The following is a 111,570-nucleotide window of genomic DNA, read 5'->3' as shown; positions in this document are numbered from 1 at the left end:
CGGCGCCCGACACGCTCGGCTGGATCGCGGCGCGGGCGGCCTGGCTGCCGCTGTTCGCGGTGCTGCTGGTGGGCATCGCCCGCTACGCGCGCCGCTTCGAGACGCCCCCGGCCCGGGGCCGCCGGGCCCCGGCGGTACGCCGTACCGCGGCGGGACTGCTGGCGGCGGGCTTCGCGGTGTTCGCGCTGGGCCTGGCATGACGAGGGCCGGGAGGCACGAGGGCCCTGACCCTGCCGTACGCCGGCGGCCCGGACGCCGCGGTCGGCCGGATCGGCCGCTTCCTCGGCGTCCACCGTCAGGAGGAGCGGCCGGGTGAGGCGTGCCCACCACGCGGAAGAGCACCGCTCCCGATGGGGAGCGGTGCTCTCGTCATGTCCTCGTTCCGCCGCCGTCAGGCGATGGAGGCCGCCACGATCGCGGCGACGGCGAGGTTGCAGGAAGCGGTGACCCAGACGGCCGGGTGCGGCTCGGGGTCGACGACGATGGCGCCGAGCTTGCCCGGGGTCACCAGGTCCAGCACCAGGAAGGCCACGGCCATCAGGACGAGGCCGAGGACACCGAACGCGGCGGTGGACACCAGGCCCTTGCCGAAGTCGTCGTAGGTCGTCCAGATCGAGGTGAAGACGATGCCGCCGATACCGAGGAGCGCCGAGCTGAGCAGGAGGGCCGCGTTGCGGTTGCGCTCCTCCCAGATCTGCTTGGGGAGCTTCCCGGGCGTCAGCACGTCCACGAGGACGATGCCGAGGATCAGCAGCACCAGACCGAGGGCGCCGTAGGCGCTCGTACGGCCAAGTCCGTTGACGATGTCGCTCATTGAGAAGCCTGTCTCCGCGTGGATGGGAAAGGGTGGTCCAGGGCGTGCCGTGCGGAGGCCGAATCTATCGCACGGCCCCCGCCCCGGACCATGGGGAGGTCAGGAAACGGCAAAGGGCGGGCCCGCGCGGCCCTGGAAGGCGGCGGCGCCGACGGCGCTGGTGATGCGCCCTCAGGTGTCCTCGGGGTACGACGCCGGGCCCCTTCGCCGGGTGCGCGCCGCGGCCGCGCGTACGGGAGGCGGAGCCGGATGCCCGGCGGATCGCGGTGGCCGAAAACCCGCTCGGGAAGAGAAGGGCCGGACGGCGAAGTCCGGTCGGGTCCGGCACCGTTGGACCCGCCCCGGGTGAGCAGGGGCGGATTCCTTGACCTGGACTTTGGTCGAGGTTCTAGCGTGGGGTCATGGACATGGAAGTCACCGCCTGGCATTCGCTGCACAGCGCGATCAACGCCCAGCAGGACCGCCGCCCGCTCTCCCGGGCGAGCCTGCGGCGGATCGCCGCCTTCGCCCGCCCGCACCGGCGCGGGCTGACCCTCTTCCTGCTGCTCAGCGTGGTGGGGGCACTGCTCGCGGTGGCCACTCCGCTGCTGGCCAGCCGGATCGTCGACACCATCGTGGGGCACGGGGACGACGCCGAGGTCATCCGTCTCGCGCTGCTCATCGCGGTGATCGCGGTGGCCGAGGCGGGGCTGGGCCTGCTGACCCGGAAGCTGTCCGCGACCCTCGGCGAGGGCCTGATCCTGGACCTGCGCCGGGCGGTCTTCGACCACGTCCAGCGGATGCCGGTCGCCTTCTTCACCCGGACCCGGACGGGCGCCCTGGTCAGCCGCCTCAACAACGACGTGATCGGCGCCCAGCGAGCCTTCAGCAACACCCTCTCCGGGGTGGTCTCCAACGTCGTGACCCTGCTCCTGACACTGGGCGTGATGCTCACCATCTCCTGGCAGATCACCCTGCTGGCCCTCGTGCTGCTGCCGGTGTTCGTGCTGCCGGCCCGCCGGATGGGGGCCCGCATGGCGGGGATGCAGCGGGAGGCGGCGGCGCTGAACGCGGCGATGGGAACCCAGATGACGGAACGGTTCTCCGCCCCCGGCGCGACCCTCGTCAAGCTGTTCGGACGGCCCTCGGACGAGTCCGCCGAGTTCGCGGCCCGCGCCGCCCGGGTCCGGGACATCGGGATCCGTACGGCGATGGCCCAGTCGGCCTTCATCACCGCCCTGACCCTGGTCTCGGCGCTGGCCCTCGCCCTGGTGTACGGGCTGGGCGGGTACTTCGCCCTGCGCGGCACCCTGGAGGCCGGCTCCGTGGTCGCCCTGGCCCTGCTGCTGACCCGGCTGTACGCCCCGCTGACCGCGCTGGCCGGGGCGCGGGTCGAGGTGATGAGCGCCATGGTCAGCTTCGAGCGGGTCTTCGAGATCCTCGACCTGGAGCCGCTGATCGCCCAGAAGCCGGACGCCGTCGCGGTGCCCGACGGCCCGGTGGCGGTGGAGTTCGACAAGGTCTCCTTCGGCTACCCCTCCGCCGACAAGGTCTCGCTCGCCTCCCTCGAGGAGGTGGCCGCGCTCGACGCCCGGGGCGGCACCCGGGTGCTCCACGAGGTGTCCTTCCGTGCCGAGCCCGGCCAGATGGTCGCCCTCGTCGGTTCCTCGGGCGCCGGCAAGTCGACCATCGCCCAGTTGCTGCCGCGGCTGTACGACGCCGACGCGGGCGCGGTACGCCTGGGCGGCGTCGACGTACGGGACCTCACGGCCGACTCCATCCGCGACACCCTCGGCATGGTGACCCAGGACGGGCACCTCTTCCACGAGTCGGTGCGGTCCAACCTGCTGCTGGCCCGGCCGGAGGCGGACGAGGACGAGCTGTGGGACGCCCTGCGCCGCTCCCGTCTGGACGGACTGGTCGCCTCCCTCCCGGACGGCCTGGACACCGTCGTCGGCGAGCGCGGTTACCGGCTGTCCGGCGGGGAGCGCCAGCGGCTGACCATCGCCCGGCTGCTGCTGGCCCGCCAGCGGGTGGTGATCCTCGACGAGGCCACCGCCCACCTGGACTCCACGTCGGAGGCGGCCGTGCAGGAGGCCCTGGCCGAGGCCCTCTCCGGCCGGACCGCCGTGGTGATCGCGCACCGGCTGTCGACGGTCCGGGCCGCCGACCTGATCCTGGTGGTGGAGGCCGGCCGGATCGTGGAACGCGGTACGCACACCGAACTGCTGGCGGCGGGCGGCCGGTACGCCGAGCTGTACCGGACGCAGTTCGCCGCGCACGGCGCGGCCGCGGCGGGCTGAGGCAGGCCAGGCCGTCGCCGTCCGCCGGGCGCCGCCTCAGGGGGCGAGGACGTCGAGTTCGCCGAGGGCGCCGAGGGCGATCCGGCGGGTCAGCGTCTCGGCGGCGGCCGCGTCGCCCTCGCGCACCGCTTCGGCGACCCGTACGTGGAGGGTGACGGCGGCGGGGTCCGGGTCGTGGAACATCACGGCGTGCCGGGTGCGGCCGGTGAGGACCTCGGCGACGACGTCGCCGAGCCGGGCGAACATCTCGTTGCCGGAGGCGTCGAGCACGGTCCGGTGGAAGGCCACGTCGTGCTGGAGGTAGTCCTCGAGCCGGTGGCCGCGGGAGGTCCGGACCATGCCGAGGGCCGCCTCGGTGAGCCGGGCGCACTGTTCCGGGGTGGCGTGGGAGGCCGCGAGTCCGGCGGCGACGGGTTCGACGGCGGACCGCAGGACGGTGAGCGACCTCAGCTGGCGGGGACGGTCGGCGCCGGCGAGGCGCCAGCGGATGACCCGCGGGTCGTAGACGTTCCACTCCTCGGCGGGGCGGACGGTGACCCCCACCCGGCGCCTGGACTCGACGAGCCGCATCGATTCCAGGACGCGGACCACCTCCCGGACCACGGTGCGCGAGGCGTCGAACCGCCCGGCGATCCCGTCCGTGCGCAGGACGCTCCCGGGCGGGTACTCGCCCGCCGTGATCGCGAGGCCGAGGGTGTCCAGCACCTGGGAGTGGAGTCCTCGGCCCGGACTGCCTTCGGTGGTCATGGCGCAAGCGTACGGTGACACCCCGTCGGCCAAAAGATACGACGTATTGCCGCAGAGACCTTGAATAAGTACTACTTAATCGGGTTCAGTGGTGCGGTAGTGCTCCCAGCGGACGAGGACAGCGAGGTACCGACGTGAGCCCCCGAAGGGTCATCGTGGTGATGGGCGTCTCCGGCACCGGCAAGACGACCGTCGGCCGGCTGCTGGCCGAAGCGCTCGGCCTTCCGTACGCGGAGGGCGACGCCTTCCATCCCGCGGCCAACGTGGCCAAGATGGCGGCCGGCACCCCGCTCGGCGACGCCGACCGGTGGCCCTGGCTCGACGCGATCGCCGAGTGGATCCGCGACCGGGCCGCGCCGCACGGCGGCGTGGTCGCCGCCTCCTGCCTCAAGCGCGCCTACCGCGACCGGCTGCGCTCGGCCGCTCCGGACGCCGTGTTCGTCCACCTCACCGGGGAACGGCCGCTCGTCGAGAAGCGGATGAGGGAACGCGAGGGGCACTTCATGCCTCCCTCCCTGCTGGACTCCCAGTTCGCCGCGCTCGAACCCCTCGGCGCCGACGAGTCCGGGATCGCCGTCGATGTCGCCGGCACGCCCGAGGAGATCACCGAACGGGCGCTGGCCGCCCTCCGGCCGCTCCGCCACGAGAGCTGACGGCTCCCCCGAGAAAACCCCCGAGAGAGCCCCCGAGAGAGACAGAGGAACCCCACCGTGACCGGTCTCGGCATCGAGATGCTGGCGGCGGCCGCCCCCGCACCCATCACCTCGGCCGGCAACGCCCAGCTGGGTGTCGCCGTCCTCGCGGGCATCGCCGTCATCGTCCTGCTCATCAGCCGCCTCAAGATGCACGCCTTCCTCGCCCTGACGGTCGGTTCGCTCGCCCTCGGATCCTTCGCGGGCGCCCCGCTGGACAAGACGATCGCCAGCTTCACCACGGGCCTCGGCTCGACGGTGGCGGGCGTCGGCGTCCTCATCGCCCTCGGCGCGGTCCTCGGCAGGCTCCTCGCCGACTCCGGCGGGGCGGACGAGATCGTGGACACCGTCCTCGCGCGGGCCCGGGGCCGTGCCATGCCGTGGGCGATGGTGCTGATCGCCTCGCTGATCGGGCTGCCGCTGTTCTTCGAGGTCGGCATCGTGCTGCTGATCCCGGTGGTGCTGCTGGTCGCCCGGCGCGGCGGCTACTCCCTGATGCGGATCGGCGTGCCCGCGCTGGCCGGACTGTCGGTGATGCACGGGCTGATCCCCCCGCACCCCGGTCCGCTGGTCGCCGTCGACGCCCTGCACGCGGACCTGGGCGTCACCCTCGGCCTGGGGGTGCTCGTCGCGATACCGACGGTGGTCATCGCCGGGCCGCTGTTCTCCCGGTACGCGGCGCGCTGGGTGGACGTCCCGGCGCCGGAGCACATGGCGCCGCAGCGCCCTTCGGACGGGCCCGGCCTCCGCCCCCGGTTCGGGGCGACGGTGGGCACGGTGCTGCTGCCGGTGGCGCTGATGCTGGTCAAGGCGCTGGTCGACATCGTTGTCGACGACCCGGACGACGCCGTCCAGAAGGTCACCGACGTCGCGGGCTCCCCGCTGATCGCCCTCCTCGCCGCCGTACTGGTGGGGATGTTCACCCTCGGCCGGGCCGCCGGGTTCACCCGGGAAGCCCTTTCGTCCACGGTGGAGAAGTCACTCGCCCCGATCGCCGGGATCCTGCTGATCGTGGGCGCGGGCGGCGGTTTCAAGCAGACGCTGATCGACGCGGGCGTGGGCCGGATGGTGCTGGACCTCTCGCAGGACTGGTCCGTCCCGGCGCTGCTGCTGGGATGGCTGATCGCGGTCGCCATCCGGCTGGCCACCGGCTCGGCGACGGTCGCCACCATCTCGGCGGCTGGCCTGGTCGCGCCGCTGGCGGCGGGCATGCCGGCGACGGGAACCGCCCTGCTGGTCCTGGCGATCGGCGCGGGCTCGCTCTTCTTCAGCCATGTCAACGACGCCGGGTTCTGGCTGGTCAAGGAGTACTTCGGGATGAGCGTCGGACAGACCCTCAAGACCTGGTCGGTGATGGAGACCCTCATCTCGGTGACCGGGCTGGGCTTCGTCCTGCTGCTGTCACTGGTCCTCTGACGAGCTGCCCCTACGAGCGGCCCGGACGAGCCGACGCGTACGAGCGATTCGGTACGAGCGGTCCCGTACGAGCCGGCCGTGCGGGCCCGTTCAGTCCAGCCGGCCCCGCCCGCGCCGCAGCCGGGAACCCTCCAGCTGGGCCGCCGCCAGCGCGAGGCCGGCGGCGGCACGGGCGCAGCGGTCGGCGAGGACGGCGACCTCGGCGCGGAAGGCGTCGGCCTCCTGTCCGCGCCAGGCCAGTGCGGCCGCCCCCGCCCTCAGCCGCCGGGCGTGGGAGCGCAGTGCGGCGGAGTGGCCGCGCAGGCCGTCCGCCGGGGCGGGACGGCTCGGCCGGGGACAGTCGCTCACGGGCTCCTCCGGGGGTTCGCGGGGGCGGCCGGGCCGGGGCCGGGGGCGCAGAAGGCCCGCAGGGCGGCGCCGAGGCCCAGCAGGGGGCGGGCGGGCGCGGCCCGGCCGGTGGCCACCTGCCAGCCCGCGTGGTCGTTGAAGGGGTTGCCGTCGGTCAGGGCGTGCCAGGCCAGGATGTCCGCGAAGGACGGGGACAGCAGGGCGAAGGCCTGCCCGGCGCCCCGCTCGCGCAGCAGGGCGCGGAAGCCGCGGGCGGCGTCGGCCTGCCGGTTCTCCGCGACGGCGCGCAGCACGGCGGCGCAGCCGGGGTCGGCGAGGAGTTCGGGACGGCCCGCGCCCGCGGCCCGGATCCGCCCCTTCAGCCCGCAGACGGCGGTGCTGACGGCGAGGTTCTCCCGGCGGCCGAGGATCCCGGCGAGCCATCCGGCCCGGGCCAGGCCGCGTCCGCGCGGGGCCCAGCCGAGCCCGGCCGGGTCGGTGAGGGTGCGCAGCAGGGTCCGCCAGGCGCGGCGCCGGCTTCCGCCGCGCCCCACGGGTGCCCCTGCCGTGAGGCGGGGGCCGAACGCGAGCGCGGAGGCGTACCGGGCGGCCTCGCCCACCGCGTCGGCGGCCTCGGCGAGGTCCCGGCACAGGGCGTCGAGCGCGTCGGCGTCCGGGTCGGTCGCCTGGACGGTCGCGGCATCGGACATGGGTTCCTCGCGGGGGCTGCGTGCGGTGACTTCGGGATCACCGTACGTCGGCGCCGCGGGCGGCGCGCGCGGGAGCGGAACCGAACGCGGCGTCGCGGAACGCGGTGCGCGCCGGGCCGGCGGCGGTGTCCTCGGCGCCGGGGACGAGGACGGCCCAGCGGCCCTGGCGGGGGGAGATCCACACGCCCGGGCCGGAGCCGGACGGGGGGTGGTGGGTCCAGACCCCGGCGGGCGCGGGGTGCCAGAGCAGGCCGCGCGAGGGGGTGAGTTCGCCGGTGCGGATCCTCAGGGACTCGGCGGTCCAGGCGCGCGGGACGGGCTCGTCGGCGGTGGAGAGCAGATGGCGCAGGAACCGGACGAGATCGGCCGGACAGGTGCGCAGGCCGCCCCCCGTGAAGCGGGTGCGGGTCATGCCGAGGGGCTGCCAGACGCGGTGCGCGCAGTCGGCCAGCGAGGTGCCGGCGAGGTGTTCGGCGAGGCGGGTGAGGGCGGCGAGGTGCGCCGGACCGTCGCCGCGCGTGAGCAGGTGATGGGCGGTGGTGCCGGCGGGCAGCCCCGCCGAGGGGGCCGTGCCGTAGGCCGTGAGGGGGGTGTGCAGGGTGAGTTCGCCCTGGGCGACGAGGCGGCCGATGACGGGCCAGAGCGCGAGCACCGCGGTCAGGTCCCCGGCGTCCAACGGGGTGCCCCAGCCGTCGGGCGCGTCCAGGGGGTCCGCCTCGGCCTCCGGGGCGGTACGGGCGGCGTGGACGGCCTCCGCCGATCCCACCGCCCAGAACGCGGCCGGCCCGGCGGCGCGCGCGAGTGCCTCGATCTGCGGCGTCATGGTCGCCCACGCTACGTCGCCCCGGCGGGCGGACGGGGCAGGTCGGCCGGGGAGTCCCGGCGGAGTCGCGGCCCGCCACCCGATTGCCGGGGCGGCCGGCGCACCCGGCCACGGCGCGCGCGGGACCGCCGGTCGCCGGGAGGGGTGGCCCGGAGGTGCCGTGGCCGCGGTGCGTCCCGCGGAGGAGGGCGGGCACCCGTCCTGCCCGGTGGGGCGGGGTCCGTCGCCGCGCGACGGGCGGCCGCGTCCCCGCCCGGTGGTCTTCCGGGCGCCGCCGGTCCAGCCTGGAGGGATGAGCGCACTCCCCGGCGGACCCCCGCCCGAGAACGGCCCCCCGCCGGTGCCCCGGTCCGGCCCCGTGCCCGGCGCGGAGCCGCAGGTCGCGCTGCGCTCCGCGCGGGGCCGGTGGGTCCTGGTCGTCACCGTGCTCGGCTCGGCGATGGCGCTGCTGGACTCGACCGTGGTCAATGTGGCCCTGCCCCGCATCGGCCGGGACCTCGGCGCCGACCTGGCCGTCCTCCAGTGGACGGTGAACGCCTACCTGCTGACCCTGGCCGGGCTGATCCTGGTGGGCGGGGCGCTCGGCGACCGCTTCGGGCGCCGCCGGATCTTCGTGCTCGGCGTGGTGTGGTTCGCGGTGGGCTCCCTGCTGTGCGGGCTCGCGCCGAACGCCGGGGTCCTGATCGCGGCCCGCGCCCTCCAGGGCATCGGCGGCGCACTGCTGACCCCCGGTTCGCTCGCGCTGATCCAGGGCTCGATCCGGCCCGGCGACCGGGCCCGCGCGGTGGGCCTGTGGTCGGGGTTCGGCGGGGTCGGCGCCGCCGTCGGGCCGTTCCTCGGCGGCTGGCTGGTGGACGGGCCGGGCTGGCGGTGGGTGTTCCTGATCAACGTCCCGGTGGCCGCCCTGTGCGTGCCGGCCGCCCTGAAGCACATTCCGGAATCGCGGGACCCGCAGGCGAGCGGGCGGTTCGACGTGCTGGGCGCGGTGCTCGGCGCGGCGGCCCTGGCCCTGCTGACGTACGCGCTGATCGAAGCCCGGTCCGCGACGGCCCCGGTCGTCGGCGCGGCCGTGGGCGGGGTGCTGCTGGCGGTCCTCTTCGTGTACGTCGAGCGGCGCCGGCCGGATCCGATGCTGCCGCCCGGGATCTTCTCCTCCCGGCTGTTCACGGCCGTCAACCTGGTCACCCTCTTCGTCTACGCGGCCTTCGGCGGGTTCTTCTTCCTCGTCGTGCTCCAGCTCCAGGTCGTGGCCGGGTACTCCGCCCTGGGTGCCGGGGCCGCGCTGCTGCCCACCACCGTGCTGATGCTGCTGCTGTCGTCCCGCGCGGGGGCGCTCGGCGAACGCATCGGGCCCCGTGTCCCGCTCACCGTCGGGCCGCTGCTGTGCGCGGCCGGGACGCTGCTGATGCTGCGGGCGGGCCCGCACGCCTCGTACGGACGGGACGTGCTGCCGGCGATGGTGGTGATGGGGGCCGGGATGGCCCTGCTGGTGGCCCCGCTGACCTCCACCGTCCTGGCGTCCGTGCCCACCGGCCGGGCGGGCCTCGCCAGCGGCATCAACAACGCCGCCGCGCGGGCCGCCGGACTGCTGGCGGTGGCGGCGCTGCCGCTGCTGGCGGGGATGGGCCCGGACGCGTACCTGTCGGCCGGTGCCTTCGACGGGGCCTTCGGGCGGGCCGTGTTCTGGTGCGCGGGGGCGCTGGTGGCGGGCGCCGTCACCGCCTGGGCGACCGTACGCGCCCCCGCGGCCGGGGCCTGCCACCCGCAGTGCCGTACGCACTGCGCGGTCGGTTCCCCGCCGCTCGAACACCCCGAGCCGGAAGCCGGGGCGGACCTCCCGGCCCGGCCCTGAGGGCGCGGGCCGGCCGGCGTGTGCTGGAGCGCGGCGGCGGACCTGGCGGCGGGCTCGGCCGTGACCGCCGTCGGCGTGGTCTGCCTGGCCCGCGCGCGACGGGCCCGTGATCTGCCGGTCGCCGCGCTGCCCCTGCTGCTCGGTGCCCACCAGCTCGTCGAGGCAGCCGTCTGGGACGCGGGCGGCGGCTGCGGCCCGGCCACCACCGCCTGGGCGGTGATGGCGCTGCCGGTACCCGCACTGTGGGTGCCGTTCGGGGTGCTGCTCGCCGCCGCTCCCCGGGACCGGCGCCGGCTGCGCGGGCCGGCGGCCGCGGGACTCGCCACGGCCGCGGTGCTCGCGTACTGCCTGGCCACGCGCCCGGTGACTGCCGAGATCCGGGGCCGGGTGATCGGCTACGGGGTGGACATCCCCTGGGCCGCGCCGGTCCTGGCGGGTTACCTGTACGCCACCCTCGGCGCGCTGCTGCTCGCCGGGGACCGGCGGCTGCGGCTGCTGGGGGCGGTGCTGGCGGCCGGGGCGGTGGCCTGCGCGGGGCTGTGGCGGCTGGAGTTCGCCTCCACCTGGTGCGCGTTCGCGGCGGTGGCCTCGGTGCTGGTGCTCGGGTGGGTACGGCGGCCGGACGCCGCCGGGGCCGGGCCGGGGAGCCGGGACCGGAAGGGGGAGGGGGAGGGGGAGGGGGACTACTGGTTCTGGCCGCCCAGGACGAAGAGCAGGTAGACGAAGAAGGCGAAGAGGTGGCCGACGAACAGGTAGGCGACGAGCCTGATGACCAGTCCGCGCGGGAACTTGGACTCGAAGCGCCTGCGGAAGGTCAGCGGCGCGGCGGGCTCCCCGGAGGCGGTCCGGTCGGCGTTCTGCTCAGCTGTGGTGGGCATCTGGTCTCCTCGGGAATGGGGCGCGGACACGGGCGCGGACACGGACACGGACCGGGGCTCGGGCAGGGGCCCGGGCTCGGGCCCGGCGGACAGGGTCACGGCTCCCCCTGGTGCCGGCGCGTGGTCGTGGTGCCGCCGAGGCAGAGCCCGGCGAGGCTGCTCTGCACCAGGGTGTGGACGAACAGCAGCTCGCACCCGCCCGGCCCCGCCGCGCCGATCCGGTGCGGGGTGAGCGAGTCGAAGTGCGCGCCGTCCCCCGGCTCCAGCAGGTGCTCGGTCTCCCCCAGGTGCAGCCGCAGGCGCCCGGCGAGCACGTACAGCCACTCCTCCCCCGGGTGGACGCGGACCAGCTCGCCCTGGACGCGCCCGTACGGGACGTGCACGCGCAGCGCCTGCATGCCCCGCCCGGGGGCGCCCGCCTGCCAGTACGTCCACCCGTCGGCCTCGCGGGCCCCCGGACCGCCCGCCCGTACGATGGGATCGGCGACGGCTGGGGTCTCGCCGAGCAGCTCGGAGACGGTCGCACCGTAGGTGCGGGCCAGCCCGAGCAGCAGCGGCAGCGAGGGCTGGCGCCGGCCGGTCTCCAGCCGGGACAGGTGCGCGGGCGAGAGCCCGGCCCGCGCGGCCGCCGCCTCCAGGGTGAGCCCGGCGCGCCGGCGCAGCTCCCGCAGCTGCGGGGCGACGGCGGGCAGCTCGCCGGCGGTGCCGTCGGCGGCTTCGGGGGCCGGGGCCCCTCGGGCGCCTGCTGGTTCCTCGGAAGGGGGCGTCATACCCCGATTGAGCCAGAGCCTTGCCCGTCTGGCAATCTTCTTTGCCTCTGAGGCAAAAAGCGGGGCTTCAGTCCTCCCGGCGGCCCTGCTCCAGCACCGTCTCCACCGTGTCCGCCTCCCCCGCCGTCTTGTCCGGGCGGTGCCGCAGGACGCGGGCGAAACGCAGGGCCACCCCGGCCGGGTAGCGCGGGGAACGCTGGAGGCCGTCGTAGGCGATCTCCACCACCAGCTCGGGCCGGACCCGGACGGTGAAGCCGTCGTCCTCCACGGCCAGCTCCCGCAGCCGCCCCGTCTGCCAGCGCAGCATCTCGTCCGTCAGCCCCTTGAAGGTCTTGCCCAGCATGGCGTACGCGCCGTCGCCCGCCCGCGCGCCCAGGTGCAGGTTGGACAGCAGCCCGGTGCGGCGGCCGTGGCCCCATTCGGCGGCGAGCACGACCAGGTCGAGGGTGTGCACCGGTTTCACCTTCAGCCATTGCTTCCCGCGCCGGCCCGCCGCGTAGGGGGAGCCGAGGGCCTTGACCATGACCCCCTCGTGGCCCCGGCGCAGGGTCGTCGTCGAGAACTCCTCGGCCTCGGCCGCCTGTGCCGCGGCGTCCTCCACCACCAGCCGCCGCACCCGCCAGGTTTCCGGGACCAGGCCGGCCAGCGCCGCGTAGCGGTCGCGGACCGGCAGGTCGAGCAGGACGTCGTCACCGAGGGCCAGGACGTCGAAGAAGTACGCGGTCACCGGGAGCGCCGCGCGCGCCGCCGTCACGTCGAGCCGGGAACCGACCCGGCCCGCGATCTCCTGGAAGGGCAGCGGCCGGCCGTCGGCGTCCTGTCCGATGACCTCCCCGTCGAGGACGAACCTCTCCCCCGGCAGGCTCCGGGCCAGCTCGGCCACCTCCGGCAGCCGGCCGGTGATGTCGTCGAGGGAGCGGGTGTGGATCCGTACCTCGTCCCCGTCGCGGTGGACCTGGACGCGGATCCCGTCGAGCTTCTCCTCCACCACGCAGGGGGCGAGCGCGGTCAGGGCGTCGGAGAGGGAGCGGGCGGTCCCGGCCAGCATGGGCTGTACGGGCTGCCCGATGCGCAGGGTGACGTCCCGCAGCGCCGGGGCGCCGCCGGCCAGGACCGCCGCCGCCATCCGGGGCAGCGAGCCGTCCAGCATCACGGCGCGGCGCAGTTCGGCGGCCGGTACCCCGGCGGCCGCGGCCACCCCTTCCAGGGCGACGGCGTCCAGCGCGCCCTGGCGCACCTCCCCGGACAGCAGGCTGCGCAGGAAGCGCTGTTCGCCCTCGGTGGCGGCGCCCAGCAGCCCGGCGACGATGCGGCGGCGCTCGGCCTGCGCCCCCGGCCCCGCCACCGCGGCCAGCTCGCTCACGGCGGCGTCGACGGCCGCGACGGTGAGCGTCGGCTCGGCCGCCGGGGCGGTGTCCTGGGCCAGGGTGCGCCAGCCGACGCCGGGCCGGCCCTGCGGGAGGCGCCCGGAGAGGTAGGCGATCACCAGGGGCGCCTCCTCGGCGGGGGCGGCCCTGAAGAGCTCCGCGAGCAGGGCGGTCTTCCGGGACCGGGCGGAGGTCTCGGCGACCTCCCGGGACACGCGCGCGACCTCGGCCAGCAGCATGCCGTCCATCCTCCCGCCGCCGCGGCCGTGGCGCAGGTCGGGGCGGCCCACCGCGGGGGCGGGCTACCGCGGGGCCGGCTACCGCGGGCGCGGTACGTCCGGTCGCCCGGGTAGTCCTGGAGAAGGGGCCGGGCTCCCCCTGAGGGAGCTCGGGGAAGGCGATCACGGGCTTTAGGGTGCCCGTATGAAGCTTCGACTGCCCCGGCGTCCCCGGGACCGCCTGCTCGCCGGTGCCGCCGCCCTCGCGGTCCTGGCGGGCGCCGGCAGCTGGACGGCCGCCGCGTCCGGGGACGACCCGGCCGTGCGCCGCGAGGACCGGTTCGTGAGCGTGCCGGGAGTGGACGCGCCCGCGCCGGGCGCGCCCGGGACCGGGATCGACACCTCCTTCTTCACGGCCGGCGACCCCTCCCGGGAACGCCCCGCCGTACTCCTCGGCCACGGTTTCGGCGGCAGCAAGGACGACGTCCGGGCCCAGGCCGAACGCCTGGCCCGCGCCGGCTACGCCGTCATGACCTGGTCGGCGCGCGGCTTCGGCCGTTCCGGCGGGACGATCGGGCTGAACGACCCGGAGCACGAGGTCAAGGACGTCTCCGCGCTCGTCGACGCGCTGGCCCGCCGGCCCGGCGTACGGCTCGACGGCGACGGCGACCCGCGCGTGGGGGTGGCCGGGGCCTCGTACGGCGGGGCCGTGGCCCTGCTGGCCGCCGGGTACGACCGGCGGGTGGACGCGATCGCCCCGCAGATCACCTACTGGAACCTGGCCGACGCCCTCTTCCCGCAGGGCGTGTTCAAGAAGCTGTGGGCCGGGATCTTCTTCACCGGTGCGGCGGGCGGCCTCCAGCCGGGGCAGCCGCCCGCCGGCGGCGCGGCGGGCGCCCCCGTCGGGACGGGCGGGGCGGGCGGGCCGGGCTGCGGCCGCTTCGAGCCGCGGCTGTGCGCGATGTACGAACGCGTCGCGGTGGCCGGGAAGCCCGACGCCGAGGCGCGCGAGCTGCTGGAGCGGCGCAGTCCCTCGGCCGTCGGCGACCGGATCAGGGTGCCGGCGCTGATCGTGCAGGGGCAGGACGACTCCCTCTTCCCGCTGGACCAGGCCGACGCCATGGCGCGGGCCATCTCCGCGAACGGCGCTCCCGTCGCCGTGGACTGGGCGGCGGGCGGGCACGACGGCGGCGTGCGCGAGGCCGCCCGGGTCGAGGCGCGCGTGGCCGCCTGGTTCGACCGCTACCTGAAGGACGACGGGACGGTGGACACCGGCCCGGCCTTCCGCGTGTCGCGGTCCGGCGGGATCGACTCCACCGACGGCCGGCTCACCCTGCGCGGGGCGACCGGGGAGCGCTACCCGGGGCTCGCCCCGGACCCGCGCGCCTTCGCCCTGTCGGGGCGGGAGCAGACCTTCGCCAACCCGGCGGGCGGAGCGCCGCCCGCGCTGTCCTCCCTGCCCGGGCTGGGCGGGCAGCTCGCCTCCCTCGGAGCCGGGCTGTCGCTGGACTTCCCCGGGCAGAACGCCCGCTTCGAGTCGGAGCCGCTGCCGGGGGCGGTACGGGTCACCGGGACCCCGACCGTCACCCTGAAGGTGAGGTCGACGGCCGCCGACGGGTCGGCCGTGCTGTTCGGCAAGGTGTACGACGTGGGGCCCGACGGCCGGCAGGTGCTGCCGGCTCAGCTGGTCGCGCCCGTACGGGTGGAGGACGCCGGGCAGGGCCGGACGGTGGAGCTGCGGCTCCCGGCCGTGGACCACGCCGTCCAGGCCGGGCACCGGCTGCGGCTGGTGGTCGCCGCCACCGACCTCGGCTACGCCTCTCCGGCCGCGCCGGCCGCGTACACCGTCTCCGCTGAGGGGCCCCTGCGGGTGCCCGTCGCGTACGGGGTGCGCACGGCGTCCGCCGGCCTGCCCGCCTGGACCTGGTGGCTGCCGCCGGCCGCGCTGGCGCTGGCCGCGGGGATCCTCGGGATCCGGCGGACCGGCGGGGGCCGCGCGGCGACGCGGGCGGGGGCACCGCAGCCCGAACCCGCGCTGGCCGACGTACCCCTGGACATCACCGGGCTGACGAAGCGCTACGCGGGTGCCCGGGACCGCTACGCCGTGCGGGACCTCTCGTTCCGCGTGGAGCGGGGCCAGGTCCTGGGCCTGCTGGGGCCCAACGGGGCCGGGAAGACCACCACCCTGCGGATGCTGATGGGCCTGATCGCGCCGGACGCCGGTGAGGTCCGGGTGTTCGGGCACGCGGTCCGGCCCGGGGCTCCGGTGCTGTCGAGGGTCGGGGCGTTCGTGGAGGGCGCCGGGTTCCTGCCGCACCTGACGGGCCGGGCCAATCTGGAGCTGTACTGGCAGGCCACGGGCCGTCCCGCCGAGGACGCGCACCTGGCGGAGGCCCTGGAGATCGCCGGTCTCGGCGACGCCCTGGAGCGCGCGGTGCGCACGTACTCCCAGGGCATGCGGCAGCGGCTCGCGATCGCGCAGGCCATGCTGGGGATGCCGGACCTGCTGATCCTCGACGAGCCGACCAACGGTCTGGACCCGCCGCAGATCCGGGAGATGCGGGACGTGATGATCCGTTACGCCGCCGGCGGGCGGACGGTCATCGTCTCCAGCCACCTGCTGTCGGAGGTCGAGCAATCGTGCACGCACCTCGTCGTCATGGACCGCGGGCGGCTCGTGCGGGCGGGTGAGGTCGCCGAGATCACCGGCGGCGGGGACACCCTGCTGGTGGCGCTGGCGGAGCCGGCGGACGAGGTGACCGTGGCGAAGGTCGCCGCCCTGGAGGGGGTGGCCTCCGCGGTGCGCTCCGAGGAGGGGCTGCTCGTACGGCTCGACGGCGCGACGCCCGCCGCGCTGATCGCCGACCTCGTCCGGCTGGAGCTGCCGGTCGCGGCGGTGGGGCCGCACCGGAGGCTCGAGGACGCCTTCCTCACCCTGATCGGAGGTGCGGCATGAGTGCCGTCCAGGAGGAGCCCGTACGGGAGACCGCGCCCGGCGGGGAGACGGCGCCCGGCTACCGGCCGGGCCGGACGCTGCCGCTGCGCGTGGAGGCGCTGCGGCAGTGGCGCCGGCGGCGGACGCTGATGATGGGCGGGGTGCTGGCCGCGCTGCCGTTCGTCATGATCATCGCGTTCGCGGTGGGCGGCGGCCCGGACGGCGACGGGCGCGGCGGCGGCGACGGCCGGGTCAGCCTGATCGACACGGCCACGGCGTCCGGCGCGAACTTCGCGGCGACCTGCCTGTTCGTGTCGGCCGGTTTCCTGCTGGTGGTGCCGGTGGCGCTGTTCTGCGGGGACACGGTGGCCTCGGAGGCGAGCTGGTCCTCGCTGCGCTACCTGCTGGCCTCGCCGGTGCCCCGGGCCCGGCTGCTGTGGAGCAAGCTCGTGGTGGCACTGGGGTTCAGCCTGGCGGCGATCGTGCTGCTGCCGGTGGTGGCGCTGGCGGCGGGGACGGCCGCGTACGGGTGGGGGCCGCTCAGGCTCCCGACGGGCGGGGCGCTGCCCGCCGGGGACACCGTGCCGCGCCTGGCGCTGGCCGTCGCGTTCGTGTTCGTGTCGCAGCTTGTGACGGCCGGGCTGGCGTTCTGGCTGTCGACGCGGACGGACGCGCCGCTGGGCGCGGTGGGCGGGGCGGTCGGCCTGACGATCGTGGGGAACGTGCTCGACGCGGTGACGGCCCTCGGGTCGTGGCGCGAGTTCCTGCCCGCGCACTGGCAGTTCGCCTGGGCGGACGCCCTGCAGCCGCAGCTGGAGTGGGGCGGGATGGTCAAGGGCGCGGTGGTGTCGGTGTCGTACGCCGTGGTGCTGTTCGCGCTCGCGTTCCGGGGGTTCTCCCGCAAGGACATCACCTCCTGAGGCGGAGGCGCTCCGAGCGGGAGAACCGTACGCCGGTTCAGCCGCCGCCCAGTACGCGTACCGGCGAGCCGTCGAGGAAGGCCAGGATGTCCTCGACGGCCTCGCCGTAGTAGGTGGCGTAGTTGGCGCGGGTGACGTAGCCGAGGTGGGGGGTGGCGAGCAGCCCCGGGGCGGTGCGCAGCGGGTGCCCGGCGGGCAGCGGCTCGGTGTCGTAGACGTCGAGGCCGGCCCCCGCGATGCGGCCCGCGCGCAGCGCGTCGAGCAGCGCCTCCTGGTCCACGATGGCGGCGCGGGAGGTGTTGACGAGGTAGGCGGTCGGGCGCATCAGGTCCAGCTCCGCGGCGCCGATCAGGCCGCGGGTGCGTTCGCCGAGGGCGAGGTGGACGGAGACGAAGTCGCTGCCGGCCAGCAGTTCCTCCTTGGACGCGGCGAGCGCCACGCCTTCCGCGTCCGCCCGCTCCTTGGTGAGGTTCTGGCTCCAGGCCGTGACCTCCATGCCGAATGCGAGCCCGATCCGGGCGACCCGGCTGCCGGTCTTGCCGAGGCCCAGGAGGCCGAGGCGGCGCCCGTGCAGGTCGGCGCCGACGGTCTGCTGCCAGGGACCGCCCTCGCGCAGGGCGGTGTTCTCCTGGACGATCCCGCGTGCCAGGCCCAGCAGCAGGGCCCAGGTCAGCTCGACGGGCGGGGTGGAGGAGCTGGCGGTGCCGCAGACGGTGACCCCGGCGCGCCGGGCGGCGGCGTGGTCGATGACCGAGTGGCGCATGCCGCTGGCGACGAGGAGGCGCAGGCGCGGCAGCCGTTCCAGCAGGGCCGCCGGGAAGGGGACGCGTTCGCGCAGGGTGACGACGATGTCGAAGCCGGCCAGGCGCGCGGCGAGTTCGTCCTCGTCGTCGAGGTGGTCGGCGTACGTGACCACCTCGACGCCCCGGCCGGTGACCGGGGACCAGTCGGCCAGGGTGGTGGCCGCCCCCTGGAAGTCGTCGAGGACCGCGCAGCGCAGCGGGCCGTTCACGCGTGGGCCCGCGCGATCTCGTCGACCTCGGCCAGCAGGTCCGCCTCCAGCGGGCGGTCGGCCACGGCCGCGTTGGCGCGTACCTGTTCGGGCGAGGTGGCGCCGGCGATGACGGAGGAGCAGCCGGGCTGGGCGGCGAGCCAGCCGATGGCCAGCTCCAGGACGCCGCGGCCGTGCTTCCCGGCGGTCGCGGCCAGGGCCTCCACGGTGTCGAGGCGCTGCTCGGTGAGGTAGGCGTCGCGGCCTTCGAGGCGGGAGCCGGCCGGGACGGGGGCGCCCCGGCGGATCTTGCCGGTGAGGAGGCCGTTGGCGAGCGGGAAGTACGGGAGGACGCCGAGGCCGTAGTGGCGGGCGGCGGGGACCAGCTCCCGCTCGGCGGAGCGCTGGAGCAGCGACCACTCGTTCTGCGCGGAGACGAAGGGCACGGCGCCCGTCTCGCGGGCCACGTGGGCGGCTTCGGCGAGCTGCCAGCCGGTGAGGTTGGAGTGGCCGATGTAGCGGACCTTGCCCTCGGTGACGAGTTCGGTGAGGGCGGCGAGGGTTTCCGCGACGGGGGTGGCGGGGTCGGGGCTGTGCAGCTGGTAGAGGTCGATGTGGTCGGTGTCCAGGCGGCGCAGGGACTCCTCCACGGCGCGCCGGATGTAGGCGCGGCCGCCGCGGGCGCCGGCGGCCGGGCCGTACCCCATGTCGACGCCGTCGTAGCCGAACTTGGTGGCCAGGACCACTTGGTCGCGGCGGCCCTTGAGGGCCCGGCCGAGGTGGGTCTCGGAGCCGCCGCGGTCGCCGTAGATGTCGGCGGTGTCGAGGAGGGTGATCCCGCAGTCGAGGGCGGCGTCGACGACGGCGCGGGTGGCCTGGGCGTCGAGGCGGCCGCCGAAGTTGTTGCAGCCGAGACCGACGGCGGAGACCTTCAGTCCTGAGGTGCCCAGGGGGAGATAGCGCATGCGGGTCGTTCCTCCGTACTCGTGCGGTGGGCGGTGCGTGTGGTGCGTGTGGTTCGGATGGCCGGGCGGGGTTCGGGCACCGGTGCGTGACCGGCGAAATCGCAGTGTAGGCACACCGGTTGGCCGGTGGTCCCGCCGGCCGTCCGGACGGCCGGCGGACCGGGCGGGAAGGGCCGGACCGGGGGCCGGCTCCGGTGCGAAAAGGGGTGGACCGCACCGCGACGGCTGCTTAGGATCAAGGTGACGGCATCGCGTGCCGGTCACCGACCGGGTGAGGCATGGAGGTGCCGTGGCATGCCTTTCGGAGGCATTCACCCATGTCCGTCCAGCTGAACCACGCGATCGTCCACTGCATCGACAACCAGCGGTCCGCCGCGTTCCTCGCGGACGTCCTCGGGCTCGAAGTCGGCCCCGCGTGGGGTCCCTTCGTCCCCGTGTCCACCGCCAACGGCGTGACCCTGGACTTCGCGGCCGTCCCGGCCGGGTCCATCACCCCGCAGCACTACGCGTTCCTGGTCTCGGAGGAGGAGTTCGACTCCGCCTTCGAGAAGATCCGGGCGTCGGGGATCGAGTACTTCGCCGACCCGCACGGCAAGCACCCGGGCGAGATCAACCACAACGACGGGGGCCGCGGGGTGTACTTCCTGGACCCCGCCGGGCACGGCATGGAGATCATCACCCGCCCGTACGGAGGCTAAGTCGTCTCTTCCGGATCCTGCCGGTCGAGCCCGCGGTGTCCGGTGCCGTGCATCGCGAGGCGGAGCGGCTCCCGATGACCGGACGTCCTCGGGTGCCGCGACGACGCGGCGGGGTCCGGTGCCGGGCCGCGCGGGTCGGGCACGATCCGGAAGGGACGGCCTGGCACGGCCCGAAGGGGCCCGGCGCGCGCCGCCGGGGCCCTTCGTCCCGTCCGGCCGCGGTGGTCTCATCCGGCGGGCGGCTCCGGCAGGTAGACGATGCTGGGGCCGCCCGTCGTCGGGTGGACCCCGACGCGGGTGCGGACGCCGTAGACCTCCGCCAGCAGGTCCTCGCCGAGCACCTCGGCCGGCGGGCCGGCCGCGACGACCCGGCCGGCCGACAGGACGTACAGGCGGTCGCAGAAGGAGGCGGCGAGGTTGAGGTCGTGGAGGACGAGCAGGGCGGTCGCGGGCAGGGCGCGGACCAGGCCGAGCACCTCCAGCTGGTAGCGGATGTCGAGGTGGTTCGTCGGCTCGTCCAAGGCGAGCAGGCCCGGTTCCTGGACGAGGGCGCGGGCGACGAGCGCGCGCTGGCGCTCACCGCCGGAGAGCTCCTCGAAGCGGCGCTCCGCGCAGGCGGCGCCGCCGACCCTGTCCAGGGCCTCGGCCACGCGGCGCCGGTCCTCCGGGCCGTCCTGCTCCCAGAACCGCTTGTGGGGGCTGCGGCCCATGGCGACGACCTCACGGACCGTCAGCCCGAAGGTGCCGGTGGCGTCCTGCGGGACCACCGCCACCCGCCGGGCGCGCTCCTTGACGCCGAGCGCAGCGGCATCGGCCCCGTCGAGCAGCACCCGGCCGGCGGTGGGCCGCAGGGCTCCGTAGACGCAGCGCAGCAGGGTGGTCTTGCCGCTGCCGTTCGGCCCGACCACGCCGACCGTCTCACCGGGGCGGGCGGTGAGGTCGACTCCGCGCAGCAGGGTGTGCCCGTCGACTTCGTAACGAAGGGCCTCGACGGCGAGTTCCGCCGGTCCGCGCGTCATCCGGCCACCGCCTCGGACCGGCCCGTCCGGCGCAGCATCCACAGGAAGAACGGGCCGCCCAGCAGCGCGGTGACCACCCCGACCGGGACCTCCTGGGGAGCCGCCGCCGTACGGGCGACCAGGTCGGCCAGGACCAGGAAGACCGCGCCGGCCAGCGCGGCGACCGGGAGCAGGGCCCGGTGGCCGGCGCCGACCGCCATCCGGGCGGCGTGGGGGACCATCAGCCCGACGAAGCCGATCGCCCCGCTGTAGGCGACGAGCACCCCGATGACGAGGGACGCGAGCACGAACACCGCCGCCCGGAAGCGTCCGGTGTCCAGGCCGAGCGTGCGGGCGCCCTCCTCCCCCGCGAGCAGCAGGTCCAGCGGCCGGGCCAGGGCGAGGAGCAGGGCGGTGCCGACGAGCAACGCGACGGCCGGCAGGGCGAGTTCCTCCCAGCGGGCGCCGCCGAGGCCGCCCAGGGTCCAGAACAGGGCGGTGCGGATCTGGTCGGGGTGCGCGGACAGCACGAGGACCAGGCTGGTCAGCGCGGACAGGACGTACTGCACGGCGACCCCGGCCAGGATCAGCCGCCCGGTGCTCATGGTGCCGCCGCGCCGGGCCATGGCGTAGACGGCGACGAGCGCCGCCGTCGAGCCCGCGAACGCGGCGGCCGGCAGCCCGAGCCCTCCCGCGAGGCCGGCGGCGCCCGTGCCGGACACGATGACCAGCACCGCCCCCGCCGAGGCTCCGGAGGAGGCCCCGAGGAGGAACGGATCGGCGAGCGGGTTGCGCACGAGGGCCTGGAGCACGGCGCCGGAGACCGCGAGCCCGGCCCCGACGACGGCCCCGAGCAGCACGCGCGGCATGCGCACGTCCCACACGATGGAGGGGAAGGCGCCGGGCCTCCCGGGGCCGCGGAGGACGATGCCGACGACCTCGCCGGGGGCGATCCGTACGGGTCCCAGCGCCAGCCCCGCCACGGCGGCCGCGGCGAGCGCGGCGGCGAGCAGCACCAGGACTCCGGCGGTGCGGCGCCGCCGCACCCGCTCCCCCACGCCCCGGCTCACGCGGCGTCGGGGTGCAGCTGGCGGCCCAGGGACTCGACGGCGTCGGCGACGCGGACGCCGAGCACGGCCGAGGAGAGCGGCAGCACGACGAACCGGCGGTCCCTGACGGCGGGAACCCGCGCGAGCGCCGGATCGTTCACCAGGCGCTGCTTCTTGGCGTCCACGGAGGTGCCGCCGTAGTCGTAGATGAGGATGACCTCGGGGCCGCGCTCGATGACCTTCTCCCACGGCACGTCGCCGAAGGTGTCCTTGAGGTCCGCGAACACGTTCGTGCCCCCGGCCAGGGAGACGATCTCGTTGCCTGTGCCGTGGCCGCCGGAAGTGAAGGCGGAGGCCTCCCCGGAGTCGTAGACGAAGACCGACGGCCGGGGCCTGTCCTTCACCCGGGCGGTGACGGCGTCGACGCGCCGCTGCTCGTCCTGGACGAGGGCCGCGCCGCGCTCGGGCACGCCGAAGGTCCGGGCGACCTCGGTGATCTCGGTCTTCAGCTGTTCGAGTCCGACCGGGCCCTGAGTGCAGTACTCCACGCTCAGCCGCGAGTTGATCCCGGCCCTGGCCAGCCCTTCGCGGTCCCGGCCCTGCCCCTTGTCGAAGGCGCTGGCGTAACCGCCGTACACGAAGTCCGGGTCTGCCCCGAGGAGCACCTCCTTCGAGGGGTACTCCTCGGCCAGCACCTTGATCTTGTCGTAGGCGGGCCGGTAGGCGGGCAGCACGGAGTCGTCGAGGTACGCGGTGCCGGCCATCCGGTCCTGGAGTCCGAGGGCCAGCATGATCTCGGTGGCGTGCTGGTTCATGGTGACGGCGCGCTCTGGCGGCGCCTGATAGGTGGTGCTGACGCCGCAGTTGGTCACGGAGTACGGGAACCCGGGCGCGGCGTGCGCACCGGGCGCGGGCCGCTCCGTCCCGGGCGGACCACCACCGCAGGCGGTGAGCGGCAGGAGGAGGGCGAGCGGCAGGAAGGTGCGCACGGCGGCGCGGACACGCGACATGATGAGGCCTCTCCGGGGGATCCTCGTCCCCGGTCGAAGTGAAGAGGCGGTGCGTCAGTGTCTGACTCCCGGCCGTCGCGCGGACGCGGCGGCCGGTCACAGTGGCGGGACCGCACCGGATTCACACCGGTTTCCTGTCCTGCACCGCCGGGACAACCGTGCCAGTCTGCCAGACGCCCCACAGGCCCCCGGAACGGGTCCCCGCGGACACTTCAGGCGTCCACCCCGTCCGGACCAGGCCGTCCCACGTCTCCTGCAGCCCGAAGCGGTGGTTCTGGAGCGTCTCCACCCACGAGTAGAGGTACTGGTCGAACTCCGCACCGTACGCGCGGAGGAAGGGCAGGGAACCCGCGCGAGCCGGTCCGTCCGGTCACCCTCCCGGCAGATCGCCGCCAGGTAGAAGGAGGTGAGCCAGCCGGCGGCGTGGAGATACCCCTGGGGTCCCCGGCAGCACCGGCTCGACCATGGCCCATAGCTCATCCGGCACGAGCCGCTGCGACAGACAACCACCCATGAAGGATCAATGGATGCCGCCGCCGGCCACCCCCGGCGACGGCGGTGGAGGCGTTGAGCCGGCAGCTCCACCACCTCAGAATGGGTGTATGGCTCCCCTTTCCATCAACCCGCGCTCCTTGAACTCCGACGAGCGCGCAGTACTCGAACACATTTTGTCGGCGGACTTCGTCGGTGCCTCGCAACTACGGAGTCAACTGGACCGCACCGAGGTGACCGGCGTCTGGGGGCCCGATTCCGTGAGCGTTGACCTGCGAGTCCGGGAACCTTGCGAACATGCCGCACTGCCGACAGAACTCGTGCCCGTGGACGCGCACGTCCATGACTCGTCCGGTACTTACGTCGGCGAGATCCTCGTATGGACGGACCGCGGAGCCACGCTTGCGGCCCTGGAGTTCGCCGGGGTCACCGACGAGATGCCCACGTCCCTCCCGGCCGTCGTGGACGGCCGGCTCAGCCGGCCGTCCTGACGGCTGTGCGCGCCCTCGGCACCTACGGCTCCGCAGCGGACGAGATCGCCACGGGAGGCGCCGTCTTAGGAGGTTTTCAGGAGATGCCGTAACACCCACGGGGCCCCAGCGGGTTCCAGCAGGTGTTGCCGGACTCCGCCACACGACGAACGCCCAGGGCGGAGGATGCCTCCGCCCTGGGCGTTCGTCGTTACGGTGCTGCTCACAGACGCAGGGGTAGCAGGATTCGAACCTACGACATCTGGTTTTGGAGACCAGCGCTCTGACCAGCTGAGCTATACCCCTTCGGTGGGAGCAAGCCTGCCATGAAGCGGGCGGAAGATCCAATCCATATTCCGTGTCGCCGGTGGCGGGAGCCGGGCGGGCGGAGGATCGTGGGCGGGGAGGGGGCCGGTACGCGGAGGGAGGAGGAGGCGTGCGCCATCGTGCGGGGCGGCTGCTGGGGCCCCTCCTCGTGCTGCTGCTGGTCGGCGCCGGGCCCGACGGGTCCGGGGAGACCGTGTCCCTCGACGGGGACCGGCCCGGGGAACGGGTGGACGTCACGCTGATCCGGGTCGTCGACCCCGCGGGCCACCTGGACGCGGACCGGCTGGTCGCCGTGGAGCTGCGCCTGGACAACACCGGGACGGTGCCGTACGAGGACTCCCCCGCGCCGGCCGCGCACCTCTTCGACGACGGAGGGCAGCGGTTCACCGGCTCCAGCACCGCGACCGGCGCCGGGCCGAGCCTTCCCGGTGCCCTCACCCTGCCCCCCGGCGGCTCGGCCTCGGGGTTCGTCACCTTCCGACTCCCCCAGGACGCCCGTCTCGCCGCGGTGCAGTTCGCGCTGGACGCGGGGCAGGGCGACGACGTGGGGCACTGGAGCCTGCCCTGAGCGCCATGGTCCCGCGGCGGACAAGCGGCCGGAAGTTACCGCGACGCGTGTAGTGACTTAGCAGGCGTTCGCCAGTAGAACTTGTTCCCACTCCGTCGAGAGTGAGGAACGTCACATGAGTGACAAGAGCCTGAACAACACGGTGTCCAGAGGTATCTCCCGCCGCGGATTCATCGCTGGAACTGGTTCTATTCTCGGAGCGGCCGCCCTCGCGGTCAACACGGCCCCCGCCCATGCCGAACCGGCCATGGCCGCCGCCCCCGCCGCCACGCCCCTCCCCTCCGGTGCGCACGTCCCGGTCCTCGTGGTGGGCACCGGCTACGGCGGATCCGTCGCCGCGCTGCGGCTCGCCCAGGCCGGTGTCCCGGTGCACATGGCCGAGATGGGGATGGCCTGGGACACCCCCGGCACCGACGGGAAGATCTTCGCCAACACCACCAGGCCCGACTACCGTTCGTACTGGCTGCGCACCAGGACCAAGGCGCCGCTCAGCAACTTCCTCGGCTTCCCCATCGACAAGGACGTCCCCCGCCACACGGGCATCCTCGACGCCGAGGAGATGGGCGGGATCACCGTCTACCAGGGCCGTGGCGTCGGCGGCGGCTCGCTGGTCAACGGCGGTATGGCCGTGACCCCCCGGCGGCAGAACTTCGCCGCCGTCCTTCCCTCGGTGGACGCCGAGGAGATGTACCGCACCTACTACCCGCGGGCCAACGCCGGGCTCGGGGTGGGGCTCATCGACCCGGAGTGGTTCGACACGGTCGACTGCTACCAGTACGCCCGCGTCGGCCGCAAGCACGCCCAGCGCGCCGGCTTCCCCTTCGTCTTCGTCCCCGACGTCTACGACTGGGACTACATGAAGCAGGAGGTGGCCGGCACCGTTCCCAGGTCGGCCGTCGACGGGGAGATCCTCTACGGCAACAACGCGGGCAAGAAGTCCCTCCAGCAGACCTATCTGGCCGCCGCCAGGGCGACCGGGAGGGTCACCATCTCGCCCCTGCACCGGGTCACCACCGTCTCCCCCTCGGATGGTGGCGGCTACACGGTCGTCATGGAGCAGCTCGGCACCACCGGGGACGTCGTCGCCACCAAGACGGTCACCGCCGACCGGGTGTTCTTCGCGGCCGGCAGTGTCGGGACCAGCAAGCTGCTCGTCCGGCTGAAGGCCACGGGCGCCCTGCCGCACCTGAACGACGAGGTGGGCAGGGGCTGGGGCGACAACGGGAACGTCATGTGCGGCCGCGCGAACCACATGTGGGACCCCACGGGGAAGGTGCAGGCCTCCATCCCCTGCGGCGGCATCGACAACTGGGACGCGGGCGGCGCCTTCGCCGAGGTGGCGCCGCTGCCGACGGGGATCGAGACGTACGCCTCCTTCTACCTCTCCATCACCAGGAACCCGCACCGCGCGCGGTTCTCGTGGAACGCGGCGGCGGGGAAGGTCGAGCTGGACTGGCAGACGGCCTGGAAGCAGCCGTCCATCGACATGGCCAGGACCATCTTCGACCGGATCAACGCCAAGGAGGGGACGATCTACCGTACCGACCTCTTCGGCACCAACAAGGTCTGGGGCGACCACCTCACGTACCACCCGCTGGGCGGTGCGGTGCTGGACAAGGCCACCGACAACTACGGCCGGCTGCACGGGCACCCGGGCCTGTACGTCATCGACGGAGCGCTGATCCCCGGCAACACCAGCGTCAACCCGTTCGTGACGATCACGGCCCTCGCCGAGCGGAACATCGAGCAGATCATCGCGACGGACCTCTGAGGAGGCCGTCCCCCGGGGCCGTCCGGATCCACCGGGCGGCCCCGGGCCGTGCGGCGGCCGGGGCGTCACCCTTCAGCCGCCCGGCAGCACGCAGACGCTGTCGAGGCCCAGTACGTGGTTGAGCCGGCCGAAGGCGAGCCAGGAGCCGATGCTCATGCTCAGCTCCACGATCTCCAGCTGGCTGTAGTGCGCGGTCATCCGCCCCCAGAACTCCTCGTCGAGGTTGTGGTGGTCCAGGGCGTAGCGCTCGGCGTATTCGGCGGCGAGGCGGGTGCGGTCGTCGAAGGCCTTCGTGGTGCGCCATGCGGTGACGGCGTCGGCGAACTCCTCCTCGACCTTCTGCCCGTCCCGCTCGGTGCGCCAGTCGAGGCAGAAGACGCACCCGTTGATCTGCGCGATGCGCAGCCGGGCCGCCTCGAACTCGCGCAGGCCCAGGGTGGTGTGGGCGTAGACGGAGAGGGAGAAGTTGGCGGCGGCCGTGCCGATGCCGGGGACCATGTCGCCCCAGACGTACTCGATCGGGTGCTGTCCCTCGGGGACGTCGATCCTCATGGCTGTTTCCTTCCGAGTCTGCCGACTGCGGGCCGCAGCGGGACGTCGAGGGCGTCGTAGAGCCCGGGTTCCGCGGCCACGAGCCAGTCGATGGCTCCCACCAGCCGCCCGACGGCGGTGGCGTTGCCGCCCGCCGAGCGGTTGTCGCCCTCGTCGGTGGCCTCGACGGTCACCTCGATGCGCGGGCGGCCCTCGATGACCACCCGGTGGGCTCCGGTGCCGCCGTCGGGCGGGGTGGGCCAGTCGGGGGCGCAGGAGGCGTGGATGCGGGTGACGTGTTCGATGACGATGCGGGGTTCTCCGCCGACGATGCCCTGGACCTCGAAGCGGATGGCGCCCTGGGTCCCCGCCTCGAACGCGCCCATGGACGGGGTGCTCACCGTGGTGTCGAGGGCGCGGCGGTCGGAGGTCTCGCGTATCTCGTCGAGTTCGGCGCCGAGGGCGCGGGCCATCATCCGGATCTGGCCGCCCCAGACCATGGTCGGGACGGAGGGCATGAGCATCATCGGCTCGTAGTCCATCGGGTGGCCCATGCCGACGAGGTGGCGTACGGAGTCCGGCTGGTCGTACGTGGAGTAGTCGAAGATCTCCTGGCAGCGGATCGCGTCGACGGTGGTGCCCAGGCCGCTGAGCAGCAGCGGGAGTACGTCGTTGCCCCAGCCGGGGTCGACGCCCGAGGCGAAGAACGAGCCGCCGCCCGCGGCGATCGCGGCCAGCACCGGGTCCCGGAACTCCGGCGGGGCGCCGCGGTGGTCGTAGAGCGGGTAGAGGGCCGGGCTGACCACGGCCGCGCCGGCCGTGACGGCGCGGGTGATGTCGGCGAGGGCGCCGTCGGGGCGGATGTCGCCGGACGCGGCGTAGACGACGGCGGCCGGGCGGGCGGTGAGCACCGCCTCGACGTCGGCGGTGGCCGCCACCCCCAGCCGGCGGCCGAGTCCGGCGAGTTCGCCGGCGTCCCGGCCGGCCTTGGCGGGGTCGTGGACGATGACCGCCATGAGTTCGAGCGCCGGGTGGGCGTCGACGGCGCGGATCGCCGCGCGGCCGACGTTGCCGGTGCCCCAGACCACCGTGGGAATCATGCGCGGAGGGTAGCGAGGGCGCGCGGAGGTGCCCAGCGTCGTGAAGGAGGTTTTTCGGACGGTCGTGCGCAGGGCGGGGGCAGGGGGCGGGGGCCGGGTGCCGACGCCCCCTTGACCCGAGCTGGTCCAGACCAATACGTTCCCGGGTGGGACGGGCGCCGCCGGTGCAGGGCCGCCAGGTCCCCGCACGGCTCAGGAGCACCACTCCCCGCATCCGCAAAGGAAGCCCATGCGCCCCATGCGTCTCGTGCACCCCATGCGTGCCATGCGCCGCGGCACCTTCGGCCGGCTGGCCGTCGCCGCCTGCTCCCTGACGCTGCTGGCCGCCTTCGCGCCCGCCGCGCCCGCCACGGCCGCCGGAGACCGGGACGGAGCGATCGGGCACGACCGCGCGTACCGCAAGGTCGGCTACTTCACCCAATGGGGCGTCTACGGGCGGGACTTCCAGGTCAAGGACCTCGACACGAGCGGCACGGCCGGAAAACTCACGCACGTCGACTACGCCTTCGGCAACATCGGCGCCGACGGCCGGTGCTTCACCGGCAACGTGCCCGGCGAGGCCGACGCCTGGGCCGACTACGCGCGCCCGCTGGACGCAGCCGGTTCCGTGGACGGCGTGGCCGACACGGCGGAGCAGCCGCTGGCCGGGAACTTCAACCAGTTGAAGGAGCTCAAGGCCAAGCACCCCGGCCTGAAGGTGCTGATCTCGCTGGGCGGCTGGAGCTGGTCCACCCACTTCTCGGACGCGGCCCTCACCCCCGCCTCCCGCGAGGCGCTCGTGCGCTCCTGCGTCGACCTCTACCTCAAGGGCGACCTCCCCCGGGACGGCGCCCGGGGCGGCCCCGGCGCCGCGGCCGGGGTCTTCGACGGCATCGACCTGGACTGGGAGTGGCCGGGCTCGGCGGGCGACACCGACACGGTGTTCCGGCCGGAGGACCGGCGCAACTTCACGGAACTGGTGCGCGAGTTCCGCACCCAGCTCGACGCCTACGGACGCGAGCGGAAGCGCGCGTACGAGCTGACGGCCTTCGTCCCGGCCTCCCCCGCCAAGATCGACGCGGGCTTCGACGTCCGCCGCGTCATGCGCGACCTCGACTTCGTCACGCTCCAGGGCTACGACTTCCACGTGTCCGGGGAGAGGACCACCGCCCAGCAGTCCGCGCTGTACGCCCCGGGCGACTTCAGCGTGGACGCCACCGTGGAGTCGTGGCTGCGGCGCGGGGCGCCCGCGCGCAAGCTGGTGGTCGGCATGCCGTTCTACGGGCAGGGCTGGACCGGGGTCACCGGCGGCGGGGACGGCATGGGCCGGCCGGCCGCGGGCCCGGCGCCGGCGAAGTGGGCGGCCGGGTACGAGGACTACGAGGAGCTGCGGAAGCTGGCCGCCTCCGGCACCTTCCAGGTGCACCGCGACCGGCGCGGCGGCCACGCCTGGCTCTTCGACGGCACCACCCTGTGGACGTACGACGACCCGCGGGTGCTGCGGACGAAGGCCCGGTACGTCCGCGAACGGGGCCTGGGCGGTGCCATGTTCTGGTCCCTGGACGCCGACACCGCGGACGGCGAGCTGACCACCGCCGTCGACGAGGGCCTGCGCGGCCGCTGAACCGGCGCCGCCGGGCCGAGAGCCCCGCCCGGCCCGGCGGCGGCCCCACCACGTACCCGTCCCCGGCCGTCACCGCGCCTCGCGGAGCGCCCGCGGGGACCGTGGTGACCACCTCGGCCGGTCCGCCCCGCCAGAGGGGACCAGCTCGCGCGGAAAAGATTCTTCCGGATAACCGTTATCCGGGTCCCACTCGACGGTCTCCCAGTTATCGGGCAACATCGACCGCCGGTACGGACAGGGACTTCACATGAGTACACAGCACACGGCAGAGCTGGTGGCAGCGGCCCGCGCGGGCGATCCCCGCGCGCAGGACGAGCTCGTCAGCACCCACCTGCCGCTCGTCTACAACATCGTCGGGCGCGCGCTGAACGGCTCCCACGACGTGGACGACGTGGTGCAGGACACCATGCTGCGGGCGCTCGACGGGCTGGGCGGGCTGCGGGCGGACGAGAGCTTCCGGTCCTGGCTGGTGGCCATCGCGATGAACCGCGTACGGGCGCACTGGCAGGCCCGCAGCGGCGGTCCGGGGCAGAGCGGGCTGGAGGCCGCCCAGGACGTCGCCGATCCCGGCGCCGACTTCGCCGACCTGACGGTCGTACGGCTCCACCTGTCGGGGCAGCGCCGCGAGACGGCCCGCGCCACGCGCTGGCTGGAGCGTGAGGACCGGGCGCTGCTGTCGCTGTGGTGGCTGGAGTGCGCCGGTGAGCTGACCCGGGCCGACGTGGCCGCCGCCCTGGAGCTGACCCCGCAGCACACGGCGGTGCGCGTGCAGCGGATGAAGGCGCAGCTGGAGTCGGCCCGGGTGGTGGAGCGGGCGCTGGAGGCGCAGCCGCCCTGCGAGGGGCTGCGGGCGATGACGGGCACCTGGGACGGCCTGCCCTCCGCGCTGTGGCGCAAGCGAATAGCCCGGCACGCCCGTGAGTGCCTGCGCTGCTCGGGCCTGTGGAACGGACTGGTGCCGGCGGAGGGGCTGCTGGCGGGGCTGGCGCTGGTCCCGGTCGCGGCGGCGCTCCTGGAGGGCGTACGGTCCACCGTGGCCGCCGGCTACGCCCCGGCCGGCGCGGCCTTCGCCGACGCGGCGACGCAGCTCTCGCCGGTGGTGTCGGGCCCGGGCCGCGCCGCCCGGCGCAAGGGCGGGGACTCCGCCGCCGGCCCGGACGGCCCCGACGGCCCGGCCGGCCGCGCGGCGCAGCGCAAGCGGCGCCAGAACCGGCGCCGGGCCATCGGCGGGGCGGTGGTCGCCGCGTGCGTCGCGGGCGGCGGCCTGGTGTACCTGGGCCAGTTGCCCGGTTCGCGGGACACGGGCGCGGGCGGTGCGTCGTCCCCCTCCCCGCTGGCGGCCCTCTCCGCGCCGGACTCCGCCGCGCCGCAGCCGTCCGCCTCCGCCACGGGCTCCCCCTCGGCCTCCGTCTCCGCGTCGGCCTCGCCGTCCCCCTCGGCCTCCGCTCCGGCCTCCCCGTCGGCCTCCGCGAGCGCCGCGCGGACCTCGGCGGCTCCCGCGCCGGCGAAGAGCACGGCGAAGCCCCCGGCTCCGCCCGCCCCCGGGCCGGCTCCCGCGGGGGTGGCGGGGCAGGTCATCTCCCTGGTCAACTCCGAGCGCGCGGCGGCCGGCTGCGGTCCGCTGCGGGAGGACGCGCAGCTGCGCGACGCCGCCCAGGGGCACTCCGACGACATGGCGCGGCGGGACTTCTTCTCGCACACCAACCCCGACGGCGCCGACCCGGGCGCGCGGACGACGGCCGCCGGGTACCGGTGGTCGACGTACGGGGAGAACATCGCCAAGGGGCAGCAGACCGCGCAGGCGGTGATGGACTCCTGGATGAAGAGCCCGGGCCACCGCGCCAACATCCTCAACTGTTCCTTCAAGGACATCGGCGTGGGCATCCACTCCGGTTCCGGCGGGCCCTGGTGGACGCAGAACTTCGGCGCCCGCTGATCCTGCCGGTGCCGCTTCCTCCTCTTTGACTCAGAACCGGGGCAAGATAGACCCTGGAGTCGAACGGGCAGATCACAGCGGGCAGGGTGAGGTGCATGGCCAAGCAGGAGCTGCGCCCTCATCAGCGCGAGGCCGTCGACGCCGTCGTGCGCGCGCTGCAGCTGCCCGCCACCGGCCGGGTGCCCGAGCGGGGCCTGCGCACGCAGGTGATCATGGCCACCGGGTCCGGCAAGTCCCTGGTGGCCGTGCGCTCGGCCGAGGAGCTGCGGGCCGGCCGGGTCCTCGTCCTGGTCCCCTCGCTCGATCTGCTCGTGCAGACCGTCGCCGCCTGGCGGGAGGGGGGCCGTACCGGCCGGGCGCTCGCGGTGTGCTCGCTGCGCGGGGAGGACGTGGGGGTGCCCACGACGACCTCCCCGGCGCAGCTGGCCCGGTGGGGCTCGCGGCCGGTGGAGCGCGTGACGGTGTTCGCCACGTACGCCTCGCTGGGTCTGGGCACCATCGAGCGGGCGCACCTGGGCGGACTGCCGCCCTGGGACCTGGTCGTGGTCGACGAGGCGCACCGTACGTCCGGCCGGATCGGCAAGCCCTGGGCGGTGGTGCACGACAACGCGCGGATCCCCTCGGTCCGGCGGCTGTACATGACGGCCACGCCCCGGGTGTGGCGCGACGGCGAGGAGGGCGAGGAGGAGACCGAGGAGGCGGAGGAGAGCGAGGAGACGGGCGCGTACGCGGCGGAGACGGCCGGCGGCGCGGAGCCGCGGGGCCGGGGCGGGCTCGTCGCGTCCATGGAGGACGATCCGCAGGGGCCGTTCGGCTCCCGCTGTTACACGCTGTCGCTGTCGGAGGCCATCGACCGGGGCATCTGCGCCCCGTACCGGGTGGTGTGCGTGGACGTCAGCGATCCCGGTTTCCAGGCGGCGGTGCTGCTCGGCGCCGACGGCCGTTCCGACCGGGTGCGCGGGATGCGGCTCGCGGCGCTCCAGGCGGCGCTGGTGAAGGCGGCCGCGGACCAGGGCTTCCGGCGGACGCTGGTGTTCCACCACCTGACCAAGGAGGCCGAGGCGTTCGCGGCGGGGCTTCCGGCGGTCGCGGACCGGCTGCGGACGGCGAGCCGGTCGGCGCTTCCGGCGTATCCGCGTACGGTCTGGGCGGACTGGCTGTGCGGGCAGCACACGGCGGCGCACCGGCGGCGGGTGCTGGAGGCGTTCGCCGCCGACCGGGTCGCGGACAAGGCGTTCCTGGGCAGCGTGCGCGTGCTGGGCGAGGGGGTGGACACCAAGGAGTGCGACTCCGTCTTCTGGGCGGACGTACGCGGTTCCATGCCGGACCTGGTGCAGGCGGTGGGCCGGGCGCTGCGGATGCGGCCGGGCGAGGGCAAGGTGGCCTCCCTGGTGGTGCCGGTGCTGCTGGGGCCCGGCGAGTCACCGGAGTCGATGCTGACGTCACGGGCGTACGGGGACCTCGCGCGGCTCCTGGAGGCGCTGAGGGCGCACGACTCGAGGCTGGTGGAGGCCCTGGCCCAGCCGCAGGTGCCGGGCGCGGCGGCGAAGGCCCCGACGGCGGGCGGGTCCGGCACGGGTCCCGGGGCGGCGGCCCGGGCGCTGCTGAGCTTCTCCGTGCCCCGGGATCCGGCGCTGCTGGCGGCGTTCATCCGGCTGCGCGTGCTCAATCCGGAGCACAGGCAGTGGCGGCGCGGGGTGGAGGCGGCGCGGGTCTACGCGGCGTCGGCCGGGGACCTGAAGGTGCCGTTCGCCTTCCGGGTGCCGGAGGGCGGCGACGCGTGGCCGGCGGCGCTGGCGGGTTTCCCGCTCGGCCAGTGGATCGCGGACGCGCGGCGTACGTACCGCAGGGGCGCCCTGGGCCGGGAGCGGACGCGGGAGCTGGAGGAACTCGGCATGGTGTGGAGCCATTTCGACGTGGCCTTCGAGGAGGGGCTCGCCGCGGCCCGCGCGTGGGCGGCCGAGCACGGGCACCTGCTGCCGCCGGTGGAGGCGACCTGGCACGGGATGCCGGTCGGGGTGTGGATGAAGAACAACCGGGCCGCCGCCCGGCGGGAGGGGCCGGGCGCGCTGCCCCAGGAGCGCCGGGAGGCGCTGGACGAGATCGACCCGTCGTGGTGCCCGGCCTGGGACATCGGCTGGCAGCGGGCGTTCCGGCTGACCCGCGCCCATCTGGACGCGGGCGGCGCCGTCCCGTCCGGTCCGGGCTCCGTGGTGGTCCAGGGCGAGGACCTGGGGGTGTGGGTGCGGAGCCAGCGGCTGGGGTGGGAGCGCCTGGCCTGGGCGCAGCGGTGGCTGCTGGAGCACGCGCTGGGGCTGACGCCGGCCACCGAGGCGGAGCGCCCGCCGCCGCGGCGCAGTCACGCCGCCGCCTGGGCGGGGCACCTGGAGGCGGCCCGGCGGTTCCACGCCCGCGAGGGGCACCTGCGGGTGCCGCGTACGCACGTGGAGCCGGTCGGGGGGCAGGAGCTGCGGCTGGGCGCGTGGATCGCCAACCAGCGTTCCCGGGCGGCGAAGCTGTCCCCGGAGCGGGTGGCCGCGCTGACGGCGCTGGGGATGCGCTGGCCGGCCTCGGGCTGAGCGCCGCCGGGCCGGGGTCCGGGTGGCGGAGGGGCGGCGCCGCCAGGTGCGGTCGCGGGCAGCGCGTCCGGGCGTCCCGGGCGCGGTGTCCTCGGTCCGGCGAGGAACCGCGTGCGGACCACAGGGGCGTACCACCGTGCGGCGCGGCTCCAGGAACCCTCGAAGACCGGTCGTGCGGGGCGCTTTCCGGCACGGCTTCCGGCCGAGTCCGCGATGTGACCCCGCGCATAGGAGCCCCGCCGGACAGAAAAAATTACTGTCGAGTAGTATTCATTCCGCAGATCTTCCCGTCCGGGCCACTGGAGCCGGTCCGGACGGGAAGATCGCCCAATTGGTTCTATGCAGAACTTGTCCGTCGATGTCCGGATAGCGGTCAACTGTCGTACGGGCCCTGGTACTTCTTCGGCCATGAACAAGATCACCCGCCGGCAGGCCCTGGGCACCACCGCCGGCGCACTCACCGTCCTCGGCATCGCGGGCGCCACCGCGCACGCCGCCGCCACCGACTCCCGTGCCGCCGCCACCCCGGCCGGCACCGTCGACGAGGTGTACATGGGCCGCCGCATCCAGATATCCCCCGCGACCGGCGGCGGTCACCACGGAGGCCACCACGGCGCCGGCCTGCCCACCGTCCGGATAGACGGCCGCGAGCTCCACGTCATGCGCAACGCCGACGGCACCTGGATCAGCGTCGTCAACCACTACGAGACGTACGCCGACCCCACCTCGCTGGCCCGCGCCGCCGTGCGCGAACTCCAGGGCTCGCAGCTCGCCCCGATGCGGATGGGCGGCATCTGATGACCGTGCGCAAGAACCAGGCCACGCTGACCGCCGAGGAGAAGCGCGCCTTCACCAACGCGCTGCTGGAACTGAAGCGGACCGGCCGCTACGACCGCTTCGTCACCACCCACAACGGCTTCATCATGGGCGACACCGACTCGGGCGACCGGGTGGGGCACCGCTCCCCCTCCTTCCTCCCCTGGCACCGCCGCTTTCTGCTCGAGTTCGAGGCGGCTCTTCAAGCGGTGGACAAGAGCGTCTCGCTCCCGTACTGGGACTGGACCGCCGACCGCACCGCCCGTTCCTCCCTCTGGGCCGCCGACTTCCTCGGCGGCACCGGCCGCGCCCGCGACGGGCAGGTCATGGACGGCCCCTTCGCCTACGCCACGGGCAAGTGGGAGATAGCGGTACGCGTCGACGGCCGTTCCTACCTGCGCCGCGCGCTGGGCGAGGGGGTCGCCCAGCTGCCGACGCGGGCCGAGGTGGACGCCGTGCTGGCCATGCCGGTCTACGACGCGGCCCCCTGGAACAGCTCGTCGAACGGGTTCCGCAACCACCTCGAGGGGTGGCGCGGCGCCAACCTCCACAACCGGGTGCACGTGTGGGTCGGCGGTCAGATGGCCACCGGCGTCTCCCCCAACGACCCCGTCTTCTGGATGCACCACGCCTTCGTGGACAAGCTCTGGGCCGACTGGCAGGCGAGGCACCCCGACTCGCCCTACCTGCCGGCCGCAGGCACCCCGAACGTGATCGACCTGCGCGACACCATGCGGCCCTGGAACGACGTCACCCCGGCGGACCTGCTCGACCACCGGAAGTTCTACACGTTCGACACCGAACCGGCGGCCGCCAGCCAGCGGTAGTGCAGTTCGGGGCGGCCGACCTGGCCGTACCGGGGCGTACGGTCCGCGCGGCCGGTGTCCACCAGGTGTTCCAGGTACCTGCGGGCGGTGATCCTGGAGGTCCCGGCCGCCCCGGCCGCCGCCGCGGCGGTCAGCCCCTCGGGCGCCGCCCGCAGCAGCGCCGCGACCCGGTCCAGGGTCGGGGCGCTGAGCCCTTTCGGCAGCTGGGCCGAAGCGGGCGCGCGCAGGGCGGCGAGGGCCCGGTCCACGTCGTCCTGGCCCGCCGCCTCGCCCGCGGCCGCGCGGAACTCCGCGTAGCGCAGCAGCCGTTCCCGCAGGGTGGGGAAGGCGAAGGGCTTGAGCACGTACTGCACGACGCCGAGCGAGACGCTCTCGCGGACCATGGCCAGGTCCCGCGCGGAGGTCACCGCGATCACGTCGGCGGGGTGCCCGGCCGCCCGCAGCCCCCGCGCGAAGCGCAGCCCGTGGCCGTCGGGCAGGGTGAGGTCGAGCAGCAGCAGGTCGACCCGGGTGCGCTCCAGCACCCGGGTGGCCTCGGCCAGGGAGTGGACGGCGGCCACGGCGGTGAAGCCGGGCACCCGGCCGACGTAGAGCGCGTGGGCGTCGGCGGCGACGGGGTCGTCCTCGACGACGAGGACGCGGACGGGCCCGCTCACCGCGCACCGCCCCGTGCCGCGGGTTCCGTGCCGTGGCCGGGCCGCGGGCCCGGCGGGGTGCCGCCCGTGCCCGCCCGCCCGGGGCCCGGGGCCGCCGGGGGCACCGGCAGGCGCGCCGTGAACGCCGCTCCGCCGCCCGGGGCGCCGCCCGCCTCGACCGAGCCGCCGTGCCGGTGGGCGACCTGGCGCACCAGTGCCAGGCCCAGGCCCCGCCCCTCCCCCTTGCCCGACCAGCCGCGCCGGAAGACGTCCACCCCCTCGGGCAGGCCGGGCCCGTTGTCCGCGACCCGCAGCAGCAGCCCGTCCGGGTCCCGGCGCACGGTGACGGTGATCCGCCCGCCGGGCACTCCCGTCAGGGCGTCGAGGGCGTTGTCGACCAGGTTCCCGAGCACCGTCACCAGGTCGCGGGCGGGCGGCACTCCCGGGCCCGCCTCGATCGCCCCGCATTCGGGGGTGACGACCAGCTCGATGCCGCGTTCGTGCGCCTGCGCGGCCTTGCCGAGCAGCAGGGCGACCAGCACCGGCTCGCCGACGGCGGTGACGACCTCGTCGGTCAGGGCCTGGGCCAGCTCCAGCTCCGCGGTGGCGAAGTCCACCGCCTCCTCGCTGCGGCCCAGCTCGATCAGGGAGACGACGGTGTGGAGCCGGTTGGCCGCCTCGTGGGCCTGGGAACGCAGTGCCTGGGTGAACCCGCGCTCGTGGTCCAGCTCCCCGGTGAGCGCCAGGAGTTCGGTGTGGTCCCGCAGGGTGACGACGGTGCCGCGGCGGCCGCCGCCGGCCACCGGCGAGCTGTTGACGACGAGCACCCGCTCGGCCGTCAGGTGCACCTCGTCGACGCGGGGCCGGTCGGCGAGCAGCGCCCCGGTGAGCGGGGCGGGCAGGCCCAGGCCGGCGACGCCGGTGCCGGTGACCTTCCCGGACAGGCCGAGCAGCTCGCGGCCCGCGTCGTTGATGAGGGTGATCCTGCGGTGGCCGTCGAGCATCAGCAGCCCCTCCCGGACCCCGTGCAGGGCCGCCTGGTGGTAGTCGTACATCCGGCTCAGCTCGGCGGCGTTCATGCCGTGGGTGTGGCGGCGCAGCCGGGCGTTGACCACGTACGTACCCACCGCGCCGAGGGCCAGTGCCCCGGCCGCCACCCAGGCGAGCGCGGTGAGCTGCTCCGCGAGGCGGGCGCTGATGGCACGGACGGTGATCCCCGCGCTGACCAGGCCGATGACGGCGCCGTCCGCGTCCCTGAGCGGGGTGACGACGCGGATGGAGGGGCCGAGGGTGCCGGTGTACGTCTCACTGAACGTCGCGCCGCGCAGGGCCGGGGCGGTGTTGCCGAGGAAGCGCTCGCCGATGCGGCGCGGGTCGGGGTGGGTCCAGCGCCTGCCGTCCGGGGCCATGATCGTCACGAAGTCCACGCCGGAGTCGGTGCGCACGCGCTCGGCGTAGGGCTGGAGGACGGTGGAGGGGTCCGCTCCGCCCGTGCCGGCGCTTACGGCCTCGCGTACGGAGGGCGAGTCGGCGACGGCCCGGGCCACCGCCCCGGCCTGCCTCCGGGCGGCGTCCTCGGCCTGCTCGCGGGCGCTCGCGTACGCGAAGACCGCGCAGCCGGCGACGACGAGCGCGACCAGCAGGACCTGCATGGCGAAGAGCTGGCCGGCGAGGCTGCGGGGCGGCCGGGGGAAGCGGAACATGACGCTCAGTGTGCCCCGGCCCGTGAACTCAATGAACGCAAGGGTGACCGGGGTCACAGGCTGGGCGATGGTCTCCCGGAACGACCCCACCACCAGGAGACGCGACATGGCCGCCGGACGCGACAGAACCCACTACCTCTACATGGCGGTGATCGCCGCGGTGCTGCTCGGCATCGCCGTCGGCTTCGCCGCGCCCGGCGTGGCCGTGGAGCTCAAGCCGCTGGGCACGGGCTTCGTCAACCTCATCAAGATGATGATCTCACCCGTGATCTTCTGCACGATCGTGCTGGGGATCGGCTCCGTCCGCAAGGCCGCCAAGGTCGGCGCGGTGGGCGGGCTGGCCCTCGGGTACTTCATGGTGATGTCCACGGTGGCGCTGGCCATCGGCCTGCTCGTGGGGAACCTGCTGGAGCCGGGCAGCGGACTGCACCTGACCGAGGCCGCGGCGCGGGCCGGCGAGGCGCAGGCCAAGGCGGGCGGGGCGGAGAGCACCCAGGAGTTCCTGCTGGGGATCATCCCGACCACCCTGGTCTCCGCCTTCACCGGCGGCGAGGTGCTGCAGACGCTGCTGGTGGCGCTGCTGTGCGGGTTCGCCCTCCAGGCGATGGGCCGGGCCGGCGAACCGCTGCTGCGCGGGATCGGGCACGTGCAGAAGCTGGTGTTCCGGGTGCTGGCGATGATCATGTGGGCGGCGCCCGTCGGCGCCTTCGGGGCGATCGCGGCCGTGGTCGGGGCGACCGGGCTGGACGCGCTGAAGTCCCTCGCGGTCATCATGATCGGCTTCTACACGACCTGCCTGCTCTTCGTCTTCGTGGTGCTGGGCACCCTGCTGCGGGTCTGTACGGGCGTCAGCGTGTTCGCACTGCTGCGCTACCTGGGCCGGGAGTTCCTGCTGATCCTGTCGACCTCCTCCTCGGAGTCGGCGCTGCCCCGGCTGATCGCGAAGATGGAGCACCTGGGCGTCTCCCGGCCGGTCACCGGCATCACCGTGCCGACGGGTTACTCCTTCAACCTGGACGGGACCGCCATCTACCTGACGATGTCCTCCCTCTTCGTCGCGGAGGCCATGGGCAAGCCGCTGGCCCTGGGCGAGCAGATCTCGCTGCTGCTCTTCATGATCGTGGCCTCGAAGGGCGCGGCCGGGGTGACCGGCGCCGGTCTCGCCACCCTGGCGGGCGGCCTCCAGTCGCACCGGCCCGAACTGGTCGACGGGGTGGGCCTGATCGTCGGAATCGACCGCTTCATGAGCGAGGCGCGGGCCCTGACGAACTTCGCGGGCAACGCCGTCGCGACCGTCCTGATCGGGACGTGGACCAAGGAGTTCGACCGCGGGCGGGCCGCCGAGGTCCTCGCGGGCCGGATGCCCTTCGACGAGGCCACGCTGGTGGACGACGGGCACGCGCCGGCCGCCGAAGCCGCCCCGCCGGCCGTGCCCGGCCCCGCGGCGGGCACCAAGGACGGTGTGCCGGCCTGACCGGCTCACCCGCGACGGCCGGCCGGGCCGGGCTCACCCCCACGGTGCCCGGCCCGGCCGGCCCCCGCGTCAAACCCCAACGAACGTCCGCGAACCGTCACTTTCGGCCATGTGATCTTCAACTCTGCCGCCGGGAAAGGTACTTCCCTACGGGGCGGCGCGTCTGACATCTTGCGTCCACCACTCGTTTCGTACGGCCCGGCAGGTGCCACCAGCACCACCGGGCCGTCATCGGAGGACGCATTGATACCCCACATATCCAGCCGACCTCGACGTGCGCTCGTGCTGGCGGCAGCCCTGGGCGCCGCCCTCACCTTCGGAGCCCCCGCCGCGCTCGCCGGCACCGCTCCCGTCGGTCCCTCCGGCTCCCCGGCCGCCGCTCCCGCGGCGGCCCCCAAGGCTGCGGCCCCGGCTTCCCAGAGTGCGACCTGGGCCGCCGGCACCCGTGCCTACCTCGTGATCACCGCCCCCGGTGACAGCTCGGCGGTGCGCTCGGCCGTGACCGCCAACGGCGGCACGGTCTTCGCGTCCTACGACGCGATCGGCGTGATCGTCGCCCACTCGGCCTCCAGCGGCTTCGCCACGGCGATGCGCGCGGTCACCGGCGTCCAGAAGGTCGGCGCGACCCGTACCTCGGACGTCCCGGCGGACGCCTACAACCCGGCGCTGCCCGCCAACCCGTCCCAGTCGACGACCCCGACCGGCGAGCCGGTCCGCGCCGACATGAGCCAGATCAAGGCGGACCAGGCCTGGGCCGTCAACGCGGGTTCCGCCGCCGTGAAGGTCGGCATCCTCGACACCGGTGTCGACGACCAGCACCAGGACCTGGCGCCCAACTTCAACGCCGCCGACTCGGTCTCCTGCGCCTACGGAAAGACCGACACCCGCGCCGGCGCCTGGCGCGACGTCGGCGACCACGGCACGCACGTCGCCGGCACGGTGGCCGCCTCCAAGAACGGCAAGGGCGTCATCGGCGTGGCCCCGAACGTGAAGATCTCCTCGGTGCGCATCGCCGAGCCGAACACCTCGCTGTTCTTCGCCGAGAACACCATCTGCGGGTTCGTGTGGGCCGGTGACCACGGCTTCAAGGTCACCAACAACAGCTACTACACCGACCCGTGGCAGTTCAACTGCCCGGACAACCTCGACCAGGCCGCCATCATCGAGGGCGTCAACCGCGCCCAGGCGTACGCCGAGGGCAAGGGTTCGCTCCAGATCGCCGCCGCGGGCAACGAGAACTACGACCTCGCCCACAAGACGACCGACACGGCGAGCCCCAACGACTCGACCCCGGTCACGCGCACCATCACCAACGCCTGCGTCGACATCCCGACCGAACTCCCCGGCGTGGTCACGGTCGCGGCGAACGGCACCGGCACCACCAAGGCCTCGTTCTCCAACTTCGGCCAGGGCGTCATCGACGTCGCGGCCCCCGGCCAGGACGTCTACTCCACCCTCCCGGGCGGCAAGTACGGCTCCAAGAGCGGCACGTCGATGGCCAGCCCGCACGTGACGGGTGTCGCCGCGCTGATGGTGAGCGCCAACCCGGCCCTCACCCCCGCGCAGATCCGCGACCGGCTGGCCCTCCAGGCCAACGACATCCCCTGCCCGTCGGACAGCCGCTGCACCGGGACCACGGCCAACAACGCCTTCTTCGGCGAGGGCCAGGTCGACGCGCTGAAGGCGGTCGGCGGCTCCACGCCTCCGGCCGGCAAGTACTTCGAGAACACCGCGGACTTCGCCATCGGCGACAACACCACGGTCGAGAGCCCGATCACCGTCTCCGGCGTGACCGGCAACGCCCCTGCCACCCTGAAGGTCGGCGTGAACATCGCGCACACCTACATCGGTGACCTGAAGGTCGACCTCGTCGCCCCGGACGGCACCGTCTACACGGTCCACAACCGGGCCGGCGGCAGCGCGGACAACATCAACCAGACCTACACCGTCAACGCCTCCTCCGAGGTCGCGAACGGCACCTGGAAGCTGCGCGTCAACGACAACGCCGGCGGCGACACCGGCAAGATCGACTCCTGGAACCTGACCTTCTAGGAACGGTCCTCCGGAACGGCCCGTACGCGACGGGTCCGCCGGCAGACCGGCCGGGCACGACGTCGCGGGGCCGCTGCGGGGCCATCGGGGAGCGGGCGACCGCCCCCCGGTGGCCCCGCGCCGGTTTCACGCCCGCGCGGCCGCCGCCGGGACCAGCCGGTGCATGACCGCCACCGGAACGGCCGGGTTGCGGGCGGCGTCCTCGGCACCGTGGTCGTCCAGGAGCAGGGGGACCAGGGCGTGCGGCGGCAGGGCCGGGTTCTGCCGGGCCCGGCAGCGGACCCCGGAGTCGGCGTCGGCCGCCAGCCGGACCGCCGACGCGGGTGACAGGCGGGGGTCGGCCGCGGCCCGGCCCCGCACCAGCGGGTCGGGATCACGGGCGAACCGTTCGACGAGGCCGGTGTCCGACGCCGGATCGTCGAGGGCGAGCACACGCAGGCGCGGCGCGGGGTCCGAGGCGAAGCGCAGGAGGTCGCGGGGGAAGTTGGGGTGGCTCCGGGGCCCGGGGAAGGAGAAACCGCCCTGCCACCAGCTCCACACCTCCAGCAGCAGCTCCGCCGGGGCGTCCTCGCAGGACTCCGCGAGGAACAGGCGCACGACCCGGTCCTCGTCCCGGGCGAGGCGCTCCAGGACGTCGGGCGGCAGGTGCGGGGCGCGGGCCACGCTGCGGCGGATCCACAGGTTCGGCGACGCGGCGAGACGGCGCATCGCATCGGGGTCGTCGTGGAGGGCCCCGACCCACCACAGCGCGTACGTCCGGTGGCCGGGGGTGATGTCGGGGACTCCGGCGGCCATCGCTTCGATCTCGGCCGGGCCGCCGGGGGGCCGGGAGCCGGAGTCCGGTGCCCGTTCCACGCCGGTACGCCACCGGCCCTGCCGGTACGCGGCCTGCTCCGCGGCCAGCTCCGCCAGGGCATCGCGCAGTGCCGCGCCCTCGGTGGCGGCGAGGAGCCGGGTCCACTGCCCGGGCGAGAGCCTCCCCGATTCCGCGGCCGCGACGCGCACGGTCCTCGAGGGGTGGACGGCCGCCGCGTCCAGCACTCCGGGCGGGAGGTCGTCGCGGTACAGGAAGTGCGTGGCGGGCGGCTCCGCGTCCAGAAGGGCGATCAGTACCCGGGCGGGTGCGGCCCGGTTGTACCCGAGACCTCGCAGCCAGGCCCTGGCGGTGGACGGGGAGGGACGCGGGTCCTCGAACAGCGGGGCCCAGGCATCCCGGTCGGCATCGGTCTCGGTCACCCGCCGCATTGAACAGGCAGATGACCGGAAAGGCCATGTGTGGCGGCGGGGGGCGGCCGCGCCTCGTCCCCTTCCCCTGCCGGGCCGCCGGCGGGCAACCGCGTCCGCGTGCACCGTTCGGCCGGTTCCGCGGCCCGGCGCACGGAGCGCCTGCGTGCCCCGCACGGCCCGGGCCCCTTCTATGGATGCCTATCCCCCACCGGAACAGGCTGATCCATGACATCCACACCTCCTGCCCGGCTCTCCCGCCGGGACCTGGTCTCCGCGGCGCTCGCGCTCGGAGCCGTCACCGCCCTGCCCTCCGCCACCGCCTCAGCGGCCCAGCTCTCCCCCGGCCGCGGGACGTTCGGGGGCCGGAACGGCTCCACGGTGCCGCGGATCACCGACTGCGCGGGCTGGGGGGCGCGGGAGGCGTCCGAGCCCGTGGTGGTCCTCGACTCGCGTCCCGAGCGGATCATCGTGCACCACACGGCCACGGCCAACGTCACGGACTACTCGCGGGAGCGGGCCCACCGGCTGGCCCGCGCCGTCCAGACGTACCACATGGACATGCAGGGCTGGATCGACACCGGTCAGCACTTCACCATCAGCCGGGGCGCCTTCACGATGGAGGGCCGCCACGGCAGCCTGGCCGCGCTGACGACCGGGAACCGGCTGGTGCGGGCCGCCCACTGCGTGGGCCAGAACAGTGTGGCCATCGGCATCGAGAACGAGGGCACCTACACGACCGAGGAACCCCCGGCGGCGCAGTTCTCCGCCCTGGCGGACCTGTGCGCCCACGTCTGCCGCCAGTACGAGGTGCCCGCCTCCGAGATCTACGGTCACCGGGACTTCAACAGCACCGCCTGCCCCGGTGACAGGCTCTACTCGATGCTGCCGGAGCTGCGCGAGGCCGTGGGCCGCAGGCTCGGCGAGACCCAGCCCGTGCCGCTGCCGCGCTGGCCCGTGGGCCTGCCGCCCGGCTGGAAGCCGGACACGGCGTCCCCCACCGGTACGGAGTACCTGCCCGAAGGTCTGCTCGACCAGTTGCGGACCCGCTGACGCCGCGGCCCGGCGGCGGGGCCTACCGGGTCCGCAGTACGCAGTCCCCGCAGAGTCCGCCGCCGGGCACCCGGTAGTAGAGGCAGCAACTGCGCCGTACGAAGGCCACGCCCAGACCGGGCTCGTGGACGAAGGTGCCGGTGCCGGCGAGGGGCCCGCCGTCGGCGAGGAGGGCCGCGGCCAGCTCCACGGCCACCGCGCCGGGCCCGGGCGGGACCCGGTCGAGCAGGACGCGCAGGGCGCCGGTCAGCCCGGAGGCGGCGTTGCCCCGCAGCACCTTCGCCGAGACCCCGTACCGCTCCCGCAGGGCGGCGTCCAGCGGGGCGAGGTTGCCGAGGACGCTCTCCCCGAGGGCGCGGGCGGGCAGGTCCCCGGGATCCGGCAGCCACAGTTCCAGCGAGCCGCCGTCGGGCAGCCGCCACCACACGCGGCCGGGGTCCAGGTCCGGCAGGCGCCCGGACAGGGCGGCGCAGCCGAGGCCCAGCGACCACAGCCGGGAGGCGATCCCGAACTGGGCGGTGGAGGCCGCGACCCTCCCCGGTCCGCTCCGGATCCTGCGGCCCACCTCGGTGACGTAGGGCCCGAGCGGCTCCCCGTACAGCTCGGCGAGCGGCCGGAAGCCCGGCGCGGGCGGCGGTCCGCCGCAGGGGGCGGTGAAGAAGGGCCCGACGGCGGCCAGCCCGCGCAGTACGTCGTCCATGTCCATCCCCGGATGATCTCAGGCGGCGTCCGCCGCCGGGACCCGGGTCCGGGCCGACCGCCCGGGCGGCGGGGGCCGACCCGTGGGTCAGAGGCCGGTGAGGAACTCCAGCAGGACCCGGTTGAAGGCCTCCGGCCGTTCCACTCCCGGCAGGTGCCCGGCCCCCTCGATCACGGCGAGCCGGGCGTGCGGCACGAGCGCGCACATGGCCTCGGCCTCGGTGACCGGGGTGTAGACGTCGTCCGCGCCGACCAGCACCAGGCAGGGGACGTCCTCGGGCAGGGCGGCGAGCACGGGCCGGTAGTCGGGCCGCTCGGCCCGTCCGCGCAGGGCCGCCGCCGCTCCCCGCGGGTCGGTGGCGCGCATCATGGCACTGACCCGGGCGGCGGTCTCCGGCTGGCCGGTGACGTTGTAGGGCGCCAGCATCTTGTCGATGACCTCTTCGGTGTACGGACGCATACCCTCCGCGAGGAGCCGCTCGGCGAGCTCCCGGCGGGACTTCCTGCCGTCCTCGGACTCCGGGACGGGCGAGGTGTCGGAGAGCACGAGGGCCCTCACCAGACCCGGGTGGCGCAACCGGAGCTCGAGCGCGATCTGCCCGCCCATGGAAACTCCTCCGACGACCGCCTGTTCGATACCCAGGCGCCCGAGCAGGGCGGCCAGGTCGTCGGCGAGGTCCGCGAGCAGGATCTTGTCGCCGGCCGCCGGGTTCTCCCCGTATCCGCGCAGGTCAGGGGCTATGACCCGGTAACCGGCAGCGGTCAGGGCCGCCGCCTGGGGAGCCCACATGGACCGGTTGAACGGGTGCCCGTGGACCAGCAGGACGGCCTCCGCGCCGCGGGTGCCGAAGTCATCGCAAAACGATGCCGCGCCATTGCCAAATTGGGGGTTCATGAGAGGACTTTAAGGGGCTACATTGAGCCACTCGCGTTCACCTGACCGCTCGTTGCCTTTCACCCGCGTTTTGCGCGGGGGGCGACGTCAGGAGCGCACACTGTGCAACCACCCCACCGCCCAGAAGGACCGAAGGCTCCGTGCCCGTACCCGTACTCCTCGCCGGCCGCTCCGTGCGGCTCGAGCCCCTCGCCCCCCAGCACACCGAGGCCCTGGCCGAGGCCGGGGCCGAGGATCGTACGACTTACGCCTTCACTCCCGTGCCGCACGGGTTGCAGGCGTCCCACGAGTACATCGACCGTGCCCTCTCCGATCAGGCAGCGGGTCGATCGCTCGCGTTCGCCGTCGTCAGAGCCACTGACGGCCGGGTGGTCGGTTCGACCCGGTTCCTGGACCTCGACTACTGGCAGGGTCCGCTGGTGTGGCCCGCCGTTCCCGGGGTGCCCTTCGGTGATCCGGCGACGGCGATCCCCGATGCCGCCGAGATCGGGAACACCTGGCTGTCCCCGGGCGCCCAGGGCACCGGCATCAACACGGAGGCGAAGCTGCTCATGCTGCGCCACGCCTTCGAGACCTGGGGCGTGCGGCGGATCTCGCTGCGCGCGGACGCCCGCAACGGGCGTTCCCGCGCCGCGATGGAACGCCTCGGCTTCACCTGCGAGGGGGTCCGCCGGGCCCATTCGCGGGGGCTGGACGGGGCGGTGCGCAGTACGGCCTTCTACTCGGTCCTGGACGAGGAGTGGCCCACCGTCCGCTCGGTCATCGAGCTGCGGCTCTCCAGCGCCGCTCCCCGCCGCCGCCCGCGCCGGACGCTGATCCCGGCGTAACGGTCCTGCTGCCGCCGCGTTCCCGCGCGTCCCTCGCCCCGCTCCTCCCCCGGTGACCAGCCGGGGCAGGGCGGGGCGAGCGCGTTTCCCGCACCGGGGCCGGGTCCGGCGCGGCACACCGTACCCACCGGCACGCGCATGATCCACGGATGCTTGGATGACGGGAAGGGACCACCGGGGCCACCGTGGGTGACGGGTAATGAACTCCTCCGCGGAACCCCAAGAGAAGTAAAAATGAGGAACCCAGCAGCGCTTTCGTTCATCATTCGAACGGAAGCAGACCATCCCCGCACGGGGCAGCAACAGCCGGAGAGCCACCGCACATGTCGTACGAACCCGACGGCCACGACCAGCCGCCGTACCGGCCGGAGGGGCAGCAGCCCCCCTCCGGCCGGCAGCAAGGCCGACAGCAGGGCCCGCCGCAGTACGCGCCCCAGGGCGGCCGCCCCCAACCGCCGTACGGCCGGCCCCCGCAGGGCGCCGGACCCTACGGCGGCCCCCCGCAGGGACGGCCGCAGCCGCCCCGCGCCCCGCAGGGCCAGGACCAGTACCGTCCCGGCGGCTACGACGAGGCCACGCAGGCGCAGCCCCGCTACGAGCGGCCGGACCACGAGCAGCAGCGGTACGGCCAGCCCCCGTACGAGCAGCCCCCCTACGGCTACGCCGAGCCGTATTACGAGGAGGAGCCCCGCCGCAAGTCCGGGGCGAAGCGCTGGATCATCGCGGGCGTCACGGTCCTGGCCCTCGCCGGCATCGCCGCGGGCACGATGGCCTACTTCGAGATACCCCCGTTCACCGACAAGGGCAAGGAAGTCTCCTTCGGCCAGACCCCGGGCGGCGACAAGAACGGCGCGGTCCAGCAGGCGCCCAACTCGAAGATGTCGATGCCCACCGGCCCGAAGACCGACTTCAAGAACACCTCCACCCTGAGCGACGGCACGCAGATCGGCGTGGCCACCGTCACGGGCAAGAAGTCCGGCTTCTCGGGCAAGGTCTGGGTGTGGGCGCCCAAGGAGTACAACGACCCGAAGTTCGCCAAGAGCGGCTTCCCGGTCATGATCGCCCTGCCCGGCGGCGCCGGCTACCCGAACAACTACTGGATGGGCACCGACCTCGGTCTCCAGACGAGCATCAGCAAGTGGTACCACGAGGGCAAGGGCAAGCCCTTCATCCTCGCCATGCCGGTGCTGAACCCGGGGCCGGACGACAAGGGCGTCTACTGGGACGGCTCCGACATCCCCGGCCAGCCCAAGATGGGCACCTGGCTGACCGAGGACGTCCCGGACCTGATGCGGGAGAACTTCCGCACCGTCAAGTCCCGCGACGGCTGGGCCTTCATGGGCTCCTCCACCGGCGGCTTCGCCGGCCTGAAGGCCGTGCTGAAGCACCCGGACAAGTTCAAGGCCGTGATCGCCTCCGGCCCGGACATCGTCCCGGACTCCTCCCTGTGGAAGGGCTACGACAAGGAGAAGGCCGAGAACAACCCGGAGGTGCTCGCCAAGCAGCTCATCGACAAGAAGGGCCCGGACGTCTACCTGGCCTTCCAGGTCGGTGACAACGAGAGCAACAAGAAGACGCTGCCGGACGTCCAGAAGTTCGTCCAGACCTACACCAAGGGCCCGATCCACACCAGCCTGAGGGTGATCCCCGGCGGCCAGCACAACGCCAAGACCTACGTCCCCAACATGGGCCTGGGACCGATGGAGTTCATCAGCAAGGTCATGGAAGGACCCGTGGAGTAACGACCTCCGCGCCCCGTACTGCCTCCGGCTCCGGCCCGTCGAAGACCTTCGGCGGGCCGTTGCCGTCCCACGGCTCCCAGCCGGGGTCCCCCGTGGTGGCGAAGCGGACCCAGGCGCCGTGCATCTCGTCGGCCAGCGCCTGCGGCGCGCCCGCCCCGGCCAGCCAGGCCGACTCCGGCACGCGCAGCGTGTCGAAGACGAACCCCAGCTCCAGGGCGTGACAGGCGCCGAGGCCCGGTACGCGGCTGGGCCAGCGGAACTCGTACAGGTGGCTCGGGGCCGGGCGCGCGGCCCCGGCGAGCCTGCGCAGCGGGTCCCGCAGCAGCCGGTCGGTGATCAGCTGCCCGGCCAGGTCGGCCGGGGACACCCCGGGCAGCGCGGCCCGCAACGCCCGTACGGCGGCCCGGTCCTTGCCGCTGCGCAGCCGGCCCAGTGCGACGGCCGCCGGGCCGAGGCGGTCCAGCAGCCGGGCCCCGCCGGTCGGCGCGAGCCACAGCCGGTGCTCCTCGGCGGTCCAGCCCAGCAGCAGCGGCACCTTCGAGGCGGTGGCCGCCTCCAGCGGGTCGGCGGGGAGCGAGTCCGGGTCGGTGACCAGCCCGAAGGCGGGGCCGCCCAGCACCGGGGAGGAGCGCCGCAGCACGGCCGCCTGCGCGGCGAGCAGCGCGGGCAGACCCACCGCCCCGAAGGCCCGGGCGGTGGCGGGCACGCCCAGCCGCGAGGCCATCCGCCGCACCATGGTCCGCACCCCGTCGCGCGGCAGGGCCTCGGGGGCACCGCTCTGCAGGACGGCCCGGGCGAAGAGGCCCTCGGCGCGGGGCGCGCCGAGCAGGGCGCCGACGCTGATGGCTCCGGCGGACTCCCCGAAGACGGTGACCCGGGCGGGGTCGCCGCCGAAGGCCCCGATGTTGTCGCGGACCCATGCGAGGGCGGCGATCTGGTCGAGCAGGCCCCGGTTGGCGGGGGCGTCGGGGAAGAGCCCGTAGCCGAGGACGCCGAGCCGGAAGTTGACCGAGACGAGCACGACCCCGTCACGGGCGAAGGCGGAGCCGTCGTAGACGGGGACGGCGGAGGAGCCGCGGGTGTGGGCGCCGCCGTGGAGGAACACCATCACGGGCAGGCCGGCGCCCGGGGCCGGGTGCGGGGTCCAGACGTTCAGGTTCAGGCAGTTCGCGCCGGGGACCTTCGGATCGGGCAGCAGGGCCGCGAAGGAGGGCGGGTAGGGCACCTTGGGCGCGGTGGGCCCGAACGCCCCGGCGTCGCGTACGCCGTCCCAGCCGGCCGGGGGCCGCGGGGCGGCGAACCGGCGGGGTCCGACGGGCGCGGCGGCGTAGGGGATGCCCCGGAAGACGGCGGTCCCGTCCGTCTCCCAGCGGCCCTCCACGATGCCGTCCGCGGTACCGGCCCGGGGCCGTCCGCCGCCCGCTGCGCTCATCCGTCTCTCCTCACCGGGGTGTCCTCCGGGGCACCGTCGCACAGGCGTCACGGTGTGACAAGGCACGATCGGGTCGCGCGGAACGGATCGCGCGGGGGCCGGCCGTGTTGCTTGTGCGGCCGGGAACGGTCACTCGGGCACGGTCGTACTCCGGCTCTGTCCGTTTTCGTGCCCCCATTAGCCGAACCGGCCGTGACCACTCGGCTCCCGCCGCGTTGTACGCCATGTCACAAGCCGCAATGATGCGGCGCCCCACATCTCATGAGGAGATCTTGATGTCGCGTATCGCGAAGGCATTCGCCATCACCGCTGTGGCGGGCACCGCCGTGGCCGCCGGTGCGGGTCTGGCTGTCGCCGATGCCGGAGCGCACGGTGCGGCGGTCGGCTCCCCCGGTGTCGGGTCCGGCAACGTGGTGCAGGTCCCGATCCACGTCCCGGTCAACGTCTGCGGCAACACCGTCAACGTGATCGCCCTGCTGAACCCGGCCTTCGGCAACACCTGCGTCAACGCGTCGGGTGGCGGCGACAACCACCACACCGAGGGCGGCAGCTACGGCGAGTGATCATCTCGCCCGCCTGACTGGCTGAGGGGCCCCCGCCGTGCGGCGGGGGCCCCTTTCCGTGCGGCCCGGCCCCGTACCGCCCGGCCCCCGCGGGGGCCGGGCAGGTCACTCGTAGCGGTAGACGCCCCGGTGCCCCAGCATCTCCCGCGGGGTGACGTCCCACGGGGGCATCGGCTCGTCGAGGGAGATCACCCGGCCGCGCTGGAGGTCGCCCAGCTCCAGGGGGGCCGCCGGCAGGTAGCCGGAGCGGGGGTGCCGCTGCTGCCAGCGGTCCCAGAGCAGGTCCACGAAGGCGTGGTGCAGCCAGAAGGCCGGGTCGTTGGGAGCGGTGCCGCCCGTCATGTGGCCGCCGATCCACTGGTGGACCTTGTTGTGGTTGCGCCAGCGCTCGCTCTTGGGCGCGGCCCAGCCCTCCAGCTTGTTCCGGAAGCCGCCGCCGCGGGCGGTGGAGTCCCAGGGCGGGGAGTCGTAGACCGGGTCGTCGAGGGCCCACTGGAGTTCGGCGGCGGTCGGCAGGGTGATCGGGTTGGCCGGGCGGCCGAGGTTGCGGGTGAGGAAGCGGGCCTCGCTGACGCCGACGGTGATCGTCCAGTTGCCCCGCTCGTAGGCGAAGGGACCCGTCATCACCTGGAGGTCGCCCGCGCGGCCGGTGCCGCCGAGGAAGTCCTCGGACCAGAGGGAGGAGGCGGGAGTGCTGTCGCTGGTCCAGTCCCAGTAGGGGATGGAGACGCGCGGGTCGACGGCCCGCAGCCGCTGCTCGAACTCCAGCAGGTAGCGCCGGTGCCAGGGGAAGAACGACGGCGACATGTGCCCGACGCGCCGCTTGCGCTCCCGGTCGGGCACGAAGTAGGTGCCGTGGGTACGGACGAACTGGTCGTAGGTGCCGTTGCGCTTGAGTTCCAGCAGCGCGGCCGTGAACCGCTTCTTCTGAGCACTGGTCAGGTCCTTCTGGTTCTGCCGGGTGTACAACGCGCGCTCCTCCTGTTCCGGTCCGTCAGCCGTGGTGCGGGGCGGTGACGGCCAGTTGGCTGGTGCCGAGCTCGTCGACGGCGGCGCGGGCGAGCTCCATCGGGGTCCCGTAGGACTCGAAGTGGTTGATCCCGCTGAGGTAGCTCCCGTCGGCACGCCGCATGACGTGCAGGGGACGGCCGTCGATGCGGACCTGCGCCGAGGCGAGGTCGACGCTGATGTGGCGGCCCCGGTACGTCTCCTCGGCGAGCGGGGCCGGGGTGAGCGTCTGGCGGGGGCCGCGGGCGCGCAGTACGGGCGCCAGGGCCGCGGCCACGCCGCCCGCCACGGCCGAAACGAAGACCGTGCGCAGGACCGTGCGGCGGGTCGGTGGTGCGGCGGGTGCTGCGTACATTCGGTCTCCCTCGCTCGGCGGTCCGTGTTCGGAGGTCCAACGAGGAGCGGCCGGGGGAGGTCACCTGTCAGCCGGTGCGCACCGGGCGCCCGGGGTGCTCGGGGTGCTTGTAGAAGAGGGTGGTGGGGCGCAGGCCGCCGGCCGGGTCGGTGGCGTAGTCGGGGATGGTGCCCGCCTCGGTCCAGCCGGCCGAACGGTAGACGCGCTCGGCCCCGCTGCCGGTCTCGGTGTCGAGGAAGAGCAGGACGATCCCGGCGAGGGCGGCCTGCCGCTCGGCCTCGGCGAGGAGCGCGCGGGCGGTCCCGCGGCCCCGTGCGGCGGGATGGACCATGAGCTTGCGCAGTTCGGCGCGGTGGCGGCCGTTGGGCTTGGACTCCCGGTACCAGCTGACGGTGCCCTCCAGGCGGCCGTCGGCGCCGCGGGCGGCCCAGAGGGCGAGGGAGCCCTCGTCGACGGCGGGGCGCAGGGAGTCCCACCAGGCGGCGGCGTCCTGGTGGGCGAGGCCGGCGAGGAAGCCGAGGGAGGCACCGTCGGCGACGGTGTCGACGAGCAGGGAGGCGAGTTCGTCGCGGTGGGCGGCGAGGGCGGTGGCGGTGAGCCGGGTGATCGTTGCCGTCATGCGGTGAGCATAGGAAGCGGCCGGCGGGGGGCCGGACCCGGGGGCCGGAGCCGGGGCGGGGGTGCCGTCGCGCGGCGCGGCGCCCCCGCCTCGGTCTCAGGGCGCCGGGAGTTCCGCGAAGTCCGCGACCAGGCCGCGGTGGTGGCCGGCGGTGCCCAGGGCGAGGGAGTCGGCCTTGGCCCGCTTGAGGTAGAGGTGGGCGGGGTGCTCCCAGGTCATGCCGATGCCGCCGTGGAGCTGGACGCACTCCTCGGCCGCGCGGACGGCCACCCCCGAGCAGTGGGCCTGGGCGACCGCGACGGTGAGCGGGGTGTCCGGGGCCCCGGTGGCCAGGGCGTCGGCGGCGGCGCGGGCCGCCGCGCGGGCGGAGGCCACGTCCAGCCACAGCCGCGCGAGGCGGTGCTTGAGGGCCTGGAAGGAGCCGACGGGGCGGTTGAACTGGTGGCGGGCCCGTACGTGCGCGACGGTCTCCGTCAGGCACCATTCGGCGATCCCGAGCTGCTCCGAGGCCAGCAGTCCGGCGCCGGACAGCAGGGCTCCGGCGATGGCCGCGCGGGCGGTGGCGGGGTCGGCGAGGCGGGTGCCGGGGGCGCCGTCGAGGGTGACGGTGGCGAGTGGCCGGGTCAGGTCCAGCGGGACCAGGGCGGTCAGGGCGGCCCGGTCGGCGGGGACGGCGTACAGCCCGGTGTCGGCCAGGACGAGCAGGGTGTCGGCCGCGTCCGCGTCGGCGACGGAGGTGACGGTGCCGGCGAGCACCCCGCCGCCGCTGTCGTGGACCGGGGCCGGCAGGGGCGCTCCGGGGGCCAGGGTGAGGGGAAGGGCGGGGACGCAGATCCGGCGTCCTGCGGCGGCCTCGGCCACCAGGGCGGCGGCTTCGGCGCTGTCGCAGGCGACGGCGAGCAGGATCTCCGTCGCGAGGACGGAGCCGGTGAGGTAGGGCACCGGTGCCACGGCCCGTCCGAGCTCCTCCAGGACGACGGCGGCCTCGCGGTGGCTCGCGCCCGCCCCGCCGAGCTTCTCGGGGACGAGCAGTCCGGCGGCGCCGATGCCGGTGGCGAGGGTCCGCCACAGCGCGGGGTCGTGGGGGCGGCCGCTCTCGGCGCGGGCGAGGACGCCCGCGGGGGCGCAGCGGCCGGCGAGCAGCGAGCGTACGGCCGCCCGCAGTTCCTCCTCGGTTCCGGAGTAGAGCAGGTCGTAGGGGGTGCCGGGGGCCTGCGGGCCGGGCTGCGGCGCCGGTGCTTGCTGCGTCGTCATCGGGAGAGGTCCTTCCAGGCGATGTCCTTGTCGTCGCGCGGTTCGGCGGGCAGTCCGAGGACGCGTTCGGCGACGATGTTGAGGAGGATCTCGCTGGTGCCGCCCTCGATGCTGTTGCCCTTGGCGCGCAGGTAGCGGTAGCCGGCGTCGCGGCCGGTGAAGTCGACGGTCTCGGGGCGGCGCATGGTCCAGTCCTCGTACAGGAGGCCCTCTTCGGCGAGGAGTTCCACCTCGAGGCCGCTGATCTCCTGGTTGAGGCGGGCGAAGGTGAGCTTCATCCCGCTGCCCTCGGGGCCGGGCTGGCCGGCGGCGAGCTGCTGGCGCAGCCGTTCACCGGTGAGGCGGGCCACCTCGGCCTCCACCCACAGTTCCAGCAGCCGCTGGTGCAGGGCGTGGGTGCGCAGGGCGGGCCGTTCGCGCCAGGCGGCGGCGACGGGGGCGATCATGCCGCCCTCGCGCGGGATCCGCATGCCGCCGATGGAGACGCGTTCGTTCATCAGGGTCGTGCGGGCGACCTCCCAGCCCTGGCCGACGGCGCCGAGGCGGTGGGTGTCGGGGATGCGGACGCCGGTGAGGAACACCTCGTTGAACTCGGCCTCCCCCGTGATCTGGCGCAGGGGGCGGACCTCGACGCCGGGGGCGTGCATGTCGCACAGGAAGTAGGTGATGCCCCGGTGTTTGGGGAGGGCGGGGTCGGTGCGCGCGAGGAGGATGGCCCACCGGGCCGTGTGGGCGCTGGAGGTCCATACCTTCTGGCCGTCGACCACCCATGCGCCCGCCGCCTCGTCGAGGACGGCGCGGGTGCCGAGGGCGGCGAGGTCGGAGCCGGCTCCGGGCTCGCTGAAGAGCTGGCACCACACCTCCTCCCCCAGCCAGAGGGGGCGCAGGAAGCGGCGCTTCTGGTCCTCGGTGCCGTACGCGAGGATCGTGGGCGCGGCCATGCCAAGGCCGATGCCGATCCGGCGGGGGTCGTTGTCGGGGGCCGCGGCGGCTTCGAGCTCGGCGTCCACGACGGCTTGGAGGGCGCGGGGCGCGGCCAGTCCGCCGAGTCCCTCGGGGTAGTGGACCCAGGCGAGTCCGGCGTCGAATCGGGCGCGAAGGAAGTCGGCGGGTGCGGTGGTGCCGGGCGGGTGCGCGGCGAGCAGGTGCCGGGTGCGGGCGAGGAGGTCCTCGGCGTCGGCGGTCATCGGGCGGCTCCGTCCGGGGAGGGGACGGACGGGAGGGACGGGACGGACGGGAGGGACGGGACGGACGGGACGGACGGGAGGGACGGGACGACGACCAGCCGGCCGGTGGTGGTGCCGTCGGCGAGCCGCTGGACGGCGTCGGCGGCTCCCCCGAGCGGGACGCGTTCGCTGACGAGGGGTCTGATCGCGCCCTCGGTGGCGAGGCGGGTGAGTTCGGCGTGGCAGGCGGGGATGGCGGCGGGGTCCTTGGCGGCGTAGAGGCCCCAGTGCAGGCCGAGTACCGCGTAGTTCTTGACCAGGGCGTGGTTGAGGGCCGGGGCGGGGACGGTGCCGCTGGCGAAACCGACCACGACGATGCGGCCCTCGAAGGCCACGCACTTGGCGGAGGCCGTGTAGGCGTCGCCGCCGACCGGGTCGTAGACGACGTCGGCGCCGCGTCCCCCGGTGGCCTCCTTGACGCGGGCGACGACGTCCTCGGTGGTGCGGTCGATGACGACGTCGCAGCCGAGTTCCTCGGCGGTGCGGACCTTGGTCTTGCCACCGACGACGCCGATGACGGTCGCTCCGGCGGCCTTGCCGAGCTGGACCGCGGCGCTGCCGACCCCGCCGGCGGCGGCGTGCACGAGCAGGGTCTCGCCGCTCCGGAGCCGGGCCCTGCGGTGGAGGCCGAACCAGCCGGTCTGGTAGCCGATGTGCAGGGCCGCCGCCTCGGCGTCGTCGAGGGTGTCGGGCGCCGGGAGCAGGGCGCGCGCCGGGGCGGTCACATACTCGGCGAACCCGCCGTGGGGCAGGGAGGGGTTGGCGATGACGCGCCGGCCGTCCTCGGTCAGGCCGCAGATCTCCACGCCCGGGGTGAAGGGCAGGGGCGGGCGGATCTGGTACTGGCCGCGGACGAGGAGCGCGTCCGGGAAGTTGACGTTCGCCGCGAGGACCCGGAGCCTCACCTCGCCGTCGCCCGGCACGGGTTCGGGGACCTCCTCGAGGCGCATGGCCTCGCGGGGCTCACCGGTCGTGTGTACTCGCCATGCCTGCATCCGGGGCCTCCAGCCGCCGTCGAGGGACCACGCTCCGGGCATACTAAGCGGTCGCTTGCTCCCTTGGGAACCCTGGACCGGCCCGTCCCGGCCCGTCCCGGCCCGTCCCCGCCCGGGTGGACCCGGGTGAACCCGCCGCCCGCGAGGGACCGCACCGCCGGCCGGCCCGACGCACCGCCCGCACAGGAGCACTCCCCTCCGGATATCGGACGTACGAACCCCAGGTGAACGTCAGTGCCGGGCGCTAGCATCAACAGGCCGCTCCCACAGGGCATATGACTCGCCAGGGGATCACGCCCGCCCGGGGCCGGCCGCCCGCTCCGCGGCAGGCGCCGGGCCGACGCCGGCCCGACGGGCACACACCACAGGGGGAAACCGAACGATGAACAGCACACGCCTGCGCAGCACGGGCTCGGCGGCCACCGCCGCCCTCGTCCTGGCCGCCGTCGCCACCGCCGCCGGACCCGCCGCGGCCGCGGCCTCCTGCACGCCCCGGATCCAGGTCCTGGGCTCCATCGGGTCCGGCGGCTACCAGGTGGGGAACGAGCAGGCCGAGGCCGTCCTCGGACTCGGCCCGGGCAACCTGTCCGTCGGCCGCTCCGGCGGCAAGCCCGTCTACTGGACCGGCACCCGACTGCACAGGGTCCCGCTGCCGGACGCCGGCGCTCGGGGTGCGGTGCTCGGGGTGAACGGGAGCGGTCTGATGGTCGGCGCCGTCCACGGCACCGACGGCTACGCCTTCACCTACCGGGCGGGCGACGCCGCGGTCACCCGGCTGCCGGAGAGCGACTCGGCGTCGGACGACGCCGACGTCAACGACACCGGCTACGTCGTCTCGCGGGTACGGACGGGCCTGGGCGTCGTCTGGAAGGACGGCCGGAAGGTCCGCGACCTGGCCCTGCCGGCGGACGCCCTGCCCGGCACGCGGGTCGAACTGGTCACCGGCGTCAGCAACGGCGGCGACGTCCTCGGCATGGCACGGGAGGACTACGAGGACCCGGACACCGGCGCCCACCGGGAGGGGAGCTACCCGGTGCTCTGGCCCGCCGACGGCGGACCGGCCAGGGCCCTGGCCGCCACCGCGAACGACAGCTACGTGCAGGACCTCGACGAGAACGGCCGCGTCGTCGGCTACGACTGGTACGGCATGGGCTACCAGTACAAGCCCATGACCTGGACGCCGCCCCACACGGGACCCGCCGCCTCCCCCGGCGTGCTGAACACCCACCCCTCCGGCACCCTCGAGGCGATCAGCGCGACGACCGGCGTGTCCGTCGGCACCGCCACGTCCCACCCGGACGAGCAGACCCTCCCCGACCAGGCGCAGCTGTGGCCGGGCACGGGGCCGGTGCTCGCCCTGCCCCGGCTCGCCGCGCAGCAGGCCAGCGCCGCCACCTCGGTCTCCGACGACGGCCGCGCCGGTGGAGCGGCCGTCAACGCGAGCGGCACGCTGAAGCCGGTGATCTGGACCTGCGCCGCCCAGCAGGCGTACCTGCCCCGGTAACCGGCGCCGTCCGGGGCACGGCGGTGTCCGCGCCCCGGCGCACCGCCGGTGCCAGTGCCCGAGGGGGTGCGGTCAGCGGGGGAAGACCTCGAACGGCACCGCCGGGCGGCCGCCGAAACGTGCCGCCGCCTGCTGGACGTTGCCGGTCAGGAAGTTCCGTACGTACTCCTCGGGGTCCTGGTCCGTCAGGGCGCCGATGTACGCCTTGTGCTCCAGCAGGGACCGGATCGCGCGCTCCAGGCCGGGGCCGGCGTCGACGGCGTGGGTGGGCAGGGCCGTGCCCGCCACCGCGACCCAGCGCACCCCGTCCCACGGTTCCAGGCCCTGCTCGGAGATGAGCTCGGGGAAGATCCACCGGTTGCCCGCGTCACCCGCGGCGTCCAGCACGGCCCGGCCGACGGCCTTGTGGTCGGGGGTGTTCCAGGCCCCGCCGCCGCCGGCCCCGCCCCAGGTGTCGCGGTGGTTGAGGGTGACCACCAGCTCGGGGCGGTGCCGCCGGATGGCCGCCGCGATGTCCCGGCGCAGGCCGAGGCCGTACTCGATGACCCCGTCGCGGTAGTCGAGGAACTCCACCGTGGACACCCCGACGACCGCCGCGCTCGCCCGCTGCTCGGCCTCGCGCAGCGGGCCGCACTCGTCGGGGGCGACCCCGTCGATGCCCGCCTCGCCGCGCGTGGCGAGGAGGTAGCTGACCTCACGGCCGCCGTCGGTCCACTCGGCGATGGCCGCGGCGCAGCCGTACTCGAGGTCGTCGGGGTGGGCCACCACCGCGAGGGCACGCCGCCAGTCGGCGGGCATGGGCTGCAAGGGGGGCTGCTGCTCAGCGTGTTCGGTCATACGCCGCACCCTAGTGCGGTGACCGCGAAGACCGGCAAACCTTTCCGGCGCGGCCCGGGCCTACACCTCGTCGCGGACCAGGGACAGCAGCCGGTCCAGGACGCGGGGGCCGCCGGCGCGGACGCCGTCGTGCTCGAACTCGTCCGTCACCCAGGTCCGCAGGCCGCGGATCGCGCGGGCCGTGGTCAGCGAGTGCGCGGTGTCCACGTACATGTCGTCGTGGTAGACGGCGGCGGCCACCGGTACCTCGTTGGCCGCGAGACGGGCCGGGTCGTACAGCGGCTGCCAGCCGGTGCGCGCCGCCAGGACCTCCGCGGTCGCGCGCAGGGGGACGAGGGCCGGATCGGTGGTGAAGTGCCAGGGGTGGATGGTCTCGCCGGTGAACAGGAGCGGGTCGACGCCGGCGAGGGCCGCCGCGCCGTCGAAGCGCGGCAGTCCCGCGCGGACGCGTTCGGCGGCCCAGGCCGTGGGCACCGCCGGGTCCTGGGCGTAGATCGCCTCGTGGAGGAGGGCGTAGAGGGGGTGGCCCGCGAACGACAGCTGGGTGCGGACCCGTTCCAGGAAGGCGTCCGAGAGGACGGGTCCGGCGGAGGTGGTGACGAAGGCGTCCTCGAGGAGGTAATGCAGCTGGTGGCTCCCGTCACCGGCCCCGAGGACCAGGCCCAGGGACTGGAAGGCCTCGACGGTGAGCAGGTGGCCGCCCGGGAGTTCGGCCGGGCGCTCGGCGAGGCGGGCCGCGACGCGGCGGGCGCGCTCGACGTCCATGGGGTAGCGGTCGTAATGGGCCAGGTTCTTGCGCTCGACGCGGGGGTACGCCGCCTCGTACACCGCGGTCGCGGTCGCGTCGAGCGAGGGCAGTCCGCCGGTGATCAGGACGGCGGTCAGGCCCTCGGGTGCGCTGGAGAGGTAGTGGGTGGCGCAGAACCCGCCGAAGCTCTGGCCGAGCACGGTCCAGGGAGCGCCACCAGTGAGGGCCGGGCGGATGGCCTCGGCGTCGCGCACGATGGAGTCGCCGCGGAAGTGGGCGAGGTGGTCCGCCTGCTGCTCCGGGGTACCGACCGCGGGCAGCGTCTGCCGGTTGAGCGGGGTGGAGCGGCCGGTGCCGCGCTGGTCGAGGAGCAGCACCCGGTAGTCGGCGAGGGCCCGCTCCAGCCAGGCCTGGCGGCCGGTGAACCGGCGCGCCCCGAACCCGGGGCCGCCCTCCAGGTACAGCAGCCAGGGCAGCTTCTCGGGGTCCTTGTCGTTGGCGACGACCTCGCGGGCGTAGAGCTCGATGCGTTCCCCGTCGGGGCGGTCGTGGTCGAGCGGCACGGTGAAGTGGTGGTCGGTCAGGACGACACCGGGCTGGCGGTAGCTGCGCGGGAGGGTCACGGACGGCCCCTGGGGTCTGGGTGCGGATGCCCGCCTCCGGGCCTTCGCCGGGTCGCGGCGGGGCGGCCGGGGGCCGGGGCTGGCGTTCCGGCCGAGTTTAGGCCCCCCGTGGTCCTGGCCGGCCGGCCAGGGCCACGGGTGCCGGGGCGTCCCGTCAGCTCCTCCGTCGCCGGCCGGTCAGAACTGGACCACCGAGCGGAGCACCTCGCCGCGCTCCATGCGGCCGAAGGCCTCCTCGACCCCGTCGAGGGGGATGGTCTCCGAGACGAAGGCGTCGAGGTCGAGCCGGCCCTGGAGGTACAGGTCGATCAGGAACGGGAAGTCGCGCTCGGGCAGGCAGTCGCCGTACCAGGAGGACTTGAGCGCGCCGCCGCGTCCGAAGACGTCCAGGAGCGGGAGTTCGAGCTTCATCTCGGGCGTCGGTACGCCGACCAGGACCACGGTTCCGGCCAGGTCGCGGGCGTAGAAGGCCTGCCGGTAGGTCTCGGGGCGGCCGACGGCCTCGATGACCACGTCCGCGCCGTTCCCGCCGGTCAGTTCCCGGACGGCCTCGACCACGTCCTCGGTGCGCCCGTTGACGGTGTGGGTGGCGCCCAGCCCGCGCGCCCGTTCCAGCTTCCGGTCGTCCAGGTCCACGGCGATGATCCGCGAGGCACCCGCCAGCCGGGCGCCCGCGACGGCGGCGTTGCCCACTCCGCCGCAGCCGATGACGGCCACCGAGTCGCCGCGCCCCACGTTGCCGGTGTTCAGGACGGCGCCGAGGCCGGCCATGACCCCGCAGCCGAGCAGTCCGGCGGCGGCGGGCGAGGCGGCGGGGTCCACCTTGGTGCACTGTCCGGCGGCGACCAGGGTCTTCTCGGCGAACGCGCCGATGCCCAGGGCCGGGGAGAGCGGGGTGCCGTCCTCGAGGGTCATGGGCTGGGCGGCGTTGTGGGTGTCGAAGCAGTACCAGGGCCGGCCGCGCTTGCAGGCTCGGCAGCTGCCGCACACCGCGCGCCAGTTGAGGACCACGAAGTCGCCGGGGGCGACGGAGGTGACGCCGGGGCCGACGGACTCGACGGTCCCGGCGGCCTCGTGGCCGAGGAGGAAGGGGAACTCGTCGTTGATGCCGCCCTCGCGGTAGTGCAGGTCGGTGTGACAGACCCCGCAGGCCCGGACCTTGACGAGGGCTTCGCCGGGCCCCGGGTCGGGCACGAGGACCGTGGTCGTCTCCACCGGTGCGCCCTTGCTCCGCGCGATGACCCCTCGTACGCGATGTGTCACGTCGTACCCCGTTCTGTTCGGCTCGGTCTGGATCAACGAACGTACACGGGCGGGGCGCCCCAAGGGAGTTGTGCGGGCACTCGCGTCATCCGCCGCCGCCGGTTCCGGCCAGATCCGGCGGCACGGCCGCGCGCAGCGCCGCGGCGAAGGCGGCCACCGCGGGATGCGCGGCGGCACCGTCACGGAAGGCGATCTTGGTGCGGCGTTCCATGTGGAGGCGGGTGAGGGTGAGGCCGGGGTCCGGGGGCCGGGTCACTCCCAGCTGGGGGACGACGGCCACTCCCTGCCCGGCCGCGACCAGGGCGAGGACGGTGTCGAACTCGTCGACCTGGTGGCGGATCCCGGGTGCGAAGCCGGCCGCCTGGCAGGCCCGCACGGTCATGGCGTGGCAGAGGGTGCCGGGTGTGGCGGTGATCCAGGGCGCGTCCCGGTGGGTACGCAGCACCGCGCCCTGGTCGGGGCCGGTGGCCGGGGACGGGCCGGTGGCCGGGGGTGCGCCCTGGTCCGGGCCGGTGGCCGGCGGCGGGCCGGCGGGGGCGGCCAGGTACATCGCCTCCCCGTACAGCGGGCGGGTGTCGATCCCCGGCTCCGGCGGCGCGGGGACGAAGTCGTACTCGTGGACCAGGGCCACGTCCAGGTCCCCGGCCCGCAGCGCGTGCGCGACCCCCGCCGGGTCGGTCTCGCGGACCCTCGGCTCCAGCCCGGGGTGGCGCCGGGCCAGGTGGCGGAGGGCCGCCGGGACGATGGCCCGGGTGGCGGTGGGGAAGGAGCCGACGCGCAGGACGCCGGCGAGGCCGCTGCGGGCCTCCGCGAGGTCGGCGTCCGCCTGTTCGAGGCGTTCCAGGACGGCTTCGGCGTGCCGGACGAGGTTCTGGGCGGCCGGGGTGAGGCGGACCCGGCGGCCGGTGCGTTCCAGCAGGGGCAGGCCGGCTTCCCGTTCGAGGACGGAGAGCTGCTGGGAGACGGCGGAGGGGCTGAAGGCGAGGGCCTCGGCCACGGCGGCGATGGTGCCGCGGCGGGCGAGTTCCCGCAGCAGGCGCAGGCGGCGTACGTCGAGCATCGGCTCAGCTTACGGATCGGGTAAGGAACGCGAACTGGATTCGGTGCTCGGTCCGGGCGAAGCTCTTCCGTATGCGACAGGAAACGGAACAGTCCGGGCGATTCACCGATGCCGCGCCTTTCACCCTCGATGGGATCCACGTCCCGCTCGTCACCCCCTTCGGCCCTGACGGGGAGGTGGCCGCCGGGGCGCTGGAGACCCTGGCCCACGAGGTGCTCGACGCGGGCGCGGCCGGGATCGTGGCCCTGGGCACGACGGGCGAGGCGGCCGCCCTCGACGAGGCGGAGCGCGACCTGGTCACCGGGGTCTGCGCCCGCGTCTGCGGGGAGCGGGGGGTGCCGCTCACGGTGGGGGCGGGAGCGAGCGGGACGAGGGCGAGCGAGGCGGCGCTGGCGCGGCTGGTGCGGTGGCCGCAGGCCCGGGCGGCGCTGGTGACCGTACCGTCCTTCGTGCGGCCCTCGGCGGCGGGCGTGCTGGCGCACTTCGCGCGGCTGGCGGAGGTCAGTCCGCTGCCGCTGATCGTCTATCACATCCCGTACCGGACGGGGCAGCCGCTGGACGCGGACGCGCTCCGCGCGCTGGGCTCGCTGCCGGGTGTGACCGGGGTGAAGTACGCGGCGGGCGGGATCGACGCGGAGACGGTGGCGCTGCTGGGCCGGCTGCCGGAGGGGTTCTCGGTCCTGGCGGGGGACGACGCGTACGCGTCCCCGATGCTGGCGCTCGGCGCGTCGGGGGCGGTGCTGGCCTCGGCCCACCTGGCGACGGAGCGGTTCGTGGAACTCGCGGCCGCCTGGCGGGGCGGCGACGTCGGGCGGGCCCGGGAGCTGGGGCACGGGCTGGCGCGGGTGTCGGCCGCGGCCTTCGCGGAGCCGAACCCGACGGTGGTCAAGGCCGTGCTGCACGCGCAGGGCCGGATCCCGGCCCCGGACGTACGCCTGCCCCTGCTGCCGGCGTCCCGGGGGGCCGTGGACGCCACGCTGGAGGCGCTGGCCTGCTTCTGAGAGCCGGTTGTCCGGCCCGGCGCCGCGCCGGACGGTCGCGCGGCGGTGAACGCCCGGCCGCAGCACGTGGTGCGCTCGGTGATCTGCGTGCGGAGTGACGACAGGGGGGACCTGGGCCTCGCCTGGCACCGGCTCACCGCTTCCGCCCTCAGGCCGGCCTTCACGTCCGCCAGTGCGCTCTTGGGGGTCGCGCAGCTGGGCTTCGCAGGGCAGCTGGTCGAGGTGGACCTCACCGACGCACTGCCCCACTGAGCGGGCCGCACGCCTCGAGCCGGGACGGGCCGCGGGCCCCGGGGCCGGCGGCGGGCTCGAATGTCCGATTGCGAGCGTTTCGTCAGCCTCGGGCGGGTCGCCCGAATCGGCAGTATCGGGGCGCGAATTGACCGTATTGGACGAGGCGGCCCCGAACCCGCCGGGCCCGTGATGTGGGTCACGCGCACCCGCTCAACATCAATTCACCCGGAACGGTCGATTCCCTTTCCCCGGAAAGGAAATCGGCCTTTCCGCGATCCGCCCGTCATGGTCATTTACCGGACAACGGGCGGGAAGTCGATCTCCGGGCGGAATTCTCGTCTTGTTCCCGCCCCTCGCACTCGCCTACGGTCACCTCACTCCCCGCGGCCGACTGCCGAATCCGGCCGCCGCCGGGGCTCTCCCGTACCCCCACGTGAGGAACAGCGCCATGCCCCGACACGGTAAGCACCGTCGGCCGAAGCAGCACCGGATCGCCCGCGGACTCGCGGTCGCCGGTACGGGCGGAGCGGCATTCGCCCTTCCGTTGATCAGCGCCACCACCGCCGCGGCGGCCGGCACGCAGCCGGCTCCGGCGTCGCTCGTCAAGGCGTCCGTGGAGAAGGCCGTGGCGGTGCAGAAGCCGGCCGTGGAGAAGTCCGTCGCGAAAAAGGCGTCCGTGGAAAAGGCCGCGGCGGCCCTGACCTATTCCGTGGTCGGCGGCGACACCCTTTCGAAGATCGCGGCCGAGCATTCCGTGAGCGGCGGCTGGCAGGCGCTCTACGCGGCCAACCGCAACGCCATCGGCGAGAACCCCTCGGTGATCCGCCCCGGCCTGAAGCTGAGCATCGGCGCGGCGGCGCGCGCGGCCGCGGCGAAGCCCGCCGCCAAAGCGGCCACCACGTACGCCGACAACCTCGACGGCTGGATCCGCCAGTCCCTGGCGGTCATGGCCCAGCACGGAATTCCCGGCACCTACAACGGAATCCACCGCAACGTGATGCGCGAGTCCTCGGGCAATCCCCGCGCCATCAACAACTGGGACTCCAACGCCGCGGCCGGCATCCCCTCCAAGGGCCTGCTCCAGGTCATCGACCCGACCTTCCGCGCCTACCACGTGCCCGGCACGTCCCTGGACTCGTACGACCCGGTCGCGAACATCACCGCGGCCTGCAACTACGCCGCCGCCCGCTACGGTTCGATCGACAACGTCAACGGCCCGTACTGACGGCTCCTCCCCGGCGCGGCGTCAGCGCGGCACCTCCGTGGTCCGGCCGGGGTGCCGGCGGCGGCGCCGCGCGCGGACCAGGGTGGCCACGGGAGCCGTCAGGCCGTAGCCGACGTCCTTGCGCAGGGCGCCGGTGCCGGCCTTCTCCACCGCGGTCAGCTGGTGTCCCATGAGCTCCGTCATGGCCGCGACCACCGGCCGCAGTCCGGGCTCGGTGAGGCCGAGGACGCCTTCCGCGGCGCCGAGAGCGGTCCGCGCGCGGGCGCACTCGGCGGCGAGGAGGGCGCGTACCTCCCGGGTGTCGCGGGCCCGTTCCAGATCGGCGCGGGTGACGGAGTGCTCCTCGAGCCGGGAGCGCGGGACGCACAGCCGCCCGTCGGCGAGGTCGCCCGCGAGATCGGCGAGGAAGTCGACCCGCTGGGCGGCGTCCACGAAGCCGCGCCAGCCGGCCGCCTGGGCCGCGTCGGGTCCGCCCCGGTACTGGAGGCCGGTGAAGACCATGATGCCGGGCCAGGCGTAGGCGTCGAGGTAGGTCTGGAAGTCCTCCTCGGTGGCGAACCCGTCGAAGCCGGCCTCGGCGGTGGCGGCGCCGTCCAGGAAGCGGGTGACCCAGTGCCCGGGCAGGCCCCGGGTGCGGACGGCGTGGGCGTAGGCGCGCAGCAGCGGGTCCGGGCTGTCGCCGCTCTCCAGGGCCGGCCCGGTGCGTGCCGCCAGCGCGGCGAGCCCGGCGGCCCGGGCACTCGGGGTTCCGGTCTCGGCCACGTCGTCGACCAGGTTCATGAAGGCCAGCCCGGCCGCCAGCCAGGGCACCAGGGGCGGCGCGGCCAGCAGGCGCAGGGTGAGGTAGGGGGCCGGTTCGCGGCGCAGCACCCGGCGGGCGGCATGGGTGAAGTCGGCCCGCAGCCGGGGGTCGGTGATCCCGGCCCGGGTCAGGGTGGTGCGCCAGCTGGGCATGGTGGGCGTGCTCCTCGGACAGGTGTCCGCCGACCCGTACGCGCCCCGGCGCGCGTACGGGTGTGGGGGTCTGCGGGTATGTGCGGGCGTGGGGTGCGGATACGCGGTGTCAGGAGCGGTAGACCTTCTTCACGTTGCCCTGGGTGTCGGCGTACACGTAGCCGCCCCGTCCGTACTCGTCGGTGAGGTAGGGGCGCATGGAGGGGGTCGCGTCGAAGAGCCAGGGCTCGACGATGACGTAGCGGGAGGTCGGCTTGGAGACGCCGAGTTCCTGCTGGGCCCGGTCCAGGAGGGCGGGCAGGGCGTCCCACTTCACCGCCGCCATGTCGATGAGCGGCTCGTCCTGCTTGACGGTGCCGCCGGGGCCGGCGTGCGTCACCTGGCCGTCGCGGTACTGGTAGCGGTCGAAGGTGTCCGCGCCGGGGGCGGTGGGGATGGCGGCCAGCACGTAGCCCTCGTAGACGGTCATCTCCACGAAGGAGGTGGTGCCGGTCCGCTGCTTGAACGCCTCGACGACGGTCCGGACCTGGTCCGGGGCGAGCAGGTTCCCCTTGGCCGCGGCCTGGCCGCCCTGTCCCCGGGGCGTGGCGCCCGTCCGGCCGGCGGGGGTCGCCGCGCCGGGGGTGGCGGCGGCCGGGGTGGCCGTGGCGGCGGGGCCGGTGGCCTGCCGGCCGGAGGACGTGCCGTCGGGCAGCGCCTGGACGAGCCCGGCCACCCCGCCGGCCAGGGCCAGCGCCAGGGCGGCGCCGATCAGCGCGGCGCGGCCGCGCCCCCGGGCCGGGGCGGTCGCGGGGGCGGCGTGGGGGACGGGCGTGGTGGACGCGTACGGGGAGCCGCCGCCGGGGGTGAAGGGCCGGGCGTCCGACACCGTGGGCGGCGGGCCGTACGGGCCCCCGACCGGCGGGACCGGGGCGGCACCGGGGCCCGTCCCCAGAGCGGTGCTCGCACCCCGGAGCAGCGCTTCCAGCTCGCCGCCGTCCGGCCGCGCCGCGGGGTCGCGGACGAGCAGCCGTTCCAGTACGGGCCCCAGCGGGCCGGAGCGCACGGGAGCGGGGATCGGCTCGTCGAGGACGGCGACCACCGTGGCCAGGCTGGTGGCACGGCGCAGCGGGTGCGTCCCCTCGGCGGCCACGTACAGCAGCATGCCGAGCGACCACAGGTCGGAGGCCGCCAGGCCCTCCTCGCCCCGGCACCGCTCGGGAGCGATGTACTCGGGCGAGCCGATGAGCACCCCGGTGGAGGTGAGGGCGGTCGCCCCGTGCACGGCGGCGATGCCGAAGTCGGTCAGTACGGCCGAGCCGTCGGGCCGCAGCAGGACGTTGGCCGGCTTCACGTCCCGGTGGAGCACGCCTTCCGCGTGCGCGGCGCGCAGCGCGGAGAGGATGTCGAGCCCGAGCCGCACCACCTCCGCGAGCGGCATCGGTCCGGTGGCGAGCCGGTCGTGCAGTGAGCCGCCCCTGAGCAGCTCCATCACGATCCACGGGTGGCCGTCCGTCTCCGGTGCGGGCTCCACGATGTGGTGGATCGTCACCACGTTCGGGTGGGCGAGGCGGGCGAGGGCCCGCGCCTCCCGGATGGCCCGCTCGCGCAGCTGGACGGCGAGGTCCGGCTGCGCGGCGGCCGTGGCGGGGTCCGGCGGGCGCACCTCCTTCAGGGCGACCTCGCGGTGCAGTGCGATGTCGCGGGCGCGCCACACCGTGCCCATGCCTCCGGCGCCCAGGGGGCCGATCAGTTCGAAACGGCCGTCGATCAGCCGTCTGCCGGCCTCACTCATCTCCATGGGCGGTCATCGTAGGCCCCGCCACCGTCAGCAGCGGAGGCGGTCCTCCGTCACGGTGCCCTGCGCGGTGGACACCGTACGGTCGTAACAGCCGGCCCCGGCGTCCGTCCCGTACAGCCGGTAGTGCTCGGTGGAGGTGCCGACCGCGTGCCGCTGGTCGCGAGGGACGTTCGCCGTGTACGTGGCGTCGCCCGTGTACCGGTGGTCGAGGAGGGAGCGGCCGGTCTGGCGGCCGCCGCGCAGGGTGACGGTGTCGGCCCGGTCCCCGAGGGACAGGACGGTGCGCAGCCGGTCGTCCGCGCCGAGGGTGGTCTCGCCGTCCATGGTGTACGTGCGGGCCGTGCGGGTGGTGGCGGCTCCGCGGGTGACGCTCTCCTCGTCGGTCCAGGAAGCGGTGAGGGCGTCCCGGTTCTCGCCGTCGGTCCAGCGGTGCGCGGAGGTGTGGGACACGGCCCGGGTGACGGTGGTGGTGACGCGGCCGTGGGAGGTGTCGAGGTACCCGGCGACGGTCAGGCGGTGGCCGCCGTCGGTGTCCAGGCGGTGTTCGCCGCCGGGGGCGGCGGGCGTCCAGCGGGAGGATCCGGTGGGGGCGCCCTCCTCGTGGCGGGTCAGGGCGCCCGTGACGACCTGGCGGCCGTGGTCCTGCCAGAGCAGCAGGTTGACGGGGGTGCTCCAGCCGGCCTGGCCGGCCGGTACGCCGGCGACGGAGACCTCGACGCGGTGCTCGCGGCCGTCGTTGAGGAGGGCCGCGTAGGGGGTGAGGTCGTAGACGGCCGGCTGGACGTCGAAGGCGCGGGGGCCGGGGGTGACGTACCAGAGGAAGGGGTTGGACCAGCCGCCGGTCCACACGGTCGGGAAGGGGGCGGCGAGGCCGGCGAGCCGTCCGTCGACGGATATCCGCACCTCGCGGTGGGGGCCGTCGGGGGCCTTGCAGGAGTAGGGCGCGGCGTCGGGGACGGTCATGTACCAGTACTCCTCGCAGCCGCCGCCGGAGCCGGTGGCGTACACCTCGGCGAGGAGCCGCTCGGTGTTGCGCGGGGTGGTGACGGCGGGGGTGGTGAGGGGCAGCACCCGGTCGGGGGTGTCGGGGGCGGGGTGGTGCCGGTCGGCGGCGTAGAGGGTGAGGGTGACCTTGACGTCGATGACGCCGGTGTAGGTGTCGTTGACGACGTTGCCGATCAGCATCTCGACGGGCTGCGGACGGCCCAGGAGGTCGCCGTAGCGGGTGACGTCCTTCTCCACGGACCAGGTGATGCCGTCAGGCGAGGGCTGCGGGGTGGAGGTGCGCAGGATCTCGACGCCGCCGAGGGTGAGGTTGCCGAGGCGGTCGTACTGGCGGCCCTTGACCTTGCCGTCGAGGCGCAGGACGGCTTTGGCCCAGCCGGAGCGGCCGCAGCCGGCGGGCGGGGTGTAGGTCCCCCGGTAGGGGGTGAAGTCGCGGAACCGGGCCTCGGCCAGGGTCACCTCGCAGGACCGGGTCGCGGGGCGCTCCACGGGCGGGGCGGCGGTGAGGGGGTCGTGCCAGTCGGTGCCGAACTCGGCGGGCGGCACGGGCCCCTCGGCGGCGGGCCCGGCGGCGGCGGGCGGTCCGGCGGCGGTGGGGGATCCGGCGGCCGCCGGTCCGGCGGTGGGGGATCCGGCGGCGGCCGCGGGTCCGGCCAGGGCTCCGGCGGCGAGGGTGAGCGCGCCGAGCAGGCCCATGATCCTGTGTCGTCTCATGGGCCCGCAGTGAAACCCGTGCCGGGCCGCCGCCGCCAGGCCCCCGGCCGCAGGCTGGCGGGAAACCGCCCTTCAGTGCCCGGCGGGCAACACCACGACGCCGTCGTCGTCCACGTACACGGTGTCACCCGGGCGGAAGGTGACCCCGCCGATGGTGACGGGCTCGTCGACCGCGCCCTCGCCGGTCTTGCCGCTCTTGCGGGGGCACGTGCCGAGGGCGTGGACCCCGAGGTCCAGCGCGCCGAGGGCGACGCTGTCGCGGACCGCGCCGTTGACGATCAGCCCGGCCCAGCCGGAGCGGTGCGCCGCGCCGGCGATGAGGTCGCCGACCAGGGCGGTGCGCAGGGACCCGCCGCCGTCGACGACGAGGACGGCGCCCCCGCCGGGGGTGTGGAGGAGTTCGCGCAGCAGGGCGTTGTCCTCGTGGCAGCGGACGGTGCGCACGGGTCCGGCGTACAGGCGGCGGCCGCCGATCCGGCGGAACGGGGTGGCGCAGATGCCCAGGTCCTCGCCGTGCTCGTCGTACAGGTCGGCGGTGGGGACGGGGGTGACGCTCATGGGTCCGGGCTCCTCGCATCTCGTGCGTCGCGCGGGGCCCAGCCTAGTGCTGTGGCGGGAAGGTCTCCGGCCGGGCCGGCCGCAGGGTCCGGCGGGGCGCGGTGTCCGGCTCAGTCGCGGGAGTTGCCGAAGAGGAGGCGGTAGCCGATGAGCAGGACGAGGGAGCCCGCGATGGCGGAGCCCCAGGTGGTGAGGTCGAAGAACCGGGCCTGGACCGGGCGGTCGAGGAACGTGGCGGAGAGCCAGCCGCCCGTGAAGGCGCCGGCGACGCCGATGAGGGTGGTGCCGATGAGTCCGCCGGGGTCCCGGCCGGGGAGCAGGACCTTGGCGATGGCTCCGGCCAGCAGGCCCAGGATGATCCAGCCGATGATGCCCATGCCGTTCGCTCCGCTCTCCGGTGTGCGTCTTCCGTACGGGAGGACGCACACCGGGGGCGGAACGGTTCTGCCGCGCCGGTGGCTCAGGCCGTCACATGGCCGGCCGGCACCGGCCGGGACCCGGCGGCCGGTGCGGCGGCCGGTGCGGCGGGCGCGGTACGGGTGAGCAGCAGCACGCCGCGGGTGGCCGCGAGGGCTCCGGCCGTGGCGAGCAGGATGCCGAGCGCGCCGCCCTGGAGGCGTTCGCCGAGCAGGACCATGCCGATCGCGGCCGCCGCCAGCGGGTTGGCGAGGTTGACGACGGCGAGCGGGGCTCCGAGGCCGCCCCGGTAGGCCCGCTGGGAGAGCAGCATGCCGCCGACGGCGAAGACCACCACGAGCAGGCCGACGGTGATCACCCGGCCGCTGAGCAGGGCCCCGCCCCGGCCGCCCGCCACGGCCACGGTCTGGGTCAGGGCGGAGGCGACGGCGGAGGCCAGTCCGGAGGCGGTGGCGTGGCGCAGCCCCGGGCCGGGGTCCTTGCGGGCGGTGAGCAGGAGGATCGCCGCGACGGTGGCTCCGGACACGGCGAGCGCCTCGGCCAGGGTGAGGGTGTCGTCGGGGGCGGGGCCGGAGGCGGGCAGGAGCAGCAGTCCGAGGCCGGCGACGGTGGCCAGGGTGCCCCGCCACTCGGTGGCGGCGACCCGCCTCCCGGCGCCCCGGGCGCCCAGCGGGACGGCGGCCACCAGGGTGAGCGCTCCCAGCGGCTGGACGAGGGTCAGCGGGCCGTAGCGGAGCGCGGCGGCGTGCAGCAGCGCCGCGGCGGCGTTCAGTCCGGCCGACCACCACCAGGCCCCGTTGCCGAGCAGTGCCCGGGCACTGCGGGCGACGGCCCGGCGGGCGAGGCGCTCCTGGGCGACGGCGGCGGCCGCGTAGGTGGCGGCCGAGGCCAGGCAGAGGGCGACGGCGAGGACGGTGGCGTTCACCGCCGGGCCCCCGCGGAGACGGCGGAGGGGACGCGCACGGCGCTCCCGGACCCGGACGTCCCGGCACCGGCATCGGCACCCGCACCGTCACCGGCACCGGCACCCGTACCGCCCACGACCCCGGCCGGGCCGGGCCGCACCGCCGGACGCGGGCGCGGCAGGCTCCGTGCCTCCGGGGCGGCCGCGCCGTCGGCGGCGGGGCGGGGGACCAGCAGGAGGGCCGCGCCCAGCAGCAGGGTGGCGACGACCGCGTCGAGCCAGTAGTGGTTGGCGGTGCCCACGATCACGAGCAGGGTCACCAGCGGATGCAGCAGCCACAGGACGCGCCACCGGGACCGGGTCGCGGCGATCATGCCGAGGGCCAGCATCAGCGCCCAGCCGAAGTGCAGCGAGGGCATCGCGGCGAACTGGTTGGCCATGGCGTCGGCTTCCGGGGCGGCCCCGTAGACGGTCGGCCCGTACACCTGCCCGGTGTCCACCAGGTGCGCGGCGCCCAGCATCCGGGGCGGTGCGAGCGGGAAGGAGAGGTGCAGGACGAGGGCGGCGCCGGTGAGGACGGCGAGTACCCGCCGGGTCCACAGGTAGTGCCGGGGGCGGCGCAGGTACAGCCAGACCAGGAACAGGGCGGTCGCCGGGAAGTGCACGGCCGCGTAGTAGGTGTTCGCGGTGTGGACGAGGGCGTCCCCGTGGAGGAGCAGCCGCTGTACGGCGCCCTCGCCGGGGAGGTGCAGGGACCGTTCGGCGTCCCACACGCGGCCGGCGTTGCGGAAGGCCTCGTCGGTGCGGCCCGTCGAGAGCATCCGGCCGGCCTTGTAGGCGGCGAAGAGGCCCGCGACGAGCAGCAGCTCGCGTACGAGCCGGCGGCGGGCGCCGAGGTGACCGGCGGGTGGCCGGTCCGGAGCGGTGTGGGAGGTCATCCCCCGGTCTCACTATCTTTCGGGTTCCATCGACACGCCAGTGTATCGATACATTGGCGTATCGATACGCTGGTGTCCCGATAAGCTCGGATGGCCGTACACTCGGAACACGGCCCCACCGCCCGGATCCCGCGAGGAGAGATCCCACCCATGACGTCGACGCCGCAGGTCACCGCGCGCCGCTCCAAGATCAGCCCGGAGCGCGAGCAGGAGTTCTACGACGTCGTCCTCGACCAGCTGCGCGAGTACGGCTACGAGGCGCTCACCATGGAGGGCGTCGCCGCCCGGGCCTCCTGCGGGAAGTCCACGCTCTACCGGCAGTGGAAGACCAAGCCGCAGCTCGTCGCCGCCGCCCTGCGCGCGAGCCGCGCCCGCCGCGGCGAGCGGACCCTCGCGGACGTGGACACCGGCACCCTGGCGGGGGACCTCCGCGAGGCCGCCCGGATCGCGGCCTGCACCTCGGGCCGCGACACCCGCCTCACCCAGGCGCTGGGGGTGGCCGTGCTCAGCGACGAGGAGCTCCGGGCCGCGCTGCGCGAGGCGCTCGTCGAGCCCGAGCTGGCGGCCTTCGGCACCATCGTGGAGCGGGCCGTGACGCGCGAGGAGATCGCCCCGGACCATCCGGCGGTGGAGTTCCTGCCCGCGCAGCTGATGGGCGTCCTGCGCATCCGGCCCGTGCTGGAGGAGCGCTACGCGGACGCCGACTACCTGGTCAGGTTCGTCGACGCGGCCCTGCTGCCCGCGCTGGGCATCACGCCCCCGGCCGCGGACCCGGCCGGGCGGCCCTGACCCCCTGAACCGGCGGCCGCCGTTCACGATGACCGGACGGCGGACCGCTCGCGCTGCCACGTGGGGACGGCGGCAGCGCGCCACCCGGACGGGACGGCGGCCACTCTGCTCGGAGTGGCCGCCGCCCCGTCCGAACGGCCTCCCGCACACGGGGACTCAGCCGTGCGCGGCGCCCATCACCCGGGCGTACTCCTGCGGGTCCGCGTCGAAGCCGCGCGTGCGCGCGTCCATCGCCCAGCCGCCCGAGGCGTCCCGGACGAACTCGGCCACGGTGGCCGCCGTGGCCCCGGGGATCTCCGCGAAGTCGGTGGTGGCGAGGTCCGTGTGGCCCTCCCGGATCCGCAGCCCCGTCCCCCCGACGGCGGCGAAGGTCTTGCGTTCCGGAACCCCGGCGGGCCCCGCGTCCTGGATCACCACGCCGACCACCACCCGGCCCAGCTCCGGCGCCAGCCGGTCCAGTTCGAGGGTCATCACCTCGTCGAATCCGAAGCCCTGCCCGGTACGGCTGTCCCGGCCCAGGGTGATGGTGCCGTCGGGGGCGCGGCTGCCGAAGTGGACGAGGTAGACGGGCTCCCCGTACGGGTCCGAGGTGCCGTAGACGGCGGCGACGATGTCCAGGTCGTTCGCGGGCGTGCCCGCCGGACTGGGGTCCCAGCGCAGCGCGATCTCCACCTTGGCCAGGCTCTTGCGTACTCCGCTCACCGAACTCCCCCTCAGCTTGGCCGCTTTGGCCGTGATGTCCACGGCCATGCTGTCACGCCCGGCTGATCACCGCCCGAACGACCGTAGACAACCGGCCAGTTCCTCCTCGGCCCGGCCGTCCGGTCAGCCGGCCGGATCGACGTGCACGGTCTCCACCCAGGCCGGCGGCCGCGGCGCGTCCGCGCCGATCAACGCGGCGATCAGCCGGCAGGACGGGGACTCCTCGGGCCAGGGGGTGTGGCCGTCGGTCAGGACGACGACGGCCGACGGCCGGTCCGGCCGGGCGAGCGCGGCCGCGATGCCCACCCGCATGTCGGTGCCGCCGCCCCCGGCCAGGGTCACTTCCCGGGCGCTGGTCACCCGGGTGACGGCCCGCACGTCGGCGTCGCAGGCCAGGACCGTCACCCTGTTGCCCCCGACGCCCACCTCGCGCAGCACCCCGGTGACCTCGGCGAGGGCCGCGGCCAGTTCCGCGCCGCCCAGGAGCCGGACGTGTCCACGACGATCGCGACCCGCGGCAGCGGGCGGCGCAGGCTCGGCAGCACCACCCGGCCGCCCGGTGCGGGAGTGCGGCGCGAGGGCCGCCGGTACGTGTGGTCCACCGCGCCGCCGGGCCCAGGCGGCGGCCTCCCGCACCGCCCCGGACAGGGCCCGGCGCCAGTCGACGGCCAGCTCCAGCACCTGCCGCGCCCAGCGCTCCCACCCGGCGGGCACGCTCCCCCGGCCCCGGGAGCGCCGGTGGGCGCGTACCGCCCCGGCGGTACGGCGGCGCAGGGCGTCCGCCTCCGCCGGCCCCACCCGGACGGTGCCGTCGGCCGCGCCGCGTTCCCACGGCGCCGGGGACCCGTGCGCGCCGGAGCCGCAGTCCACCCCGTGCGGGGGTGTGGCCGGAACGGCCGGCAGGTAGCTCTCGGACATCCCGTCCGCGGGGAGGCCGAAGAGGGCCGGCTCCATGCGGCCCGCCGGCAGTTCCAGGCCGTCGGCGAGGAGGTCGTCGTTGATCTCGCAGTCCTGGGCGATGTTGATCCGCACCGGATCGTGCTGGCCGGCGGGCGGCAGCCGGCCGGCGCGGCCGTGGTGGTCGCGCAGCAGGTGGGCCGCCTCGTGGATCCACGCGCCGGACAGCTCGGGGACGGGGGTGCGCGCCACGAACTCCGGCGAGAAGTAGCAGCGCCAGTGCCGGTCGACGCCCATCGTCGCGGTCCTGCCGTCACCGCGGCCGTGCCGGACCGGGCGGTGCGGTGCCGGGCCGCCGTGTGCCTTCGGCCCGGCTACCAGTCGCCGTCCTGGACCGGCTCGCCGGGGCGCGGGGCGTTGCCGAGCGGCAGGACCTGGCCGGGCGCGGGCGGCGTCCAGGGCGCGTGGTCGTCGCCGAGCCAGTCGCCGACGGGCTTGACCCCGGCGAGGGCGCCGGCCGCCGGGAGGTCGGTGCCGGTCTCATCGTAGTAGTCGTACCAGGGCAGTCCGGCCCGGGTGTAGGCGGCGCGGTCCACGGGTGAGGGCGGCGCGGCCTCGCCCGTGATGCGGCGCCACTCGGGCGGGGTCACGAGGTGGACGAAGACCCGGGCGGCGGGCCGGTCCGCCCAGGCCGACGGCGCGCGGTCGTCCTGGTAGACCTCCTGGCGCATCGCACCGCCCACGCCGAGCCCCATGGCGGGGGCCGGTGCCGGACGCCCGGCCGGCGGCGCGGGCGCGGCACCCGGGGCGGGCGCCGCCATCGGCATGGCCGGCACGACGGGCCCGCCGGGGGCGGGCGCCGCGCCGTAACCGCCGCCGCCCGAACGGGCGCTCCGCAGGCTCGCGCGCTGCTCCTCGCGCCAGGCGGCGAGGGCCTCGGCGCCGAGCGGGAACGCCTGGAGCTGCACCCCTCCGGTCACCTCCTCGCCGGTGACCTGCCCCTCGACCGTGGCGCCGAGGCCGAGCGGCACGGCGACGAACTGGCGCACGGTCCCGTCGCCGGAGTTGATCCCGTCGAGCCAGGGCTGGCGGGGCAGCACCACGTAGTTCTGCGGCCCCCGCTCCAGCCGGCCGGTCCACCGCCTGCCCGAGACGGCGCACACCTTGCCGACGCCGACCTGGAGCGCGGCCGGCTCCCGTGACCCGCCGAAGCTGAGCCACATCGCCTCGCGCAGGTACACCGGCAGCATCACGCCGCCCTTGGCGCGCCATTCCGGCGGCACGGTGTCCGGGTAGTCCTCGACCCGGCGCAGCGGGAACTCCCCCAGCCCCGGGGGGAGCGCGTGCGTGCCCGACTCGGGCAGGCGCAATGTCCGGATGAACCGGACTCGTACCGCTTCGCCCAGCAGGAGCGTGTTGCCTTCGACCCTCGCCGCGCCGCTTTCCTCGTTCGCCACCCCGGACAGCCCCTTCTCCCGCCACTCACCGGAACCGCGGGAAGATCCACGGCTGAACCGGATCGTTATGCTCAAGTTTTCCTCAGATGTAGTGACGGTACGGCCGTCACCTTCCTAGCTTCCTCATACACGTGCCCCCGCGCCCCCGCGGTTCCGCACGTCTGCCCCCGTTCCCGCGACGTCCCCCGGGATTCCGCGTTCCCGAGGAAAAGAGTTCAGCATGAAGGTTCCCAAGGCCGGTGCGGTCGCCACGGTGATCGCCCTCGCCGCCACCGCCTCCGGCTGTGGTGGTGAAGCCCCGAAGGAGCCCATCTCCATCGGCATCAAGTTCGACCAGCCCGGAATCGGGCTGCGCGAGAGCAACGGCACCTTCACCGGTTTCGACGTCGACGTGGCCACGTACATCGCCAAGGAACTCGGCTACAAGGCGAGCGAGATCGAGTTCAAGCAGGTGTACAGCTCGGACCGGGAACTGCTGATCCAGTACAACGAGGTCAGGTTCGTCGCCGCCAGCTACACGATCAACGACAAGCGCCGCGAGAAGGTCGAGTTCGCCGGGCCGTACTTCGTCGCCCACCAGGACCTGATGGTCCGCGCCGACGACAACTCCATCACCAAGCCCGAGGACCTCAACACCAAGCGGCTGTGCTCGGTGAGCGGTTCCACCTCCGCGGAGAACGTCCGCAAGACCCTCGCCCCGAAGGCGAGCGTCCTGGAGCTCGGCGGCTACTCGGAGTGCCTCGTCGCCCTCCAGGACAACCTGGTCGACGCGATGACCACCGACAACTCCATCCTCGCCGGATACGCGGCGCGGAAGGGCAACGCGGGCAAGTTCAAGCTGCTCGGGCTGAACCTGAGCAACGAGAACTACGGCATCGGCCTCAAGAAGGGCGACAACGACCTCCAGCGCAAGATCAACCTCGCGCTCACCAAGATGGTGTCCGACGGCTCCTGGGAGGCCGCCGTGAAGAAGAACTTCGGCCCGGCGAACTACAAGTACGAGCCGGCGCCGCAGGTCACCACCGGGAACTGACGGACCCCGGGGCGGGGTCCCCGTCCGGCCCCCGCCCCGGCTCCCGGCTCCCGCCGGCTCCCCGCGCCGCCCCGGCCTCCCGCTCCCGCCGTTACGCGAGCGGCGCCTTGCCGCGCAGTACGGTCAGGAACTCCCGCATCCAGGCCGGGTGGTCGGGCCAGGCCCGGGCCGAGACGAGGGTGCCGTCGACCACGGCCTCGGAGTCCCGGAACACGGCCCCGGCCGCCCGCATGTCGGGCTCCAGCGCCGGATAGGCCGTCACCCGGCGGCCGTCCAGGGCGCCGCTCGCGGCGGTGATCAGCGGGCCGTGGCAGATCTGCGCGATCGGCTTGTCGTCCCCGGCGAAGGCGGCCAGGATCCGCCGCACCTCCGGGTCGTTGCGCAGGTATTCCGGCGCCCGTCCCCCCGGGACGACGACGGCCGCGTACTCGCCGGGATCCACGTCCGCGAAGGCGATGTCGGCGGGCCAGGTGTAGCCGGGCTTCTCCGTGTAGGTGTCGAAGCCCTCCTCGAAGTCGTGCACCACGAAGCGCAGCTTCTTGCGGGAGGGCGCCGCGACGTGCACCTCGTAGCCCTCCTCCCGCAGGCGCTGGTAGGGGTAGAGCACCTCCAGGGACTCCGCCGCGTCGCCGGTCACGATGAGGATCTTCACTGCCATGGGCCACTCCCGTGAGAGCTGTCGGCGGCCGGGTCGGGGCCGCCGTGGGCATCCGCTACCGTGCCCGTGCCCGGCAGCGGACAAACCCCAAGGTCCACACGGCCGACATGTGGTTTTTACCTGATGGGCACATGACAATATGATCCTCGCTCTGCCACTTGATACCCCGCCAACTGCCAGGGCGGGGACGGTGTTTGTGGAGAGGTATCCCCCACGTCATGAAGATCTCCCGTACCGCCCCATGGGCCGCCGGGCTCGCCGCGGCCGCACTGCTCCTCATACCGGCCAGCGCCAGCGCGGGCCAGCAGGGCACGACCGCCGACGTCGCCGCGGCCGCTCCCCAGGCCGCCGCGACCAGCGTGGACGCGTACTACGCGGCCGCGGAGGGCAAGACCGGTGCCGCGCTGAAGTCCGCGCTGCACGACATCATCAAGACCCAGTCCAAGGTCAGCTACGACGGCGTGTGGAACGCGCTGAAGGTCACCGACCAGGACCCCGCGAACCCCGGCAACGTCATCCTGGTCTACTCGGGCCGTTCCCAGTCCAAGTACACCAACGGCGGTGGCGTCAACGACTGGAACCGGGAACACGTCTGGGCCAAGAGCCACGGCGACTTCGGCACCGTCACCGGCCCGGGCACCGACCTGCACCACCTGCGGCCCGAGGACGTCACCGTCAACAGCACCCGCGGCAACAAGGACTTCGACATGGGCGGCAGCCCCGTGTCGGAGGCTCCCGGCAGCTACACCGACGCCGACTCCTTCGAGCCGCGGAACGCGGTCAAGGGCGACGTCGCGCGGATGCTGCTCTACATGGCCGTGCGCTACGACGGCGGGGACGGCTTCGCCGACCTGGAGATGAACGACCGGGTCAACAACGGGACCGCGCCGCTCTTCGGCAGGATCAGCCTGCTCAAGCAGTGGAACCAGATGGACCCGCCGGACGCCTTCGAGCAGCGCCGCAACCAGGTGATCTACGACACCTACCAGCACAACCGCAACCCGTTCATCGACCACCCGGAGTGGGTCAACTCCATCTGGTAACGGTCACGGTCACGGACCCCGCCCGCCGCTCCCCGGCGCCGGCCGGCCCGTGCCGGCGCCTCCCGGGGTCAGGGTCCGAGGCGGCCGGCGAGGGACCGGAAGTCGGCCCAGGACGCCCGCGGCGGGCGCGGGTCCCACACCTTCTGCGCGAGCGCGGCCAGCGGCAGCCGGATGCCCGCGGCCACCTGGGCCGGGGTCTGGGAGGCGGCCAGGTCGCACCAGACGGCGAGGCGGGCGCCGAGGACCTGCGCGTCGTAGCGTGCGGGGACGGCGGTGGTACCGCGCAGCACGAGCGGGGTCCACTGCGCGTAGATCCGCTCGCCGGTCGGGTACGTGAACTGGTTGGGCTCGCCGAGCACGTAGTACAGGTACTCGTCGTTGAGGTTGACCACCTTGCGGCCCGCGTCCAGGTACTCGAGCGGCGGCCGGGCGCCGATCTCCTTGCCCGTCCAGTACTCGGCCTGGACGTCGGCGGCGGGCCGGACGGCCCCGCCCCGGAAGAAGCCGTCGTTCCACGCCTTCAGGGCCTTGCCCGACGGCCTCACGACGTCCGCCCGGTCGTTCAGCCAGCCCGTCGCCAGGTCCTGCACCCGGGCGGTCGGCCCGTAGCGGGCCCGCGCGGCGCTCGCGAGCCCGGGGAAGGAGGCCTGGGGGTCGCGCACCACCAGTGCCTGGTACTCGTCGGCGCCCAGGTGCCAGGCACCGGCCGGGAACAGCGGCAGGAACTCGCGCAGCAGCTCGTCCACGAGCCGGGCGGACGCCGGGTTGGATATGTCCACGGCGCCCTTGACGGCCCGGCCCGCCGCGTCGCGCAGTTGCAGCTCAGGGTGGACGCGGAGCACGGCCCCGAGGTGTCCCGGCGAGTCGATCTCGGGGACGACCGCGATGTGGAGCCGGGCGGCGAGCGCGTTGATCCGGCGCACCTCGGCCTTGGTCAGGTGGGGGGTCGAGACGATCTCGGGGTGGGTGTCGGACTCGATCCGGAAGGCCTGGTCGTCGGAGAAGTGCAGGCCGAGCTGGTTGAGTTTGAGGTCGGCCATCTCGCGCAGCCGGCCCTCTATCCACTCGGCGGTGAAGTGCTTGCGGGCGATGTCGAGGTTGAGGCCGCGCTGGGGCTTCGCCGGGGCATCCTCCACCCTGCCCTCGGGGGCCGAACCGGCCCCGCGTATCTCCTGTTTGAGGGTCCGGGTGCCGTAGAAGACGCCCGCCTCGTCGGGGCCGGTGATGCTGACCCGGCCTCCCTGGACGGTGAGTGCGTACGACTCCGCCGGGCCGGATCCCTTCGCGGCGAGGGCGAGGTGGACGTCGCCCGGCTTCGGCTGGTCCGACTCCGCGTACCCGAGGCGCAGTTCGCCGGCGAGCAGCCTGCCCTCGTCTGCCAGGGCGGCCCGGTCGGCCGGTGCGACGAGGACCCGGGCGCCGGGGGCGGGCTTCCAGCCGGGGCCCCGGGCGGGCACGTGGGCGCGTACGGACGGCACGGTGCGCGGGGCGGTGGAGAGGTCGTACGCGGTCGCGGGCGGCGCGGTCGGCGTCGCGGACGCGGCGGACGGCACGGGGGCCGGTGAGGCGGCGCCGGGGATGGCGCGGGTGCCGTCGGCTCCGGCGGAACAGGCGGGTACGGCGAAGGCGACCAGCGTGGCGGCCGCTGCCGTCGCGATGGCCCGACCTCTGCGGAACCGCCCGGTCGTCTGCCTCATCGTGTGTACCCGTGTCCCCCTGTACCCGTGTCCCCCGTACCAACCTGGCACGGGGGACACGTTCGCGCGACCCGGGGCGGGGCTGCCCCGTGGGGCCTATGCCGCCGCGTCGGCCCGGCGCAGGGCTTCGAGGGCGGCGGACCCGAAGCCGTGGTCCTGCTCGGGGGCCCCGCCGCCGACGCCGACGGCTCCGATCAGGTGGCCGTCGCGGTGGACCGGGAGCCCGCCCGCGATGAAGAGCAGCGGCCGGTCGAGTGCGGTGGGCAGGCTGTGGAAGGGGCCGCCGGGCAGCACGGCCTCGGTGAGCCCGGCGGTGGGGGCGTCCAGCTGGAGGGCGGTGTAGGCCTTGCGGGTGCTGGTCTCGCCGGAGATCAGGACGGCCCGGTCGTCACGGCGGAAGGCCAGCGGGTGGCCGCCCGCGTCCAGGACGGTGACGCTGACCGCGACCCCGGCCGCCTCGGCGGCGGTCCGGGCGGCGGTGACGAGCAGCTCGGCGTCCTCGGTGGTCAGCGGGGAGAGGGTGGTGCGGGACACGGGGGCTCCTGTTGCGGTGGGGTGGTGGGGTGGGGTGGGCCGGGGGTCAGTGGTGGACGGGGGCGGGGGTGGCCGCGGGGGCTCCGGAGGCGATGACGCGGCTCCCGCCCGCCGCGCGGCGGTCCGTGCGGCGCTCGAGCGCTCCGGAGAGGAGGGCGAGGACGAGGGCGGAGGCGGCGAGGGCGGCACCGACCCAGTTCGGGGCGGTCCAGCCGAGCCCGGCGGAGAGGACGAGCCCGCCGAGCCAGGCCGCGAGGGCGTTGCCGAGGTTGAAGGCGCCGATGTTGACGGCGGAGGCCAGCGTGGGGGCGCCGGCGGCCTGGTCGAGGACCCGCTTCTGCAGCGGCGGTACGGTCGCGAAGCCGAGGGCGCCGATGAGGAAGACCGTGACGGCGGCGCCCGCCTTGTCGTGGGCGGTGAGGGTGAACAGGGCCAGTACGACGGCCAGCGCGCCCAGGGACGCGTACAGCATCGGCATCAGGGCGCGGTCGGCGTAACGGCCGCCGACCAGGTTGCCGGCCACCATGCCGAGCCCGAAGAGGACGAGCAGCCAGGTGACGGAGGTGGCGGCGAAGCCGGCGGCGTGGGTCAGCATCGGGGTGATGTAGGTGATCGCGGCGAAGACCCCGCCGAAGCCGAGGACGGTCATCGCCATGGCCAGCAGCACCTGGACGTTGCGGAAGGCGGCCAGCTCGTGGCGGACCCGTACGCCCTCGGGCCGGGGCAGGTCGGGGACCAGCCGGGCGATGCCGAGCAGGCCCAGCACGCCGAGGGCGGCGACGGCCAGGAAGGTGACGCGCCAGCCGAGGTGCTGGCCGACGAGGGTGCCGAGGGGGACGCCGACCACGTTGGCCACGGTCAGGCCGGTGAACATCATGGCGATGGCGCCGGCCTTCTTCTCGGGCGCGACGAGACCTGCGGCGACGACCGAGCCGATGCCGAAGAAGGCTCCGTGGGCGAGGGAGGCGACGACGCGTCCGGCCAGCATCAGGCCGAAGGCGGGGGCGAGCGCGGAGAGCAGGTTGCCCGCGATGAACAGGCCCATGAGCAGCATCAGCATGCGCTTGCGGGGGACGCGGGTGCCGAGGACGGTCATCACCGGGGCGCCGAGGACCACGCCGAGGGCGTAGCCGGTGACCAGGAGGCCGGCGGTGGGGATCGAGACGCCGTAACCGGCCGCGACCTCGGGGAGGAGGCCCATGATCACGAACTCGGTGGTGCCGATCCCGAAGGCTCCGATGGCGAGGGCGAGGAGCGCGAGAGGCATGACGAGGCAGCCCTTCAGGGTTCTGGGGGGTGGGGAGAGCGAGGGCGGGCGCTTATGCGCCCGCCGGTAACGCTCGTCCACATTAATTGCAGACGCGGGATATTTGCAAGCGCGGGCTATTGCGTGCGTGACCTATCCTGGAGCCGAGGAATCGGAAGGCCGCCGACTCGCGCGGCACGGACCCTACGGCGGAGGAGCCCCCATGACGGCCACGGACAGCGCACTGACCCGCCTCGCTCAGGGCTGGTGCGCCCTCTCCCTCCTCCACGGCCGGATCGAGGCGCACATCGAGCGGGCCCTCCAGGCCGGCCACGGTCTGAGCGTGCGCGAGTACTCGCTGCTGGACGTGCTCAGCCGCCAGCACGGCGGGCCCGGCGGCCACCTGCGCATGCACCAGGTCGCGGACTCGGTGGTGCTCAGCCAGAGCGCGACGACCCGGCTGGTCAGCAGGCTGGAGGACCGGGGCCTGCTGAGCCGCTACCTCTGCGACACCGACCGCCGGGGCATCTACACCGACGTCACCGAGGCGGGCCTGGCCCTCCTGGACCAGGCCCGCCCCACGAACGCCGCCGCCCTGCGCGAGGCCCTGGACGAGGCCGCGCTCGACCCTGAGCTGGCCCCCCTGGTGGCGGCGGTGGAGAACACCACCAGGTAGGCGCGGACCCGCCTCCCCCGGCGGGGTCTATCCCCCCGACCGCGAAGGGCTGGCCGTGGCCCGCGGGCCGCCGGAGCCCCCGGGCGCGGCCGGGGCCGTCGTGGGCGGGGCGCCGGTGGGAGCCGGCGGGGCCGTCGGCGACGCCGAGCGCGGCGGCCGCTCCGCGGTCGCCGACGGGGCCGGGGTGGGCACGGCCGCCCCGGTGCTCGGGCCCGCCGGCACGCTCGACGGGCCCGGCGGGACCGGGGCCGACGGTGACACGCTCGGCCGGCCCGTGTCCGCCGGCGCGGTCGGGAGGAGCTCGGGCGGTGCGGCGGGCGGCTCCGGCCGGACCGGCCGCTGGCCGGGCCCGCCGAGCACGAGGTGGCCGGCCAGCGCGCCCGCCGCCAGGCCGGTCAGACCCGCCACGGCCCACGCCCCGCGCCGCAGCCACAGCGGACGCGGGGACAGCCGCCGCCCGTGCGGTCCGGGTGGATCCGCGGGCCGCAGCGAGCGGACCGTCACCTCCTCCGCCCGGGCTTCCAGGGCCTGGCGCAGCCGGCGCTCCACGGGGCGTTCGCCGTCGGGCGCGGTACCCGTAGCACCGGTCATACCCGTCCCTCCAGAATCCGTTCCAGCGCGTCCAGGGCGCGGCTGGCGTTCGACTTGACCGCGCCCCGGCTGATGCCGAGGGTCTCGGCGATCTCCGCCTCGCTCATGTCCGCCCAGTACCGCAGGACCAGCACCTGGCGGCGGCGCGGGGTCAGCTCGCGCAGTGCCGCCAGCACCTCCCGGTGCGCCTCGCCGAGGACCACGGAGGCCTCGGCGGAGGGGACGTCGGCGGTGACCGGCGGGATCCAGGCGCGGGCGGTGCGCCGGCGGCGCAGCACGGACCGCGAGGCGTTCACCACGGAGGTGCGCAGGTAGCCGAGCGCGTTGTCCACCTCCGAGATCTGCTCCCCGTGGCGGCGGTAAAGGGCGGTGAAGGCGTCCTGCACCACGTCCTCGGCGGTGCCCAGGTCGTCGACGAGGAGCACCGCGAGGCGGACCATGCCCAGCCGGTGGGCGTGGTACAGCTCGCTGACGGTCGGCGGGCGCGGCGGCCGCCCGGCGCCGGGGCCGCCGGTGCGGTACGCGTCACCGTGCGGGTGGGCGTCACCGTGCGGGTGGGCGTCACCGTGCGGGTGGGCGTCACCGTGCGGGTACGCGTGTGCGTGGCCGCCGGTCGTGCGGGGGCGGTGGCCGGACGCAGGCGGGGCGGAGCCCTCGCGGCGCGTGAGCCACCCCCACAAGCCCCGCCACACCCGGGCGGGGCCGGGCGGGACGGGGCTGGCGGTGGTCGCGAGTTCGAGCACGGGTGTCCTCAGTTGCCGGCGCGGCGCCGCACGGCGAACAGGGCACCGCCGCCGGCGGCGACGAGCGCGGCCGCTCCGGCCCCGAGGGCGACGGTGGTCGCCGAGGAGCCAGTATGCGCCAGCTCGGACCCCTCACCGGAGGCGGCCGACGCGGAGGGGGCGGCGGAGGGCTGGGCGCCCCCGGCCGGCCGCGAGGGGACCGGGGTGGGCGTCGCACCGCCCGGCGGGGCCGGGACGGTGCTCGGCTCGCCGGTGCCGCCGCCCGCCGGGCGCGAGGGCACCGCGGTGGGCTGGGCGCCACTGGCCGGGCGCGAGGGCACCGCGGTGGGCTGCTCCCCGGCCGGGCGCGCCGGGACGGTGCTCGGCGCCGGGGCGGGGGCGGACGTCGGTGAGGCGGAGGGTCCCTGCGCGGCGGAGGCCGGTCCGGCCAGGGCGATGACCGCCCCGGCGGCGGCGACGGCGACGGCCGCCCGGCGGGCGGTGACGGGAACAACGCGCTTCAGGTTCTTCACAGTGGCTCTCCACGGTCGCGTGCGGGGCGGGAAATCCGCCCTTCACCCCCGCACGACGCGCGAGTGTCCGATCGGTTGCCGCTGTCGCGGAAAAAACTTCGCGCGCCGTCCCGTCCGCCCGGTTCAGGGACGGGGCGGCGGCCAGGGGACCTCTTCCAGCAGCGGCAGCAGCACCTCCTCCTCGAAGTCCAGATGTGCCGTCAGCTCCGCCGTCATCCGCGCCAGCCCGGCTCGGAACCGCTCGGGTTCGGTGATGGTCAACTCCCCGAGCAGCGAGGCCAGTTCGGCCTGGATCCGGGCGACCACGCGGTGCTCCTCGCGCAGCCGCTCGAAGGTGGCCGCCAGGTGCGGGTGGTGGGCGGCGATCCCGGGAAACAGGTGCGCGTCCTCGCTGGTGTGGTGGAACTCCAGGCCCTGGCAGAAGGCCAGGCAGCGCTGGCGGATCTGCAGTCCGAGCCCCGGCGCCGGCGGTCCGTCCGGCCCGGTGCCGGCGGCGCGGGCGGCGAAGTGGGCCTCCGTTTCGGCGCCGACGTGACGCAGCTGGGCCCGCAGCCAGGTGTGGACCTCCAGGAGCTTGCCCGCCAGCGTGGTGACTTCGGCGGACGCCTGCCGGCCGACGGGCTCCGCGGGCTCCAGGCGGACCACGGGGAGCGGCCGGGTGGTGCGGGCCTGGTAGTCGGCGTATCCGGGGGCGGCGCGCACGACGGCCTCGAAGAGCTCCGCGCGCCGGGCCCCTTCGGCCGGTACCGCGAGGGCCTCGAAGGTGTCGCCGCCGAGCTCCACGGACACCTGCGGGTGGGCCAGGAGGTTGTGGTACCAGTCCGGGTGGCGGCCGGCGCCGAGGTTGGAGCCGACGATCAGCAGGACGCCCTCGTGGCGGACGTAGCCGAGCGGCGTGGTGTGCCCGGCTCCCGACCGGGCGCCGGTGGTGGTGAGCAGGAGCAGGTCCTCGCCTTCGAAGGGGCCGCCGACCTCGCCTCGGCGGGCGCGGAACTCCTCGATGACGGACCGGTTGAAGTCATGGGCGGGCGTGGGCACAGGGCGTTTCTCTCTCTGGGCGTGCCTGTCCGGCGCGCCACCGGTCCCCCGGCGGGCCGCTGGGGAGCGGGAGTCGCCGGAGCGGGGCGTGCGGGGACAGGCGTACGGACGTGCGCGTGTACGCGGGCACGGAAGGAAGGAAGGAAGGAAGGAAGGAAGGGCGGATCCGGCTCGGAGGCCGGACCGCGACGCGGGAGCCGTGGGTACGGCTGCTCTACGTCAACTACGGGGCACGGAGCGCTGATTCATGGCGGTTCCCTGCGTCAAGGGTGTTCGCCCGATCACCGGCCGGCCCACTGCTCTTTGGCCGGAGTCACGCGACACCGTCGTCATTACACGCAAGGGGCAGGGCAGTTGTCAATGCCGTTGATCACGTACGCACGCGCGCAGGGCCCGGCCCAGGACGGCGACGCCCTCCTCGATCTCACCGGCCGGCCCGGCCGCGTACCCCAGGACGAGGCCCGGCGGGCCGGGGCGCAGCCGGTACCAGGACAGCGGATGCGCCTTGACGCCGAGGGCCAGGGCGGCCTCCGCCACGGCGGTGTCGGAGAAGGAGGCACCGTCGAAGGTGACCATGAGGTGCAGCCCCGCCGCGGCGCCGTGCACCCGGGCCCCGGGCAGCCGCTCGGCGACGGCCCGCAGCATCGCGTCCCGGCGGCGGCGGTGTCGGCGGCGTACGAAGCGCAGGTGGGCCTCCAGTTCGCCCGAGCCCATCAGCCGGGCGAGGACGAGCTGCGCGAGGACGGGGTTGCCGAGGTCGGCGTAGCCCTTGGCCTCCACGACCCGGTCGCGCAGGCGCCGCGGGACCAGCAGCCAGCCCAGCCGCAGGGCCGGGGCGAGGAGCTTGGACACGCTTCCCGCGTAGCAGACCCCCTCGGGCGCCAGGGCCCGCAGGGCGGGGACGGGCGCGCGGTCGTAGCGGTGCTCGGCGTCGTAGTCGTCCTCCAGGACCAGTCCCCCGGTGGCGGCCCAGTCCAGGAGGGCCCGGCGGCGCCCCCCGTCGAGGACGACGCCGGTCGGGAACTGGTGCGCCGGGGTCATCAGCACCGCCTGCGCCCCGCTCGCCCGCAGCGCGGCCACGTCCAGGCCGGCCCCGTCCACGGGTACGCCCACCACGTCCAGCCCGCCGTGCTCCAGCTGGCGGCGCGCGCCCAGCGAGCCGGGGTCCTCCACCGCCACCCGGCGCACCCCCGCCCCGGGCAGCACCTGCGCGAGCAGCCCGAGGGCCTGCGCGACCCCGGCGACCACGACGACCTCGGCGGGATCCGCCCGGATGCCCCGGTTGCGGGCCAGCCAGCCGGCGACCGCCTCCCGCAGGGCGGGCGCGCCCTGCGGGTTGCCGTAGCCGAAGTCGGCCGCGGTGAGGGCGGCGAGCACCCGGCGCTCGGCCCGGAGCCAGGCGGCGCGCGGGAAGGCGGTCAGGTCGGGCACCCCGGGCGAGAGGTCGATCCGGCAGGGAGCGGCGCGCAGCGCGTCCACCGGTCCGCCGCGCGGGACGGCGCCCGCGGGCCCGGCCGGCCCGGGCGGCGGCGGGGGCGGGGGCGGCGCGGCGACGACCACGGTCCCCGCCCGGCCCCGGCCCGCCACCTGGCCGGTCTCGGCGAGCCGCTGGTAGGCCTCGGTCACCAGTCCCCGGGAGACGCGCAGTTCGGCGGCGAGCACCCGGCTGGCGGGGAGCTTGCTGCCGACGGGGAGCGTGCCGTCGGCGATGGCGGCGCGCAGCCGGCCGGCGAGCCACTCGGTGCGGTTGCCGGGCGGGGCCTGGCCGATGTCGAGCTGGAGGAAGTCGGAACCCGTTATGGACCCCTTGGGCATGCCTTCATTGGACCTGCTCACCGGACCATTGTGCCTCCAGGCTGGACCGCATGAGTACCTGCGCGTCACCCTCGACCCCTCCCCCCGCCCCGGCATCGGCTTCCACGGCCCGGCCCGCCCGCGCCGCCGCGCCGGTTCCCCCCGGCCGCTCCACCGCCCTGCGCGACCTGGCCCCCGGCATCACCGGGATGGCGCTGGTCGGCGGCAGCGTCGGTGTCTCCCGCGCCCTGGTGGACGCCCCGCTGTTCGCCTCCCAGGCGGTCCGTTACGTGGTCGCCGCCGTGATCCTGGTCGTCCTCGCCCGCGTCGCCCGGGTCCCGCTGTCGCGGCCCAGGGGGCGGGAATGGCTGTGGCTGGCCGGGATCGCGGCCGGCGGACTGGTGCTGTTCAACGTGGCCGTCGTCCGGGGCGTCGCGCACGCCGAGCCGGCCGTCATCGCCGTCGCCGTGGCCTCCGTACCGGTGCTGCTCGGGCTCGTCGGCCCGCTGCTGGAGCGGCGCCGGCCCAGCCGCCGGGTGCTGCTGGCGGCGGCCGTGGTCGTGGCGGGGGCGGTACTGGTCGAGGGGACCGGGCGGACCGACGCGGCGGGGCTGGGCTGGGCGGCCCTGGCGCTGGCCTGCGAGGCGGCGTTCACCCTGCTCGCGGTGCCGGTTCTGGGCCGGCACGGCCCGTGGGGGGTCTCCGTACACGCGGTGTGGATGGGGGCGGTGATGCTGGTGGTGCTGTCGGCGTGCACGGAAGGCCCGACCGCGGCGGCCGAGCTGACCGCCGGGCACTGGGCCGCCGTCGGGTACCTGGCGGTGCTGGTGACGGCCGTGGCGTTCCTGCTCTGGTACCGCACGGTGGCCGCCGTGGGCTCCGGCCGGGCGGGGCTGCTGACCGGGGTCGCCCCGCTCGCGGCGGCCGGCGCCGGGGTGCTGTCGGGGGGCGGGACGCCGGGCCCGGTGGTGTGGCTGGGCCTGGCGGTGGTGATCGCCGGGCTGGCGCTGGGCCTGCGGGGAGGCGGGGAGGCCCCGGTCCCGCAGTCCGCGGCGCCGGCCCCTGCCCCTGCATTGGCATCGGCATCGGCATCGGCCAGGTCGTAGCGCGTCGTCAGCACCGCGCCGGCGCCGTGCGCCTTCGCCCGCTCGATGGCGCGCACACAACCGGCACCATTCTGGCGATATTGCGCATATCGGGCTAATGGCCGGTGCGTCGGCCCGGACGCGCCCCGCCCCGTCGTCATAGTCGTCGGTGGCGGCCCGAGGGCTGCCACCCCCAGCCGCGCCCGGCGGCCGGGCGGAAGCCTTCGTGGAGGAGCGGCTCATGCTGAAGCCCACCAGGACCATCCTCGCTCTCGCCGCCGGCAGCATGGTGCTCGGCCTGTTCGGGGCGGGCGTCGCCGTCGCGGACGGCGGTCCGGTGGCCGACGGACCGCGCGCGCAGAAGGTCCTCGACGACGACCCCGGCTACGACGAGTTCGACGAGTACGCCCCCGGCTACGACGAGTCCGAGGACGGGCAGTCCGTCGACGAGGGGGCCGTCACGTACCCCAAGCCCAGGCACGCCCTGGGCAGGGTCGTCTCGCAGGGCCCGCTGAAGGTCCGCAGCAAGCCCACCACCCGCTCGAAGTCGCTGGGCACGGTGCACCCCCGCCAGAAGCTGTCGATCGTGTGCAAGAAGCACGGCGAGAAGGTCGACGGAAACGACCTCTGGTACCTGCTGGACCGCAGGCACGGCCGGACGGCCGTGGACGGCCAGGACGGCGTCGACGGCGTCGACGACAAGATGTACGAGCGCAAGCGCGCGTGGGTCTCGGCCCGCTACGTCAAGGACATCACCCCGGTCAGGTGGTGCCGTTCCTGACCCTCCCGGGCCGCCCCGGCGGGCGTACGGGACGGGGCCGCGCGCCCCGGCTCCCGTACGCCCGTCGGCGTGTCAGAAGTCGCCGTAGTTGACCTGCCAGGTCGGCAGGCCCATCCGGCGCCAGACGGCGACCACCCGGTCCCGGTCGTCGAGCGACACCCGCACGGCGTAGCGGTCGCGCACGTGCGCGTCGAAGAGCTCCGCCTTGACCACGTCGTCGCGGCGGGTGTCACCCGCGGCCCGCATCCACAGTTCGTCGTAGGGCACCTCGTGGCGCCGCAGCCAGGACTCCGTCTGCTGCCGGTGCTCCTCGCCGCGCCCGGACAGCAGCACGATCGTGTCCCCGTCCGCGCGCCGGAAGGCGTCGAGCGCGTGGCGCACGGACGCGTTCAGGAGGTCGGCTTCGCAGCGCGAGAAGTCGTACGGGCCGCGGTCCCCGGTGAGGGCCAGCGTGCCGTCGATGTCGCACATCACGGCGGGCGGGAGGTCGGGGTCGGGCACGTACGGGCGGACGGGCGGCTGGTCGTTGAGCCACTCCGCGGTGAGCCGCCAGCCGCCCCTCCTCGCCTTGGCGTGCTTGTCGGCGAGTATCCGGATGATCTCCTCGCCGACCGGCCGCTCGCGTGCGGCGTCACGGCGCAGGCACTCCTCGACGGGCACGCCGGTGAAGTCGTGCACGACGAAGACGGCGCGGCCGGCGACCGCCGCCTTGAGGCGCTTGGGGATGTGCGAGGTGAGGTGGGTGTTGTCGACGACCACGTCGAAGCCGTCGTCGACGGCCGCGCGGACCGCCGCGTCCTGGACGGCCAGCACGGTCTGCTCGTGCCGGTGGGAACGGCCCCGGCCGGGGTCGGGCACGTCGAGCATGGCCCGCAGGTCGTCGAGGTTGACCCGGCGCACGCGTCCCGCGGCCTCGGCCTGCAGGGCGCGGGCGGCGGTCGTCTTGCCCGAGGCCGGCAACCCCGTCATGACGTGGACCACGGGGAGTTCGGGCTCTTCGGACACGTTCAGTTCTCCTCGTCGGTGGTGTAGGGGTCGGCGGCCTCCGGCCGTACGGCGCGCCAGGAGACCAGCTCGGTGCCGCGGCCCTCCAGGCGGGCGAACATGGCCGAGCGGATCCGGCCGTCGGGGATCTCCTTGGCGGCGCGGGCGAAGGCGCCGCGGTCGCCGGTCAGGTGCGCCAGGGACTCGAAGGCCTCGTCTATGGCCTGTTCGTGGCGGGCGAACGCCTCCTCCAGGCCCGCGATCACCTCGCGCACCCAGGTGTCGAACTCGTCGGGGACCTGCTCGAGCAGCTCGTCCAGCGGGCGCCGGTCCTTGGAGCGGATGCCCTCGAGCTCGGCGACCGAGCAGCCGAGGCCCTGGGCGAGGCGTTTGACGGACGTCCCGGCGAAGCGCTGGATGCCGTGGCCGCGCCAGATGTCCCGCTCGGTGACGCCGGTCAGCAGTTTGTGGAGGCGTACGTACTCCGAGAGCTTGGCCTTCGCGCGGACGCCGGAGGCGAAGCGCAGCACGAAGCCCTCGGCGTCGGTGCCGGTCGCGGGCCCGCCGCCGGGAAGGGTGCTGGAGTCGGCGAGGGCGAGCAGTTCCCCGAGCGGCATGGCCGGCCACACCTTGACGACGGAGCCGATGCCCCGCCAGTGGCCGGCGGCCTCGGCGAGCGGCACCTCGGTGCCGTCCAGCCGGAACGCGGCGAGCAGGACGAGGTCCCGGCGGTCGCCGTAGTCGACCACGATCCGGTTCTGCGGGTACAGGATCTCCGCGAGGTAGGTGACGCCGGGCACGAGGGCCGTGGTGTCGCGGGTGTCGAGGCGGCGCTGTGCCCAGCCGGCCTGGGCGCTGGTGAAGGAGCCCTTGGAGGCGGCGCGCCAGTGGTCCGCGTAGTGGAAGACCACCGCGAGGCTGCCGTCGACCTTGTCGTACACCTCGAACGGCTCGTCGGGCAGGGCGGGCGCGTAGGGGCGGCCGGAGGCGTGCTCGCCGACGTTGAAGAACTTCGGCAGGGGCAGCGCGACGACCTCTCCCGTCTCGTCGTCGGCGACCAGGCCGCGGCAGCGCGTGGTGACCCTGTTCCACACCTGCTCGTACTGCGCGGCGCGCGTGTACGTGTAGAGGGACAGGGGCAGTTCGGGGTGCTGCTTGCGGGTCACGTGCCCGGCGTCGATGGCCTGCGCCAACTCCTGAGGGGGCAGCAGGCCGTGCAGAGTCAGGTGGTCCTGGCTCATGGGTTTCCTCCCGGTTCGAGATGCCTCATTCTCACGTGCGGGAGGGCGGGCCGGTAATCAATTACGACTGGTCAGAGGCCGAGGCGGTTGATGTCGCGGGGGCTCAGGATGCGGGTGGTGACCCCGGCTCCGGGGGTGGCCACGGTGATCATCGCCCGGCCGAGGGCCTCGGTGGTGGTGACCTGGTTCGGCGCGATCCGCCGCAGGACCGGGAAGAGCGGGGCGGTGAGCGCGTACAGAGTCCGGTAGAGACGGGTCTTGGAGGGCATGCCGCTGACGGGCTGGACGAGGCCCGGGCGGAACATGTAGGCGCGGAAGGGCAGGGCGAGCAGGTCGTTCTCCGTCTTCCCCTTCACCCGGGCCCACATGGAGCGGCCGCGCTCGGTGCTGTCGGTACCCTGGCCGGAGACGTAGACGAAGGTGAGCGCCGGGTTGGCGGCGGCCAGCGGGCGGGCGACGGCGAGCGTGAGGTCGTGGGTGACGGCGCGGTAGGCCTCCTCCTTCATGCCGACGGAGGAGACGCCCAGGCAGAAGAAGCAGGCGTCGTAGCCGGAGAGCTCACCGGCGAGTTCCGTCAGGTCGGCGGGGTCGGGCCGGACGTGCTCGCGGAGTTTGGGGTGGCTGACGCCGAGCGGGGTGCGGCCGACGGACAGGACGCTCTTCACCGAGTCGTCGCGCAGACAGGCGCGCAGCACACCGCGCCCGATCATTCCGGTTCCGCCGTAGAGGATGACGTTCACGCCCTCACCCTAAGCGCTGTCCCGTGCGCCGGGGGCTCCGCTCAGTGGGAGACGCAGAGCTCGTTGCCCTCGGGGTCGGTGAGCGTGGTCCACTGGTGGGGGCCCTGGCTGCCCTCGTGGAGCAGGGTGGCGCCCTTGGCCACGAGGCGCTCGACCAGGGCCCGGGGGTCGTCCTCACCGGTGCGGACGTCGAGGTGCACGCGGTTCTTGACGGTCTTGGGCTCCAGGACGAACTGGAAGAGCACGCGCGGTGCCCGTTCCAGGCCCTCGGGGTGGCGGATCGCGGCGCCGGCCTTCCAGACGAGCGTGCCGCGGTGGGTGGTGGTGTCCTCCTCGGTGGCGTGGCCCGCCTCGATCATGTGGCGGATGAACTTCTCGTCGGAGGGCTCCACTTCCCAGCCCAGGGCGTCCGCCCACCAGTCGGCGAGCGGATGGGGGTCGGTGGAGTCGACGGTCACCTGGAACGTGTAGGCCATGGCGGGACTTTAGCCAGCCGCTCCGCGCGCCACGGGCTGAAACGCCGTCAGGCGGGCCGCCTGCCGGCGTGCGGTGGCTGGAGGACGGGCCGCTGGACGGGTCCCGCCGCGCACGGGCTCACATGACGCCGCGGGTGCGGAACTGGATGCTGATGCGGGGGCCGACGGCCCGCGTCGTCTTGGGGACGGCGTGTTCCATGGTGCGCTGGCAGGAGCCGCCCATCACGACGAGGTCTCCGTGGCCCAGCGGCAGCCGCAGCAGGGTGGGGCCGCCGTCGCGCGGGCGCAGGACGAGGTCGCGGGGGTCGCCGACGGAGAGGATCGCGACCATGGTGTCCTCGGTGGAGGAACGGCCGGTGCGGTCGCCGTGCCAGGCGACGCTGTCGCGGCCGTCGCGGTAGAGGCAGAGCCCGGCGGTGACGAAGGGCTCTCCGAGTTCGGCGGCGTAGTGCCGGCCGAGTGCGTCGCGGGCCTCGGTGAGCACGGGGTGCGGGAGCGGCTCGCCCTCCCGGTAGTGGGCGAGCAGCCGGGGCACCTCCACCTCGCGGTCGTACATCTGGCGCCGCTCGGCGCGCCAGGGGACCTCCGCGGCGAGCCGTTCGAACAGGGCGTCGGCCCCCGTGAGCCAGCCGGACAGGTGGTCGACCCAGGCCCCGGCGCCGAGCACGGTCCTCCGTACCGGTGAGAGCGGCCCGAGCCGGATCTCGTCGGTCTGGTCGAAGAGGGAGCCCTGGAGTGCGTGCATACCCCCAGCGTACCCCTCGACTCGAACACCTGCTCGATCACAGGGGGACGTTCCGGGGGTAGCCTCCGGGGCCGCCGGAAGAGGATCATGACCGCACCCGCCGGCCCCGCCGGGCCGCAGAGTCGTGGAGGTACACGTGTCCGTCGCGCCCAGCCATGCGTCAGGAAGCTCCCCGGTCCCGCTGCTGGAGGAGACCATCGGGGACAACCTCGACCGCACCGCGCGCCGCTTCCCGGACCGCGACGCCCTCGTCGACGTGGCCGCCGGGCGCCGGTGGACGTACGCGGAGCTGACCGCCGACGTGGACACCCTCGCCCTGGGCCTCCTGGACCTCGGCATCGCCAAGGGCGACCGGGTCGGCGTCTGGGCCCCGAACCGCGCCGAGTGGACCCTCGTCCAGTACGCCACCGCGAAGATCGGGGCGGTCCTGGTCACCGTCAACCCGGCGTACCGCTCGCACGAGCTGGAGTACGTGCTGAACCAGTCCGGGATCCGGCTGCTGGTCGCCGCGGAGCGCTTCAGGAGCTCCGACTACGCGGCGATGATCGAGGAGGTCCGGCCGCGCTGCCCCGCACTGGAGTTCACCGTCCTGCTGGACGGTCCGCTGTGGGACGCGCTGCTGGAGCGCGGCGCCCAGGGCGACCCGGCGGACCTGGAGCGGGCCGCTGCGGCGCTCGAACCGCGGGACCCGATCAACATCCAGTACACCTCGGGCACCACGGGCTTCCCCAAGGGGGCGACCCTCTCCCACCGCAACATCCTCAACAACGGCTTCTTCGTCGGGGAGCTGTGCGGCTACACCGAGCGGGACCGGGTGTGCGTGCCGGTGCCCTTCTACCACTGCTTCGGCATGGTCATGGGCGCCCTCGCCTGCACCAGCCACGGCGCGGCGATGGTGGTTCCGGCGCCCGCCTTCGACGCCGCCGCGACCCTCGCCGCGGTGGAGGCGGAGGCGTGCACCTCCCTGTACGGGGTTCCGACCATGTTCATCGCCGAACTGGCCGCGCCCGGCTTCGACGGGTACGACCTGTCGAGCCTGCGGACCGGGATCATGGCCGGCTCGCCCTGCCCGGTCGAGGTGATGAACGAGGTGATCGGGCGGATGGGCATGACCGAGGTGTCCATCTGTTACGGCATGACGGAGACCTCACCGGTGTCCACGCAGACCCGGGTGGACGACCCGGTGGAGCGGCGGGTCACCACGGTGGGCCGCGTCGGCCCGCACCTGGAGGTCAAGGTGATCGATCCGGAGACCGGCGCCACCGTGCCCCGCGGCACTCCCGGCGAGCTGTGCACCCGCGGCTACTCGGTGATGCTCGGCTACTGGGGGGAGCCGGAGAAGACCGCCGAGGCCGTGGACCCGGAGGGCTGGATGCACACCGGCGACCTGGCGGTCATGGACGCGGAGGGCTACCTGAGCATCACGGGCCGGATCAAGGACATGGTGATCCGGGGCGGCGAGAACCTCTACCCGCGCGAGATCGAGGAGTTCCTGCACGGCCACCCCGACGTCCTGGACGTCCAGGTCATCGGCGTCCCGGACGCCAAGTACGGGGAGGAACTCATGGCGTGGGTCCGGATGCGCGAGGGGGCCGAGCCGCTGACGGCGGAGGCGGTCCGCGCGTACTGCGCGGGCCGCCTGGCCCACTTCAAGATCCCGCGTTACGTCCACGTCGTGGACGAGTTCCCCATGACGGTCACCGGGAAGGTCCGCAAGGTCGAGATGCGCGAGACGGCGGCCCGGATCCTGGGGCAGTCGTAAGCCGAAACTGGTTGCTCCGGGCGCCAGTTGGGGCCGCGCACCCGCATGGCAGGCTGTGGCCATGCAGTTGCGCGAGGTGATCCTGTCCGGCGGCCCGGCTCCGTTCCGGCTGCTCGGCGGCGAGGAGGGGCTGGAGCGGCCCGTGCTCGCCGCCGTGACCATCGACCTGCCGGACCCGGGGCGGTTCGTCTCACCGGGAGACCTGGTGCTGTCGGGGCTGGTGTGGCTGCGGCAGGACCTCGGGCGCGCCGACCCCTTCGTACGGATCATCGTGGAGGCGGGCGCGGTCGCCCTCGGCGCGGGCGAGGCGGAGTTCGGACACGTGCCGGACGAACTGGTGCGGGCCTGCGCCCGGCACGGGCTGCCGCTGTTCGCGGTCGGCGTGGACGTGCCCTTCGGACCCGTCGCCGAGTTCGTGGCGCGGGGCCGCAGCGGGGCCCGGGTCGGGAACCTCGCCGCGCTGGTGGACCGGCACCGGCGGCTGATGGCCTCCCGGCCGGGGAGCGGGGCGGGGGCGGGGGCGCTCCTCGAACTGCTGCTGACCGAACTGGACCTGCGCACCCACGTCCTGTCCCCCACCGGACGGCTCATCGCCGGCGCCCGGCCGCCGCTGCCGGAGGGTACGGCCACCGCCCTGGCCGGGCGGTTCCTGGCCGCCGAGCGCTCCGGCCGGCGCGCCCCGCACCGTACGGTCGCCCACGGGCTCCCGTACTCGCTGTTCCCGGTGCGGTCCGCCCCGGGCGCCGGGCCCGCGCTGACCGACTGGGCCGTCGCGGTGGAGGCCGACAGCGGGGACTGGCACGACGAGCGCATCGGCCTGGTGGAGCGGCTGGCCGGGCTGATCGCCGTGGAACGCGGCGGCCGGGACGCCGACCGCACCGCGCGCCGGCGGGCCGCCGGGAGGCTGCTCGGGCTGCTGGACTCCGGCGGCACGGGGGCGGACGCGCGGGAGCCGGTCCGGGACGCGGCCGCGCGGCTGGCCGCGGAAGCGCCCGCCGGGGAGGCCCGCTGGCAGGCCGTCGCGGCCCGGCTGGACGGCGTACCGGGCGGCGGCGGGCCGTCGCCGGTACGGGACCTGCTGGAGGAGGTGCTGCTGCACCCGGCGTGCCTGGGGCCCGGTGCCGCGCGGCGCGTCGGGGTCGCCGCCGCGCTGGACGCCCGGGAGGCCGTGGCCTTCGTACGGGTCGCCCCCGGCGGGGAGCTGACTGCGGAGGCGGTCCGGGAGGCCGCCTGCGGGGCGCTGCCGCGCGGGCTGCGCGGCGGGGAGCGGCTCGGCTTCGGGATCGGTGATCCGGTCGGGGAGCCGGACGACCTGCGCCACACGCTGGCGGAGGCCCGCAGCGCCCGTCAGGCCGCGGCCGGAGCGGACGGGGAGGCCGTCGCCGTCCGCGGGACCGGGGACATGGCGGCGCACGTCATGTCGCTGCTGCCGCTGATCCCGGCGGAGGTCCGGCGGGCCTTCAGCCGCCGGCTGCTGGCGCCGCTGCACGCGTACGACCGGCGCTACCGCTCGGAACTGGTCACCACGCTCCGGACGTTCCTGGAGCACGACGGCTCCTGGGCCCGCTGCGGGGAGGCCCTGCACCTGCACGTGAACTCGCTGCGGTACCGGATCAACCGGATCGAGTCGCTGACCGGGCGGAACCTGGCCCGGCTGGAGGACAAGATGGACTTCGCGGCGGCCCTGCGCATGGACTGAGCGCGGCGCCGGGGCCCGTCACCCCGCGCGGCGGATCCGGGCCAGCAGCAGGACCGTGTCGTCGGTGGCCGCGCCGGGCAGCAGGGCGTCCAGGACGCGGTCCACCTCTTCCTCCAGATCCCCTTCCACCGCGGCCAGCCGCTCCCGCAGGGCGTCCAGGCCCGTTTCGATGTCCCGGCCGCGCGCCTCGATCAGGCCGTCGGTGTAGAGGGCCAGCACGGCCCCGTCGGGCAGGCGGGCCGCAGCCGGGCGGAAGGGGACGCCGCCGATGCCCAGCGGGACGCCGAGGCCGCCGCCGAGGGTCTCGACGGTGCCGTCGGGGTGGCGCACCAGGGGCGGGGGGTGGCCGGCGTTGGCGATGCGGGCGCGGCCGGTGTGCGGGTCGTACTCCACGTACAGGCAGGTGGCCAGCTCGATGCCGGACTCGCGGGCACAGGCGTCGAGCTCGCCGAGGAGACGTCCGGGGTCGGGGCCGTGGCGGGCCAGTGCCTTGGCGGTGATGCGCAGCCGGCCCATCGAGGCGGCGGCGGGCACCCCGTGGCCCATGACGTCACCGACGACGAGGGCGACCCGGTCCCCGGGCAGGTCGATCACGTCGTACCAGTCGCCGCCGACCTCGGTGGCACGGCTGCCGGGCAGGTAGCGGTGGGCGATGGCCACGTGCTCGCTGCGGGCCAGGGCGCTGGGCAGCAGGGCGCGCTGGAGGGTGAGCGCGATGTCCTGGACCCGGCTGTAGAGGCGGGCGTTGTCCAGGCACAGCGCCGCGCGGGAGGCGAGTTCCCCGGCGAGGCTGAGGTCCTGCTCGGTGAAGTCGGGACGGGCGGCCGTGCGGCCGAACATGGCGATGCCCTGCACGGTGCCGCGGGCGGCGAGCGGGGCGATGAGGATCCGGGCCAGGCCGCTGTCGAGGAGCAGCCGGGCGCGGTCCTGGCGGGAGGCGGTCCGGGCGGCGAACTCCTCGTCGACCTCGGCGCAGAGCGGGCGGCCGGTGGCGAGCATCCGGTGGATGCCGGAACCCGGCGGGTACGTCACCCGCTCCAGACCCGCCACCAGCTCGGGGGCGGGCGGCGGCAGGACGGTGCCGGAGGCGATGCGGCGGGTGATCAGGGGCAGGTCCGGGTCGAAGGCCTCGGCGGGGTTCGTCCACTCCACCAGCTCGACCACGCAGCCGTCGCAGAAGGCGGGTACGGCCACGCCGACCAGCTCCCGGGCGGTGGTGTCCACGTCCAGGGTGGTGCCGACGCGGGCCGCGGCCCGGTCCAGCAGGGCCAGGCGCTGGCGTGCCGCGGTCGCCTCCAGCAGGGCCCGTTCCCGGTCGGTGACGTCCACCAGCAGGCCGCCCACCCCGGGGCGGGTCCCGCCGGAGCGGCTGAGCGGGAAGAGGCTGACCGACCGGACCTGGTCGCGGTCGGGGCGGCCCGGTGTGCGCAGCCCCACCAGGGCGCCGACGAGGGGCCGCCCCTCGTCGGCCACGGCACGCAGCATGCGCTGGAACTCTCCCCCGTCGGAGGTGAGCATGATCTCGTCGGTGGCGCGGCCGAGGTGGTCGGCGACGGGCAGCCCGTCCATGTCGGCCAGGGCCTGGTTGAGGTGGACGTAGCGCAGGTCCTGGTCGAGCATGACCAGACCGATGGGGCAGGTCTCGAAGAGGGCGTCGAGGAAGGCGAGGTTGGTCTTCACCCGGTCCAGCTCGTCTCCCCTGCTGGCCAGCCCGATGATCACCGCGTCGGCGTCGGCGTCGGCGTCGCCGGCCACCGGGAACACCCGGAACCCGCAGTCGAAGACCGAACCGTCCCGGTGCAGGGCGGGCAGCCGCACCCGCCAGTAGCCGAGGGCGAGGGCGCGTTCCGCGAGCCGTGCGGCCGCGTCGGGGGTGCCTGCGGGGGGCGGGGGGAAGAGCCCGGCGGCGGGCCGGGACAGCACGTCGGCGGCCTCGTGGCCGAAGAGGGCCCGGGCGCCGGGGCCCCAGAAGCGGATCCGGCCGGACGCGTCCATGCCGAACACGGCCACCGCCACGTGCTCGAGCAGCGACCCCGGCTCCGACCTGATCGGACCGGCAGCCCCCGCGTCCCCCGCCTGCTCCGACGGCACCGGAAGCCTCCTCCGCCCGGGCGCGCCCAGTCCCCGTACCGCCCGCGCGGGGCGGGGGCCCGCCGTTCCCCTTCATTCTGCGCGCCCCCGGCGGAGCGGACATCACGGTGCGGGCCGGCCCGGCTCCGGGGCGGCGCTCACGCGGCGCGGGTCGAGGACGATCTGCTGGACGGTCCGGCAGTCGGCGCTCCCGGTCGCGGGCCGGGCGGAGCGGCCGGTGCACAGCGGGTCGGTGCCGCCCAGGCCGTCGGGGCCGCAGCAGCCGCCGCGGCTGCCCGGGTCGGCGGCGGGGGTCGTGCCGGGCTGAGGACGATGCCGCGGGGCGGGCCGGCCGGGACCCTGCCTGGCGGGAAGCGCGGCGGCCACGCGGCCCGGCAGGCGCCTCGCAGGGCAGCGGCACCCCGTCGACCTCGGCGGTCAGGGCCGTCCCGCAGCCGGCGCGACGGAACACGGCCATCTCCCCGTCCTCCCTCCCCCGGCCGGTGACGGAGCGGCCGTCGCCCGGGAGGCGCGGCACGACGGCCCCTGGCCGGCGGGCACTTCGATGCACGGCCGGGAGGGCGCCACAACCGGCCGGGGCGCCCGGCGGCCGAACGGGCGCGGACCGCCGAGGGGCCGGGGGCGGCCGAGGGGCCGTGGCCCGGGAGGCCCGCGGCCCGGGGGGGGAGGGCCCTTGGCCCGAAAGGGCCGGAGGGCCGGAGGGCCGGGAGGGCGCCGCCACCGGCCGGGGCGTCCGGCGGCCCGAGAACGGGCGCGGACCGCCGGACGGCGGGGGCGGCCGAGGGGCCGTGGGCCCGGGAAGGCCCGTGGGCCCGGGAGGCCCGCGGCCCGGGGCGAGGGCCCGCGGCCCGGAAGGACCGGAAGGACCGGGAGGACCGGGAGGGCCGAAGGGGCCGAAGGGGCCGAAGGGCCGGAGGGCCGGGAGGGCGCCGCCACCGGCCGGGGCGTCCGGCGGCCCGAGAACGGGCGCGGACCGCCGGACGGCGGGGCGGCCGAGGGGCCGTGGGCCCGGGAAGGCCCGTGGCCCGGAAGGAACGGGAGGGCCGGAGGGCGGAAGGCCGTAGGGCCGGGGCGTAGGCCCGGAGGACCGAAGGCCAGGGGGCCCGGAGGCCGGGGGCGCGGTTAGCGGTGGTTTTGCGGGACGTTGGAGGTGATCGTGCCGTCGGAGCCGGACACGGTCACCGCGTGGCGGACGCCGTCCGGGCCCAGGACGACCGCCAGCCAGGCACTGCCGCCGCCCTCCTGGGCCACCGCGCGCAGCCCCGCGACCTTGCCGCCCTCCACCGCGGCGGCCGCCTTCTCCGCCGCCTGCGCGATGGGCAGGGCGGGCAGCGGCACGGGCGCCGCCGGGGCCTGCTTCGCGAAGCCCCCGCGCGCCGGGCCGGCGCCCTCCCGTGCGGCCTTGGGGCCGCCCTTGAGGGCGTGCTCGCGGCCGGGCTCGGGCCGGACGAGGTGGCGGGCGGCGGCCCGGTCCCCGTGGTCGTCGTGGTGGCGGCCGTGGCCCGCCACCGCCACGGCCGCCACCCCGCCGCCCACGATCACCGCGACCGCGCCGACGCCGAGCGCCCAGCGCGCGGCCGCGCCCCGGGTGACGGCCGCGCCCAGCCCCTGGCGCGGCGGCTTCGCCGGCTGCGCCGGCTCGGCGGCACGCGTGGGCTGCTCGGGCTGCTCGGGCTGCGGGAAGGACTCAGACATGGCGGGACTCCTCAGGCACAACCGGGCACCGCACCCGGCTCGCCACCGAGCATGCCGGGACGATGCTGAAGCCCACCTGAAGCCACCTGAAGACCCCTTCAGCGAAGCCCGGACCCCACCTGAGACCCTGGGCGGCATGCGCGTACTGGTGGTGGAGGACGAACGACGACTGGCCCTCGCCCTCCAGCGGGGGCTCCAGTCGGAGGGCTTCTCGGTGGACGTGGCCCACGACGGGCCACGGGGGCTGGAGATGGCCTGCGCGCACGCCTACGACCTGATCGTGCTGGACATCATGCTGCCCGGGCTCAACGGCTACCGGGTCTGCGCCCGGCTGCGCGCGGCCGGCAACGAGTCCGGGATCCTGATGCTCACGGCGAAGGACGGGGAGTACGACGAGGCCGAGGCCCTGGACACCGGCGCCGACGACTTCCTGTCCAAGCCCTTCTCCTACCTCGTCCTCGTCGCCCGCCTCCGCGCGCTGGCCCGGCGCACGGGCCGCCGGGGCCCGCGGGCCATGGAGTTCGGCGACCTGCTGGTGGACCCCGCCCGCCACCTGTGCTCCCGGGGCGGGACGGAGATACGGCTGACCGCCCGGGAGTTCGCCGTGCTGGAGTACCTGGCCCGGCACGCCGGCGAGGTGGTGCCCAAGCGGGAGATCCTGGAACAGGTGTGGGACAGCGCCTTCGACGGCGATCCGAACGTGATCGAGGTGCACGTCAGCGCGGTGCGCCGGAAGATCGACGCACCGTTCGGCCGGTCCGCGCTGGAGACCGTGCGCGGCGCCGGATACCGGCTGGCGGCGGACGGTGGCTGACCCCCGCCGGGCGCGCCCGGCGACGCGCCCGAAGGACCGCCCCGGGAACCTCGCACCCCGCCCGTCCGGTGCCGTACGCGCACCCGTGCGCCGCCTGCTGCGCCGGATCGGGCCCACCACCGTCCGCGGACGCGCCACCGCCGGCGCCGTCCTCGTGGTGGCGGCCGCCCTGGCCCTGGCCTCGTTCGCGCTGATCGGGCTGCTGGAGGCGAACCTGCTGCGCAACGCCGAGCGGGACGCCGAGCGGCAGGCCGTGACCATCGCGCGGCTCGCGGCCACCGGCGGCCTCGACCGGATGCGCGCACCGCTGCCCGGCGCCGACTTCGTGCAGGTGGTCAACGCGCGCGGCCGGGTACTGCGGGCCACCCCGAACCTGGCCGGCGCGCCCGCGCTGGGCCCCGGCGGGCGGTCGGGCCCCGGCACCGCCTTCCACACCTGGCGGGTCCGGCCGCTCGGCGGCGAACACCGGCTGCGGGTCGTGCAGGTCACCACGGACACCCCGCAGGGGCTGGTCACGGTGTACGTGGGCACCTCGCTGCGTGATGTGGACGCGGCGGACGACACCACCACCGCCGCCCTCGCGGCCGGCGGGCCACTGCTCCTCGCCACGGTGGCCCTGGTCACCTGGCGGGTGACCGGCCGCGCCCTGCGGCCCGTCGAGGCGATCCGCGCGGAGGTCGCGGAGATCACCGACCGGCACCTGCACCGCCGGGTCCCGGTGCCGCCCACCCGCGACGAGGTGGCCCGGCTGGCGGAGACGATGAACGCCACGCTGGACCGGCTGGAGTCCTCCGGGAACCGCCAGCGCCAGTTCATCGCCGACGCCTCGCACGAACTGCGCAGCCCGCTGACCGTGCTGCGCACCCAGCTGGAGGTGGCCCTGGCCGTCCGGGACCCGGAGCTGTGGCCGGAGCTCATCGGCGGGGCGCTCGAGGACACCGAACGGCTCCAGCACCTGGCCTCCGACCTGCTGCTGCTGGCCCGGATCGACGCGGCCCAGCCGGTCGCGGCGGTCCGGCTCGACCTGGGTGCCGTGGTGCGCTCCGCCGTGGAGTCACGGCTGGGCGACCGGGTCCCCGTACGGATGGAGCTGGAGAGCGGTGTGACGGTGGCGGGCAGCGAGCTGTGGCTGACCCGGGTGGTGACCAACCTGGTCGACAACGCCCAGCGGTTCGCCGGCCGGCAGGTGGAGGTCATTCTGACCACCACCGGCGGCTCCGGGGCGCGGACCGCCGTACTGGAGGTCCTCGACGACGGTCCCGGCATCCCGCCCGACGACCGGGAGCGGGTCTTCGAGCGGTTCACCCGGCTGGACGACGCCCGCAGCCGCGACCACGGCGGTGCCGGGCTGGGCCTCGCCATCGCCCGCGATCTGACCGCCCATCACGGGGGCGTCCTCACGGCCGAACCCTCGGCCCGCGGTGCCCGCCTGCGAGCGGTCCTGCCGACGGCGCCGCGGTAGCTCCGGGCGGGCCGCCCCTGCCGGGAACGGCGGCTCCTCGGGCAGGTAGCGGAGCGTCGCCCTCCCTTTCTGACGGGAACTTGACGCCGCCCGGCCGGGTCCGTACGCACCGCTGACGTACGGGCCGCCCTCGCGGGAGTTCAATGGAAGCCGGACGGCGGGCGACTCGGGAGGGACCGGCGGTGGGGCGACGGGTAGTGGCGGGCGTGAGCGGCGGTCCGGGGAGCGCGACGACCCTGCACCGGGCCGCCGACGAGGCCCGGTTGCGCGGGGCGGAGCTGTGGGCGGTGCTGGCCTGGCAGACCCCGCGCGGGGCTCCGGGCAGTCCGGGCGCCTGCGCCTGCGACTCCTACCCCGAGTACCGGGCCGCGGCGGCCGGGCGGCTGCGCGACGCCCTGGTGACCGCTTTCGGGACGGGCGGCCCGGGCGTGCCCCTGGTCGCGCAGATCGTACGGGGCACCCCGCGCGCCGTCCTGGCCGACGCGGCCCGGGACGCCGACGACCTGCTGGTGGTCGGCGCCGGCCGGCGCGGACGGCTGCTGCGGGCGCTGCGGCCCTCGGTGGCCCGCCACTGCCTGGCGCACGCGCCGTGCCCCGTGCTCGCCGTGCCGCCGAACCCGCTGGAGGCCCAGCTGCAGAGCGTGCGCCGCCGCAACGCGTGGCACCTCCCGCTGGACGTGCGGAAGCTGGCCGGGTGAACCGTCCCGCGGGGACCCGTCCGGGCGCGGCCCGGTGTACACGCCCCCGGCCACGGCGCGGTCGGGGATTGTCCGGTTCGGGGCCGTACATCACGCGGGGGGCGGGCTACGATCACGGCGTGGTCACAGCCCGGTCCTCCCGTACGCCGCGGGTCCGCACCTCAGCGGGCCTGGCGCACCTGCTCGGGCTGGCCCTGCTGCTGACCGGTCTGCTCTGCGCCCATGGCGCCGGCTCCCAGGGCGCCGCCCACGCCACCGCCGCCCCGTCCCCCGCCCACGCCACCGCCGCTTCGCCCCCCGCCCGCGCGTCCGCCGGCCCGGGTTCGGCCATGCCGGGTTCGATCGCGCCGGCGGCGCCGGCCGGCACCACGGCCGCGGTCTCGGCGGCCCCCGCCGACCGCCACGACCCCTCCCACCCGGTCCACGGCTGCACTCCCCTGCCTCCCCGGGCCGGCTCCCCGGCCGACGCGACCGCCGCTCCCCCGGCGGCGGCCGTCGCCGGGGCCGCCCTCGCGGCCCGCCGGGACGGGGCCGGCCACGGCGGCGCGGTCCGCCACCCGGCCGGAGCCGCGGCCCCGGCCCTCCCGAGAGCCTCGGCCGTCCTCCAGGTGTAGGCCGGGATCCGTCCGGGCCCGTCCCGCGATCCCCACCACCCCGCGCCCTCCGGGCCGTGGGGTGCCCGCCGCACGGAGGAACTCTGTTGACCAGCCCCCTCGCACGCTCCCCGCGCCCCTTTCACCCCGTTCCGTCCTGGTTCGCCACGCTGGTGGCCCTCACCCTGGGCGCGCTGCTGTCCGCGGCCCTCCTCTGCTCCTCGCAGGGGCACGCCGGGGTCTCGTACGGGTCGTCAGCCGCTGGAGCCGCGCTGCAGCCGGGGCCGACGCCCCCCGCAGAACCCCTGGGCCACGCGCACCCGCATCATGGGCACGGCGCGGGCTGCGCCTCCTCCGGCCCGGCCACCTCGGCGCAGGCCCCGAACCCGCTGCCCGCCGGGCCCGCGCGGCCCTCGGCGGGTGCGGACACCGCTCCGGCGGCCGCCCGGGCCGTACCCGCGAGCACCACCGGGCCGGCCGCCACCCGCTCGGGACGTTCCACTCTGACCATCGTCTGTCGATGGCGGCTCTAGTCCGCTCCCGTAAGCCCGTTCGCAACGGCTGACGTATGCCCAACGGGCGGACCCTGCCCTGCCCCGGCTCGGCATTCCCACGAGCGCGACCACCCGAAGCACCATCAAACGAGAGCGGAACCATGCATCCTTCGGCCACCGACGTCACTCCTCCCGCCCGCACCGGCCTCTCCGGGCTGGTCGGCAACACCCCCCTGCTGCGCGTTTCCGAGCCCCTGGCCCCGGCGGGCCGCGGCTTCTGGGCCAAGCTCGAGGGCTTCAACCCCGGCGGCATCAAGGACCGCCCCGGCCTGCACATGGTCGAACGGGCCCGCGCGCGGGGGGAGCTGAAGCCGGGCGCCCGGATCATCGAGTCCACCAGCGGCACCCTCGGCCTCGGCCTCGCCCTGGCGGGCATGGTCCACGGGCACCCCGTCACCCTGGTCACCGACCCCGGCCTGGAGCCGTCGATGATCCGCCTGCTGACGGCGTACGGGGCACAGGTCGACGTCGTCTCCGAGCCGCACCCCACCGGCGGCTGGCAGCAGGCGCGCTGCGACCGCGTCACCCGGCTGCTGGGGCAGCACCCCGGTTCCTGGTGCCCGGACCAGTACAACAATCCGGACAACACCACCGCGTACACCCCGCTGGCCCTCGAACTGGCCACGGAACTCCGCCACATCGACGTCCTGGTGTGCAGCGTCGGCACCGGCGGGCACTCGGCGGGCGTCTCCCGGGTGCTGCGCCAGCTCTACCCCGACCTGAAGCTGGTGGGCGTGGACACCGTCGGCTCCACCATCTTCGGGCAGCCCGCGCGGACCCGCCTGATGCGCGGTCTCGGTTCGAGCATCTATCCGCGCAACGTCGCGTACGAGCAGTTCTCCGAGGTGCACTGGGTCGCGCCGGGCGAGGCCGTGTGGACCTGCCGCCAGCTCGCCGCGTCCCACTACGCCGCCGGCGGCTGGAGCGTCGGCGCGGTCGCCCTCGTCGCCGGCTGGCTGGCCCGGACCCTGCCCGGGGACACCCGCATCGCCGCGGTCTTCCCGGACGGACCGCAGCGCTACCTCGGCACCGTGTACGACGACGACTACTGCGCCGCCCACGGGCTGATGGACTCGCCCCCGGCCGCCGACCCCGAGACGATCGGCCGCCTGGACGAGAAGGAGGTCACCCGCTGGACCCGCTGCGCGAACGTGGTGGACCCGCTGGCCCTGCGCGCGCCGGAGGTCGCGGCGTGATGAAGGGCACCCTCGCGCAGGTCCGCACGTACGAGCGCAGCGTCCAGCTGCTGATGGTGAACCAGTTCACCATCAACCTCGGCTTCTACATGCTCATGCCCTACCTCGCCACGCACCTGGCCGGTCCGCTGGGGCTGGCCGGCTGGACCGTCGGGCTGATCCTCGGCGTGCGCAACTTCAGCCAGCAGGGCATGTTCCTGATCGGCGGCACCCTCGCCGACCGCCTCGGCTACAAGCCGATGATCATCACCGGGCTCGCGCTGCGCATCGCCGGCTTCGCGACGCTCGGGCTGGTCGACTCCGTGCCGGCGCTGATCGCCGCCTCGGCGGCCACCGGCCTGGCGGGCGCCCTGTTCAACCCGGCCACCCGCGCCTACCTGGCGGCGGACGCGGGCGAGCGCCGGGTGGAGGCCTTCGCCCTGTTCAACGTCTTCTACCAGGCCGGCATCCTGCTGGGTCCGCTGGTGGGCATGGTGCTGACGGGCGTCGACTTCCGCGTCACCTGCCTGGTGGCGGCGGGCATCTTCGCGGTCCTGAGCGCCGTGCAGATCCGCGCCCTGCCGGCCCGGCGCGGCAACGACGCCGCCGAGCGCGCCGAAGGCCCCCGGGAGGGGGTGCTGGTCCAGTGGCGCGGGATCCTCGCCAACCGCCCGTTCCTGCTGTTCTCCGTGGCGATGATCGGCTCGTACGTGATGACCTTCCAGGTCTACATGGCGCTGCCGCTGGAGGTCCGGCGGGTCGGCGGTGAGGGCGGCTTCGGAACGGCCTCGGTGGCGGTGCTCTTCGCGGTGTCCGGGCTGAGCACGATCCTCTTCCAGACCCGGGTCACGGCCTGGTGCAAGGCCCGTCTGGAGCCGGGCCGGGCGCTGGCCGCGGGCCTGCTGACCATGGGGGTGGCGTTCCTGCCCCTGCTGGCGGCCACGGCACTGCCGCTGCCGGAGTCCCCGTGGGGGACGCGGCTGCTGGCGGCGGTGCCGCCGGTGCTGTCGGCGCTGCTGCTGGCCGCCGGGACGATGATCGCGTACCCCTTCGAGATGGACACCATCGTCCGCCTCTGCGGCGACCGCCTGGTCGCCACGCACTACGGCCTGTACAACACGGTCTGCGGTGTGGGCATCGCCGTCGGCAACCTGCTCACCGGGGCGGCCCTGGACGCGGCCCGCTCCGCCGGGATGTCGGCGCTCCCCTGGCTGGCCCTGTTCGTCCTGGGCCTCGGCTGCACGGCCGCGCTGTACGGACTCGACCGCACGGGCCGTCTCGCCGCGCCGGCGCGGCGGGCGCGGCCGGAGACCGTGGCGGCCTGACCTCCGGCCCGGCTCCGGCGGGCGGGCCGGGTGCCGCCCGCCGGGCCGGGGCCGGTGTGAGGGCAGGGCTCAGGAGATCCCGTACCACTGGCTGCCCCAGCCGGTGTTGATGGTGCTGGTGGACTGCTCGGCGAGGTTCACGGCGGGCGGCAGGGAGCTCTGGCCGGTCAGGAGGGTGCTGTAGCGCAGGTTCGGGGGCGTGAGGCCGGCGTTGACCGAGATGCCGGCTCCCGTCGACTTCAGGGTGAGCGCGTTGGTGGCCCAGTCGCCGTTGAGGAGGAGGGCGATGAAGTAGGTCCCGGGGGCGGCGGTGAACGGCTTGGCCAGGGCGAACGGTTTGGCGACGGGGTCCGTCATCAGCTGCGGGGAGATGTCGGGCGTGGCCGCGCGCAGGGTGCCGGTGGCGTCGTACACGCCGAGGTAGCAGTCGGACAGCCGGGCCCCCTGGTCGAGTCCGGCCAGCCCCAGCCAGATGTTCGACCAGGTGATCTCCTGGCGCAGGACGACCCGGACCAGGGTGACCCGTCCGCCGACGCCGGCCGCCGACTGCGCGGTGACGTGCCCCGCGTCGTTGGGGTCGCCGGTCCACGCCAGCAGGTTCTGGTCCTGCGGCCGCGGCCCCTCGTACCCGGACCCCGCGCCGCCCGGTGCGGGAGGCGCCGTCGTGGCCGCCGGCCCACCGCCCGCCGCCCGCGGGCTCTTGTCCGGTGAGGTGCAGCCGGCCAGGACGAACAGCGCGGCGAGCGCGGCGGCGAGCGAACGCGCGGCGGTGGTGCGGGTGGACATGCTTCCCCCAGGTGGTGCGGACGGACCGGGGGCCATGGTCACATGCCGGGGAGGGGCCGGGTCCGCCGGCTGACGGTCCCGGCCCCTCGGGGCGGCCGCCGGGGCTCGGCCGGAGCCCCGTCCGTGTCCGCTCAGACGCGGTCGGCGGCGATCAGGACGTACTGGAAGGAACCGTCCTTGTAGGAGTTGATGAACGCCTCCTCGATGCCGGTGACCAGGGAGGAGGTGGCGCGCAGCTCCCAGTAGGGCAGGGTGTCGGGGGTCAGGTCGATGACCGCCTGCGGGACGAGGCGGTTGTCGGCCATGGCCCGCAGGTACTCCCGGCGGGAGTGGATGTTGCACTCGAAGTGGGCGTTGATCTGGGAGACCCACTTGGAGGGCTGGCCGTAACGGGGGTTCCAGCAGCCGGTGATGGTCACGTAACGGCCGCCGACCCCGAGGATGCGGGCGTGCTCGGCGAAGAGGTCGTGCAGGTCGACGTACATGCTCGACTCGTTGTTCCACGAGGCCGCGGCCCGCCCGGTCTCGAAGGGGGTGCCCAGCATGTTGCAGACCCGGGCGCGGACGTGGTCCTCGATGCCGAGTTCGCGGGCGCGCTGGTTGGCGAAGTCGGCCTGCTTGGCCGACAGGGTGACGCCCTCCACCTTGCAGCCGAAGCGCTGGTGGGCCATGACCATCGAGCCGCCGCGGCCGCAGCCGGCGTCCACGAGGGTGTCGTCGCGCCCGATGGGGCCGAGGTGGTCCAGGAGCAGTTCGGCCTGGGCCGACTCCAGCCGGTGCAGCTCGGTGATCAGCTTCTTCTCGTATGCGCTGTCCTCGGGGTCGCCGAGGGCCGCGTGGTCGATGTCGCCGATGCCGTAGTGGTGGTGGTAGAGGCCGTCGACGTCGCCCAGGCGCAGGTTCACGGGCCTGGCCTCGTTGTTCCAGTAGCGGGCGATGTCCCCCTGGTAGGGCGTGCTCGGCGCGGGGATGCGCGCGGAGCCGGCGGAGGAGGCGGTGGTGGTGAGATCGGTGCTAGTCACGGATAAGTCCGTCCTTACCAGAAATCGGGCAGGCTGTAGCGATAGGTGTTGCTCATGTGCCAGTAGTGGTTGCCGTCGACCCAGACGGCCACGCCCCGCAGGAAGCGCAGCACCGTGGGCACGGGGCAGGCGGCGGCCAGCCGGGCGGCCTCGGCCTCGAAGGCGTGCATCAGCTCGTTGTGGATCTCGACGGCCTTCAGGTAGGCGTCCTTGTCGGACAGGCCCTCGCGTTCGGCGATCACCACGGGCAGGTTCATGTGCCTGCCGGGCGAGTTCAGTTCCTTGGTGTACGAGTAGAGGTCGTTGGCGATGGTCGCGGCGTTCCCCGCGAGCGCGATGACCCGCTGCATGGCGGGCTGGGCGTGGAGCTCCGGCGGGAGTTCGTAGCCGCCGACGGTGTCGGTGATGGTGGGGCAGGGCCGGAAGTTGTTGAACTGGCGCATCGCCAGGTACTCGGCCACCTCCGGGACGTACTCCGTCTCGGCCCAGGCGGCTTCGGCGAGGTACCCCATGTGCAGCCGGGCCATGTCGTGCCGGTACCGGTCGGCCTGGGAGGGGGTGGCCGCCCGGACGAAGTACTCCATGGCCGAGCGGTAGGAGCGCCGGGGGGCGTCCGACCGGAGCGACTCCTCCCAGGCCGGCGCGTACTCCCGTGCCGTGTGGAGGGGGTCGAGGGCGGTGTGCGCCATCAGGAGCCGTCCGCCGAGGCCGACGGGCGAGCCGCCGTGGTCCTCGCAGTAGATGTCGTCCAGCACGTTCTCGGCGACCATCAGCCGCGTGGCGATCATCAGGTGGTCGACGGTCGGCGCGTCCGGGTGGCAGGCGACCATGTAGCGGCCCACGGAGAAGCCGTCGAACTGGTCCTCCCATTCCGGGGGGTACGCCTGCACCTCGTCCACCGCCCAGCGCTTGATGCGGCGGCTGACCTCCTCGACCCGTACCGGGTCCGGCTGCGGCACGGGGTGGTGGTAGAGGCCCGGCACGGGCCGGCCCTCCGCCGGGTCGGCGGGCGCCGCCGGTTCCGCGGACGGGGCCAGGTGCAGGGCGGCCGTGCCGAGGCCGCTGGGCCCGCGCAGGATCCGCTCCAGGGCGGCCGGGTCCGCCGGCCCCGCCGCCGTGGCGTCCTCCGCGGGTGCGGGCAGCGTCCCCGGTGCGGGTGCGATGCCGAAGGGGAGGACGGGGGCGGTCGGCAGGGCGGGGCGGGCGGCGACGGGGGCCTCGGCCACCGGTGCCGCCACGACGGCGGTCCCCGCGGCCGCCGCCCCGGCGACGGGGGCGTGGTCCGGGGTGCGGCCCAGGGCGTTGGCGAGGACGTGCGCCCCGAAGTGCGCCGCGGCGGAGGGCAGGCCCGACTGCAGAGGGGAAGACCCGGGCTCGGGCATCCGTGACTCCTTGGTGAGGTGGGTGAGGTGGCCCGGATCCCGGGCGCGCGCGGCCCGCGCGGGAGGATGCCGGGCCCGTTGCGGCCGGGAGGGCGGGTCCGCTAGTCGCGCCTGCGGGCGATCTGTACGTTCTCGAGGACGCCGAGGGCGTCGGGCACCAGGATGGCGGCGGAGTAGTAGGTGGTGACCAGGTAGGAGATGATCGCCTGCTCGTTGATGCCCATGAAGCGCACCGACAGGCCCGGCTCGTACTCCTCGGGCAGACCGGTCTGGCGCAGGCCGATGACGCCCTGGTTGTCCTCGCCGGTGCGCATCGCGAGGATGGAGCTGGTGTTCTCCTTGCTGATGGGGATCTTGTTGCAGGGAAGGATCGGCACTCCGCGCCACGCCGGGACCTGCTGACCGCCGACGTCGACGTGGTCCGGGTAGAGCCCGCGCGCGTTGAACTCGCGCCCGATCGCCGCGATGGTCCTGGGGTGGGCGAAGAGGAACTTCGTCCCGCGGCGGCGGCACAGCAGCTCGTCGAGGTCGTCCGGGGTGGGCGGGCCGGAGTGGGTCTGGATCCGCTGCTTGAAGTCGGCGTTGTGGAGCAGGCCGAACTCCCGGTTGTTGATCAGCTCGTGCTCCTGGCGCTCGCGCAGCGCCTCGATGGTGAGCCTGAGCTGTTCCTCGGTCTGGTTGTGCGGGCCGTTGTAGAGGTCGGCGACCCTCGTGTGGACCCGCAGGACGGTCTGCGCGACGGAGAGTTCGTACTCGCGGGGGTTGAGCTCGTAGTCGACGAAGGCGCCGGGCAGCTCGTACTCGCCGGTGTGGCCGGCCGACATCGCGATCTCGGCCTCGCCGTGACGATTCTGCCGCTGCTGGGGGAGCGAGCTGAACCGGTCGATGTGGGCCTGGAGGGTCGGCGCCGAGGCCACCAGGGCCGCGAAGTCCTCGCGGGAGAGGCTGAGCAGGGTGCCCGGGGTCTCGGCGGTGGCGGTGTAGTCCCAGTCGGCGTCGCCGTCGAGCAGGGCGTTCTCGCCGAAGCGGTCGCCGTCGGCGAGCGTGGCGACGGCGACTTCGTCGCCGTACTTGCCGAGGGAGGTCTGGCTGACGCGGCCGTGCGCGATCATGTGGATCCGGTCCGCCGGGGTGCCCCGTTCGACGAGCACCTCACCGGCGCGGAAGTCGCGCTGGACGCACCGGCCGGCGAGGGCGGTCAGCACCTCCAGGTCGTCGAAGCCGCGCAGCAGGGCCAGTTCCCCGAGTTCCCGGGGGATCACCCGCACCGAGGCACCGTCCTGGACGAACTCGATGCGTCCGTCGCCGACGGTGTAGGTCAGCCGGCGGTTGACGCGGTAGGCGCCGCCCTTGGTCTCCACCCAGGGCAGGCTCCGCAGCAGCCACCGGGAGGTGATCTCCTGCATCTGCGGGGCGGACTTGGTCGTGGAGGCAAGGTTGCGGGCGGCCGCCGTGCTCAGGCTGGACTGCTGCGGCGGATCCAGCTGCGCTTCCGGGCTGGTGTCTACGGTCATGGGGGCGAGCTCTCCTTCGTAAGCGCGGCGACGGACACGGGTACACGTCACCGGTGAAAAGGAAAAAAGAGGGGCGAATATCCGGGAATCCGTCCAGATCTCGGGGAACAGTAACCAGCGGCTCACCCGGGCGGCCTTGAAACGCCGAGGCCATTACCCCGATGCAGTGATCTTGGGCGACTGGAGGTTTGGATCGGCGACCGACGGGAGCCGCGTCCTCCGCTCCGCGCGCCCCGCCCGCCGGCACTAAAAAAGGCCCCTCCCGCCGGCTTCCGCCGGCGGGAGGGGCCCAGGAGGGCGACCGTCAGGTGCGGTACGCGAAGTAGCGCGCGTCCGGGTAGGACGCGATGATGCTCGCGAGCGACTTCCGGTACGTGTTCGTGGAGTGGTACGTGAGGTACGGCATCCCGGCACGGCTGCGGTAGGTGACGATCATGGAGTGGTCCTTGGACCCGTCCTTGTTGAAGTCCACCTGCATGATGTCGCCGATGTCCATCTGGTACACGTTCGCGAGGTTCGCGGCCCGCTGGTTG

At 74.9% G+C, this 111,570-nt stretch carries 104 protein-coding genes, 1 tRNA gene, 1 pseudogene and 1 riboswitch (2 of these 107 running past the window's edge); of the genes and pseudogenes, 42 read left to right on the top strand and 64 right to left on the bottom strand.

Annotation, left to right across the window (positions count from 1 at the left end):
• A protein-coding gene (locus ACZ514_RS03890) for an acyltransferase family protein (RefSeq protein ID WP_469124027.1) crosses the window boundary here: on the top strand, positions 1-200 show its end. Its footprint begins 1,021 nt before the window's first position; the window shows 200 of its 1,221 coding nt (coding positions 1,022-1,221); the start codon falls outside the window, past its left edge; the stop codon is at positions 198-200.
• A gap of 191 nt (positions 201-391) precedes the next feature.
• Here ACZ514_RS03890 and ACZ514_RS03885 read toward each other — a convergent pair whose 3' ends face one another.
• Positions 392-814: a DUF350 domain-containing protein gene (locus ACZ514_RS03885; protein ID WP_468162474.1), complete on the bottom strand. Its 423-nt coding sequence runs from the start codon at positions 812-814 to the stop codon at positions 392-394.
• Between the two features lie 401 nt (positions 815-1,215).
• On the opposite strand from ACZ514_RS03885, the gene ACZ514_RS03880 reads away from it, so the two are divergent.
• The gene (locus ACZ514_RS03880; RefSeq protein WP_468162476.1) at positions 1,216-3,096 is read left to right on the top strand and encodes an ABC transporter ATP-binding protein; all 1,881 of its coding nucleotides are present in this window, start codon (positions 1,216-1,218) and stop codon (positions 3,094-3,096) included.
• A 36-nt stretch (positions 3,097-3,132) separates the two neighbouring features.
• On the opposite strand, the gene ACZ514_RS03875 is transcribed toward ACZ514_RS03880, so the two are convergent.
• Positions 3,133-3,843, bottom strand: a complete 711-nt coding sequence (locus tag ACZ514_RS03875; RefSeq protein ID WP_468162478.1) for a FadR/GntR family transcriptional regulator — start codon at positions 3,841-3,843, stop codon at positions 3,133-3,135.
• A gap of 161 nt (positions 3,844-4,004) precedes the next feature.
• On the opposite strand from ACZ514_RS03875, the gene ACZ514_RS03870 reads away from it, so the two are divergent.
• Both ACZ514_RS03870 and ACZ514_RS03865 read left to right on the top strand, forming a co-directional pair.
• Positions 4,005-4,496, top strand: coding sequence for a gluconokinase (locus ACZ514_RS03870; protein WP_469124193.1), 492 nt, complete (start codon positions 4,005-4,007; stop codon positions 4,494-4,496).
• Positions 4,497-4,553: 57 nt separating this feature from the next.
• Positions 4,554-5,951 carry a GntT/GntP/DsdX family permease gene (locus ACZ514_RS03865; RefSeq protein ID WP_469124026.1) on the top strand — a complete coding sequence of 466 codons (1,398 nt, stop codon included), beginning with the start codon at positions 4,554-4,556 and terminating at the stop codon, positions 5,949-5,951.
• Between the two features lie 90 nt (positions 5,952-6,041).
• On the opposite strand, the gene ACZ514_RS03860 is transcribed toward ACZ514_RS03865, so the two are convergent.
• From ACZ514_RS03860 to ACZ514_RS03850, 3 genes are read right to left on the bottom strand one after another with little or no spacing between them, the layout of a single operon-like run.
• Positions 6,042-6,299, bottom strand: a complete 258-nt coding sequence (locus ACZ514_RS03860) for a hypothetical protein (RefSeq protein ID WP_468162483.1) — start codon at positions 6,297-6,299, stop codon at positions 6,042-6,044.
• A complete protein-coding gene (locus tag ACZ514_RS03855; RefSeq protein ID WP_469124025.1) occupies positions 6,296-6,988 on the bottom strand; it encodes a hypothetical protein in 693 nt (230 codons plus the stop codon). The genes ACZ514_RS03860 and ACZ514_RS03855 overlap by 4 nt, the downstream gene beginning before the upstream one ends.
• A 37-nt stretch (positions 6,989-7,025) precedes the next feature.
• Positions 7,026-7,811, bottom strand: a complete 786-nt coding sequence (locus ACZ514_RS03850; protein WP_469124024.1) for a serine hydrolase domain-containing protein — start codon at positions 7,809-7,811, stop codon at positions 7,026-7,028.
• 292 nt (positions 7,812-8,103) lie between these two features.
• On the opposite strand from ACZ514_RS03850, the gene ACZ514_RS03845 reads away from it, so the two are divergent.
• Together ACZ514_RS03845 and ACZ514_RS03840 are read left to right on the top strand one after the other, a co-directional pair.
• Positions 8,104-9,663 carry an MFS transporter gene (locus tag ACZ514_RS03845; protein WP_469124023.1) on the top strand — a complete coding sequence of 520 codons (1,560 nt, stop codon included), beginning with the start codon at positions 8,104-8,106 and terminating at the stop codon, positions 9,661-9,663.
• An 18-nt stretch (positions 9,664-9,681) separates the two neighbouring features.
• Positions 9,682-10,383 (top strand): DUF6629 family protein, encoded by a 702-nt coding sequence (locus ACZ514_RS03840; RefSeq protein ID WP_468694698.1) that lies wholly within the window; start codon positions 9,682-9,684, stop codon positions 10,381-10,383.
• Here the strand turns inward: ACZ514_RS03840 and ACZ514_RS03835 are convergent.
• The 3 genes from ACZ514_RS03835 to ACZ514_RS03825 form a co-directional block, all read right to left on the bottom strand.
• Positions 10,347-10,541 carry a DUF6126 family protein gene (locus ACZ514_RS03835; RefSeq protein ID WP_468162493.1) on the bottom strand — a complete coding sequence of 65 codons (195 nt, stop codon included), beginning with the start codon at positions 10,539-10,541 and terminating at the stop codon, positions 10,347-10,349. The two genes, ACZ514_RS03840 and ACZ514_RS03835, sit on opposite strands and share 37 nt — an antisense overlap.
• A 95-nt stretch (positions 10,542-10,636) precedes the next feature.
• On the bottom strand, positions 10,637-11,311 hold the full coding sequence (locus tag ACZ514_RS03830; RefSeq protein WP_469124022.1) for a helix-turn-helix domain-containing protein: 675 nt from the start codon (positions 11,309-11,311) through the stop codon (positions 10,637-10,639).
• Between the two features lie 67 nt (positions 11,312-11,378).
• A complete protein-coding gene (locus tag ACZ514_RS03825; protein WP_469124021.1) occupies positions 11,379-12,917 on the bottom strand; it encodes an ATP-dependent DNA ligase in 1,539 nt (512 codons plus the stop codon).
• 184 nt (positions 12,918-13,101) lie between these two features.
• On the opposite strand from ACZ514_RS03825, the gene ACZ514_RS03820 reads away from it, so the two are divergent.
• Both ACZ514_RS03820 and ACZ514_RS03815 read left to right on the top strand, forming a co-directional pair.
• On the top strand, positions 13,102-15,852 hold the full coding sequence (locus ACZ514_RS03820) for an alpha/beta fold hydrolase (RefSeq protein ID WP_469124020.1): 2,751 nt from the start codon (positions 13,102-13,104) through the stop codon (positions 15,850-15,852).
• The gene (locus ACZ514_RS03815) at positions 15,849-16,751 is read left to right on the top strand and encodes an ABC transporter permease (RefSeq protein ID WP_469124019.1); all 903 of its coding nucleotides are present in this window, start codon (positions 15,849-15,851) and stop codon (positions 16,749-16,751) included. The genes ACZ514_RS03820 and ACZ514_RS03815 overlap by 4 nt, the downstream gene beginning before the upstream one ends.
• Before the next feature lie 37 nt (positions 16,752-16,788).
• Here ACZ514_RS03815 and ACZ514_RS03810 read toward each other — a convergent pair whose 3' ends face one another.
• Complete coding sequence (locus tag ACZ514_RS03810) at positions 16,789-17,763, bottom strand: D-2-hydroxyacid dehydrogenase family protein (protein ID WP_469124018.1); 975 nt, start codon at positions 17,761-17,763, stop codon at positions 16,789-16,791.
• On the bottom strand, positions 17,760-18,707 hold the full coding sequence (locus ACZ514_RS03805; protein ID WP_468694715.1) for an aldo/keto reductase: 948 nt from the start codon (positions 18,705-18,707) through the stop codon (positions 17,760-17,762). The genes ACZ514_RS03810 and ACZ514_RS03805 overlap by 4 nt, the downstream gene beginning before the upstream one ends.
• Positions 18,708-19,024: 317 nt before the next feature.
• Here ACZ514_RS03805 and ACZ514_RS03800 point away from each other — a divergent pair, with 317 nt between their 5' ends.
• Positions 19,025-19,405: a VOC family protein gene (locus ACZ514_RS03800; RefSeq protein WP_469124017.1), complete on the top strand. Its 381-nt coding sequence runs from the start codon at positions 19,025-19,027 to the stop codon at positions 19,403-19,405.
• 227 nt (positions 19,406-19,632) lie between these two features.
• On the opposite strand, the gene ACZ514_RS03795 is transcribed toward ACZ514_RS03800, so the two are convergent.
• The 3 genes from ACZ514_RS03795 to ACZ514_RS03785 are packed head-to-tail and all read right to left on the bottom strand — an operon-like array spanning position 19,633 to position 22,462.
• Positions 19,633-20,424: an ABC transporter ATP-binding protein gene (locus tag ACZ514_RS03795; RefSeq protein WP_468162509.1), complete on the bottom strand. Its 792-nt coding sequence runs from the start codon at positions 20,422-20,424 to the stop codon at positions 19,633-19,635.
• Positions 20,421-21,473, bottom strand: a complete 1,053-nt coding sequence (locus tag ACZ514_RS03790) for a FecCD family ABC transporter permease (RefSeq protein WP_469124016.1) — start codon at positions 21,471-21,473, stop codon at positions 20,421-20,423. Before ACZ514_RS03790 ends, ACZ514_RS03795 begins: the two co-directional genes overlap by 4 nt.
• Entirely contained in the window at positions 21,470-22,462 is a 993-nt protein-coding gene (locus tag ACZ514_RS03785) for an ABC transporter substrate-binding protein (protein ID WP_469124015.1), read from the bottom strand. Before ACZ514_RS03785 ends, ACZ514_RS03790 begins: the two co-directional genes overlap by 4 nt.
• A 35-nt stretch (positions 22,463-22,497) precedes the next feature.
• Positions 22,498-22,634: riboswitch (cobalamin riboswitch) on the bottom strand.
• Between the two features lie 646 nt (positions 22,635-23,280).
• Here ACZ514_RS03785 and ACZ514_RS03780 point away from each other — a divergent pair.
• A complete protein-coding gene (locus ACZ514_RS03780) occupies positions 23,281-23,445 on the top strand; it encodes a hypothetical protein (protein ID WP_469124014.1) in 165 nt (54 codons plus the stop codon).
• Positions 23,446-23,656: 211 nt separating this feature from the next.
• On the opposite strand, the gene ACZ514_RS03775 is transcribed toward ACZ514_RS03780, so the two are convergent.
• A tRNA-Trp gene (locus tag ACZ514_RS03775) sits at positions 23,657-23,730 on the bottom strand.
• 130 nt (positions 23,731-23,860) lie between these two features.
• Between ACZ514_RS03775 and ACZ514_RS03770 the strand changes: the two genes are divergently transcribed.
• Both ACZ514_RS03770 and ACZ514_RS03765 read left to right on the top strand, forming a co-directional pair.
• A complete protein-coding gene (locus tag ACZ514_RS03770) occupies positions 23,861-24,319 on the top strand; it encodes a DUF4352 domain-containing protein (protein WP_469124013.1) in 459 nt (152 codons plus the stop codon).
• A gap of 115 nt (positions 24,320-24,434) precedes the next feature.
• Positions 24,435-26,090 (top strand): GMC oxidoreductase, encoded by a 1,656-nt coding sequence (locus ACZ514_RS03765; protein WP_469124012.1) that lies wholly within the window; start codon positions 24,435-24,437, stop codon positions 26,088-26,090.
• A gap of 72 nt (positions 26,091-26,162) precedes the next feature.
• On the opposite strand, the gene ACZ514_RS03760 is transcribed toward ACZ514_RS03765, so the two are convergent.
• Positions 26,163-26,642, bottom strand: a complete 480-nt coding sequence (locus tag ACZ514_RS03760) for a carboxymuconolactone decarboxylase family protein (RefSeq protein WP_468694729.1) — start codon at positions 26,640-26,642, stop codon at positions 26,163-26,165.
• Positions 26,639-27,721 (bottom strand): NAD(P)H-dependent amine dehydrogenase family protein, encoded by a 1,083-nt coding sequence (locus ACZ514_RS03755; protein WP_469124011.1) that lies wholly within the window; start codon positions 27,719-27,721, stop codon positions 26,639-26,641. The genes ACZ514_RS03760 and ACZ514_RS03755 overlap by 4 nt, the downstream gene beginning before the upstream one ends.
• Before the next feature lie 265 nt (positions 27,722-27,986).
• On the opposite strand from ACZ514_RS03755, the gene ACZ514_RS03750 reads away from it, so the two are divergent.
• The 5 genes from ACZ514_RS03750 (at position 27,987) to melC2 (ending at position 35,482) form a co-directional block, all read left to right on the top strand.
• Entirely contained in the window at positions 27,987-29,324 is a 1,338-nt protein-coding gene (locus ACZ514_RS03750) for a glycoside hydrolase family 18 protein (RefSeq protein WP_468163313.1), read from the top strand.
• A gap of 247 nt (positions 29,325-29,571) precedes the next feature.
• Complete coding sequence (locus tag ACZ514_RS03745) at positions 29,572-31,260, top strand: sigma-70 family RNA polymerase sigma factor (RefSeq protein ID WP_468162525.1); 1,689 nt, start codon at positions 29,572-29,574, stop codon at positions 31,258-31,260.
• A gap of 95 nt (positions 31,261-31,355) precedes the next feature.
• On the top strand, positions 31,356-33,839 hold the full coding sequence (locus ACZ514_RS03740; protein ID WP_469124010.1) for a helicase associated domain-containing protein: 2,484 nt from the start codon (positions 31,356-31,358) through the stop codon (positions 33,837-33,839).
• Between the two features lie 408 nt (positions 33,840-34,247).
• Positions 34,248-34,637 (top strand): apotyrosinase chaperone MelC1, encoded by a 390-nt coding sequence (gene melC1 / locus ACZ514_RS03735; RefSeq protein WP_468162530.1) that lies wholly within the window; start codon positions 34,248-34,250, stop codon positions 34,635-34,637.
• Entirely contained in the window at positions 34,637-35,482 is an 846-nt protein-coding gene (gene melC2 / locus ACZ514_RS03730; protein ID WP_469124009.1) for a tyrosinase MelC2, read from the top strand. Before melC1 ends, melC2 begins: the two co-directional genes overlap by 1 nt.
• Here the strand turns inward: melC2 and ACZ514_RS03725 are convergent.
• Both ACZ514_RS03725 and ACZ514_RS03720 read right to left on the bottom strand, forming a co-directional pair.
• Positions 35,440-36,138: a response regulator gene (locus tag ACZ514_RS03725; RefSeq protein WP_468694740.1), complete on the bottom strand. Its 699-nt coding sequence runs from the start codon at positions 36,136-36,138 to the stop codon at positions 35,440-35,442. The genes melC2 and ACZ514_RS03725 overlap by 43 nt on opposite strands.
• The gene (locus ACZ514_RS03720; protein WP_469124192.1) at positions 36,135-37,769 is read right to left on the bottom strand and encodes a sensor histidine kinase; all 1,635 of its coding nucleotides are present in this window, start codon (positions 37,767-37,769) and stop codon (positions 36,135-36,137) included. Before ACZ514_RS03720 ends, ACZ514_RS03725 begins: the two co-directional genes overlap by 4 nt.
• A 157-nt stretch (positions 37,770-37,926) precedes the next feature.
• On the opposite strand from ACZ514_RS03720, the gene ACZ514_RS03715 reads away from it, so the two are divergent.
• Positions 37,927-39,294, top strand: coding sequence for a cation:dicarboxylate symporter family transporter (locus tag ACZ514_RS03715; protein WP_468163317.1), 1,368 nt, complete (start codon positions 37,927-37,929; stop codon positions 39,292-39,294).
• A 282-nt stretch (positions 39,295-39,576) separates the two neighbouring features.
• A complete protein-coding gene (locus ACZ514_RS03710) occupies positions 39,577-41,346 on the top strand; it encodes a S8 family serine peptidase (protein ID WP_468162536.1) in 1,770 nt (589 codons plus the stop codon).
• A 126-nt stretch (positions 41,347-41,472) separates the two neighbouring features.
• Here the strand turns inward: ACZ514_RS03710 and ACZ514_RS03705 are convergent, their stop codons facing one another.
• Positions 41,473-42,582, bottom strand: coding sequence for a hypothetical protein (locus ACZ514_RS03705; RefSeq protein ID WP_469124008.1), 1,110 nt, complete (start codon positions 42,580-42,582; stop codon positions 41,473-41,475).
• A gap of 216 nt (positions 42,583-42,798) precedes the next feature.
• Between ACZ514_RS03705 and ACZ514_RS03700 the strand changes: the two genes are divergently transcribed.
• Positions 42,799-43,623 carry a peptidoglycan recognition protein family protein gene (locus ACZ514_RS03700; RefSeq protein WP_468694743.1) on the top strand — a complete coding sequence of 275 codons (825 nt, stop codon included), beginning with the start codon at positions 42,799-42,801 and terminating at the stop codon, positions 43,621-43,623.
• A 22-nt stretch (positions 43,624-43,645) separates the two neighbouring features.
• Here ACZ514_RS03700 and ACZ514_RS03695 read toward each other — a convergent pair whose 3' ends face one another.
• The gene (locus tag ACZ514_RS03695) at positions 43,646-44,329 is read right to left on the bottom strand and encodes a (2Fe-2S)-binding protein (RefSeq protein WP_468162542.1); all 684 of its coding nucleotides are present in this window, start codon (positions 44,327-44,329) and stop codon (positions 43,646-43,648) included.
• Between the two features lie 81 nt (positions 44,330-44,410).
• Positions 44,411-45,217: an alpha/beta fold hydrolase gene (locus tag ACZ514_RS03690; protein WP_468162544.1), complete on the bottom strand. Its 807-nt coding sequence runs from the start codon at positions 45,215-45,217 to the stop codon at positions 44,411-44,413.
• A 140-nt stretch (positions 45,218-45,357) separates the two neighbouring features.
• Here ACZ514_RS03690 and ACZ514_RS03685 point away from each other — a divergent pair, with 140 nt between their 5' ends.
• Positions 45,358-46,044: a GNAT family N-acetyltransferase gene (locus ACZ514_RS03685; protein ID WP_467884924.1), complete on the top strand. Its 687-nt coding sequence runs from the start codon at positions 45,358-45,360 to the stop codon at positions 46,042-46,044.
• A gap of 323 nt (positions 46,045-46,367) precedes the next feature.
• Positions 46,368-47,786 (top strand): alpha/beta hydrolase, encoded by a 1,419-nt coding sequence (locus ACZ514_RS03680; RefSeq protein ID WP_469124007.1) that lies wholly within the window; start codon positions 46,368-46,370, stop codon positions 47,784-47,786.
• Here ACZ514_RS03680 and ACZ514_RS03675 read toward each other — a convergent pair.
• Positions 47,764-49,218 (bottom strand): carboxylesterase/lipase family protein, encoded by a 1,455-nt coding sequence (locus tag ACZ514_RS03675; protein WP_468162548.1) that lies wholly within the window; start codon positions 49,216-49,218, stop codon positions 47,764-47,766. The two genes, ACZ514_RS03680 and ACZ514_RS03675, sit on opposite strands and share 23 nt — an antisense overlap.
• Before the next feature lie 275 nt (positions 49,219-49,493).
• On the opposite strand from ACZ514_RS03675, the gene ACZ514_RS03670 reads away from it, so the two are divergent.
• Positions 49,494-49,781, top strand: a complete 288-nt coding sequence (locus tag ACZ514_RS03670) for a chaplin (protein WP_388940102.1) — start codon at positions 49,494-49,496, stop codon at positions 49,779-49,781.
• Between the two features lie 105 nt (positions 49,782-49,886).
• On the opposite strand, the gene ACZ514_RS03665 is transcribed toward ACZ514_RS03670, so the two are convergent.
• The 6 genes from ACZ514_RS03665 to ACZ514_RS03640 form a co-directional block, all read right to left on the bottom strand.
• Complete coding sequence (locus ACZ514_RS03665) at positions 49,887-50,750, bottom strand: tyrosinase family protein (protein WP_469124006.1); 864 nt, start codon at positions 50,748-50,750, stop codon at positions 49,887-49,889.
• Between the two features lie 25 nt (positions 50,751-50,775).
• Positions 50,776-51,144 carry a tyrosinase family oxidase copper chaperone gene (locus ACZ514_RS03660; RefSeq protein WP_468694753.1) on the bottom strand — a complete coding sequence of 123 codons (369 nt, stop codon included), beginning with the start codon at positions 51,142-51,144 and terminating at the stop codon, positions 50,776-50,778.
• 67 nt (positions 51,145-51,211) lie between these two features.
• Positions 51,212-51,763, bottom strand: a complete 552-nt coding sequence (locus ACZ514_RS03655) for a GNAT family N-acetyltransferase (protein ID WP_468162554.1) — start codon at positions 51,761-51,763, stop codon at positions 51,212-51,214.
• A 96-nt stretch (positions 51,764-51,859) separates the two neighbouring features.
• Positions 51,860-53,017, bottom strand: a complete 1,158-nt coding sequence (locus ACZ514_RS03650) for an acyl-CoA dehydrogenase family protein (RefSeq protein WP_469124005.1) — start codon at positions 53,015-53,017, stop codon at positions 51,860-51,862.
• Complete coding sequence (locus tag ACZ514_RS03645; RefSeq protein WP_469124004.1) at positions 53,014-54,204, bottom strand: acyl-CoA dehydrogenase family protein; 1,191 nt, start codon at positions 54,202-54,204, stop codon at positions 53,014-53,016. The genes ACZ514_RS03650 and ACZ514_RS03645 overlap by 4 nt, the downstream gene beginning before the upstream one ends.
• Positions 54,201-55,238 (bottom strand): NADPH:quinone oxidoreductase family protein, encoded by a 1,038-nt coding sequence (locus tag ACZ514_RS03640; RefSeq protein ID WP_469124003.1) that lies wholly within the window; start codon positions 55,236-55,238, stop codon positions 54,201-54,203. The genes ACZ514_RS03645 and ACZ514_RS03640 overlap by 4 nt, the downstream gene beginning before the upstream one ends.
• A 382-nt stretch (positions 55,239-55,620) precedes the next feature.
• Between ACZ514_RS03640 and ACZ514_RS03635 the strand changes: the two genes are divergently transcribed.
• The gene (locus tag ACZ514_RS03635) at positions 55,621-56,742 is read left to right on the top strand and encodes a hypothetical protein (RefSeq protein WP_469124002.1); all 1,122 of its coding nucleotides are present in this window, start codon (positions 55,621-55,623) and stop codon (positions 56,740-56,742) included.
• Positions 56,743-56,814: 72 nt separating this feature from the next.
• Here ACZ514_RS03635 and ACZ514_RS03630 read toward each other — a convergent pair whose 3' ends face one another.
• The 4 genes from ACZ514_RS03630 to ACZ514_RS03615 all read right to left on the bottom strand — a co-directional run bounded on the left by ACZ514_RS03630 (position 56,815) and on the right by ACZ514_RS03615 (position 61,273).
• Complete coding sequence (locus ACZ514_RS03630; RefSeq protein ID WP_468162565.1) at positions 56,815-57,579, bottom strand: PIG-L deacetylase family protein; 765 nt, start codon at positions 57,577-57,579, stop codon at positions 56,815-56,817.
• A 60-nt stretch (positions 57,580-57,639) separates the two neighbouring features.
• A complete protein-coding gene (locus ACZ514_RS03625; RefSeq protein ID WP_469124001.1) occupies positions 57,640-58,950 on the bottom strand; it encodes an alpha/beta fold hydrolase in 1,311 nt (436 codons plus the stop codon).
• A 177-nt stretch (positions 58,951-59,127) separates the two neighbouring features.
• Positions 59,128-60,213: an S-(hydroxymethyl)mycothiol dehydrogenase gene (locus tag ACZ514_RS03620; protein ID WP_469124000.1), complete on the bottom strand. Its 1,086-nt coding sequence runs from the start codon at positions 60,211-60,213 to the stop codon at positions 59,128-59,130.
• An 85-nt stretch (positions 60,214-60,298) separates the two neighbouring features.
• Complete coding sequence (locus ACZ514_RS03615; protein WP_469123999.1) at positions 60,299-61,273, bottom strand: LysR family transcriptional regulator; 975 nt, start codon at positions 61,271-61,273, stop codon at positions 60,299-60,301.
• A gap of 71 nt (positions 61,274-61,344) precedes the next feature.
• Between ACZ514_RS03615 and ACZ514_RS03610 the strand changes: the two genes are divergently transcribed.
• The 3 genes and pseudogenes from ACZ514_RS03610 to ACZ514_RS03600 all read left to right on the top strand — a co-directional run bounded on the left by ACZ514_RS03610 (position 61,345) and on the right by ACZ514_RS03600 (position 63,733).
• Entirely contained in the window at positions 61,345-62,274 is a 930-nt protein-coding gene (locus ACZ514_RS03610; RefSeq protein WP_469123998.1) for a dihydrodipicolinate synthase family protein, read from the top strand.
• Between the two features lie 39 nt (positions 62,275-62,313).
• A pseudogene (locus ACZ514_RS03605) lies at positions 62,314-62,526 on the top strand (RidA family protein); the annotation flags it as partial.
• A 430-nt stretch (positions 62,527-62,956) separates the two neighbouring features.
• Positions 62,957-63,733 (top strand): LysM peptidoglycan-binding domain-containing protein, encoded by a 777-nt coding sequence (locus ACZ514_RS03600; protein WP_469123997.1) that lies wholly within the window; start codon positions 62,957-62,959, stop codon positions 63,731-63,733.
• Positions 63,734-63,754: 21 nt separating this feature from the next.
• On the opposite strand, the gene ACZ514_RS03595 is transcribed toward ACZ514_RS03600, so the two are convergent.
• The 7 genes from ACZ514_RS03595 to ACZ514_RS03565 all read right to left on the bottom strand — a co-directional run bounded on the left by ACZ514_RS03595 (position 63,755) and on the right by ACZ514_RS03565 (position 71,003).
• Positions 63,755-64,687 carry a squalene/phytoene synthase family protein gene (locus ACZ514_RS03595; protein WP_468694775.1) on the bottom strand — a complete coding sequence of 311 codons (933 nt, stop codon included), beginning with the start codon at positions 64,685-64,687 and terminating at the stop codon, positions 63,755-63,757.
• 109 nt (positions 64,688-64,796) lie between these two features.
• Positions 64,797-66,467, bottom strand: coding sequence for a serine/threonine-protein kinase (locus tag ACZ514_RS03590; protein WP_468162581.1), 1,671 nt, complete (start codon positions 66,465-66,467; stop codon positions 64,797-64,799).
• A 27-nt stretch (positions 66,468-66,494) separates the two neighbouring features.
• The gene (locus ACZ514_RS03585) at positions 66,495-68,186 is read right to left on the bottom strand and encodes a peptide-N4-asparagine amidase (protein WP_469123996.1); all 1,692 of its coding nucleotides are present in this window, start codon (positions 68,184-68,186) and stop codon (positions 66,495-66,497) included.
• 72 nt (positions 68,187-68,258) lie between these two features.
• A complete protein-coding gene (gene rraA / locus ACZ514_RS03580; RefSeq protein WP_468162585.1) occupies positions 68,259-68,744 on the bottom strand; it encodes a ribonuclease E activity regulator RraA in 486 nt (161 codons plus the stop codon).
• Positions 68,745-68,854: 110 nt separating this feature from the next.
• Positions 68,855-69,121 (bottom strand): GlsB/YeaQ/YmgE family stress response membrane protein, encoded by a 267-nt coding sequence (locus ACZ514_RS03575; RefSeq protein ID WP_468162587.1) that lies wholly within the window; start codon positions 69,119-69,121, stop codon positions 68,855-68,857.
• Between the two features lie 83 nt (positions 69,122-69,204).
• On the bottom strand, positions 69,205-70,086 hold the full coding sequence (locus ACZ514_RS03570) for a DMT family protein (protein WP_468694786.1): 882 nt from the start codon (positions 70,084-70,086) through the stop codon (positions 69,205-69,207).
• A complete protein-coding gene (locus ACZ514_RS03565) occupies positions 70,083-71,003 on the bottom strand; it encodes a phosphatase PAP2 family protein (RefSeq protein ID WP_469123995.1) in 921 nt (306 codons plus the stop codon). Before ACZ514_RS03565 ends, ACZ514_RS03570 begins: the two co-directional genes overlap by 4 nt.
• 150 nt (positions 71,004-71,153) lie before the next feature.
• On the opposite strand from ACZ514_RS03565, the gene ACZ514_RS03560 reads away from it, so the two are divergent.
• On the top strand, positions 71,154-71,792 hold the full coding sequence (locus ACZ514_RS03560) for a TetR/AcrR family transcriptional regulator (protein WP_469123994.1): 639 nt from the start codon (positions 71,154-71,156) through the stop codon (positions 71,790-71,792).
• Between the two features lie 156 nt (positions 71,793-71,948).
• On the opposite strand, the gene ACZ514_RS03555 is transcribed toward ACZ514_RS03560, so the two are convergent.
• From ACZ514_RS03555 to ACZ514_RS03545, 3 genes are all read right to left on the bottom strand, one after another.
• A complete protein-coding gene (locus tag ACZ514_RS03555; RefSeq protein WP_468162595.1) occupies positions 71,949-72,494 on the bottom strand; it encodes a TerD family protein in 546 nt (181 codons plus the stop codon).
• Between the two features lie 123 nt (positions 72,495-72,617).
• A complete protein-coding gene (locus ACZ514_RS03550) occupies positions 72,618-73,772 on the bottom strand; it encodes a vWA domain-containing protein (protein ID WP_469124191.1) in 1,155 nt (384 codons plus the stop codon).
• Positions 73,766-74,848 carry a hypothetical protein gene (locus ACZ514_RS03545; protein ID WP_468162597.1) on the bottom strand — a complete coding sequence of 361 codons (1,083 nt, stop codon included), beginning with the start codon at positions 74,846-74,848 and terminating at the stop codon, positions 73,766-73,768. Before ACZ514_RS03545 ends, ACZ514_RS03550 begins: the two co-directional genes overlap by 7 nt.
• A gap of 220 nt (positions 74,849-75,068) precedes the next feature.
• On the opposite strand from ACZ514_RS03545, the gene ACZ514_RS03540 reads away from it, so the two are divergent.
• On the top strand, positions 75,069-75,881 hold the full coding sequence (locus ACZ514_RS03540) for a glutamate ABC transporter substrate-binding protein (protein ID WP_468162599.1): 813 nt from the start codon (positions 75,069-75,071) through the stop codon (positions 75,879-75,881).
• Between the two features lie 91 nt (positions 75,882-75,972).
• Here ACZ514_RS03540 and ACZ514_RS03535 read toward each other — a convergent pair whose 3' ends face one another.
• Positions 75,973-76,539 carry a DJ-1/PfpI family protein gene (locus ACZ514_RS03535; protein ID WP_468162601.1) on the bottom strand — a complete coding sequence of 189 codons (567 nt, stop codon included), beginning with the start codon at positions 76,537-76,539 and terminating at the stop codon, positions 75,973-75,975.
• Positions 76,540-76,757: 218 nt separating this feature from the next.
• On the opposite strand from ACZ514_RS03535, the gene ACZ514_RS03530 reads away from it, so the two are divergent.
• Positions 76,758-77,582 (top strand): endonuclease I family protein, encoded by an 825-nt coding sequence (locus tag ACZ514_RS03530; RefSeq protein ID WP_468162603.1) that lies wholly within the window; start codon positions 76,758-76,760, stop codon positions 77,580-77,582.
• 68 nt (positions 77,583-77,650) lie between these two features.
• On the opposite strand, the gene ACZ514_RS03525 is transcribed toward ACZ514_RS03530, so the two are convergent.
• The 3 genes from ACZ514_RS03525 to ACZ514_RS03515 all read right to left on the bottom strand — a co-directional run bounded on the left by ACZ514_RS03525 (position 77,651) and on the right by ACZ514_RS03515 (position 81,080).
• A complete protein-coding gene (locus ACZ514_RS03525) occupies positions 77,651-79,279 on the bottom strand; it encodes a beta-N-acetylhexosaminidase (RefSeq protein WP_468162605.1) in 1,629 nt (542 codons plus the stop codon).
• 96 nt (positions 79,280-79,375) lie between these two features.
• Complete coding sequence (locus ACZ514_RS03520) at positions 79,376-79,813, bottom strand: GlcG/HbpS family heme-binding protein (RefSeq protein ID WP_468694803.1); 438 nt, start codon at positions 79,811-79,813, stop codon at positions 79,376-79,378.
• A 46-nt stretch (positions 79,814-79,859) separates the two neighbouring features.
• Positions 79,860-81,080, bottom strand: coding sequence for an MFS transporter (locus ACZ514_RS03515; RefSeq protein WP_468162609.1), 1,221 nt, complete (start codon positions 81,078-81,080; stop codon positions 79,860-79,862).
• A gap of 202 nt (positions 81,081-81,282) precedes the next feature.
• Here ACZ514_RS03515 and ACZ514_RS03510 point away from each other — a divergent pair, with 202 nt between their 5' ends.
• Positions 81,283-81,735, top strand: a complete 453-nt coding sequence (locus ACZ514_RS03510) for a MarR family winged helix-turn-helix transcriptional regulator (protein ID WP_468694808.1) — start codon at positions 81,283-81,285, stop codon at positions 81,733-81,735.
• Between the two features lie 27 nt (positions 81,736-81,762).
• On the opposite strand, the gene ACZ514_RS03505 is transcribed toward ACZ514_RS03510, so the two are convergent.
• From ACZ514_RS03505 to pdxR, 5 genes are all read right to left on the bottom strand, one after another.
• The gene (locus tag ACZ514_RS03505) at positions 81,763-82,326 is read right to left on the bottom strand and encodes a hypothetical protein (protein ID WP_469123993.1); all 564 of its coding nucleotides are present in this window, start codon (positions 82,324-82,326) and stop codon (positions 81,763-81,765) included.
• The gene (locus tag ACZ514_RS03500; RefSeq protein ID WP_469123992.1) at positions 82,323-83,069 is read right to left on the bottom strand and encodes an RNA polymerase sigma factor; all 747 of its coding nucleotides are present in this window, start codon (positions 83,067-83,069) and stop codon (positions 82,323-82,325) included. The genes ACZ514_RS03505 and ACZ514_RS03500 overlap by 4 nt, the downstream gene beginning before the upstream one ends.
• An 8-nt stretch (positions 83,070-83,077) precedes the next feature.
• The gene (locus ACZ514_RS03495) at positions 83,078-83,581 is read right to left on the bottom strand and encodes an LAETG motif-containing sortase-dependent surface protein (RefSeq protein WP_468162617.1); all 504 of its coding nucleotides are present in this window, start codon (positions 83,579-83,581) and stop codon (positions 83,078-83,080) included.
• Between the two features lie 123 nt (positions 83,582-83,704).
• Positions 83,705-84,619 carry a nitroreductase/quinone reductase family protein gene (locus tag ACZ514_RS03490; protein ID WP_469123991.1) on the bottom strand — a complete coding sequence of 305 codons (915 nt, stop codon included), beginning with the start codon at positions 84,617-84,619 and terminating at the stop codon, positions 83,705-83,707.
• 357 nt (positions 84,620-84,976) lie between these two features.
• Positions 84,977-86,455, bottom strand: coding sequence for a MocR-like pyridoxine biosynthesis transcription factor PdxR (gene pdxR, locus ACZ514_RS03485; protein ID WP_469123990.1), 1,479 nt, complete (start codon positions 86,453-86,455; stop codon positions 84,977-84,979).
• 29 nt (positions 86,456-86,484) lie between these two features.
• Between pdxR and ACZ514_RS03480 the strand changes: the two genes are divergently transcribed.
• Together ACZ514_RS03480 and ACZ514_RS03475 are read left to right on the top strand one after the other, a co-directional pair.
• Positions 86,485-87,519 (top strand): EamA family transporter, encoded by a 1,035-nt coding sequence (locus ACZ514_RS03480; RefSeq protein WP_469123989.1) that lies wholly within the window; start codon positions 86,485-86,487, stop codon positions 87,517-87,519.
• Positions 87,520-87,739: 220 nt separating this feature from the next.
• On the top strand, positions 87,740-88,279 hold the full coding sequence (locus ACZ514_RS03475; protein ID WP_469123988.1) for an SH3 domain-containing protein: 540 nt from the start codon (positions 87,740-87,742) through the stop codon (positions 88,277-88,279).
• A 72-nt stretch (positions 88,280-88,351) separates the two neighbouring features.
• Here ACZ514_RS03475 and ACZ514_RS03470 read toward each other — a convergent pair whose 3' ends face one another.
• The 5 genes from ACZ514_RS03470 to ACZ514_RS03450 all read right to left on the bottom strand — a co-directional run bounded on the left by ACZ514_RS03470 (position 88,352) and on the right by ACZ514_RS03450 (position 92,465).
• Positions 88,352-89,284, bottom strand: a complete 933-nt coding sequence (locus tag ACZ514_RS03470) for a phosphatase domain-containing protein (RefSeq protein WP_468694826.1) — start codon at positions 89,282-89,284, stop codon at positions 88,352-88,354.
• A gap of 2 nt (positions 89,285-89,286) precedes the next feature.
• The gene (locus ACZ514_RS03465) at positions 89,287-90,504 is read right to left on the bottom strand and encodes an RNA ligase (protein ID WP_469123987.1); all 1,218 of its coding nucleotides are present in this window, start codon (positions 90,502-90,504) and stop codon (positions 89,287-89,289) included.
• A gap of 71 nt (positions 90,505-90,575) precedes the next feature.
• Positions 90,576-91,244 carry a Rossmann-fold NAD(P)-binding domain-containing protein gene (locus ACZ514_RS03460; protein WP_468162631.1) on the bottom strand — a complete coding sequence of 223 codons (669 nt, stop codon included), beginning with the start codon at positions 91,242-91,244 and terminating at the stop codon, positions 90,576-90,578.
• A gap of 41 nt (positions 91,245-91,285) precedes the next feature.
• Positions 91,286-91,720, bottom strand: coding sequence for a VOC family protein (locus tag ACZ514_RS03455; RefSeq protein ID WP_469123986.1), 435 nt, complete (start codon positions 91,718-91,720; stop codon positions 91,286-91,288).
• A gap of 118 nt (positions 91,721-91,838) precedes the next feature.
• A complete protein-coding gene (locus ACZ514_RS03450; RefSeq protein WP_468162635.1) occupies positions 91,839-92,465 on the bottom strand; it encodes an alpha-ketoglutarate-dependent dioxygenase AlkB in 627 nt (208 codons plus the stop codon).
• Positions 92,466-92,589: 124 nt separating this feature from the next.
• On the opposite strand from ACZ514_RS03450, the gene ACZ514_RS03445 reads away from it, so the two are divergent.
• Positions 92,590-94,227, top strand: a complete 1,638-nt coding sequence (locus ACZ514_RS03445) for an AMP-binding protein (RefSeq protein WP_468162637.1) — start codon at positions 92,590-92,592, stop codon at positions 94,225-94,227.
• A 61-nt stretch (positions 94,228-94,288) separates the two neighbouring features.
• Complete coding sequence (locus ACZ514_RS03440) at positions 94,289-95,926, top strand: PucR family transcriptional regulator (protein ID WP_469123985.1); 1,638 nt, start codon at positions 94,289-94,291, stop codon at positions 95,924-95,926.
• 18 nt (positions 95,927-95,944) lie between these two features.
• On the opposite strand, the gene ACZ514_RS03435 is transcribed toward ACZ514_RS03440, so the two are convergent.
• From ACZ514_RS03435 to ACZ514_RS03425, 3 genes are all read right to left on the bottom strand, one after another.
• Entirely contained in the window at positions 95,945-98,017 is a 2,073-nt protein-coding gene (locus ACZ514_RS03435; RefSeq protein ID WP_469123984.1) for a SpoIIE family protein phosphatase, read from the bottom strand.
• Between the two features lie 102 nt (positions 98,018-98,119).
• Positions 98,120-98,383, bottom strand: coding sequence for a hypothetical protein (locus tag ACZ514_RS03430; protein ID WP_469123983.1), 264 nt, complete (start codon positions 98,381-98,383; stop codon positions 98,120-98,122).
• A gap of 756 nt (positions 98,384-99,139) precedes the next feature.
• Positions 99,140-99,712 carry a hypothetical protein gene (locus ACZ514_RS03425; RefSeq protein ID WP_469123982.1) on the bottom strand — a complete coding sequence of 191 codons (573 nt, stop codon included), beginning with the start codon at positions 99,710-99,712 and terminating at the stop codon, positions 99,140-99,142.
• 136 nt (positions 99,713-99,848) lie between these two features.
• On the opposite strand from ACZ514_RS03425, the gene ACZ514_RS03420 reads away from it, so the two are divergent.
• From ACZ514_RS03420 to ACZ514_RS03390, 7 genes are all read left to right on the top strand, one after another.
• The gene (locus ACZ514_RS03420) at positions 99,849-100,526 is read left to right on the top strand and encodes a response regulator transcription factor (protein WP_468694839.1); all 678 of its coding nucleotides are present in this window, start codon (positions 99,849-99,851) and stop codon (positions 100,524-100,526) included.
• On the top strand, positions 100,519-101,988 hold the full coding sequence (locus ACZ514_RS03415; protein ID WP_469123981.1) for a sensor histidine kinase: 1,470 nt from the start codon (positions 100,519-100,521) through the stop codon (positions 101,986-101,988). The genes ACZ514_RS03420 and ACZ514_RS03415 overlap by 8 nt, the downstream gene beginning before the upstream one ends.
• Before the next feature lie 182 nt (positions 101,989-102,170).
• On the top strand, positions 102,171-102,686 hold the full coding sequence (locus ACZ514_RS03410) for a universal stress protein (protein ID WP_468162651.1): 516 nt from the start codon (positions 102,171-102,173) through the stop codon (positions 102,684-102,686).
• Between the two features lie 119 nt (positions 102,687-102,805).
• The gene (locus tag ACZ514_RS03405; protein WP_468162653.1) at positions 102,806-103,300 is read left to right on the top strand and encodes a hypothetical protein; all 495 of its coding nucleotides are present in this window, start codon (positions 102,806-102,808) and stop codon (positions 103,298-103,300) included.
• A gap of 86 nt (positions 103,301-103,386) precedes the next feature.
• A complete protein-coding gene (locus ACZ514_RS03400; protein WP_469123980.1) occupies positions 103,387-103,812 on the top strand; it encodes a hypothetical protein in 426 nt (141 codons plus the stop codon).
• A gap of 122 nt (positions 103,813-103,934) precedes the next feature.
• Positions 103,935-105,029, top strand: a complete 1,095-nt coding sequence (locus ACZ514_RS03395) for a PLP-dependent cysteine synthase family protein (protein ID WP_468162657.1) — start codon at positions 103,935-103,937, stop codon at positions 105,027-105,029.
• Complete coding sequence (locus ACZ514_RS03390) at positions 105,029-106,333, top strand: MDR family MFS transporter (protein ID WP_468162658.1); 1,305 nt, start codon at positions 105,029-105,031, stop codon at positions 106,331-106,333. The genes ACZ514_RS03395 and ACZ514_RS03390 overlap by 1 nt, the downstream gene beginning before the upstream one ends.
• A gap of 69 nt (positions 106,334-106,402) precedes the next feature.
• On the opposite strand, the gene ACZ514_RS03385 is transcribed toward ACZ514_RS03390, so the two are convergent.
• The 5 genes from ACZ514_RS03385 to ACZ514_RS03365 all read right to left on the bottom strand — a co-directional run.
• Complete coding sequence (locus ACZ514_RS03385) at positions 106,403-107,119, bottom strand: hypothetical protein (RefSeq protein ID WP_468162660.1); 717 nt, start codon at positions 107,117-107,119, stop codon at positions 106,403-106,405.
• Positions 107,120-107,250: 131 nt separating this feature from the next.
• Entirely contained in the window at positions 107,251-108,141 is an 891-nt protein-coding gene (locus tag ACZ514_RS03380) for a geranyl diphosphate 2-C-methyltransferase (RefSeq protein ID WP_468162662.1), read from the bottom strand.
• A gap of 14 nt (positions 108,142-108,155) precedes the next feature.
• Positions 108,156-109,523 carry a family 2 encapsulin nanocompartment cargo protein terpene cyclase gene (locus ACZ514_RS03375; RefSeq protein WP_469123979.1) on the bottom strand — a complete coding sequence of 456 codons (1,368 nt, stop codon included), beginning with the start codon at positions 109,521-109,523 and terminating at the stop codon, positions 108,156-108,158.
• 101 nt (positions 109,524-109,624) lie between these two features.
• A complete protein-coding gene (locus ACZ514_RS03370; RefSeq protein WP_468162666.1) occupies positions 109,625-111,037 on the bottom strand; it encodes a family 2B encapsulin nanocompartment shell protein in 1,413 nt (470 codons plus the stop codon).
• Between the two features lie 304 nt (positions 111,038-111,341).
• Positions 111,342-111,570: the final stretch of an amidase domain-containing protein gene (locus tag ACZ514_RS03365; protein ID WP_468162668.1), read on the bottom strand. Its footprint extends 917 nt past the window's final position; the window shows 229 of its 1,146 coding nt (coding positions 918-1,146); its start codon lies beyond the right edge, outside the window; the stop codon is at positions 111,342-111,344.

It is taken from the genome of Streptomyces sp. NPDC034086 (assembly GCF_055575515.1).
This window is presented reverse-complemented; position numbering and strand designations above follow the sequence as displayed.

Coding starts and splice junctions, on each gene's coding strand:
- ACZ514_RS03885 (WP_468162474.1), bottom strand. CDS start 814: ATGAGCGACATCGTCAACGGACTTGGCCGTACGAGCGCCTACGGCGCC.
- ACZ514_RS03880 (WP_468162476.1), top strand. CDS start 1,216: ATGGACATGGAAGTCACCGCCTGGCATTCGCTGCACAGCGCGATCAAC.
- ACZ514_RS03875 (WP_468162478.1), bottom strand. CDS start 3,843: ATGACCACCGAAGGCAGTCCGGGCCGAGGACTCCACTCCCAGGTGCTG.
- ACZ514_RS03870 (WP_469124193.1), top strand. CDS start 4,005: ATGGGCGTCTCCGGCACCGGCAAGACGACCGTCGGCCGGCTGCTGGCC.
- ACZ514_RS03855 (WP_469124025.1), bottom strand. CDS start 6,988: ATGTCCGATGCCGCGACCGTCCAGGCGACCGACCCGGACGCCGACGCG.
- ACZ514_RS03850 (WP_469124024.1), bottom strand. CDS start 7,811: ATGACGCCGCAGATCGAGGCACTCGCGCGCGCCGCCGGGCCGGCCGCG.
- ACZ514_RS03845 (WP_469124023.1), top strand. CDS start 8,104: ATGAGCGCACTCCCCGGCGGACCCCCGCCCGAGAACGGCCCCCCGCCG.
- ACZ514_RS03835 (WP_468162493.1), bottom strand. CDS start 10,541: ATGCCCACCACAGCTGAGCAGAACGCCGACCGGACCGCCTCCGGGGAG.
- ACZ514_RS03830 (WP_469124022.1), bottom strand. CDS start 11,311: ATGACGCCCCCTTCCGAGGAACCAGCAGGCGCCCGAGGGGCCCCGGCC.
- ACZ514_RS03825 (WP_469124021.1), bottom strand. CDS start 12,917: ATGCTGCTGGCCGAGGTCGCGCGCGTGTCCCGGGAGGTCGCCGAGACC.
- ACZ514_RS03820 (WP_469124020.1), top strand. CDS start 13,102: ATGAAGCTTCGACTGCCCCGGCGTCCCCGGGACCGCCTGCTCGCCGGT.
- ACZ514_RS03815 (WP_469124019.1), top strand. CDS start 15,849: ATGAGTGCCGTCCAGGAGGAGCCCGTACGGGAGACCGCGCCCGGCGGG.
- ACZ514_RS03805 (WP_468694715.1), bottom strand. CDS start 18,707: ATGCGCTATCTCCCCCTGGGCACCTCAGGACTGAAGGTCTCCGCCGTC.
- ACZ514_RS03800 (WP_469124017.1), top strand. CDS start 19,025: ATGTCCGTCCAGCTGAACCACGCGATCGTCCACTGCATCGACAACCAG.
- ACZ514_RS03795 (WP_468162509.1), bottom strand. CDS start 20,424: ATGACGCGCGGACCGGCGGAACTCGCCGTCGAGGCCCTTCGTTACGAA.
- ACZ514_RS03785 (WP_469124015.1), bottom strand. CDS start 22,462: ATGTCGCGTGTCCGCGCCGCCGTGCGCACCTTCCTGCCGCTCGCCCTC.
- ACZ514_RS03765 (WP_469124012.1), top strand. CDS start 24,435: ATGAGTGACAAGAGCCTGAACAACACGGTGTCCAGAGGTATCTCCCGC.
- ACZ514_RS03760 (WP_468694729.1), bottom strand. CDS start 26,642: ATGAGGATCGACGTCCCCGAGGGACAGCACCCGATCGAGTACGTCTGG.
- ACZ514_RS03755 (WP_469124011.1), bottom strand. CDS start 27,721: ATGATTCCCACGGTGGTCTGGGGCACCGGCAACGTCGGCCGCGCGGCG.
- ACZ514_RS03750 (WP_468163313.1), top strand. CDS start 27,987: ATGCGCCGCGGCACCTTCGGCCGGCTGGCCGTCGCCGCCTGCTCCCTG.
- ACZ514_RS03745 (WP_468162525.1), top strand. CDS start 29,572: ATGAGTACACAGCACACGGCAGAGCTGGTGGCAGCGGCCCGCGCGGGC.
- ACZ514_RS03740 (WP_469124010.1), top strand. CDS start 31,356: ATGGCCAAGCAGGAGCTGCGCCCTCATCAGCGCGAGGCCGTCGACGCC.
- melC1 (WP_468162530.1), top strand. CDS start 34,248: ATGAACAAGATCACCCGCCGGCAGGCCCTGGGCACCACCGCCGGCGCA.
- melC2 (WP_469124009.1), top strand. CDS start 34,637: ATGACCGTGCGCAAGAACCAGGCCACGCTGACCGCCGAGGAGAAGCGC.
- ACZ514_RS03720 (WP_469124192.1), bottom strand. CDS start 37,769: ATGCAGGTCCTGCTGGTCGCGCTCGTCGTCGCCGGCTGCGCGGTCTTC.
- ACZ514_RS03715 (WP_468163317.1), top strand. CDS start 37,927: ATGGCCGCCGGACGCGACAGAACCCACTACCTCTACATGGCGGTGATC.
- ACZ514_RS03700 (WP_468694743.1), top strand. CDS start 42,799: ATGACATCCACACCTCCTGCCCGGCTCTCCCGCCGGGACCTGGTCTCC.
- ACZ514_RS03695 (WP_468162542.1), bottom strand. CDS start 44,329: ATGGACATGGACGACGTACTGCGCGGGCTGGCCGCCGTCGGGCCCTTC.
- ACZ514_RS03690 (WP_468162544.1), bottom strand. CDS start 45,217: ATGAACCCCCAATTTGGCAATGGCGCGGCATCGTTTTGCGATGACTTC.
- ACZ514_RS03680 (WP_469124007.1), top strand. CDS start 46,368: ATGTCGTACGAACCCGACGGCCACGACCAGCCGCCGTACCGGCCGGAG.
- ACZ514_RS03675 (WP_468162548.1), bottom strand. CDS start 49,218: ATGAGCGCAGCGGGCGGCGGACGGCCCCGGGCCGGTACCGCGGACGGC.
- ACZ514_RS03670 (WP_388940102.1), top strand. CDS start 49,494: ATGTCGCGTATCGCGAAGGCATTCGCCATCACCGCTGTGGCGGGCACC.
- ACZ514_RS03660 (WP_468694753.1), bottom strand. CDS start 51,144: ATGTACGCAGCACCCGCCGCACCACCGACCCGCCGCACGGTCCTGCGC.
- ACZ514_RS03655 (WP_468162554.1), bottom strand. CDS start 51,763: ATGACGGCAACGATCACCCGGCTCACCGCCACCGCCCTCGCCGCCCAC.
- ACZ514_RS03650 (WP_469124005.1), bottom strand. CDS start 53,017: ATGACGACGCAGCAAGCACCGGCGCCGCAGCCCGGCCCGCAGGCCCCC.
- ACZ514_RS03645 (WP_469124004.1), bottom strand. CDS start 54,204: ATGACCGCCGACGCCGAGGACCTCCTCGCCCGCACCCGGCACCTGCTC.
- ACZ514_RS03640 (WP_469124003.1), bottom strand. CDS start 55,238: ATGCAGGCATGGCGAGTACACACGACCGGTGAGCCCCGCGAGGCCATG.
- ACZ514_RS03635 (WP_469124002.1), top strand. CDS start 55,621: ATGAACAGCACACGCCTGCGCAGCACGGGCTCGGCGGCCACCGCCGCC.
- ACZ514_RS03630 (WP_468162565.1), bottom strand. CDS start 57,579: ATGACCGAACACGCTGAGCAGCAGCCCCCCTTGCAGCCCATGCCCGCC.
- ACZ514_RS03615 (WP_469123999.1), bottom strand. CDS start 61,273: ATGCTCGACGTACGCCGCCTGCGCCTGCTGCGGGAACTCGCCCGCCGC.
- ACZ514_RS03610 (WP_469123998.1), top strand. CDS start 61,345: ATGCGACAGGAAACGGAACAGTCCGGGCGATTCACCGATGCCGCGCCT.
- ACZ514_RS03600 (WP_469123997.1), top strand. CDS start 62,957: ATGCCCCGACACGGTAAGCACCGTCGGCCGAAGCAGCACCGGATCGCC.
- ACZ514_RS03595 (WP_468694775.1), bottom strand. CDS start 64,687: ATGCCCAGCTGGCGCACCACCCTGACCCGGGCCGGGATCACCGACCCC.
- ACZ514_RS03590 (WP_468162581.1), bottom strand. CDS start 66,467: ATGGAGATGAGTGAGGCCGGCAGACGGCTGATCGACGGCCGTTTCGAA.
- ACZ514_RS03585 (WP_469123996.1), bottom strand. CDS start 68,186: ATGAGACGACACAGGATCATGGGCCTGCTCGGCGCGCTCACCCTCGCC.
- rraA (WP_468162585.1), bottom strand. CDS start 68,744: ATGAGCGTCACCCCCGTCCCCACCGCCGACCTGTACGACGAGCACGGC.
- ACZ514_RS03575 (WP_468162587.1), bottom strand. CDS start 69,121: ATGGGCATCATCGGCTGGATCATCCTGGGCCTGCTGGCCGGAGCCATC.
- ACZ514_RS03565 (WP_469123995.1), bottom strand. CDS start 71,003: ATGACCTCCCACACCGCTCCGGACCGGCCACCCGCCGGTCACCTCGGC.
- ACZ514_RS03560 (WP_469123994.1), top strand. CDS start 71,154: ATGACGTCGACGCCGCAGGTCACCGCGCGCCGCTCCAAGATCAGCCCG.
- ACZ514_RS03540 (WP_468162599.1), top strand. CDS start 75,069: ATGAAGGTTCCCAAGGCCGGTGCGGTCGCCACGGTGATCGCCCTCGCC.
- ACZ514_RS03535 (WP_468162601.1), bottom strand. CDS start 76,539: ATGGCAGTGAAGATCCTCATCGTGACCGGCGACGCGGCGGAGTCCCTG.
- ACZ514_RS03530 (WP_468162603.1), top strand. CDS start 76,758: ATGAAGATCTCCCGTACCGCCCCATGGGCCGCCGGGCTCGCCGCGGCC.
- ACZ514_RS03525 (WP_468162605.1), bottom strand. CDS start 79,279: ATGAGGCAGACGACCGGGCGGTTCCGCAGAGGTCGGGCCATCGCGACG.
- ACZ514_RS03515 (WP_468162609.1), bottom strand. CDS start 81,080: ATGCCTCTCGCGCTCCTCGCCCTCGCCATCGGAGCCTTCGGGATCGGC.
- ACZ514_RS03510 (WP_468694808.1), top strand. CDS start 81,283: ATGACGGCCACGGACAGCGCACTGACCCGCCTCGCTCAGGGCTGGTGC.
- ACZ514_RS03505 (WP_469123993.1), bottom strand. CDS start 82,326: ATGACCGGTGCTACGGGTACCGCGCCCGACGGCGAACGCCCCGTGGAG.
- ACZ514_RS03480 (WP_469123989.1), top strand. CDS start 86,485: ATGAGTACCTGCGCGTCACCCTCGACCCCTCCCCCCGCCCCGGCATCG.
- ACZ514_RS03475 (WP_469123988.1), top strand. CDS start 87,740: ATGCTGAAGCCCACCAGGACCATCCTCGCTCTCGCCGCCGGCAGCATG.
- ACZ514_RS03465 (WP_469123987.1), bottom strand. CDS start 90,504: ATGAGCCAGGACCACCTGACTCTGCACGGCCTGCTGCCCCCTCAGGAG.
- ACZ514_RS03455 (WP_469123986.1), bottom strand. CDS start 91,720: ATGGCCTACACGTTCCAGGTGACCGTCGACTCCACCGACCCCCATCCG.
- ACZ514_RS03450 (WP_468162635.1), bottom strand. CDS start 92,465: ATGCACGCACTCCAGGGCTCCCTCTTCGACCAGACCGACGAGATCCGG.
- ACZ514_RS03440 (WP_469123985.1), top strand. CDS start 94,289: ATGCAGTTGCGCGAGGTGATCCTGTCCGGCGGCCCGGCTCCGTTCCGG.
- ACZ514_RS03425 (WP_469123982.1), bottom strand. CDS start 99,712: ATGTCTGAGTCCTTCCCGCAGCCCGAGCAGCCCGAGCAGCCCACGCGT.
- ACZ514_RS03420 (WP_468694839.1), top strand. CDS start 99,849: ATGCGCGTACTGGTGGTGGAGGACGAACGACGACTGGCCCTCGCCCTC.
- ACZ514_RS03395 (WP_468162657.1), top strand. CDS start 103,935: ATGCATCCTTCGGCCACCGACGTCACTCCTCCCGCCCGCACCGGCCTC.
- ACZ514_RS03390 (WP_468162658.1), top strand. CDS start 105,029: ATGAAGGGCACCCTCGCGCAGGTCCGCACGTACGAGCGCAGCGTCCAG.
- ACZ514_RS03385 (WP_468162660.1), bottom strand. CDS start 107,119: ATGTCCACCCGCACCACCGCCGCGCGTTCGCTCGCCGCCGCGCTCGCC.
- ACZ514_RS03375 (WP_469123979.1), bottom strand. CDS start 109,523: ATGCCCGAGCCCGGGTCTTCCCCTCTGCAGTCGGGCCTGCCCTCCGCC.
- ACZ514_RS03370 (WP_468162666.1), bottom strand. CDS start 111,037: ATGACCGTAGACACCAGCCCGGAAGCGCAGCTGGATCCGCCGCAGCAG.